The sequence below is a fragment of the Bacteroidota bacterium genome, assembly GCA_005882315.1.
Lineage (GTDB): Bacteria > Bacteroidota > Bacteroidia > Chitinophagales > Chitinophagaceae > VBAR01.
In genome coordinates this window covers 288356-403698 of the sequence record VBAR01000002.1, presented here as the reverse complement: position 1 = coordinate 403698, position 115343 = coordinate 288356, and the positions used below count along the sequence as shown (strand labels likewise).

At 38.3% G+C, this 115343-nt stretch carries 85 protein-coding genes and 2 tRNA genes (2 of these 87 running past the window's edge); 43 read left to right on the top strand and 44 right to left on the bottom strand.

Annotated elements, in window-relative coordinates; all coding sequences use genetic code 11:
• From E6H07_12935 to E6H07_12915, 5 genes are all read right to left on the bottom strand, one after another.
• Positions 1-1503: the 5' portion of a DUF4091 domain-containing protein gene (locus E6H07_12935; GenBank protein TMI63673.1), read on the bottom strand. It extends 267 nt beyond the left edge of the window; only the first 1503 of its 1770 coding nucleotides appear in the window; the start codon lies at positions 1501-1503; the stop codon falls past the left edge of the window.
• A gap of 83 nt (positions 1504-1586) precedes the next feature.
• A complete protein-coding gene (locus E6H07_12930; GenBank protein ID TMI63672.1) occupies positions 1587-3158 on the bottom strand; it encodes a metallophosphoesterase family protein in 1572 nt (523 codons plus the stop codon).
• Positions 3159-3164: 6 nt separating this feature from the next.
• Complete coding sequence (locus E6H07_12925) at positions 3165-4979, bottom strand: hypothetical protein (protein ID TMI63671.1); 1815 nt, start codon at positions 4977-4979, stop codon at positions 3165-3167.
• Between the two features lie 114 nt (positions 4980-5093).
• Positions 5094-6611, bottom strand: a complete 1518-nt coding sequence (locus E6H07_12920; GenBank protein ID TMI63670.1) for a SusD/RagB family nutrient-binding outer membrane lipoprotein — start codon at positions 6609-6611, stop codon at positions 5094-5096.
• 37 nt (positions 6612-6648) lie between these two features.
• The gene (locus E6H07_12915; GenBank protein ID TMI63669.1) at positions 6649-9795 is read right to left on the bottom strand and encodes a SusC/RagA family TonB-linked outer membrane protein; all 3147 of its coding nucleotides are present in this window, start codon (positions 9793-9795) and stop codon (positions 6649-6651) included.
• A gap of 585 nt (positions 9796-10380) precedes the next feature.
• Between E6H07_12915 and E6H07_12910 the strand changes: the two genes are divergently transcribed.
• The 6 genes from E6H07_12910 (at position 10381) to E6H07_12885 (ending at position 16123) form a co-directional block, all read left to right on the top strand.
• Complete coding sequence (locus E6H07_12910) at positions 10381-11157, top strand: AraC family transcriptional regulator (protein TMI63668.1); 777 nt, start codon at positions 10381-10383, stop codon at positions 11155-11157.
• A 75-nt stretch (positions 11158-11232) separates the two neighbouring features.
• Positions 11233-11859: an SDR family oxidoreductase gene (locus E6H07_12905; protein TMI63667.1), complete on the top strand. Its 627-nt coding sequence runs from the start codon at positions 11233-11235 to the stop codon at positions 11857-11859.
• Positions 11860-12221: 362 nt separating this feature from the next.
• Positions 12222-13178 carry a hypothetical protein gene (locus E6H07_12900; protein TMI63666.1) on the top strand — a complete coding sequence of 319 codons (957 nt, stop codon included), beginning with the start codon at positions 12222-12224 and terminating at the stop codon, positions 13176-13178.
• A 309-nt stretch (positions 13179-13487) separates the two neighbouring features.
• Positions 13488-14420: a hypothetical protein gene (locus E6H07_12895; protein TMI63665.1), complete on the top strand. Its 933-nt coding sequence runs from the start codon at positions 13488-13490 to the stop codon at positions 14418-14420.
• 34 nt (positions 14421-14454) lie between these two features.
• Positions 14455-14988 (top strand): hypothetical protein, encoded by a 534-nt coding sequence (locus E6H07_12890; protein TMI63664.1) that lies wholly within the window; start codon positions 14455-14457, stop codon positions 14986-14988.
• A 358-nt stretch (positions 14989-15346) separates the two neighbouring features.
• Entirely contained in the window at positions 15347-16123 is a 777-nt protein-coding gene (locus tag E6H07_12885; protein TMI63663.1) for a hypothetical protein, read from the top strand.
• Here the strand turns inward: E6H07_12885 and E6H07_12880 are convergent.
• On the bottom strand, positions 16117-16713 hold the full coding sequence (locus E6H07_12880; protein TMI63662.1) for an ArsR family transcriptional regulator: 597 nt from the start codon (positions 16711-16713) through the stop codon (positions 16117-16119). The two genes, E6H07_12885 and E6H07_12880, sit on opposite strands and share 7 nt — an antisense overlap.
• A 95-nt stretch (positions 16714-16808) precedes the next feature.
• Between E6H07_12880 and E6H07_12875 the strand changes: the two genes are divergently transcribed.
• From E6H07_12875 to E6H07_12860, 4 genes are all read left to right on the top strand, one after another.
• Positions 16809-17108, top strand: a complete 300-nt coding sequence (locus E6H07_12875; protein TMI63661.1) for a DUF3892 domain-containing protein — start codon at positions 16809-16811, stop codon at positions 17106-17108.
• A gap of 21 nt (positions 17109-17129) precedes the next feature.
• Positions 17130-17354 carry a hypothetical protein gene (locus tag E6H07_12870; protein ID TMI63660.1) on the top strand — a complete coding sequence of 75 codons (225 nt, stop codon included), beginning with the start codon at positions 17130-17132 and terminating at the stop codon, positions 17352-17354.
• Positions 17355-17363: 9 nt separating this feature from the next.
• Positions 17364-17879 (top strand): hypothetical protein, encoded by a 516-nt coding sequence (locus E6H07_12865; GenBank protein TMI63659.1) that lies wholly within the window; start codon positions 17364-17366, stop codon positions 17877-17879.
• 174 nt (positions 17880-18053) lie between these two features.
• On the top strand, positions 18054-18824 hold the full coding sequence (locus tag E6H07_12860; protein TMI63658.1) for an AbiV family abortive infection protein: 771 nt from the start codon (positions 18054-18056) through the stop codon (positions 18822-18824).
• Positions 18825-19002: 178 nt separating this feature from the next.
• Here the strand turns inward: E6H07_12860 and E6H07_12855 are convergent, their stop codons facing one another.
• The 5 genes from E6H07_12855 to E6H07_12835 all read right to left on the bottom strand — a co-directional run bounded on the left by E6H07_12855 (position 19003) and on the right by E6H07_12835 (position 25596).
• A complete protein-coding gene (locus E6H07_12855; protein TMI63657.1) occupies positions 19003-19893 on the bottom strand; it encodes an FRG domain-containing protein in 891 nt (296 codons plus the stop codon).
• Positions 19894-20095: 202 nt separating this feature from the next.
• Entirely contained in the window at positions 20096-21289 is a 1194-nt protein-coding gene (locus E6H07_12850) for a pentapeptide repeat-containing protein (GenBank protein ID TMI63656.1), read from the bottom strand.
• A gap of 124 nt (positions 21290-21413) precedes the next feature.
• Positions 21414-21788 (bottom strand): DNA-binding protein, encoded by a 375-nt coding sequence (locus E6H07_12845; GenBank protein TMI63655.1) that lies wholly within the window; start codon positions 21786-21788, stop codon positions 21414-21416.
• A 142-nt stretch (positions 21789-21930) separates the two neighbouring features.
• Positions 21931-22683 (bottom strand): response regulator transcription factor, encoded by a 753-nt coding sequence (locus tag E6H07_12840; protein ID TMI63654.1) that lies wholly within the window; start codon positions 22681-22683, stop codon positions 21931-21933.
• A gap of 12 nt (positions 22684-22695) precedes the next feature.
• Positions 22696-25596, bottom strand: coding sequence for a hypothetical protein (locus E6H07_12835; protein TMI63653.1), 2901 nt, complete (start codon positions 25594-25596; stop codon positions 22696-22698).
• Positions 25597-26450: 854 nt separating this feature from the next.
• On the opposite strand from E6H07_12835, the gene E6H07_12830 reads away from it, so the two are divergent.
• Entirely contained in the window at positions 26451-26819 is a 369-nt protein-coding gene (locus E6H07_12830) for a hypothetical protein (GenBank protein ID TMI63652.1), read from the top strand.
• Between the two features lie 46 nt (positions 26820-26865).
• Here E6H07_12830 and E6H07_12825 read toward each other — a convergent pair whose 3' ends face one another.
• The 6 genes from E6H07_12825 to E6H07_12800 all read right to left on the bottom strand — a co-directional run bounded on the left by E6H07_12825 (position 26866) and on the right by E6H07_12800 (position 49202).
• Positions 26866-36453 carry a hypothetical protein gene (locus E6H07_12825; GenBank protein TMI63651.1) on the bottom strand — a complete coding sequence of 3196 codons (9588 nt, stop codon included), beginning with the start codon at positions 36451-36453 and terminating at the stop codon, positions 26866-26868.
• A 20-nt stretch (positions 36454-36473) separates the two neighbouring features.
• Positions 36474-37277: a hypothetical protein gene (locus E6H07_12820; GenBank protein TMI63650.1), complete on the bottom strand. Its 804-nt coding sequence runs from the start codon at positions 37275-37277 to the stop codon at positions 36474-36476.
• Positions 37274-44224, bottom strand: a complete 6951-nt coding sequence (locus tag E6H07_12815) for a hypothetical protein (protein TMI63649.1) — start codon at positions 44222-44224, stop codon at positions 37274-37276. Before E6H07_12815 ends, E6H07_12820 begins: the two co-directional genes overlap by 4 nt.
• A 7-nt stretch (positions 44225-44231) precedes the next feature.
• The gene (locus E6H07_12810) at positions 44232-45320 is read right to left on the bottom strand and encodes a hypothetical protein (GenBank protein TMI63648.1); all 1089 of its coding nucleotides are present in this window, start codon (positions 45318-45320) and stop codon (positions 44232-44234) included.
• A 1-nt stretch (position 45321) separates the two neighbouring features.
• Entirely contained in the window at positions 45322-47478 is a 2157-nt protein-coding gene (locus tag E6H07_12805) for a hypothetical protein (GenBank protein ID TMI63647.1), read from the bottom strand.
• A gap of 65 nt (positions 47479-47543) precedes the next feature.
• Complete coding sequence (locus E6H07_12800; protein TMI63646.1) at positions 47544-49202, bottom strand: hypothetical protein; 1659 nt, start codon at positions 49200-49202, stop codon at positions 47544-47546.
• Positions 49203-49559: 357 nt separating this feature from the next.
• On the opposite strand from E6H07_12800, the gene E6H07_12795 reads away from it, so the two are divergent.
• Positions 49560-49808, top strand: a complete 249-nt coding sequence (locus tag E6H07_12795) for a hypothetical protein (protein TMI63645.1) — start codon at positions 49560-49562, stop codon at positions 49806-49808.
• A 408-nt stretch (positions 49809-50216) separates the two neighbouring features.
• On the opposite strand, the gene E6H07_12790 is transcribed toward E6H07_12795, so the two are convergent.
• Complete coding sequence (locus E6H07_12790; GenBank protein TMI63644.1) at positions 50217-50633, bottom strand: hypothetical protein; 417 nt, start codon at positions 50631-50633, stop codon at positions 50217-50219.
• A 105-nt stretch (positions 50634-50738) separates the two neighbouring features.
• Between E6H07_12790 and E6H07_12785 the strand changes: the two genes are divergently transcribed.
• The 8 genes from E6H07_12785 to E6H07_12750 all read left to right on the top strand — a co-directional run bounded on the left by E6H07_12785 (position 50739) and on the right by E6H07_12750 (position 58828).
• A complete protein-coding gene (locus tag E6H07_12785) occupies positions 50739-51095 on the top strand; it encodes a single-stranded DNA-binding protein (protein TMI63643.1) in 357 nt (118 codons plus the stop codon).
• Between the two features lie 14 nt (positions 51096-51109).
• Positions 51110-51673: a hypothetical protein gene (locus tag E6H07_12780; GenBank protein TMI63642.1), complete on the top strand. Its 564-nt coding sequence runs from the start codon at positions 51110-51112 to the stop codon at positions 51671-51673.
• Positions 51674-52625: 952 nt separating this feature from the next.
• The gene (locus E6H07_12775) at positions 52626-53006 is read left to right on the top strand and encodes a single-stranded DNA-binding protein (GenBank protein TMI63641.1); all 381 of its coding nucleotides are present in this window, start codon (positions 52626-52628) and stop codon (positions 53004-53006) included.
• A gap of 86 nt (positions 53007-53092) precedes the next feature.
• Positions 53093-54139 carry a DUF945 domain-containing protein gene (locus E6H07_12770; GenBank protein TMI63640.1) on the top strand — a complete coding sequence of 349 codons (1047 nt, stop codon included), beginning with the start codon at positions 53093-53095 and terminating at the stop codon, positions 54137-54139.
• Positions 54140-54418: 279 nt separating this feature from the next.
• Positions 54419-54889: a DNA repair protein gene (locus tag E6H07_12765; protein TMI63639.1), complete on the top strand. Its 471-nt coding sequence runs from the start codon at positions 54419-54421 to the stop codon at positions 54887-54889.
• Between the two features lie 313 nt (positions 54890-55202).
• A complete protein-coding gene (locus E6H07_12760; GenBank protein ID TMI63638.1) occupies positions 55203-55595 on the top strand; it encodes a plasmid mobilization relaxosome protein MobC in 393 nt (130 codons plus the stop codon).
• Positions 55580-56830, top strand: a complete 1251-nt coding sequence (locus E6H07_12755) for a relaxase (protein ID TMI63637.1) — start codon at positions 55580-55582, stop codon at positions 56828-56830. The genes E6H07_12760 and E6H07_12755 overlap by 16 nt, the downstream gene beginning before the upstream one ends.
• Positions 56831-56845: 15 nt before the next feature.
• Entirely contained in the window at positions 56846-58828 is a 1983-nt protein-coding gene (locus E6H07_12750) for a conjugal transfer protein TraG (protein ID TMI63636.1), read from the top strand.
• A gap of 64 nt (positions 58829-58892) precedes the next feature.
• Here the strand turns inward: E6H07_12750 and E6H07_12745 are convergent, their stop codons facing one another.
• From E6H07_12745 to E6H07_12725, 5 genes are all read right to left on the bottom strand, one after another.
• Complete coding sequence (locus E6H07_12745; protein TMI63635.1) at positions 58893-59951, bottom strand: site-specific integrase; 1059 nt, start codon at positions 59949-59951, stop codon at positions 58893-58895.
• Between the two features lie 161 nt (positions 59952-60112).
• A tRNA-Leu gene (locus E6H07_12740) sits at positions 60113-60196 on the bottom strand.
• Positions 60197-60350: 154 nt separating this feature from the next.
• Positions 60351-61187 (bottom strand): DUF2911 domain-containing protein, encoded by an 837-nt coding sequence (locus E6H07_12735; protein TMI63634.1) that lies wholly within the window; start codon positions 61185-61187, stop codon positions 60351-60353.
• 187 nt (positions 61188-61374) lie between these two features.
• A complete protein-coding gene (locus E6H07_12730; GenBank protein ID TMI63633.1) occupies positions 61375-62859 on the bottom strand; it encodes a hypothetical protein in 1485 nt (494 codons plus the stop codon).
• A gap of 58 nt (positions 62860-62917) precedes the next feature.
• Positions 62918-63514, bottom strand: coding sequence for a sigma-70 family RNA polymerase sigma factor (locus tag E6H07_12725; GenBank protein ID TMI63632.1), 597 nt, complete (start codon positions 63512-63514; stop codon positions 62918-62920).
• Between the two features lie 199 nt (positions 63515-63713).
• On the opposite strand from E6H07_12725, the gene E6H07_12720 reads away from it, so the two are divergent.
• Both E6H07_12720 and E6H07_12715 read left to right on the top strand, forming a co-directional pair.
• Positions 63714-64676, top strand: coding sequence for a T9SS type A sorting domain-containing protein (locus tag E6H07_12720; protein TMI63631.1), 963 nt, complete (start codon positions 63714-63716; stop codon positions 64674-64676).
• A 10-nt stretch (positions 64677-64686) separates the two neighbouring features.
• Positions 64687-65751 carry a T9SS type A sorting domain-containing protein gene (locus E6H07_12715; protein ID TMI63630.1) on the top strand — a complete coding sequence of 355 codons (1065 nt, stop codon included), beginning with the start codon at positions 64687-64689 and terminating at the stop codon, positions 65749-65751.
• A gap of 36 nt (positions 65752-65787) precedes the next feature.
• Here E6H07_12715 and xerD read toward each other — a convergent pair whose 3' ends face one another.
• On the bottom strand, positions 65788-66690 hold the full coding sequence (gene xerD / locus E6H07_12710; GenBank protein TMI63629.1) for a site-specific tyrosine recombinase XerD: 903 nt from the start codon (positions 66688-66690) through the stop codon (positions 65788-65790).
• A 57-nt stretch (positions 66691-66747) separates the two neighbouring features.
• Positions 66748-67416 carry a hypothetical protein gene (locus E6H07_12705; GenBank protein ID TMI63628.1) on the bottom strand — a complete coding sequence of 223 codons (669 nt, stop codon included), beginning with the start codon at positions 67414-67416 and terminating at the stop codon, positions 66748-66750.
• Between the two features lie 129 nt (positions 67417-67545).
• Between E6H07_12705 and E6H07_12700 the strand changes: the two genes are divergently transcribed.
• On the top strand, positions 67546-68064 hold the full coding sequence (locus E6H07_12700; GenBank protein TMI63627.1) for a YkgJ family cysteine cluster protein: 519 nt from the start codon (positions 67546-67548) through the stop codon (positions 68062-68064).
• Between the two features lie 70 nt (positions 68065-68134).
• Here the strand turns inward: E6H07_12700 and E6H07_12695 are convergent, their stop codons facing one another.
• The gene (locus tag E6H07_12695; GenBank protein TMI63626.1) at positions 68135-68491 is read right to left on the bottom strand and encodes a YraN family protein; all 357 of its coding nucleotides are present in this window, start codon (positions 68489-68491) and stop codon (positions 68135-68137) included.
• Positions 68492-68644: 153 nt separating this feature from the next.
• Between E6H07_12695 and E6H07_12690 the strand changes: the two genes are divergently transcribed.
• The gene (locus E6H07_12690; GenBank protein ID TMI63625.1) at positions 68645-69217 is read left to right on the top strand and encodes a hypothetical protein; all 573 of its coding nucleotides are present in this window, start codon (positions 68645-68647) and stop codon (positions 69215-69217) included.
• Positions 69218-69269: 52 nt separating this feature from the next.
• Here E6H07_12690 and rnhA read toward each other — a convergent pair whose 3' ends face one another.
• The 3 genes from rnhA to E6H07_12675 all read right to left on the bottom strand — a co-directional run bounded on the left by rnhA (position 69270) and on the right by E6H07_12675 (position 72355).
• The gene (rnhA, locus tag E6H07_12685; protein ID TMI63624.1) at positions 69270-69740 is read right to left on the bottom strand and encodes a ribonuclease HI; all 471 of its coding nucleotides are present in this window, start codon (positions 69738-69740) and stop codon (positions 69270-69272) included.
• A 60-nt stretch (positions 69741-69800) separates the two neighbouring features.
• Positions 69801-70496, bottom strand: a complete 696-nt coding sequence (locus E6H07_12680; GenBank protein TMI63623.1) for a hypothetical protein — start codon at positions 70494-70496, stop codon at positions 69801-69803.
• A gap of 212 nt (positions 70497-70708) precedes the next feature.
• Positions 70709-72355, bottom strand: coding sequence for an acyl-CoA carboxylase subunit beta (locus E6H07_12675; GenBank protein TMI63622.1), 1647 nt, complete (start codon positions 72353-72355; stop codon positions 70709-70711).
• 441 nt (positions 72356-72796) lie between these two features.
• Between E6H07_12675 and E6H07_12670 the strand changes: the two genes are divergently transcribed.
• Positions 72797-72985, top strand: coding sequence for a hypothetical protein (locus E6H07_12670; protein ID TMI63621.1), 189 nt, complete (start codon positions 72797-72799; stop codon positions 72983-72985).
• Between the two features lie 25 nt (positions 72986-73010).
• Here the strand turns inward: E6H07_12670 and E6H07_12665 are convergent, their stop codons facing one another.
• Both E6H07_12665 and E6H07_12660 read right to left on the bottom strand, forming a co-directional pair.
• Positions 73011-74681, bottom strand: a complete 1671-nt coding sequence (locus E6H07_12665; protein ID TMI63620.1) for a hypothetical protein — start codon at positions 74679-74681, stop codon at positions 73011-73013.
• 246 nt (positions 74682-74927) lie between these two features.
• Entirely contained in the window at positions 74928-75320 is a 393-nt protein-coding gene (locus E6H07_12660) for a hypothetical protein (GenBank protein ID TMI63619.1), read from the bottom strand.
• A gap of 247 nt (positions 75321-75567) precedes the next feature.
• Here E6H07_12660 and E6H07_12655 point away from each other — a divergent pair, with 247 nt between their 5' ends.
• From E6H07_12655 to cls, 3 genes are all read left to right on the top strand, one after another.
• Positions 75568-75990 (top strand): hypothetical protein, encoded by a 423-nt coding sequence (locus E6H07_12655; protein ID TMI63762.1) that lies wholly within the window; start codon positions 75568-75570, stop codon positions 75988-75990.
• A 230-nt stretch (positions 75991-76220) separates the two neighbouring features.
• Positions 76221-77576 (top strand): T9SS type A sorting domain-containing protein, encoded by a 1356-nt coding sequence (locus E6H07_12650; protein ID TMI63618.1) that lies wholly within the window; start codon positions 76221-76223, stop codon positions 77574-77576.
• A 129-nt stretch (positions 77577-77705) separates the two neighbouring features.
• Entirely contained in the window at positions 77706-79151 is a 1446-nt protein-coding gene (cls, locus tag E6H07_12645; GenBank protein ID TMI63617.1) for a cardiolipin synthase, read from the top strand.
• Between the two features lie 31 nt (positions 79152-79182).
• On the opposite strand, the gene E6H07_12640 is transcribed toward cls, so the two are convergent.
• From E6H07_12640 to E6H07_12620, 5 genes are all read right to left on the bottom strand, one after another.
• A complete protein-coding gene (locus E6H07_12640) occupies positions 79183-80667 on the bottom strand; it encodes a beta-lactamase family protein (GenBank protein TMI63616.1) in 1485 nt (494 codons plus the stop codon).
• Positions 80668-80724: 57 nt separating this feature from the next.
• Complete coding sequence (locus tag E6H07_12635) at positions 80725-83913, bottom strand: gliding motility-associated C-terminal domain-containing protein (protein TMI63615.1); 3189 nt, start codon at positions 83911-83913, stop codon at positions 80725-80727.
• A 103-nt stretch (positions 83914-84016) separates the two neighbouring features.
• Positions 84017-85105 (bottom strand): hypothetical protein, encoded by a 1089-nt coding sequence (locus E6H07_12630; protein TMI63614.1) that lies wholly within the window; start codon positions 85103-85105, stop codon positions 84017-84019.
• A 130-nt stretch (positions 85106-85235) separates the two neighbouring features.
• Entirely contained in the window at positions 85236-86471 is a 1236-nt protein-coding gene (locus tag E6H07_12625; protein TMI63613.1) for a DUF1343 domain-containing protein, read from the bottom strand.
• A 24-nt stretch (positions 86472-86495) separates the two neighbouring features.
• The gene (locus E6H07_12620) at positions 86496-86993 is read right to left on the bottom strand and encodes a dCMP deaminase family protein (protein TMI63612.1); all 498 of its coding nucleotides are present in this window, start codon (positions 86991-86993) and stop codon (positions 86496-86498) included.
• Positions 86994-87160: 167 nt separating this feature from the next.
• Between E6H07_12620 and E6H07_12615 the strand changes: the two genes are divergently transcribed.
• On the top strand, positions 87161-87670 hold the full coding sequence (locus E6H07_12615) for a DinB family protein (GenBank protein ID TMI63611.1): 510 nt from the start codon (positions 87161-87163) through the stop codon (positions 87668-87670).
• Positions 87671-87723: 53 nt separating this feature from the next.
• Here E6H07_12615 and E6H07_12610 read toward each other — a convergent pair whose 3' ends face one another.
• Together E6H07_12610 and E6H07_12605 are read right to left on the bottom strand one after the other, a co-directional pair.
• Complete coding sequence (locus E6H07_12610; protein ID TMI63610.1) at positions 87724-89871, bottom strand: tail-specific protease; 2148 nt, start codon at positions 89869-89871, stop codon at positions 87724-87726.
• Between the two features lie 155 nt (positions 89872-90026).
• Positions 90027-90103, bottom strand: a tRNA-His gene (locus E6H07_12605).
• A gap of 101 nt (positions 90104-90204) precedes the next feature.
• Here E6H07_12605 and E6H07_12600 point away from each other — a divergent pair.
• The 4 genes from E6H07_12600 to E6H07_12585 all read left to right on the top strand — a co-directional run bounded on the left by E6H07_12600 (position 90205) and on the right by E6H07_12585 (position 95734).
• The gene (locus E6H07_12600) at positions 90205-90810 is read left to right on the top strand and encodes a DUF445 family protein (GenBank protein ID TMI63609.1); all 606 of its coding nucleotides are present in this window, start codon (positions 90205-90207) and stop codon (positions 90808-90810) included.
• A 227-nt stretch (positions 90811-91037) separates the two neighbouring features.
• Positions 91038-93542 (top strand): TonB-dependent receptor, encoded by a 2505-nt coding sequence (locus E6H07_12595; GenBank protein TMI63761.1) that lies wholly within the window; start codon positions 91038-91040, stop codon positions 93540-93542.
• Positions 93543-93620: 78 nt separating this feature from the next.
• Positions 93621-94625, top strand: coding sequence for a Gfo/Idh/MocA family oxidoreductase (locus tag E6H07_12590; protein TMI63608.1), 1005 nt, complete (start codon positions 93621-93623; stop codon positions 94623-94625).
• 62 nt (positions 94626-94687) lie between these two features.
• Positions 94688-95734 (top strand): glycosyltransferase family 4 protein, encoded by a 1047-nt coding sequence (locus tag E6H07_12585; protein ID TMI63760.1) that lies wholly within the window; start codon positions 94688-94690, stop codon positions 95732-95734.
• A gap of 4 nt (positions 95735-95738) precedes the next feature.
• On the opposite strand, the gene E6H07_12580 is transcribed toward E6H07_12585, so the two are convergent.
• Both E6H07_12580 and E6H07_12575 read right to left on the bottom strand, forming a co-directional pair.
• Positions 95739-96620 carry a glycosyltransferase family 2 protein gene (locus E6H07_12580; GenBank protein ID TMI63607.1) on the bottom strand — a complete coding sequence of 294 codons (882 nt, stop codon included), beginning with the start codon at positions 96618-96620 and terminating at the stop codon, positions 95739-95741.
• A gap of 5 nt (positions 96621-96625) precedes the next feature.
• Positions 96626-97306: an ATP-binding cassette domain-containing protein gene (locus E6H07_12575; GenBank protein ID TMI63606.1), complete on the bottom strand. Its 681-nt coding sequence runs from the start codon at positions 97304-97306 to the stop codon at positions 96626-96628.
• A 131-nt stretch (positions 97307-97437) separates the two neighbouring features.
• Here E6H07_12575 and E6H07_12570 point away from each other — a divergent pair, with 131 nt between their 5' ends.
• Together E6H07_12570 and E6H07_12565 are read left to right on the top strand one after the other, a co-directional pair.
• A complete protein-coding gene (locus E6H07_12570) occupies positions 97438-97809 on the top strand; it encodes a BlaI/MecI/CopY family transcriptional regulator (GenBank protein TMI63605.1) in 372 nt (123 codons plus the stop codon).
• Positions 97806-100436 (top strand): hypothetical protein, encoded by a 2631-nt coding sequence (locus tag E6H07_12565; protein TMI63604.1) that lies wholly within the window; start codon positions 97806-97808, stop codon positions 100434-100436. The genes E6H07_12570 and E6H07_12565 overlap by 4 nt, the downstream gene beginning before the upstream one ends.
• On the opposite strand, the gene E6H07_12560 is transcribed toward E6H07_12565, so the two are convergent.
• On the bottom strand, positions 100433-101605 hold the full coding sequence (locus tag E6H07_12560) for a phosphoribosylformylglycinamidine cyclo-ligase (protein TMI63603.1): 1173 nt from the start codon (positions 101603-101605) through the stop codon (positions 100433-100435). The genes E6H07_12565 and E6H07_12560 overlap by 4 nt on opposite strands.
• Before the next feature lie 79 nt (positions 101606-101684).
• On the opposite strand from E6H07_12560, the gene E6H07_12555 reads away from it, so the two are divergent.
• Positions 101685-102668: a bifunctional riboflavin kinase/FAD synthetase gene (locus E6H07_12555; protein ID TMI63602.1), complete on the top strand. Its 984-nt coding sequence runs from the start codon at positions 101685-101687 to the stop codon at positions 102666-102668.
• A gap of 1 nt (position 102669) precedes the next feature.
• On the opposite strand, the gene holA is transcribed toward E6H07_12555, so the two are convergent.
• Entirely contained in the window at positions 102670-103671 is a 1002-nt protein-coding gene (holA, locus tag E6H07_12550; protein ID TMI63601.1) for a DNA polymerase III subunit delta, read from the bottom strand.
• Between the two features lie 184 nt (positions 103672-103855).
• Here holA and E6H07_12545 point away from each other — a divergent pair, with 184 nt between their 5' ends.
• The 3 genes from E6H07_12545 to E6H07_12535 all read left to right on the top strand — a co-directional run bounded on the left by E6H07_12545 (position 103856) and on the right by E6H07_12535 (position 107167).
• On the top strand, positions 103856-104845 hold the full coding sequence (locus E6H07_12545) for a hypothetical protein (protein TMI63600.1): 990 nt from the start codon (positions 103856-103858) through the stop codon (positions 104843-104845).
• Between the two features lie 160 nt (positions 104846-105005).
• Complete coding sequence (locus E6H07_12540; GenBank protein TMI63599.1) at positions 105006-106151, top strand: hypothetical protein; 1146 nt, start codon at positions 105006-105008, stop codon at positions 106149-106151.
• Between the two features lie 89 nt (positions 106152-106240).
• Positions 106241-107167, top strand: a complete 927-nt coding sequence (locus E6H07_12535) for a hypothetical protein (GenBank protein ID TMI63598.1) — start codon at positions 106241-106243, stop codon at positions 107165-107167.
• Between the two features lie 78 nt (positions 107168-107245).
• On the opposite strand, the gene E6H07_12530 is transcribed toward E6H07_12535, so the two are convergent.
• On the bottom strand, positions 107246-110173 hold the full coding sequence (locus tag E6H07_12530) for a TonB-dependent receptor (protein TMI63597.1): 2928 nt from the start codon (positions 110171-110173) through the stop codon (positions 107246-107248).
• Positions 110174-110358: 185 nt separating this feature from the next.
• Here E6H07_12530 and E6H07_12525 point away from each other — a divergent pair, with 185 nt between their 5' ends.
• Positions 110359-111291 (top strand): phosphoribosylaminoimidazolesuccinocarboxamide synthase, encoded by a 933-nt coding sequence (locus tag E6H07_12525; GenBank protein ID TMI63596.1) that lies wholly within the window; start codon positions 110359-110361, stop codon positions 111289-111291.
• Between the two features lie 53 nt (positions 111292-111344).
• Here E6H07_12525 and E6H07_12520 read toward each other — a convergent pair whose 3' ends face one another.
• Complete coding sequence (locus E6H07_12520; protein ID TMI63595.1) at positions 111345-112928, bottom strand: HAMP domain-containing histidine kinase; 1584 nt, start codon at positions 112926-112928, stop codon at positions 111345-111347.
• A 306-nt stretch (positions 112929-113234) separates the two neighbouring features.
• Between E6H07_12520 and E6H07_12515 the strand changes: the two genes are divergently transcribed.
• From E6H07_12515 to E6H07_12505, 3 genes are all read left to right on the top strand, one after another.
• Entirely contained in the window at positions 113235-114365 is a 1131-nt protein-coding gene (locus E6H07_12515; GenBank protein ID TMI63594.1) for a lactonase family protein, read from the top strand.
• 5 nt (positions 114366-114370) lie between these two features.
• On the top strand, positions 114371-114754 hold the full coding sequence (locus tag E6H07_12510) for a RidA family protein (GenBank protein TMI63593.1): 384 nt from the start codon (positions 114371-114373) through the stop codon (positions 114752-114754).
• A 127-nt stretch (positions 114755-114881) separates the two neighbouring features.
• Positions 114882-115343, top strand: partial view of a pyridoxal-phosphate dependent enzyme gene (locus E6H07_12505; GenBank protein TMI63592.1) — the beginning only. Its footprint extends 489 nt past the window's final position; only the first 462 of its 951 coding nucleotides appear in the window; it begins with the start codon at positions 114882-114884; its stop codon lies off the right edge, out of view.

Sequence of the window (115343 nt, the reverse complement as noted above, 5' to 3'; positions counted from 1 at the left end):
CCAACGGCTGTCATGTAATGGATCGGATACCCATGTATTATATGCCCAGAACAAGTATCCGGTTAATCCTTTTGCGGACGCATACCACGCAAGAAAAGTGTTTTCTGCCGGAGGAGAAGCGGTATAACTATTCGGATACTCTTCGACACATGCAGTATAAAAAGTAGTTGGCTTTCCTTCAGCCTTTCTTCGTTTCAATGCATCATCACCAAAGTCAAGATAAGAAGCAAGACAATAATCATAAATATCATTTTCAATCTCCGGGTGATAAGTGTCTCCTGCTAAGGCAACTTTCCAGGAGGGGTCAACTGATTTTAATAAAGCAATAATTGCCTGCATACTTTCAAGAGGTCGTTCATCAACGGCGATAGCTGTTTTGGAAAACCAGCCTTTTTGTTTAAGATGTGCTGTAAATTTTTCGATCATTGGTTTCCAGAAAGCAGTATAATTTGCAGCACCTGGTTTTAATGTATCTGTTTTATTTTTCCCGGAAAATTCATCAAAATAAATAAAACCAAGATCCCATGTGATCATTGTATAACAATTGATCCGTTGCGTGATCCCGCATTCCATCATAAAGCTGATGTAGCGGTCAAATAGACTAAAGTCGTACTGCCAGCTGCCATCTCTTTTTTTGATCCATTTTATAAGAGTCGGATCATCAAAATGTACGTGATCAAGACCCCATGGCTGTTCAATGATATTGGCTGTGATCACTTTTTGTCCTGCATTAGCGAGGTAAGTAAAATACTCCCTCATCAATTTAAAATGTTCTTCACTCCACAGAGGTACATTATGCATCCGGGCTATTGGGGCAGGATATTGCCATATATCAAAATCAAATTTCCACTCCGAAGGTGGCGGCAAAACATGTTCAACCACATCTAAATTTATTTTCAGCACATATTTTTTATTTGCATTAACTGTAATGGTACCGGTATATTTTCCTGCATCGGTATTTCCCGCCACCTCAACATTTAACCATACAGGCTGAACAGTATTAGCAGCAACTGCCAGAGTAGAAACTATATCTATAGGATCAGCAGCAAGGAATGAATCATACCTGGATGTGGCTTTTTGTGAACAACCATCAACAAAATTGTCTGCCATCGTATAACGCACAAAAGATGCTTTGATATTTGTTGCAGGTATTTTTTTCCCTGTTGTAGAAATAAGGTCTGTCAATTGGAAACTTACAGCCGGTATATCTTTTTTACTCCATACTAAAAATTGTGTATGCACCTTCTCGCCCTTCCAGGCTGTAGTAGACCAGGTTGTCTGCAAAGGAATAGCAGGGATTTTTTCTTTAGGATATTTAACATTGTCGCTGGCATAGCTCACTGCTACATCGCTGGTCATTTTATTCCATGCTGATTTATTCGTGACAACAGGATTGGGTAACTCGGTATAGTATTCTGCGCCTGGTTTGCTGTAACTAAGGTCCTGTGCCGACAAAGCAAATGCCTGAAGAAATAAAATGGCAATAATAATTTGTTTTAACATGATCTTTTAATATCACTAAAAATAAGAATCGCGGGGACTATTAAATTCTGCTTATCTGTTAAATGCCTATACTTTTTTGCGTATTACTTTATTACCTGAACCTCGAATGTATCCTGCACGCATCCATTAGGATCATGCACTGTATAAGTTGTAATTCCAGCGGAAGGTTTTACCTCAACTAAACGAGTCTTTCCATTTGCACCCTGCCAATTATACTCACCAAGCCAGGATGCTTTCAAAGTGGCAGTTTGTCCTTTCTTTATTTTTATTATTGATTTTCTATTCACATCCTTCATCATCGTAAAATGATCTCTAATTTTTCCGTCGGCACAGATCCATTTCAGATCAAGCCTGTTACTTTCTACTTCAAGAATACAAGCACCTCCATTTAGTGTGTCCGCAAATGGCATCGCATCATGTGGAAATGAACGCTGGCCATAATCTACTCTTCCGGATGATCCGCTCACTACATACACAGTTCCTTTACCGGATGCATCCTTGATATATGGACAAGAATTTTCTGACCCATCATAATATCCTGATGAATTACTTAGCAAATGTTTCTCAGGTGAAAAAGTTGCTTCAAGTCCATAATGGCCCTGCATCAATTTTGAACGTTCATAAGCATGACTGTGCCCGCATAATATAAGATCAACACCATATCGTTCAAGGATCGTAATAAAATTCTCTCTTATCTTCCTCATTTGAGTTTCTGTGTCAGAATTATGGGAACCCATTGAATACGGAGGATGATGCCAGTAAACAACTACCCATCCTTTATTCCTGTTTTCTTCCAGGTCTTTTTTTACCCATCGAACCTGGCTGCTTGTCGTATCAAAAAGTCTACGACCATATTCTTCTGACCCTTGTGAATCCAACGAAAGAAAATGAACATTTCCAATATCAAAAGAGTAGTACGCAGATGTATGAGAAGATAAACCACCTGCTTCTCCTTTGGTTGGCATTGTAAAAACTTTGTAATAGTCAATCTCACCAGAACGCTGCGCTATTTCCGATGCATAAGGTTCATCACGATAATCATGATTGCCCGGAGCAGGATATAAAGGGGATTTTTTTAAAAAGCTATTTTTATATGGTTCAAAAAAACCTTCCTGGAAATCTTTATCAGTGCCCCAGGAATACGCATCATCGCCAAGAAGGATCCAGGCTGTTAGTGGATCGTTTCCCAAATATTTTTCAACCTGATCTCTTGTATCAGTTTGATTTGAAATATTAGTACCGCAATCACCAAAAACTCCGATCCTGTATTTACCTTCATTTCCTTTAACTGGTAATGTTGTAAAATAATTATTCTCATCTCCTTGCAATGTATCTTTAAAACCCTCTATTAAATAGTAATACTTTGTTTGCGGCTGAAGACCAGTAAGAGTTATAATATGTTCACGAGTACGGTAATCATTGCCAGCCATCTGGTCCAATTTTCCCGGCGATGTTCCAAACCGAACAAAACTCACATCAAGTTCATTTGTTCTCCAGCGAACAATAATACTATTTGGCGTAGCTACTTGTAAATAGGGACCTCTTACCAGCTCCGGCCTGTATCCGTACCTATCTGCATCTCTGCGGTCGGTTGTGGTTTGTGAAAATAATACATTGGTAAAAAACAAAAAGAATATAAAACTTAGCTTTTTCATAGAGCACTATTTTAAAATAAAAGTTCCGGAATTTTTATAATCAAATTTACTTCCCCACAAAGGTTTCCAAAACAAAGTGGAAACCCATTTCTCAGGAGTATTGTCCTGATCCCGAAAACCAATATTCATGCGGAGAGTATTATCATTCTTTAAAACTTTTTCAATCGGGATTTTAAATTCCATCATTAGCAGGTCATCAGTAAAGAACTTTCTAAAACCAATGTCATTGGCCCTTATACTCCCTTTTCCATCGATACTGAATTTATCATCCCAGGGCGACAAGCTTATCACATGCTTAACTCTGTTTGGATCTTCCAGGTGCAAATACAAAATATCTTTAGCAGGGTCCTTGTCATTGACCCATTGATCATCATTCACTATTGCTAATACATATAAAAAATTATCCTCCTTCACCATCTTAAATCGCATCAATCCATCAGCTGCACCTGACCAATACCAGGGGCCGCTTAGATATTCAGGATCCTTTAAATATATCATTCCTGACGTATCCCTATCATGATACAGGTATGGATTGTTAGTTTCATTTTCTTTTGCAGGAGGAATAAGTTTCCAGCTAAACAGTAATTTTTTAGAGGCCGCGATTGAGTAAATTGTTTTATTATATATGTATTTTCCTGTAAGAGATATATCAAGAAAAGGCAATGTTGCGAGATCAATAGTTGAGTTGTCCTTTTTTAAAATATTTATTTTTTGGATCATTTCAGTCTGTGGAGGAATTGTTACTTTAATTTCTTTAGGAATGATTTGATAATTGCTGTCAATAATACCCCAATCACCAGTTATCTCCAGTGGATAGTTTGTTGGATTCTTAAATGCAATTTCCGCACCAATAGATTTTTCCATTTGATGATCTGCAACAAATGCAATCGGTACGAACCAGTTTTGTTCAATTAAAGTTTCTGTAATCGGATGTGTTTGCTCGTTAACTATATCTTCTTTAATGATACCGTCTAGTTTCAAATTTACAACTTTAGGTTCTCCGCGAGTTAATGTCACTAATGTAATGTGATCAAATTCGCCAAACTTCTCTCCCCTTAAATCGCTTCCGCCTCCCGTACTACCAAGTACAAAATGCTTATTTCCATTCTTAGTTACAGATAAATAAGTATGATGATGACCTGAAAATAAAAAGTAATTACGCCCACTTAATAATCGCTCTATGTTTTCATACCCTTCCTGTTTATCACCATTTCCCTGCCAAACAGGACGATGCATGAACAAGAAAGTCCATCTTACATTTGTATTTTCTGTAATTACTTTTTTAAAATAGGATACCTGTTCATCCTTAATTCCTCCTTTACCTCCATCTTCTGTATTAATGCATAAGAATAAAACATTCTTGTAGACAAAATGATAATAAGGTGAGCCCATTCTTTTTCTCCACTCAGCTTCCATTATTGCATTGCCGATATCGTGATTGCCCGGGACGTAAAAGAATGGCATTTCAAGTGGTTTTATCGCCGCATCAAATTCATCCCACTGTCTTTTGATCAACTTTGGATCATACGTTTTCCCATCAATCAGGTCACCAACAGATATTACAAACTGTGGTTGCAGCAATTCTAGTTTTTCTATAGCATCTTCAAACACACCCGGTCTGTTACCTCCCCAGATGTCGGAAATAATGGCAAATTGAAGTTTACTGGTATCCTCATTAAAACGAAGATGTGTTACTGGAAATTTTCCTGTTGGGATTTGCTGAGCTATAGAAACTTTAAAAAGAAGTACAAGAAATAAAAAGCCAATGATCGCTTTGAAAGAAAACAGGCGTGCTTTATGCCAAAAATGCAATTGTAAAATAGATTAATTTAATTAAATATATCGAACAAAATCAATTGCAAAAAAAGTAGTCCATTTTATAACCCTTCTTTAATAGACTACTTAATATTACAACAATTGTACTTCGCAAAAAACTTATGGTTTGTCCCACCATACACGGGTGCTTGTTAAATCCGGGCCTTGCCTGGAGACTGCTTCATTAATATTAGCATTGGCAGCATATTCTGCTCGTGGATAAAAAAGTCTTCTTGGAAGTTGAGCTCCTAAATTACCGCTTAAGCTAAGATTCAATTGACTATAAGTGTCCGGAAAACCGGTTCTGCGCATATTAGCCCATGCTTCATAATAATTAGGAAATGTTTCTATCCAGTATTGAGTATTGATCTGTCTTAACGCATTTGCCGGATCATAAGGATTGGCAGTCAGGTAAGCATTTTGTTGAGCCACAGTTATTGCACCAGGATTCCATCCATCAGTTCCTAAAATTGATAACTCACTCATGGCCGCCTTAACGCCGTTTTCATAATAAGTTTTAGCATCACCGGGTATGATATTCCTGACAACAGCTTCAGCAAGTTGAAACTGAACTTGTGGATAGCTTAGGTGAATAAATGGAGCAGCGTACCTTCCAAAGGTTCTTATATTGGCAACAGAGGCGCTGTCTCTTTGCACTGACTGAACAAATTGATCACGACCTCTTTGAACAGCCGGGTCATGACTTCCTTCCTGGTATGAGGTTAAGGGCAATTTCTCCCTCATACAATATATAGGAGTACGTGGATCGTTTTTGAGTTTTAGTGAATCAACAAATGGTTGCGCAAGCCTGTAGGTAGTAATATAACTTGAACTTATCCATGTATGTGCCGTTCCGTTAGAGGTTGTGCCTGTACCAGCAACTTGTGTGGTATAATTTACAACAAAGTTATCAGCTGTACTGGTCATAAGTCCACCTGCTATGGCCTGTTCAATATATTTCTTTGAATTAACAGGATCAGCTTTTACAATCCTCAATGCCAATCTCAACATAAGACTATTTGCAAATTTTTTCCATTTTACAATATCTCCATTATAAACAATATCGGCGGTACCAGGAGTTGTTTTAGAAGCAGTAAGAGCCGCTGCCGCCTCTGTCAATTCTTTAAACATGTCCCCGTATATTGCTTGCTGAGGATCATATTTCGGTGTTGTTATTCCTGCTGAATAGCCTTTGATCGCCTCAAAATATGGGATATCGCCATAACTATCAGTAACTGAATGGAGCAAATAAACTCTTAAAATGCGTCCGATGCTTAGATAATTTATCTTATCCGGATCATCCTGGCAACGTTCAATAAAATCAACGATATTTTTAAGGGGATTTCTATATATCCATACCCAATGCTCAGACATTTCTGTTTCCTTATAAGCAGTGATAGAAGGAAAGGAAACATTTGTATTTATCTGGCCGGCATAGGCTGCCGCATAATACGTTTGTGTATAATAATTCCTGTCAACCATTGTAAGCTCAACAAATGGCAGTACATACTCCAGTGTGGGAGTTGATACAAAATCAACGCTGGTATTAATACCCTCAAACCCCTTTTCACAAGAAGAGAAGCTCGCGGAAATAACAACTACCAGAATTAGAAAGTATTTTTTGTAATTTCTTTTCATGATTTTGATTTTAAATATTGTAAAAAAAATGTCGTAATTATTTTAAGGTAAATTTAATAGTAAGACCAACGCTCATTGTGCTGGGATAGCCCATCCGTTCAATGCCCTGCTGGTTATTACTGGCAATGTTACTTTCGGGATCAACATTTTCTAAATCCTTGTCTTTATATATTGTCCATAGGTTTCTTGCCACCAATGCGATCGTGGGATTAATAAGTCCAATTTTATCTAACCCTTTGGAAAATCTGTACGTTAAAGCAGCTTCACGTAACTTTACAAAGCTTGCATCATACATAAACTCTTCGGTAATAGTTCCGATCTGATTGTAATAAGAACTTAGATTATCTGGCATCACCATTACTGTATTCTTCCCACCTGTTTGGTTTAAACCTGGCGCAACAAATCCTTCCTCTCTACCAAATAAAGTATTCATATGTTTTCCATTCTTATATGCAGTTGCGTTGGTTTCAGAATATATATCAGCGCCGAATTTTGCATCAACAAAAATATACAATGAAAGTTTTTTATAAGTGAGCGTGTTGCTAAATCCGAATAACTTATCGTAGGTACTGTTGCCTAAAAATTTAGCTTTGGAATTCACGACAGGAAAACCTCTTGTATCATAAATTTTTTGACCTGAAGCAGAATCTCTTGTATAGCTAAATCCATATATACCTCCATATCTTTCCCCTTCTGTTAACTGTACAAAACCGTTTCCACTTTTTGATGTAGCTAATTGGATAGGAGTTCCCGCTACACCATCACCCAAAGCGACAACCACATTGTTGTTCTTTGAAAAAGTAGCCGTCAGATCCCATGTAAAATCCCTTGTTTTTATTGGAGTTGCTTTCAATAAAATTTCTATCCCGCTGTTTTTAAGCTTGCCAACATTAAAGATCGCCGTACTGTAACCTGTACCGCTTGATACTGCTGTTCTCACAATATCATCTTTTATTTGGCGGTTGTAGTAAGCAAAGTCAAATCCAAGTCTGCCTTTAAAGAAATCCATCTCCAGGCCAACTTCATAATCAGTAGACAAAAGTGGTTTTAGTTTTTTATTCGGTATGTTGCTCGTGCCGATCAGTTGAAGAGGGATGGTGCTGTTATACAATAAAGGATCAAGTGAATAACTCAGATCAAGCTGATAAGGATCGGTATCTCCACTTACCTGCGCGGTAGATGCTCGTAACTTAGCAAAAGATATTGCTGATGGTAAATTAAACGCATCTGATAATACAAAAGATAAAGAAGCAGCAGGATAGAATAAATCATTATTATCAATTGGCAGAGTAGAAAACCAATCGTTTCTGCCGGTTAGGGTCAAAAACAAATATTTATTGTATGACAATTCCATGCTTCCGAAAAGCGAATTTGTTTTGCGTCTGCTTTCGCTTGTCGACGGCAATTTGGTTTTTAAATTATTAAAAGTGTAAACATTCGGGACAACAAAAGTATTACCCGATTCAATTAATTGAGAATTTGCCCGGGTGTTACTATTACCACCGAAAAATGCGTTAACACTGAATTTACCTTTATTTAAAGGATTTATTCCAACTATAAATTCATAATCCATTACTGAACTTTCAACAGAACGTTGATTTAGAAGACCTCCTATATTGCTGGGAGAATTATACGGAAAACTTGAAGAAGCATTCCCATCAGGAATGTATTGTAACCTTTTAGATAAATAATAATCGCGGTTCAACCTTCCTCGTACATACAACCATTTTGTAATATCATATTTAAGCATTAGAGATCCAATAAGCCTGTTTTTTGAATCCTCTTGTTTCTCTTTATTTACTATATAATAAGGATTTGAAACACCTTGTGTATAAAGGTATTCACGGCCGAAGGAATCATAGCCCGGTTTTAAAGGATCTAAATCGATGGTGTTGGGAAGATACAATAATGAATAAAGCGAATTGTCATGGTTACCACCGATAAAAGGTCTGTTATGAGATTTTTCATAATTGTAATTAATTACAAGATCAACATCCAGATTGCCAAATCTTGAATGCGTCTTTGTGTTTATGCTGGTCCGCCTGAAGTCTGCATTTGGCGTGATATCAGTATTCCTCAGATCTGATAATGATATCCGAAAATCATTATTATTGTTACTCCCATATAATGATAGTGTATTAGTAATAGTGCTTCCTGTTTTGAAAAAGCGTTTATAGATATCTTTTGCCGGGCTGAATGGTCTTACTACGCCATCAAATTGAGGTGCTGGTGTCCCATCCATAATATGTCCCCAACTATCAGACCCTTTTGCATTATCAGCACTTGTCGGTAGTTCACGTCCGTTCGCCTGGTTTATTGAGCTCTGTCCATATACATTTTGGAAATCTGTTTGATCAACGAGCTTATCAACCAATAAGGAAGTGCTAAAATCAAGATTCATTTTCCCCTTTGCAGATTTACCACTTTTGGTCGTGACAATTATTACTCCATTAGATGCCCTTGCACCATATAGGGCAGCGGCAGCATTCCCTTTTAATACACTTATACTTTCAATGTCATCAGGATTAATTCCCGTAAGGCCATCTCCATAATCAATTCCACCTTCAGGAGCGTTAGATGCCAGGCCACCAAGGCTACTCGAATTTATTTGAACTCCATCTACTACCCATAATGGATTATTATCGCCAGTCAATGAAGTGGCGCCGCGAATAACTACTCTTTTTGTACCTGCTATCCCATTGGCAATGTTACCTACATCAACCCCTGCAACTTTTCCTGACAAAGCACTAATAAGACTTGGCGTTTGAACCGTATTTATTTTGGAACCGTCAAGTTGAGTAACTGAATAACCAAGGCTTTTAGGATTTCGTTTAATGTTCAATGCAGTAACAATAACACCTTCCATTTCTTTAGTTTCAGGCAACAGGCTTGTATTTATTAATACCTGGTTGCCTACTGACAACTCTTGCGTTGCCAATCCCACGAAAGAAAAAACAAGAATTGTTTTTTTGTTATTCGTTATGATACTATAGTCCCCTTTACCATCTGTCAATGTGTTGGTTTTAGTCCCTTTCACATTTACCGTTACACCAGGTAAAGGTTTCCCGGCTTGATCGGTGACGGTTCCACGTATCGTGGTGGTCCCCTGCGTTTGTGCTGCAGCAGGACATAATAAAACAAAAAAGACCAAAAACAATGTTAGGTTGGTTGATTTCAATCTCATTAGAAAAATTTTATGAATTAAATGTAGCCATGCTTTTGAACTCAAATATCTGCTTATTCATCTATTTTATATACTTTTTTAACCATGACCTTTTATCCCGGAATTTTATATAAAAAAAAATTCATTGGTGTATTAAGACATTATTAAGTCATCAATATTAATTTATTAATTGACAAATTTTTTCCTGCCCAAGGTTGATCGGCATTAATAAAACAATTTATCATTAACATGATGCCTGCAAAGAGTAATGAATAAAAAGTATAATTATTATGTCCCGGACACACTCGGTGGAAAATTATTGCCTGTTTAAAATTTCTTCCTTTAGGAATTCCTTGTTCGCGGAGTTCTTAAAAATTCAAGATTGAAGCGGAAAAAAATTAGTCTCAAGATTCAGAAGACAAAGGTATCACTACATTTGTTTTCCGCGTGCGTTGCCCGCCCGCCGCCGAATGGATGACAATAAAAAGTCATCCTGCCTTATAGGACAGCATCATCATAGAATGAATTAAATTTGAAACAAGAATGCACTATAAGTTTCGAATTAGCAACAATTTTTAACTCAATAAACCGAGAAATCCAACAATAATGGATTTTCAAATTATACAACCCAACAAAAATATTTCACTTTTTGTGAAAAATATTTGGGTGTTCGAAGGTGGCGAAAAAAACCTAAAAACAAACCTGCCTTTTTTTGCTGATGGATACCCCGGACTGATGTTTCAGCAAACCGAAAATGGATTGACCGTGAACCCGCACAAGAAAAAAATGCCTGTCTTATTTCTTTATGGACAAACAATTCGACCCATCGAATTGGAAATTACAGGTTATTATCAACTTATCGTTTTCCAACTCTACCCTTTTGTTTTAAAGAATATTTTCAACATTACTCCGCAAAGTATTAACGACGATTGTTACGATCTGCTGCAATTGCAAACCATTGATGTCGCTGATCTTAATCAATCGCTTTTATCACAGCCAGACATCAACCAAAAAATTGAGAACATCTCTGCCCTGCTTTATCAATTATTTTTATCTAAAAAACAAAACCTGGATTTTAAGATCAAGCACATTATCGAAATTATTATAGTCGCAAAAGGAAAAATAAATATTCGCAACATCGCGAAAAAAACCAACTTAAATATAAGAACGCTTGAAAGAAGATTCCTGAACGAAACAGGGCTCCCGGCCAAGCAATTTGCAAAAATCATTCAATTTCAATCTTCACTCGAGCAGGTTATAGCCAAAGACTTTATCAAGCTTACCGACATTGTTTATGAAAATGGTTTTGCTGACCAATCTCATTTTATAAAGATATTCAAAGCCTATACTGGCAAAACGCCCAAGGCATTTACCAAAAAATAGTCTACTACAACTGTCGCTTTCCTTCTATTTTTTCATTTAACAGATGATGAAATTTGTATCATTAAAACATTTACTATGAATATTATTCTTTTTGGAGCCACTGGAAGTGTTGGCAAACAAATAATTAAACAAACATTAGATGAAGGGCACAGGGTGACAGCCTTTACCCGGAGTCCTGAAAAATTAATCGCATTTTCATCAGCCAACCTTTCTGTTGTAAAAGGTGACATTTTAAATAAAACAGATGTGGAAAGTGCTGTTTTAAATCATGATGTGGTTCTTTGTACCATTGGTGACGGGAACAAAGGCACCGTAAGAGGAACCGGGACAAGAAATATCATTGAATCCATGCAAAAACATCACATCAAAAGATTGATTTGCCAAACAACTTTAGGATTAGGGGAAAGCCGTGGAAACCTCAATTTTGTATGGAAACACATTATGTTTGGGCTATTGCTGAAAAAAGCTTTTAAAGATCATCAATTGCAGGAACAATACGTATTTGACAGCAATCTGGACTACACAATTGTTCGCCCAAGCGCTTTCACCGATGGGCAAATTACACGAAATTATAAAATAGGCTTTGACGGTAATTTCAAAAAACTCAGTTTGAAAATTTCGAGGGCTGATGTTGCTGATTTTATGCTTCAGCGAATTACTTCGAAAGAATATTTAAAACAAGCCGTTAGCATTTCTAATTAAAATATCGGGGAGACGTTAAATACGCTGTTTGAAAATGCAATACAGAATCATGTAGCTACCTGTTACACTACGATTTCAGTATATGGCCCTAAACAATTATATAGTCATTGGAGAAACCTGGTAAATTCCATTGACAAAATCATCAATATTCCGTAGAGCTTCTTATGACATAACCCACTCCACCCGGATTACCTGCACCATAGTTCATAGTGCCGTCGTAGTTGAAATATAGTGCATGTGGGTTTTCTGGCATCTTGCAATAGTTTACACAGTGTCGAACATTCCACCTGCAAAATATGATTTCGGTTGAACTGAAGTGAAAGAGGTTACTACATTTGCATTTAAACCCCTATGTTTTTAACATGATTAACGTAAACCAGCCTGAGAAAGTCTTCAACTTATTTTTCTATGTGACCTTAGGTGTTATTACTGAAGTGGGCGGCGTAGCCCACATGGTTGTTGGGACTGATGAACAAAAAATTAAATTTCTTCAGGATCATGTTGAAACGGATTTCCCAAACGCCATTAAAACGGAACTCCCAGATCAGTTCACACTTTTAGACAAAGGAAAAACTTACAAAGGAATTGATTTTGTTACCTATCGGGATTTCACGCATCAAGGATATGCTTTGATGATTTTCGAAAAACTTGACATGCTCTTCAGTGATCCCGATCCACTATTGGTTGTCATTACTCCCGTTCGTGACGGAAAGATTTTTATCGAGGGAAGAGAGGATTTAAAACAAACTGTCGCGCCTTTTCCAAAATTTATTAAAGTGGATAAACAAAAGGAATGGTACTCCGGCTATATCGATGAAAAAGGATTTCATTTTGATCAGCTCATCAATGACGACTTTTTTGATGCAATACGTATTCTATATAATGCGAAACATAATGTCTCTGCGATGAAACTTATGATGATTTCCATCGATACAATGGCCTTTCTTGAATACGGAGATGTGCCTGGCAATTTTAAGCGATGGTTGCAGCAATATGCTGATCTTGGCAAAATGAATATCACCACAGAAGAACTTTGGGAATTCCGTAATTCGATTCTTCACATGACCAATCTTGATTCGCGAAAAGTAGTAGCAAACTCAGTGGAGCGATTGATGTTTTATGATGCAGTAAAAGATTATGCTCAACAAAATGATGAAGGAAAGTATTTTAAATTCAAAGACCTTCTGGATTGTGTAGCGCTGGCTATTTCCAAATGGGCCGACACGTATAATCAACAAAAAGAGAAGTTTGAAATTTTTCTTAAGAGGTATGACCGTATCATTTCTGATAAACGTATGACCTATGTTCACTATCAGTAAAGGCAAACCAATATTACCTGTTTGAAAAAATCTCTGCTACCAATTTAAAATCCCTATCAAAATAACCATATTCTGACTCTACCGGGGAAAACCGTCAAATCATTGTAGATCGGTGGAGATCGAGGTAACGATTATGACTTTCGAACATGATGAAAAATGCAACTGGTGAGTGATGATGAGGTTTGAAGATTTGATTGCAGGGAAGAAGGTAAAAAGGGGGTTGTTGGAGGTGGTGGCGGAGAGGATTGGGGAGATAACGAAGGATTAAAAGCACTGCTATAATAGTGAGTGGGCCCGTAATTTTGCATCATGAACGAATATCCCGAACTGGATGAAACCTGGACAGTATTTACCAACTTTTCAGCCAACCCTAATAAATTTGCAAAGGAATTTATTCCAGACTTGTATCTAAAACCATCAGTACATAAAGATGTACGAGAAAACTTTAAAGTCATTGGTAAACTTCTCGAACACAGTTATTACGTTTACAAGTTTTATGATGTCGCTGTTTTAAAAAGCCTCCTTACACTGGAGATGGCGTTAAAGGTTCGATACAAAAATCAATTTTCTGATGATTGGGGAAAAAGATCTTTGAAAAGTTTAATGGCACTATTAAAAAAAGCAAATTATTTTGAAGTTTATAATAAGGACTTTCTGCACCGCATACGGGAGATCAGAAATATGCTGGCGCATCCAACACAACATACCGTATCGGGTCCGAACGGAAAGATTATTATTGAAAACGTGGTAGACCTCATCAATGGCTTATACGAAAGCCCTGCACTTCGATTGAAACGGATGAACCTAACCAGCAAAATCATCAATCAATTGCACCGCTACAAGAATGGCGTAAAATGTACGATCGGAAACACGTCCTATTTTGCAATCAGTGCCTGGCCGGCATTCATCAACAACAAAAGCACTCCGCAAGAGATTCATTTTTATTTCCATCCTACTTTTAGCATTCCTGAAACAAGTACCAATTGGCTGATCCCTCAGACTATTCACTTTATTGGCCGATCAATACGATTTACAGCAGAAGGCATATCTATGAAAAATGATAGTTACGAGACCCTTCTGATTTCTGAAATCAGCGATACTGGTGAAAAAGCAGCGTATGATAATTGGATGAATTCCTACGAGACTTATATATATCCAAAGTTGGGATATTCAACCACTATTGATGAAAAAATTGTCGATACATTTTCTTTGCATTTAAAGGAATTTCACAAGCTGAATTAATCTAAATATTAGTTCGGGCCTTCAAATGAATGATATGATAAAAGGAAAAGCTACCAGGATACTCATTGACAAACTTACCAACAGCGTGGAGAAAAGGACCACTGGAAAGAGTCATGCGACTAGTATAGTTTTAGTATCAGCTGAGGAAATAAGGACGGTGCTAAAGAAGAATGGCTGGTATTTTAACTGGAAAAAGGAGTACAAAGAAGAAGGTCGCCATACATATAAACTGACGCTTGCGGGTGATACGAACATACACGGACTTTTATGTCTTGAACCAAGGGATAATTACATCGAGATGCACCTGATTGAATCCGCTCCGCATAACTATGGCAAGGAAAAAGAATATATCGGTGTGCCAGGTAATCTTGTATCGTTTGCCTGCAAAATGAGCTTTGAAATGGGCTTTGATGGTAATGTGGCTTTCACAGCAAAAACTAAGTTAAAACAACACTATATCGATACTTTAGGGGCTGTAGTTTTATTCGGAGATCGCATGGGAATTATGGGGGAATCTGCAAAAAAATTAGTAAATTCGTACTACCAAGATTTCTTTAATGAAGGTTAAAAAACAATATTACCCATTGGACGAAATTGGGATCCTTGGGGTTCAAACTAAGGCATCCAAAGCCCAGGTAAAAAAGGACATGGAGCTTACTAGCCAATACTTTAAAGCTTACCAATCAAAGGCAAGATTCGTAAGCCCAAAACAAATGGCTAAAGTAGTCCATTCAAAAACAAGACATTTAGTCAAAGCAAAATAATAATGTGAAAGCCCGCCAATAGGCGGGCTTTTTTGTATCCATTTAGCGAAATGCTTTCTTTTTCTCTACCAAAATCCATAGTTCCACAACTTATTGATAACCTCAGAAAGTTGTTGTATGATGTAACGAATCTATCCGAGCTTTGTGCCTAAAGGTCTTAAAATGAATAACTCACTACAGGAACAAAGAGAGATGAATCAATTTGCTTTTTTCAGCCTTTCACATGAAGCCAATAACCGGTTTGATTACATTGCAGACGAAGCCATAATGCGATTGGAAACAGAAATCGAAAAATCATGTGAAGCGTATAGCCAGCTCGAAAGCATCAGGCAAAATGAACCGGAGAAATGGAAACGAATGGAAAGAGAGGCACACGAAAGGGATATGGATCTTTCCGGAGAGTTCAATAGTTATGCCCTTGATACAGTTTACCGAACGGAAGAAATGATCGTGCTGATGGAAATGAAGGTAATTTATGCATGGAAGCATTTGGAAATCTATATCAAGAAATTAATCAGCGAAGCGTATCCAGAGATCAATACTAAAGATTTTTATAAATGGAATAGTTTGGTGGCCTTTCTAAAATCAAAAGGTATTCGTCCAGATACACTTGATGGGTATGCGGAAATAATCCAATTGCAAAAAGTGAATAACAAGGCAAAGCATACAGAACTATCCTGTAAAGAATTACAATCGATACCAGAGTTTAAAGATAACGGAGCGCTTAGCTATGAAAGCATTGAAAAATTTTACGGGAGAGTGAAGAACTCGCCGAATAAATTCTTAAAAGCTTTGTATGAAGCTATAGATCGTGAGTTATACCATTTCAATCAGGTAAGAATTGAGTCACTTGCAAAATCTTTGATACTGCGAATGGATAAGGAAGCAGCCAAAAAATTCAGTGAAACATTTGACAAGCTATATCAATTTGATCATTGATATCGAATTACACCTCTCATAATACCTTTAATACAAAAATCATTTTCAGGAATAAAAGCATTAAAGTTTGGATTTGTAGATAACAGCATAGTTATTTTTCCTTGTTTTTGATACTTCTTGATAAATGCTTTTTCACCGCTAATGCACAAAATAGTATCGCCATTTTCCGCAACGTTTTTCATTTGAAAAATGACAAGATCTCCGTCTTTGATATTCGGTTGCATCGAATCACCTTCTGCTTCAATCAAAAAAGCTTCTGTTGCTGGAAATTTTAATAGCTTGATTGCAAGGGGTATACGCTCAAGAGGATTACCATCTAAAAACTGTCCTCCGGGTCCACATTGTGCAAGACCATATAGGTTCAGATAAGATACCGGTTTTTCGGGATCACCCAGAATTTGGTAATCTCTTGGGTTTGATGGGTTGCGCTTCAGATAGCCTTTTTTCTCCAATTGTTGGATATGGTGCTGCACAACACTTTTGGAGGACATTCCAAGCTCTTCTTGTAATTCGCTAACAGACATAGGGTTATCTATTGATCTTCGCAAAACTTTGAGTAATGCGATCTGTTTGGGATGAAGTTTTGCCATAGAAGGATTTATACAAAGATAACGAAGTTAAAAAAATCGTTCTAAAGTTATATATCGTTCTAATAATCGTTCTATATTTGCTAAAATATTTTTATATGCCAATCAAAATTACCTGCATTAAAAAAGATAATGGTAACCACGAAAACCCGTTTGTAGCGATCACCAGTCTCAGTTGGATTAATGAAGAAACTGGTAAGACTGGTAGCACTTCTCGGTTAGAAATGTATGACTGGATAGTTAACGATAAAGGGGTTGCCTACGTGAAAGACAATAATGGAAACAAAGCCAATCTTCGTGGAGCCGTTTCTGACAAAGGAACAAAATATGTAAAGACCTATGCCGATAACGTAACAACTGATAACCTACTCAAGCTTCCCGAATGCAAAAGCAATTAATAATTCTTAATAATAAATACTATGAAATATTCTAAAAATGATGCAGAAGGTATGAAAGGAGACCGTAGCAGAAACCAAGATGGTCAATTGCGTGATAAGCGCGATGACACACATATGGGCACGATAGAAGAAAAATATAATCGTGATTTCGGCGTAAGATCTGATATGGATCTTGGTGCTTTCCTGGATAAAAATAATATCGCTTCGCTGAATGATCTTATACACAGCGATCTCGGTAAGAAATAAAAATTGCTTTTGGATACAAGGTTTGACATAGCAGAGCTGAGAAAAAATTACAGTGCTTCCTGGTATGAAGCAGTGAATAGTGGTCGTTTCATTTTGTCCTATCACATTGATGATTGGAACCAAAAATTAAATGCTGTGGAAAAGCGCACATATCATGATATCCGATTCATAGGATTGCAGCTCTATCCGATTTTCCCTGTCAGTGATGATCAGTATCTGCATTTTGCTAATCCCTTCAAAATGGTTGGGATTGAAATCGTCTACAAAAATTCTCCAGAATTATTGATTGAGCGCAAGACAAAGCTGCTTGAAGGCTTGGGATGGAAAATTTATACGATCAATAGTGAGAACACTTATCATACAATTGAAGAATTTTTCCGGATAAAGAGAAAGGACAAAAGCCTTGAGTGGGAAGAATTAGATGGAGAGTTGGCCTCCTTATTCTCCGAAAAGTATCATACTAAAAGTGCCCCCTGTCTATTATATTACCTCCAACAAAAATATTTTGAAAATATAGACGCTTAATCAAAAACAATAACTCGTTACCGCAGTTCAAGCACTGGGCAATTTACTACTGCCGCAAAAGCAAAGAAAAGTTAAGCACCCACGAAAAAGAAAGATAAAAATTAGAAAGGGGAAGTAATTTTGATTTATTCAGAAGGGTTGGTCAAATAATGAGTTATAAAACTGATAGCTAGTATGGCAAAGAAATTTTCATCCTTGACAAAAGCCGAGTGTTCTGAAGCTTACCAACAAATATTTGCCACCGCGGAATCAGAGTGGCAGGCGGCTCTCGAGCTCGCAGCTACAGGTAAGTATGGGAATGCTACATCGTTGATGATTATAAGTATCGAAGAATATGTTAAGTCTCTACTGATATTTTTCGACAGTCATGGTTTTCATTTTCGAACAACAAAAGGAGTCAGCATTTTTTTCAAGAACCATCAGATCCGTTATGTGATTGCTTTTGTAATGGCAGTCATGAATCTCTTTGGGGAAGAAATGAAGAGGTTTCTCCTTCGGGTAAAAGAGAATCCAGAGGAAATTAGGACGCTCCATTCAGCATTCAAGGAAGATGACAATTACTTTGAGAAGAAATTTGGCTATTATTTTCGGAGAAAGCTAGTGGAAATTATGAGAGAGTTCCGGTGGTTCAAAGGAGCTGATCTTTTCCGCCAGGAAGGATTTTATTGTGACTACAAGGATTTTCTGAAAACGCCTTTAAATGTAACTGAAGACGAGTTCAAAGAGGTTTTCAAACGATTGAAAAAAGTAAGATCTATAGGAAAAGCGATTATTGCGGGATTTGAATCTGACAGCAGTGAAATCAGGGACCAACTGCAAAAAATGAAAACAGAATTTCGAGCAAAAAATCACTATTTAAAAATTACCAACGGATTAAAAAAGTTGTCAGAAAGCAAGCAATCGCCGTTTGAGTTTATAGAAGCACAAATTGGAAAAGATATGTAAACTATTGATGATACCGATAAGACTTTATCTGTGGAAGTTAGCCTGTCTGAAACCATTAAATGAAGGTCACCCCCTGCTCTGTCGTTGATCAAATTCATTGACCTGAATCGTGCGACTGTTCCATTTCAATGTAAGGCCTTCTGGATTCAATCATATCTCAATTTACAAATAGCAGCAATTACATAAACCCATTGAACAAGCTTGCGTTAGTCTCGGAAATCAGTTTATACCTCTCCTCACTTTGTTCTATATAAATATACTCAGTCGTTATTCCTCTTTCTGCAAGCTCTTCCCGAATGGGTTTCTTAAATTCGCTTGGGATTCGCAGCCGGTGAATAAGATGCTTAAATTCATCTCGATTATTTAAGGGGACATCACATCGATCAGCTTCTGTAATAATGAAACGCCCTTTTTGCCGATACATCCGTTTTTCATAAATTCTTTTATCCATATCATCAAGATATGATGAAACATTAATCAGATAAGGTTGTTTTAAGTCGAAAGGATCCAGATCATAAAATGTTTCGCGGACAGGCCAGGTATTATGACCCAGTATCCATTCAGTCGGTATCATCATTGTCCAAATCTGACCATCAGCTTTCTCAATATTTTTATCGGTTGATTCTTCGGTCGCAAAATAGAGTGCAGTAATCATTTCAGCAGACCAATCAGTCAGGCTGGTTTTGATTCCTGCATGTTGCGCCTGAAATAACAAATCCCATTCCTTGCCATGCTTCTCGTGATTAAACAAGTTCCTAAAAACGTCCTTTCCCCATTTGTTTTTCACGGCAGATTCAAAGATACCCACTGCTTTTCTTTCAATATCTTTTCCTGTCTTTACATCAGGAACGGATAAAGGAGGACGAAAGATGCCACATCGAATATCCCATCCAAAGTTTTGTTCACCCCGATAATGCGGCATCATATCCCAGCCATAATCTTCGGCTAATTTTATTTTTAATTTAATAAGAGTTTGGTGAAAGCTCTCACCTTCATCCACCGTTGTAACTAGATCAATACCACCTATTACTTCCTGTTTGGCTTTTTCGATTGCTTGTTCCTTAGTCATATTTTTTGATTTGAAAAGCAAAGGTCGTGGAAACAAGATTGCCACAATTATTCTGCGGAAATCCACATAAATATCTACTGATATTTTTTGTGCTTTTTCACCACTGACCTATTTTGTAAACAAAGGGATTCAGTGTAAGGCGATAATCTTCTCCTTGCTGATTGAAATTATGAAATTGACAAATTCTGCATTTATAAAGATCTTACTTAAGTTCATTAAGCTTCAAATTAATTTGAGGCAAAAGAATTGTTGAGATCGAGATCACTGCGTCGTCGACGTCTTTATACTTGAATGTAGGTAAGACCCATGGATAACGTTTAAAATGCTCAAACATACCATATTCAGATTGGGAAGCCAGAATGATTGGCTGAACCGGTACGGAAGGTAGGTTGGGAACAATAGCCTGTAATTCCTGTGGTATGCTTTTAGCGTCTGTGATATCTGCAATTACAAATTTGGCTAAATGGGCCAAAGTTGAAACTGTTTCTGTTACGTCACGATTTTGCGGGCCACTAAAATCAAACAGGATGGGCAAGTAGCCCTCTACCCTCAGTTCCTTAAAGATCGCATCAAGAATTGTCTTTCTTTCTTCAGTAAATCTACCCAGTATTAGGACAGCTTTAGAGGTTATTGTATCAATTACATTCTTTACATTAGAATTATTCAGAAGAAGATAAATAAACTGTGCAACCTGGAGATCATCGACAGTGATCACGGGTGTTCCTTCCTCCGTAATTATTAAATTCGACTGATCCCCGGGAGTGCCTTTAATTTCCCAGGCTGACAATCCAAAGATCCTGGCTCTCCTAAAATAGGCTCCCTCAACATTAACATTAATTAAGCTCGCACTTGTAAGGTTCGCTTTGTTGAAAAGAGCATCACTACAATCATTTTGTTCAAATTTGCTTTGGTACAAATTCGAAAAAGAAAAATTACAGGAAACAAGTGAACATCCAATAAATTGAACACCAAAGATCTCTGCGTCTATAAATCCTGAACCCTTAAGATCACATTGATGTAGATATGAATTAGTGAGATTGCTATTAGAAAAATTTGCGTCAATTCCAACACATTCCGCAATTGTTGTTCTGATCAATTTAGAATTCCTGAAATCCGCTCCAGAAAAATCAACAAGATGAAACAAAGTATTATTAAAATTTGAGTCATTAAGATTTGCACCTGCAAGTAATGAACTCTCGAAGACTTTAAGCGAAAGATCCTTATTACTCAGATCGGCATTGGATAGGTCAACATTTCTGAATTCCTTAGAGTCAAGGTCAAATTCTCTAAGATCAGCACCTGTAAGGTCAGCAACAATTTCCGGATTTGTATTTCTCCATTGGTTCCAATTTTGCCAACTGCCTTTCAATAATTCTAAATGTTCCTTATTAGCCATACGTATTATATATTAATGATATTTCATCTTGTTCTAAAAAGGCAGAATTTGGACAGTTTGAGGTATCATAATTTTGGTGATAACATTTCATTTGTCCATGCGTTGTTCCGATGCAATTTGATTATCAATTACAATTGGAACAGGAAATTTGTGATTTGTTCTTAATAACAATTTGTGGCTTCTCTTTATAGAGTTCGATCTTTCCTGTTATACATATTTCTTTGTTCAGGAAAATATCCTCGGGGTTTCCGTTAAATTGTTTTCTGATATCTCCCCATATCACAACCGTCAATAACTGGTTTGGATAAGCGGCCCCGATATTTAAAAATGTGGGTTCATTAGTGGCATTGGATACAAACCGGGCATTAAATACTTTGCCGCAAACAGTAACGCTATCCCCAACTTTGTTTTTTGCATCTTCAAGCTTAATTGTATCCTGGGAATAGATTGAGGACAGGCACAAGAACAGGGAACAAAATAGCAAAATGATTCGCTGCATAATTATGGTTCGATTTAAGTGATACTAAAGGTAAAACGTTTTCTTAAGCCGGTGAAGAAGTCTTGTATGAACTTTAACTTCCCGTATTACTACGGTTGTTCTGTATCCTCAGATATCCTCATTACTTTTTAAAAAATTATTTTCACGAAAACCCAAACTTCGCCAGGAAATCATCCTTTCTTCGATAAGCTACTGGGATTGTCGCTCCACCTGTTAGCTCAACATATCCGCTTCGCCCTTCCTTATGATATTTACGGATTAGGTTTGCATTCACGATCCAGGAATGATGAATACGAAAAAAAGTACGGGCTGGCAACAACTCTTCATATTCTTTTATCGTTTTAGAACATGTATATTTTTTGCCTGAATTAGTACTAACAATAGTATAATTGTTTTCAGCATGGCAGCTTATTATTTCATCCAGGTTAACAAAATCAAAACCATCTTTTACCGGCATTGCAATTTTGCCTGTTGATAAAAGTGTCGTATTAATATTATAGAACAAGTTTGAAAGTTGCGTATTGATGTTTTTTAGACCGATCCTGGCTTCTGCTCTTTTTACTGCATTATCTAGTTCATCTATATCGACCGGTTTTAATAAATAGTCAAGAGCTGAATAGCGAAATGCCTTCAAAGTATATTCATCAAAAGCAGTGATAAAAATGATCTCAAAATCAACTGGCATTAATTGATCAAGCAGATCGAATGCATTGCCATATGGCATTTCGATGTCCAAAAAGACGAGATCTGGTTTTAACTGTGGTATAAGTATTCCCGCTTCGTCAGCGCTACCTGCTTCTCCTGCGACTTCAATTCGCAAAGTCAATTGTTCGAATAATGATTTGAGAATGGAAATATTCTTTTTATCATCATCAATTATTACAGCTTTCATCATAAATTATAGTTATTAGTTAGAATGTGGATAATCAAGTATAACACGGGTACCTTCAATGGCACCTATTTCATTTTTAATATCCGTGATGCATATCTTAACTTTCTCGGTTTTGTTTCTATTTATCAGGTCAACACGTTGTTTGGTCAACACAATTCCTTTAGACTGGTACTTTATAGGTGTCTTACTTTTATAAAACGCTGATTGTTCCCGCCCAACTCCATTGTCTTCTATTGTAAACCGAAGGCCATTTTCATATTGCTTGATCTTAACATGGATATGTCCTTCTGAATCTTTGCGATAGAGTATTCCATGCCGTATGCTGTTCTCAATAAATGGCTGTAAAAGCATCGGTGAAATGGTGTGATCGCTTTCAAGAATTTCCTCAGGGATATTTATGGTGTAAGAGAACTTATTATCCGTTCGCATCATTTCCAGTTCAAGATATTGTGACAGGTATTTTATTTCTTCCGCAATGGAAATAGCTGATTTAGACGAATTATCCAGGGTTAGTCTTATTAAACGTGAAAAGGCAGCCAGGTATCTGTTAGCCCCAACAACATCTTTATCGACAACGTATTGTTGAATTGAATTAAGGCTATTAAAAATAAAATGTGGATTCATTTGTGCCTTCAAAGCCATATGCTCCATCAATACTGCTTGTTCAAGTAGTTGATTTTTTTCATTTTCTCGTTTTCTGATTCGCCGGATGCGCCAACTAACTACTAAATATAAAATGCCTGCTAAGAGTAAAATCAATAAACCCCCTACCCATATTTTTTCCCACCAATACTTATTTATTGTAAAAGGAACCCGTATTACATCACTTCCGATTCCAAATTTATTGATCGCCTGTATCTCCATAACATAGTCTCCGGGAGAAAGAGTTGGATAATTAAGGAAATTTTCCTTAGTAGCATGCCAGCCTGTATCAAGTCCGATCAATTTATAACGGTAACTCATCTCTCCGCCAGAGCGATAAGAGATACCGGCAAATTCAAACCGGATATTATTCTCCTTTCTTGCTAAAGCAAGTGCTTTGTATTTTCCTGAAACAACATCAACTTCCAAAGAATTACCGGCAGCAGAAATATCGGTAATCCGTAAAACACAAGATGCTTGTGGTGAAATTTTTTTGTCATCAAAATAACTGATTCCCTCAGGCGTACCGACGTATACTAATGAGTCGTCCGCAACTACAGTATTGATACTGTTCGAGATCAGTCCATCTGCTGTTGTATATTTAATAATGGGATAGTCTTTGTCACCAATATTAACTTTATTAAGGCCATTATCTGTTCCTACCCAAAGATTATTACCATGAATAAAAAGAGTTCGGCAAATATTGCTGCTTAAACCATTCTTTTTGGAAATTTGGTCGATCAATTTAGAATTCTTATAAATTAAAATTCCCTTATCATAAGTAGCGATCCAGAATGTTCCATCCTTTGACTGCCGGATTGCAGCGATTCTGTTTCTGAGTAAAGAATCTTTTTCTCCGGCATATTTTATTTGTTTGTCCCTCGTTGCAAGGTACAATCCTTCCAATGTGCCTATATAATAAATGCCATCACTATAATAACCCGCTGTGGTGCGTCCCTGCCATAAGGTATCAGATTCTTTCAATGTCATTCCATCAATTACCCACATGCCACTCGATGTGCTTACAATTATATTATTATCATATGCATTTGCCAGGTCTTTCAAAGACCCTTCTGTTTTATAATTTATAGAGTTAGTTTTTTTTACATATCCCTGCAGTCCTAATACCAATTCTCCTTTTTTTGTCTTTAATAAAACCCGTAATGAATTTCTTGGATTACCGGTCAGGCCTTTCGTATAAGGTTCTTTATTTATTTTCCCGGTTGAAGGTTGCAGGCTAAAAATGTATCCTTCTTCAGTACCTATCCAGACAATACCATTATTCTTCAGCAGAGAATATACGCCCAGAAGTTTACCACTGGGATCTTTAACAGTTTGTCCATAAACGAACGGAGAATTTAATTTATAAACGCCTTCACGTTGTGTACAAAACCACAGATTCTGTTCATTATCCTTATAGACAGACGAAACTGTTTTGCCAGGTAAGTAATGTATGTTATAAAACGGATTGTTACAATTATAGACAAATGAACCATCATGTGTATTATCACTAAAAAGGCTATCAGATAAAATGGAAAAATTGATATGGATCTTTAGTTGATTAAGTGATCTTGAATCGCCGGAAAAAGATTTAAAGTCTGTTCTGCCTGCCTCTTTGGTAACTAAAAAAGACTTTCCCAGCGCCATATTATAAACACGATTTCCTGAAGAAAGCGATGTTTTCGCGATCAATTTATTATCAGAAAGCATGTAAATCGTATCCTGTTGATAAGACCGTATGTTTACACGAATAATTCCGGAACTATCGCAGGCCATTGCGGTTATATAGGTAACTCTTCGTTGTAGTTCAATTTCACGAACCGATGAACCTTTTATTAAATGAATTTTTGACAACTCCCCGATAGCCACGGTACCATTCTTATCTTCTGCGATAAAAAAAATATTATCCGTGATCCTGATTCTTTTCAGCAAGCTATCGTTTTTCTGAGTATGAAGTTTTCCATTGTAATAATAACAAAGTGATTTGCGAAAAGGGAGAAGCCATAATCGTCCTTTTGAATCACAAAACATGTTTAGGATCTCATTATCAGGTAATCCTTCCTCAGTAGTGAAGTTTTTAAAATGCACCCCATCAAAACGGCTCAATCCGGTTTCAGTTGCAAACCATATAAAACCTTGCTTATCCTGGATAGCAGCGTACACATTGCTTCCGGCCAGGCCATCTTTAATATCATAACGTGTATAACTGAAATTTTGACCAGAAACGGCCTGGCAGAATATCAATAATAAAAACAGGCAGACTTTCTTAAACATGTGTGTGCAGCAGTTAGGACAATAAGATACGAAGTAAATTGAATTTTCTAAATTCCCTGAACACTTAATAGCCCATTAGTACACCTAACATCTTTTTTAACGCAGTTACATTTTATTTTTTAAAACTAAAGTTTGAACAAATGTAGTTTCAGTACTTAGAATTCTTTGCACCAATTCCTTCCTGAAGCCGGGATCCAATCGCCTATACAATTCACTCAATAACAATTAAAGTTCTTTTACATTTGGTTATAATGTTAGGATCAAAATAAAAACAAGTAAGAAAACTTTCGAGATCTATTTCATGTATTAAATGATCTTTCATTCTGAAAATTTTCGTACCTCTTAATAAATATTTTCCTTTTTTTGTGAATTGAATATTGTTCTGACGTTTTACTATTAATATATGCAATAGTTTTTATTGGTTGATCGGTCTCGTTTAGTAGGAGTACTTTGAATTTTTCATTTTTTTTTAAAGACATTCATATGTATCTGATCGTGTTGTTCAGTATTTTCTGCAACAGCAATTGAATTGTATTGTGCTGGAAACCCTAAAACAATTTTTCTTTTATTATGAATTTGTAAAAGAAAGCATGGTACTATTACATATCACATTAGCAGTATTCAATGATTATTAGGTGCTGTTAATTTTATCCAGCCTTGGAAGAACCACTATCTCAATAACATTCCAAAAATGTAATTGAGAGTTAACAAGCAACAAATCTGCAATTGACTTATGAGAGTTAATCGCTTTTCCCTTTACTGGATCAGGATTCTTTGCTATTCGTTTATGCAGCCATTATGCTATGCATGATTACTGCTTGCAGGAGCGCAATAACTTTCAATATAGTATTTCAGTGGCTGAGAATTTTGATAAAGAAGAAACACATATTCCCGGAATGATACTCCAGCCTTTTGTTGAAAACAGCATCAAACATGGTATTCACGAAAAGAATGATGGCCTGGTAAAGATCACCGTTTCAAAAAACGGGAGCTTACCTTGTGTAGTGGAAGACAACTGCATTGGAAGAAAAGGTGCACAGTTCCTGAAGATCCAGGCGGATCAGGAATATGATTCTAAAGGAATGGAGATAACAATCAACCGGATTGAAACCTTCAATAAGATCTACGAAGCAAGTATTGTATTAAACATCGAAGACCTTACAAATAATAAGGGTGAATCCACCGGAACCAAAGTGAAGATTGATTTTCCGGTGGATTTATAACACATAAATCGGGTTCTACCAGATTGAGTTTACTGTTTGCATCTTTTTAATTTTTTTTATCTTCTTTTTCTTCTAAGGCTTTTTGTGTTGCTTCTTCCGCTGAATTTAATAAATACTCTGAACTCGGTGTTTTTGTACCCAGGTTTTCCATGGTTCGACCAAGCATGAAGAAGGGCGCACTTGTTGCATATTTTCTAAATATAGTCAATGGTGCTTCCTTAGTAATTGTCACATTTCCAGAAATTGGTGCATTAATTAGTGGGTTTGTAAATAATGCGACCCAGGGATTGATCGTAGTCATCGCCGCATCATATACATCTGCGTCTTTGCCGTTAACAGCGACTTGTATCACCATGTTGGTCGCAAATTCTCCTGCTTTATACAAATATTTTTTGGGAATGTATTTGAACAGCGACGCCTCATTTGCTAGACCTCTGCCCACATATCTTAATCCTTGCCACGAGAGGCGAAGCGCCATGGGCGTATTCGCAATTAAAACCGGGGCGGCAAAAACGGTCCCAATCCCAACGATCGGTAATGCCCCAAAAATATTGGCAATTGTATTCCCGTTAGCCTTATCGATCTGCCCTTGTGTTTCAAAAGGGACAAGTGAACCGATGAACTCCTTTCTATGACCTTCATAATTATAAGTAGAATAAGCTTTACCGGCAGATTGTGGATGATCATGATCGGAACTCAAATAATAATATTGAGATTCATAATAGGGTCGGTCAATATAGAACTTGAGAACATCACCCCTGTATACCGTGAATACCTGTCCATGGTCATCTATGATATCAAATTTATATACACCGTGAGCAGGAAGTACTGCTTCGCCTTCCCAATTATTATTCACTCCAACATCCGGGGTCTTCATTAACCAGGCACCTTTTCTTGGAATTTTATTATCTGAAATAGCATAACCACCAGGAGATCGGGTCTCCTCTCCACCATCCAGGTCAATGAACTGGATCGGTTTATTTCCGGCAAATTGATAAGGACTGTACCATGGATATTTTCTTGTCAGCGGATCCACACTCAGGAATTTTCCTAATCTTGGATCATAAATTCGCATTCCATAATCTTGCTGACTACCTTCAATCCCTTTCACTTCATTGTCATTCTCCTTTCCATTAAATCCATACCTGTAAGCATCACTACCTTTGTAACTGCGCCCGGGTTGCAACATCCCAAAAGGATAATAATCATTTGCAGTAATTACATCTGCAGTATAATAATTAACGACACCATTTGCATCTTCATCAACTTGTAACTTTTTGTCGCTCACTGTTACCAGGACATTACCCAAATGATTGCATAATTCGAATTGTCTTTCATTACGGGTAAATATGCTCACCGTACCCCCTGTAAAGCCCCCGGTAAGTGTCACGGGACTTGCGGCTACAGTTAATTTCGTTATCATGCCAATACGACTGCTTCCGTATAAATGGTTTTCAGTTTGCACAATTGCCTGTGCATTTTCCTTTTCATAAATGCTTACTACATTTCCGCTGGCGTCCCTTACATAGATCATCGTCTTAACGACTCCACCCGCGCCAGGGTTGATCGTTTTTGCTATACGGTTGCCGGTTGTATTATAAGTATAGGTAATAGTGGTACCATTACCTTTAGTGATACTTTTTATCTTCCCGTAAATTGTCCATTGTATGCTGTTGATCCCCTCTGCATCATCGGCAATAAGGTTTCCGATCAGGTCATAAGTGTAGTTATTGGGTGCGGGCTGGTCATCTATATCATTACCATAGTTGGCATCGGGCACTATGTCACTCACTTTTTTCAGTCGGTTAGTGTTCACATAATAATCATAGTTCATATCATCCATACTTACATTGCCTGCACTGCTGTTGCCATTTCGTTGATAGGTTAAGATATTTCCATTGGGGTCATAACTCACCCGTTCACGATAATCCTGCATTGTTGTTGGAGTAAAAGTGTTGTTATTGTTATTAAAACCACTATAGGCATTCATACCCACGATCCTGTTCAACTGGTCATACCGGTATCCATAAACAATTTGTCCAAGGCCGGTTCCGCCATTCAGTGTGCCCAGCTTCGGTACATTCACCAGCATACTGGCGATGTTGCCGTTAAAAAGTTCAGCACCTGTATTTACACCATCTCCATTTTGTGGCAGGTTATGCATACCATTAGCAAAAGGAGTTACGTTGATGTCAATAGGTTTATAATCGTTATTAAAATAATTAAGTGCAAATCCAAATGCATCTCTCGCAACAGTTGCATTCTGCACGTAGCCTGCATCTCCATCACGACCGATATCACCTTGCACATAAGCAGTGCTTATTACGGATGGATCGCACACAGTACCGGAAGGGTTGATCTCTGTTTCAAACACATCGGGTAAATCGCTTTCAAATCCTGTCTCAAATTCTATTGATTGCTGCGCCCTGTAAATTGCCGGTTGGTCAAATTGTGAGCGGTTTGTCACGATCAGTGCGGTACCAAGCACAGTACCTGCACCACACGCACCCGCTGCAGATATTGCAGTGCTGTTCACACCTTTCAGCAAACCTTGTATGTTATAAGCATAATCCATTCCCTGCACCCGAAGCTTACCATATTCTACACGCGCCAATGGGCCATACTTATAATATAAATACCTTGCATCGCATTCCCATAAAATTTGATCCCGGCTGGTTTCAACTAATAATAATTTATTATCAGCATCATATTTATATCGTTGGTGGAACGCATCCGGTTTTCCCGGTTGATAATGGACTTCATTTATCTTTCCGCTCAAAAAATCATACGCATAGGTCAATAGTTTAAAGCGGTTCATAGTTCCATCCATTTCGCTGATACCTTTATAATCCTGTACCAGTGAATCAATATTCCCATGTATATCGTAAGTATAGAATGTTGCCGTATGATGCAAAGGATCTGTGGCAAAATTCCAGGTCGTTGTAAAGCTTACACGATTACGCAGATTTTTTTGAGTGATCAATCCATCGAGGATCGCTAAATTGGGTGGAAGATCACCATAAGCAAGATCATAGGTGGTATGGGTGATCTGCTCTCTCGTACCCCCGGTAGTAAGGATCCAGTTTTCTAAAGCGGTTGGATCCTGGCTGATGGTCTGAGTCATTAAATTACCTTGTGGCTTCTGTCCTACTTCTGTAATTCTTCCAAGCAGATCAAATAATGTATAGCTGTAGTTATTATCTGCACTTTGTTGTGCATTCTGACTTACGACTAACCTCCCTAAAACGTCATACCAGAACTTTGAAACATTTGCATCAGGTGAATGCTGTGCGATAACTTTATTCAAACTGCTATACCGGTATTGTGTTATAAATTCATGGGGCCTTGCATTCAACGCGCCATTCGCACGATCTATCTTTACCTGGTCTGTATAAGTTGCACTGAAATCAGGTCTTACTCCTTTTGGCGGAACAGTTTTCACCAGGTTATTCGCCAGGTCATAATAAAACAGTGTATAGTGATACTCTTTACTGGTATAAGTAACATTAAAGGTCTCCGTACTTTCTATTGCAAAACATTTTGCACGATAAGCCGCTTCAAAATCTTTTAGTAAACTTTTTTTGCGTTCGATCCAGATTGAATTCCCGATCATCTCTGCTTGTTCAAGTGTACGCTGACAGGGATTCTCATGCACAAATATCCCGGCAGTATCACTTACGGGTTTTGCATCGCCGCAAATTACATTCTGGTTAGCGTTACCGTTATTTAGATAATCAGCCAGATTGCATGACGCACTGCTCGCAGCAGATGCATAGGTTCTCCAGCCAACCTGCAAACCCAACTTGTAATTCAGGAATTTTTCATACAGGATATTGCTGGCAATCTCATCATCGGTCGGATCATTATTGTTGAATACCGGTGCTGCATTATAAGTGGATGTGAACTGTGTCTTAAACTCAGACGTCAGGGTGCTGAGTTCCGCGCAACTAAAACAATGAGTGTTATTAGCAGAACCACATTTCAAGAATTCAGGGAATCGTTCCGGTGATGGTAACTGGTAATTTACAAATTGCTGCCTGCAACTGGAATCAACCTTACAGGTGAATTGTGTTGTACAGTTTACACATATAGTAAGCGATTGACCGCATGCCGCTAAATATCCGTCCGCGATTTGTTGGTAGGTCCTTGCAGGACTTAACTGGAACAGATAATTAAAATGATTAACAAAATCCGTCGTACAGGTACCGCCCGGTGCCGCACCAAATTTATCATAGAACGATGCGATGGCATGTTTGTATTGTTCGCAGGTAACAGGTGTTACAGGCTGGCAATTGGAGCAAACGGTAGTGGACACAGCAGCATAATTCACTACGTTAACTGTTATCACGAGGTTAGTGAGTACTAGGTCACCCGGAACTACACTGAGATTTGCAGTAGCAATGGAAGGCGTCATGATAGTAACATCGGTGCTTCCAATTCCAGAACAGTTGGCTGCATCACCCAGGCTGTCAATTTTCATGAGGTATACATTACTACTGTCATTTGTGGTGCCTGCATTATTATTACTGCCTGTAAGGATATATCCATTATCGGTCGAAGGTAATATTGAATTTATCAGCTGCCGGCCGGTTCGCTGGAATCTCTTCGTCCATGCAATGGTTCCGCTTGCGCTGACACGACTTAAAAGAACATCAGAATTAATAGTATTTTCTCCTTGTGCAACTACGTAATCGCCATTCGCCAGCCCATGCCAACCACCGCTGATGGTTTGCACCCCGGGTATAACAAGTTTGCGCACATTCTGGACTGTTCCATCTGAATTAAGATTCCAGATGCATAGCTGTTGGTTTTGAAGTGTAAAATTGTCTGTTATTCCGGATAGCGCCTGGTATCCTGTATTGGTCTTTACTGTCTTTACAACCCAGGTACTGCGGGCTTCTGCATCATAACGTCTTACCCATTGTAGTGCTCCATTCGATGTATTAAGCTTCATGAGGTACCCATCCATAAAAGAGGTCTGGCCATTGTAAATACCTGACACGACGATAGAATTTCCATCCTCCATGATACCGTAAGCATCATCAGAAGCACTGGTACTGACAGGATATTGCCTGCTCCAGATCACATTACCCTGTGCATCTGTTCTTACTACAAAACTTTGCGACAGTCCCCCGGAACCGTTTGCCCATCTGTAGATGCCGCAAAATGCAAAGCCACCGTCAGATAATTGCGTCACGTCAGATCCCAATTGTCCGTTCACATTTCCATCTCCATATTTCTTGGACCATTGCACATTACCCGATGCATCCAGTTTTATCAACCATGCGTCACCTACTGCATTACCATAGGATCGCGTAGCCCCGCAAATAATAAATCCATTATCGCTGGTCCGTTTGATCTGGCTGAATTCATCATTATTAACGCCACCCAGCGCTCTGCTCCATACCAGGTTGCCTCTCTTGTCGATTTTCATCAGGAGCCCATCAAAACCACCATTGCCGAATTGATTGGTTCTTCCGGCCACGATGTATCCACTATCAATAGTAGGTGCCGAATAACTTCCAAATTCATCCTTGGTTCCACCATAGAATTTCTGGTATAAAGTAGGGGTCCCGATCAAACAAAGTTGGTCACTACTTATATACTGGCAGGGTTCGGGATCGTAACAGTTTGCAGTGATGACTGTATCCTTTTGCTCACAAATTAATTGTGTATAGCTGTTGCAATTTTGCAGCGCATTGAACAGAACCTGTGTTAATGTATCCTGATATTTCGACCAGAGGAATTCATTAAGTTGAGGAAGTTGGCTAGGATCATATTCTGACGCGATCGCCAAACCTTTAATTAAAGCAAAGTTGGCACATGCACAAGAGTCAACTGTACCCGTAAGTTCCTGGAACAATTTTGGACTTTTGCCATAAGGTTTCGGCCATTCGATCATATAGGGATTACAAAGATTGCTCCGGCTAATACCTTGCGTTGCAAAAGCATTATTAATTACTTCTTCGAAACTAAGTGGCCCTGTTGTAACGCCGGGTCTTACATTACTGCTTCCATAAGGATTAGCTGCATCGCTTCCATTGATGCAAACTTGTTTCATTCCATTTGTAATAGTGGTAAGCAAAGCATTTCTTGTAGCCGTGTCAAGACTTTCCACTTGTGGACATTGCATCAATTGTGCCTTCCACATTTCAATATATCCATCGCAGTTTGTAGTGTAGTTGTTTGTATTATTGGTTGCAGGATCTAAATTCACACCGCTTGGGGGATTACCGGGTATACTCGGAAACCATGTCCACGGGCTGCTTTGTCCATTGCCTGTCGGGTTGCCTTGATTTGCGATTTGTTGATCCGTTTCATGAAAATGCAGCGTATATTTTTCTGCGATCAATTGATCATTCTCTACTATTGTACTTTGCTCTTTTATAAATTTATTTACATCCTTTCTTCTTTCGTTCATATAAAAGCCCTGGAAAGCTTCCCATAGAGTATTTTTATCTGAATCGGTTGTAACATCAGCGTAGGGAGGAAGTTTGGGGACAACAGAATAAATATTGCCGATGATACATTCCCTGCGTTGGATAGCATCGGTAACATTATTACACTTCACGGTTGCTCTTGCCATCTGCCACATGCTTGCCCATTTATCCGGGTTGGTGCTGAGCTTGATGAATTGATTATTTATTTTGTTCAGCATTACATCACGATAAGCAGCCGTTGGTGCCAGGATATAAAATGAATCATTATACGGCGCTGCAGTTGAACTGCCTGTTGTTAGGACATAATTTTTTGTCAATGCTTGTGCGTAGGTCGATGTTGAACTGAAAACATCTATCCAGTTATAACTGCCACGTAAATTTGTTTCTGCATAGATCAGTTTGTTATACTCCGGGTGATAAGGTAACAAAGCTTCGGCCCAGCTATCTTTAAAGAGATCCTGGAACGCGTCCTGATTCGTATTATTTAAAACATCATATTCATTGCTGGATGGCGGGATGAGGTAATGAATACTTTGATCTTTCATGCCTGATGCATCCCTGTAAAAATTGAGTTGACCTGCTGCATTCTTTGGTGATTTATAAAAAGGCTGACCGGAATAAAAGGTTGAAAATATATCATACTTCCTGTACATATTTATACTTGGCCTTTCCGCAGAAACAACAGGCGCAACTTCGATTGCGTATTGTCCGCTATAGGGTTTCATATCCTCCAGCATTTGTGAACGGATAGTAGCAAGTGAATTGGTTGTTGTGGTATCACACAGTAATTGACAATTGTTATAAGCGCTTTGATAAGCTGAATGTATTTGTGCTTCAAGTTCTGCCGATTGAGTTTCAGAAGGATTTAAACCAACACTGTTAAGATAATTGGTACGAAACACTGTTTCACTGACGCCAAGTTGTTGCAGGCAAGTTGTACAGGACGCAGCGATGGAACCACCAGATGGATTTCCGCAATCAGTTTGTGAGATCAATACAGCTGCAACCGAATCGATAAGCTGTTGACGCGTTTTGCAGACCGCATTTGCTTCAACCAGTTCAAGATACTTTTGAATGGAGGACTCGCTGATTGTAAGGGTTTTTCTTATACTATAGGAACCGGGCTCCAACTGACGGGAAAAACTGATCGTGTTTCCATTGATAGTGTAAGTAGGGCCACTTACCCCGCTCAATGCCGCTGTTCCTGTATTACAATTGTCATCGGGATTGATACTTACATTAGTGAACTTCCAGACAATTGGAACTGTATCACCGTTTACTTCGGTAATGCTTATTTCAAGGTCATATAAACAGTCATAGCACAGTTGAACACCTGCGTTACAGGACTCAATTTGCAATTTGTCCGGGGCAAGTTGATATTGAAAACTATAAGTTGTCTTGGCCGGAACAAGTACCGTATTGATAGATTCAAGACTGTTCTCTTTTATAATATTTGCGCTTTCATCAAGTAAGCTTCTTGTGATCGTTGATCCGTTTTGATTAGGATATAGTAGACTGTTATTGGTAGCTAATGCATCGAGTGAATTGGGTGATTCCCCGGCAAGTGCTGTCGCGATGGTACGCCCATGCATATCCACGTAACTTACACTCATCTGTCCATTGGCATCCTTCACCATGTTTTTTTCATAGTGAGTATAATTGCCTGCTTCTGTACCAAACAATCCATCCAGTTCCACCTGCGATGCTCCACCATAATAATACTTTATTTCCTTACCACTTCCCATCTTATGAGAAGCTCCCGCACTGCTTTGCATCATAATACGACCGGTTGCATCCGGCATATATCGTGTTACAGAATAAGGATAACCTTCAGCATCAGGAATAAATTTATTTTGTTGCTGATTGATTTCGTCATTAGAAGAACTATAATACCTTGATGTCCCGCTTTGTGCATTGAGTGGCGGTGTTGAATGATTTAACGGTCCTGCCGCTACAAGGTCAAAATATTTCGCGGGATCTTCACCGGCTAATTGAGTATTGAAAAGATTAAGATTTTGCTGGTATTGGATGATCCCGGAAATACCTGGAGTCGGCAAAATCTGTATAGTGGGTCGCCCCTGCCCATCATAAAAAGTCTCAGCGGTGATCGTACTTTGGGTAACATTATCCTTTGTCACAGTCTGCCGGGAACGTTGCGATCCATCAAAATATTCTACGGTCGATTTTCGTTTACCCTCTTCCGCAAATATGGTTGAAGCCTGCCAGTTAAGATTATTATTATGTCCTTCGTAAGAACATTTTCTTGCTGAGGTCCATTGCCCATCGCTCCTGTTACCATCGTTCTTTATATTTACGGGCCGGATACGATAATACAATACACCGGTATCATCATAGAATAAAGGAATAGAATAAGAATTAAATGATAAAGGAAGATCGATCCTCGTTGAATTGTTCTTAAACAATAAATTCTCATCAACGGTTGTCGTATTCGGAATATAATAGGCACTTTCCAATTCTTCTTCCAGCCATGCCCATTCAAGTTGTGTGTGGTTATTGCCTGAACCCGGGATCCATGACCAGGAGACTGAAACCTCATCTGCAGGATTACTGACCGACGGTGGTCCGGTAAATGTAAAGGGAACAACATTATTATTTAATTCAAAATACTGCGTTACCCGCATTTCATTTTCGAGCAATAGCACCTCACGCAAATCGAAATTGACAGTTCCCTGTGGTGTTATAGTAATAGGTCCAATGACCGTAACTTTTACAAATTCTGCCCCATCAAAACTGAAATAATTCTTTGCATTATATTTCGCACCCGTATTTTTATTATAATCAACGGTCAGGTCCCTTTCAATAAAATTTCCATAAGAGGAACTATGCCCATAATCAATTCTTACGCGGATCGTAGCGCTAAAGTTAACCGGTATGTAATTCGGTGTTTCTTCAATGATGCTAAGTGTAATAATATTTTTGATCTTACGTGAAATTTCTCCTTCTGCAGTATAAGAAACCTCAGCAAGTGCGTTCAGCAATAGCGGTTGTGAATAATTAGAAATGGGCGCAATGCCTGATAACCGGGAAAAGATCGGGGCCTTTTCAATTCCATCGTCATTTGCAAAGACAGGTTGGGTAGCAGAAATGGAAAATAAAAATAATGGTAATAGAACCCCTTCCTTTATTTTCAAAACAAAGGTATGCATGCTGGTATTTTTGAAATGATTGCTCATAAACAATTATTAACTTTCATTTACTCCATACTGATATAGTAATCCTCATAGCCTTTTGCCGCAACATATTCCCCTGACACTTTTCGTATACGTTGTGCGATTCTTACAGGTAGCGATATCGCAGCATCATGACTTATCTTTTTGAACCGGTAGGTTCTTACCCGTTCATTAATTAAAAACCATATCCCTTCTTTCTTTATAACATTATTTTCCAGGCTGGTAAATGCTGCACTATCGACCGGCATAAGTGTCCTTCGTAAATAAATTATTTCAACCGGCTCTTTGCTTTGAGTATATTTTACCTTTATTATTTCTTTTACCTGGTCCGTGCCGGGAAGCGGTTGGCGGCTCTTTAATTCAATAATGGTCATCTCTCCTTCGGGCGCAAGAAATGCTGAGCTATAGAGCTCATCCAATTTCCTTAAAGAAGAATCTACAGCAAGCATTACCGTCGGGCCTTCAAGAAGCTGCTGAATATTCTGCTCATTCGGGTAAACCATTATTACCCGCTGATCATTGCTTACCACCAGCATCAGGCTATCGTCTGAGATTTGTTCAGTATTACCATAACGGACATAAGAACCTGCAGAAGTATAGACGAACTCGGCATTAACTGTCATCGTATCCTCATCTGCAGCAGGGAACAAGGCTGTACATTTCTGTTCCACTTCAATATGAAGTGGAAGTTTTTTATAGCTATTACAGGCTGCAATGAATTCTTTTAAAACTTGCGGTCGATCCTCCACTTTTGTATTTTTCTTTTTTTGCGGATAAACTACAAGGGATATACACACACATAATAATATCGTAACTATTCTTTTCATTGTATCGCTGTAATACTTTTCTGTTTCGCACTTCTTGTTTCTTTGATTGTTTTGATTCCTTGCTTCGTTTCGGCTTTAATTCGTATTAACGTTCCTTCTTCGTCGTATTCATAAAAACTTGCGTAGTTGTTTCCATCAAGCTCGGAGACTAATTTCATACTTACCGGGTCATATACATAAGTTTTCATATTGGCATTGAATGGATGGATTCGTATATCATCAAAATAGATGGGTTGACCGCTGTTGTTCACAAAATTCATTGTCATCTGGGTCGCGCTCAAGGGAGCAGTAAATGATCCTTCATATCGTTGCCAGCCTTCGATGATAGGTCCGGTTGGTTTGAGTACAATGGCCGGGCCGCCTCCGGCATTAAACTGCAGGGTCACCTGGTTATTCGCATATGAATTCAAAGTGCATGGAATTCCGCCCTGTGGATTACCACACTCTTCCCTCACCCATGTCGTGAATAACATTTTTTTGTTTTCAGGTATACTGAATACAGGATTCATCATCGAATCTTTTGCAGGCAGGGGTTTGGTGTACTGGCATACATCCTGTGCAGCAAGTGACTGGTAACTGGTAGTTCCTGTATTTGAACTGTATGAAAAATCTGCGTGAAAGCTGTGGAATCCATCGGTGCCATTATAAGGTCGCGCAATATCTGCACTGCATAAACATTCAATGATATACGTACCGCAGGGAAGAAATACATTAAATGCCTGGGGTGAGGTTTCGCTGTTTAAAGTGAATCCGCCGACAACATCATTATTTAAGTTTTTTATGGTAATAGTTATATAACTCCTGTTAAAAATATAGTCGGGCGGGTACCCAAGCGCCACATCATGTTGATTGGTTATTAAATTAAATGAATAGTTCTGGGCATTTTCTATCTTGGTATACTGCACGGTTTTATAGAGTAAATAATAGTGAACAATGCTTCCGAGAACTTCACCATCCACATTATGTACACCGAGATTGAGTGACATACCGAGATTATTTACTTGAAATGTTGGTGCAAATGTTGGTGCATCGGAAGGTGCGGATGATAGTTTAGTATTCGTACCTCCCGGATCAATATATTGTTTGGTAGCATCCTGTTCATATAATAAGGTATACTTGTCAGGAACACCTTGCTTAACAGGAATTACTTTACTGGCTGTACTATTGGAAGCAACTTTGAGGACCTGCTTTCCCGTATGCGCATTAAAACCTGCGCTGTCTGCATTAAATATTTCTGAATGGGTGATCCCGTTGAGATCAATATGCCTGTTACCACAATTATTATTACTTGCATTATTTAAGGTTTCAGCAAAACGGTAATCCTCAAAATTCTCATTCATCATTTCATCATAGCGGCTGTTATTGGAAATTGCAACAGGGATCGTCTTTTGATAACCGTATTGTGCAGAAGTATAAATTTCAAGAGCATTCTTATTCTCCAGTTCCATGCCTTTCGCATTGAACCGTGTCGATTGATTATTCCAAACCCATTTTGTGTTTGATCTATTGGGGATGAGGATGGGGAGACTATGATGAAAATGCCAATAGGGTCCAAAATCTTTCAGGTAACCATTAACAGGCAGATTGGTTGCAAGCAACGGATCATTTTCTACGCGCTCGTCATAAAATACCATACCCTTATAACCCCTGAATACACCTAACAGTCCTTTGCGGTAAGGATTAATTTTCTTTTCAAGATACCCGTTGCAATTTTCAACTTCTGAAACATCACAACTGTTTGGACTGGTTACTGCACTTAATTTTTTGAAGACATCATTATCGGTTTGCCATTTTTCTTTAAACTCCAGTGCCGATGCATTAATGACTTTCGTGTCGCTGTTGACTAATAACATTCTGTCAAAAAAAACATTCGCGATTGGGTTTCCCATTTGTTCAACAACTGCGACGGAAGCACTCAGGATATTCCTTTTTCCACTTCGTACAATCCGAAACCTAACACCGACCCGGCTATAGGGTTTACCAGCTTTGTCAATGAAAATATAATCGGGAGTCAAATTAATAAGAGAGGAGTCGTTCTTATCCAGGTCAAGCACCCAAACTAACTTTTCGTTTCCCGATGACGCCATTACGGGGTCACATCCCGCTGTGCTGCCTGAATCGATGATATATAATTCATCACCACTTTCAAAAATGGATGAAGGAACATTGCTGCTTACAATTCTGCCATCAAGAAAATTCACACCGGAATAAACAGCATCAATATTCTTATAAGCCGGGGCCATTCCACTATAGGCCCAATAGGCAGGATAATTAATAGAGTACACCGGTTTGTCAAATTCATTATTGGTCCGGCTGATAACCACATCACCTGTCTCTGCATCATAGACCATATTCCGGGTAGTAACCTGGCTACCTTTCTTAATTACAATTACACTATCAACGATACTATGGTAATTGATCACTTTGGTACAGGTGACGGCACGATAGGTATTTTCACTTTTTGTTTTTACAGGCCAGATAAATGGCATCCACACAAATGGTGGGAACCAGTCGAGCTGTCCCTGTATCTCTGTGCTGGAGCTCTTTACGGAAAATTCGCGCGTATCAGTCATTAGCTCGATATCAATTCCCATATTACCTGCAATGATTTCTCCTCTTTGCGATGCATGGATAAAATCAAATTTTTCATTCATTCCTTTTAAGCCTGTATTCCGGTAGAAATTTTCAGTATAACTGATTCTTGTAGTTGAATCATTCTCAGCATAACTACTTTGACTTTTTACTTTGCCATGCATATCATTGGTCGCTACAAGGAATCCTTGCGATATCGCCCTGCTGTCTAATGCCCATTTCCAGAAAAATGCACCAAAACTGTTTTTGTGTTCCTGCTTATCGCTATCTGGATCAATTAAAGTGTTATTATAATAAACAGGAAAATCTTTTGCAGTATAAAATTCGGTGACCTGCCTGCCGATACCGGAACGGCTTTTATAACCTTCAGGAATATCTCCTTTTTTCAGACTTCGCACAGTTACTTTACTATAGCCAACAAGCGGTGCAGGAAAAAATGCATCAAGCACAGGCATTTCGATCGCATTATAACTGGTGGGTCCAAGTGGAAGTTCATTACTTATCTGTATCACTGTCTGGAACGGGTTTTCATCGCCACCTATTGAGGGTTCATAACTTGCAACACCACTGCTGATAGTTCTTTGCTGCCCGTTGAATATTTCTGAAGTAGTGTAATCGTACTCTGTGCCATATTGTGACGTAAACTGATTGGTCATCGCCTGCCAGTTATCTTTGAGTACCACTTTTTTTACCCGGTAGCCACCTCCGTATTTATATCCATCGGGATCATTCAATCGTACAAAGCACCGCGCTAGATCAACATACTTCGCTTTGTTTTCTTTTCGCATTGCCTCAATGGGATCTTTAAATGCATTGGAGAGACCCATCATCATTCCCTGGAACATTGCACCGACCTGTTGGAGCGTTGATCCTTCAGAAACATCATATCCTGCAAATGCCTGTCCTGGCAGTTGCTCCTTTAAAAACTCTAGTGCGGTCAGAGAAAGCGGGCTGAGATTATCAACCAACTTTAACTTCACCCATATTTTTTTATTGGATGCCGGCCCGTACGCGCCATAGTCTTCGATCACTCCATAACTGTTGACATACTCATAACCTTTTGGCATCTGGACGGCAAGCTTAAATGCTAATTGCTCCTGTCCCTGTATATACTTCAGGAAAACTTCCTGTTTTGTATTGCAGCCTTCAGGTACATTAACAAGAACATAATTGTTTTCATGATAACCTGAAAGCTTGATTGAATAAAGTAAATTCGAAAAAGTATTTTCATCCTTTCCAAAACCGGCTATATTCATCATGGTTGCGGCACGACGGTTTTGTACAAAAGCATAATCATCGCTTTCATAGTCAACTTCTATCTGCCCTCCGCTGGGAAGTAGAATTTTTTTAAGCCCCCATGCGCCGGCATACTGATCGGTAACTTGTTTTTCTGTTGAATTGCTGGGTTGGTAACTATATGCATAATCTCCATTTCTTAATCCGGCAGGGTTCAGTGAAGCAGGTTTATAATTTCCCCATCGGTCGCTTGTATTATAATTATAAACTGGATTACCCTGGGCAGATGCATAAGCAAATTTATATTGATTCTTACTTAACCTGTTCTTACCGTTATACGTGAAATAAATTCGGTCTAAGGTCAACTTACCTTTACTCGCATTTACATCATTACCATCTTTGATTTCAGGGACACCGCCATTATCAGGGGAATTCGCACAGAGTGTATAAGAGTATTCAAAATGAACGGTCTTGATCGGCTTTGCTCCCGTTAGTCCATTCTTTTTTACATCAGCCTTACTGTAAAGATCAATTTTGGATAGCCTCCTTACTGAATTATCGTAGGTCAATGTACCTTCCATTGGACCACCGATACCATTCCCATCCTTTCTGTCTTCAAGCGTAAAAAAAGCGATCATATTTTTACTCTCTATTGAATGGAGATACCAGCTTTCTCGCTCTCCGTAACTGATCATTGCTTTATCATCTTTGAGATCAGTTCGCTTCCCGCTATTAAATTGTGCGAGGTATAAGATATTCGATAGCGGAGTTTTCCATTTATGGTCCTCCCACGCGCCCCACTCAAGTTGCGTCCGGGAATAATTAAATTTAACTGAAGTACCCAGGTCATCTTCTGTGATACCATCACCTGTTACATCAACATAATCCGCGGAAAGTAATCCGGTAAGTAAAAAGGAATGTGCATAAGCTGGTGTTTCATTAACCTGCAGGTAGCCATCTTTCTTACTTTTTTTATCCAGCCATGATGATCCCGTCGTCGCATCAGCAGGATCAACAAGCAGCAGCTCGTCATCAGGAGTTCCGGGGGATTGAGTGGTGAATGTATAATCTCTTTGAAGTTTATTATAAACCGGAATACCATAAATATATCTTCTGCTGTCAGCTTCCGTAACGGTGATCTGGGAAATATGATTGGGCATTCTGTATTCACTAACGCGATTGATCGTTGAATAGGCGAGTGTATTTTGGGGAGTTAAAGGTGCATCTGGATTATAATTTTTAATGTAGTTGTCAAGTCCGATTTCAGAAGCCTCTTTGGCAGTAAGATAACTAACAACCTGTGTTCGTTTATTTCTCTTGGAAGGACCGGCAGTCGCTGCCATGTTCAGATCACTGAGTTTTTTTCCATCGGCACTGAATCGTTCCAGGATGGGCTCGATACTTGGGTTTGTTTTGCTTCCACCCAATTTATAGCGTACAAGGTCAGTACCACCAATCTTACTATACTGATCGTTATTCAGAACATTTGTTTCACCCGGGTTACGGAAATAAACATTTTCTGTATCACCAGATGCATCTTTGAAATTAAAAATGCTTTTTAATTTATTGTCTTTCTCCCATTCACCGATTGTAGTGGGTGTTTTGATCGTATTGAAATTAGCGCCAACATGTCCCGGTATACCAATATCAGCGCCGATACTCAGGCTTTTGTCCTGCGATTTGGTAAAATTGTCGCGCACAGCACCATAATCACTTCTGTATAACCGGATACTGCCGCCGGTACCTTCACCGCTGATTGAAAATACATCATAACTATATTGGGGAACTGAAATGACAGGCGTCTTATCAGTAACTTCTTTATCATTGAACCGGGTAAAATCAACAACTGCATCACGATTTTTGTTTGCTTTTTGATAGTACAAATAACCGATCATGGGTTTTATCTGAACACGATCTGCCGGTTCAATCGTGGATGTTTGTTTATAAACTTCTATTTCTCCTGAGATAAAAGCGCCGCCTATTCCGCCACCGAGTTGAAAATGCCCGGAGTAAGCTTCGTTAGTTACGGGCATTCTTATAGAAGGTATATAAGATGGTTTTGAAAAGCTGATAGAAGATGATAAGATTGAAGCTGTTCTTGATGAAAAATAGGGCTTTGCTGTAATGATGGCATTATAGTCATCAAACACCGTAACAGTATAGACTGTCATATGCCTGTTGTAGCTTGCCTGCTCATTTATTTGTAAGGATCTGATTCCATACCTGGAATTATAACTAGTTGAAAGACCTAACGAACCTGAAATTGATCTGGCATCTGTAATATATTTTGATGCACTTAAAGAAGCATTCGGGGAGATAGTAAGACCTCCGCGTGAACTCAAATTTGCATTAAGGCCAACACCAATTTTCAGACTTGAAATACTTGAGTCAGATTTTTTTTCAGTACTTGCAAGACTTGCTACCTTAAATGAAAGGCCTCCCTTGATACCAAGCTCGAGTGATGGCCCCAGGTAATTATTTAAAGAAACACCCAATGAACCGCCGATAGTACCTTTAGCCTTCTTGAGCCCCGTAAATTCAAAATCCGCTCCCAATCTTCCACCCCATGTGATATTGGGTTTCATCATTTGGGTGGTTATGAGTTTTTCTGATCCATCAAAATCATCTGGCACACCACGCATATTACGGCTGACAGTTCCGGGATTGATATTCCATCCGAGTCCGACCCAACTTGCTTCCTGCTCAGGGGAAATTCCACCATCATAAAAAATATTGACAGGATACCCGCCCACATCGAGTAATGGAATGTTATAACTGAAATCACCGGTAAAAAGATTTACCAGGTTATCCGCTCCTGCCGGTTTGAAGCGGCTCATTTCCGGTTGAGTCGGACCATCGATAAATGAATTAACTTTTTTATCAGCTACATTTATTTTTGATTCAGTAGTTGCGCGGGGGTTGGAACTTTTCTTTGTTGAAGAATAAAAGGAATTTGTTTTGAAAGGGTTGATCAGTTCTGGAAAATAAACAGGACTTGATGGAACATCTTCGCTTCTGTTGGACAAAGCGAAAACGGGTGCAAGGGTTCCGGTATAAAAAACAAGGAACAAGATACAAGCAACAAGCTTCCGGTATTTTACTGCTAACGACTGGATCATAAAAAAATCAATTAGATGAATTTGTCTTTCTTATACTGAATGGCACTGAGTGACTTTTACCTTGCAGGTCCGTTATTTCGAGCGTATAGACCTTTCCTTCTTCAAAATGCCTGTTGAGTTTAAACAACAGGAAATTATCACCATAACTTATTTTTTGTGATAGCTCCTGCATTACCTTTCCATCGGCATCCTTAACTTTCACCGTAGCTTCATACTCTTTACTATAAGAGTAATACTTGATGAAAAGGTTCTTATCATTGATATAGTTTACAGCAGCGTTATCGGAATTATCATTTAATAAAATATAAGCGCTCGTAGTAACTTTTACTTTTGTTGAATCGGGTGGACCCAGTGTGAACGTCCACACCTCTGTTTGTCCCGAATAATTAAATCCATTCTTTGCTATTACCTGCCATGCATAATTTTTACCCGGTTCTAAAGATGAATACGATGAAGGCAGGTTTTCGAATACGTTGCGGATATTGCTGTTTGCATACACAGGTATATTATTAAAGATGGCTTGCGTTGCTGATTGACCTTCCATCACTTCGACAACAGAAATATCATAGCTGAGGTTGCTGAACATTTCTGTGGGTGCCGGCGGGATCCAGCTAAACTGCGGGTAAGTCGTTTGCAGTACAGATTTATCGGGCGGTGTATTTAGTAACGGCGGGCTTAATGGATTAATATTAATTCTTACACACTCATCGGCAAGTGCCTCATTTGCTTTTTCCTTTTTAAAAACCCGGTAACAGGCGATATAAGAACCAAGCGGGATAAAATTTCCGGAGAGTTCTGATGCGAGATAATTGAACAGCACCGGTTGTACGTCGCGGTAATTGATCACCTTTATACCCTTTCCTGTAGTAAAATTCCTGGTGACGGCAGCCAGCACAAGTTGACCTGTTACTGCATCCTGCAGGTTGAGCGATAGCGAAACATCCGTCATCTCGCTGCTATTGTTCACCAGCACAATATTCCACAAACTTTCTTTTTGGATCATGCCTGCTGGTGGCAACTGTACATTCACGGTGAACTGGGCCTTCAGGAGTAAAGGCAGTGCAGCGCAAAGAATAAAGATTATTTTTTTCATCATATCAGAAGTATTTAAACCATGATACCCTGCCCATCTCCACAGGAAATAATGTTTGATAAATAGTTGGCAGAAAAGATTTTTCGTATTGAAATTGTAGACCACCCAACTTTTTTATTTCAAACACGAGTTGGAAATTACCACCCCAATAAACTTTTCCGTCAGTAGTCTTGTTGTATTTTCCGCCTGCACCCATTCGGAACTTTGAACCTGGCGAATAATCTGCGTTGGCTTCAACAGTAAAATATTTTAACTCCTGTTGATCGGTCAGAGTATAATTGCCGCTAACTTGAAATTTCCGGAGCATGACAGAATGTGATAGTAAGTACGTAACACCCTTATAATTGATGAATCCTGAATCGGTTCCTTTATTGGAATAGCGGTTATAAATAACAGAGCTCATCATCCGGGTTCCGGATAATGAATAAGTATAAACCAAAGTCCCGTTCAGTATATGATAGACATTTTCCCTTACACGTTCACGGTTGATAATATAGAGCTGCGTGCCTGGGAAATACCCAACACTTATTGATGGCCATTTAGGAAACTTTACATTTAATTGCGCACTGGTAAAAACAGTTGTTGTCTTGAAAGTTTTTTCAGTGAAAGGGTTGGTGAAATCGTTTCTTCGAAGCATAGCCACGAGATTTATATTGTCTTTCACGAGAGACTGGTCTGCTTTAAGCAACCATGCAGTTTGATCGGTATTATAAGTAAAGAGGCTGAAGGATTGGAAATTCTCACCGGTCTTCCTGAAAAACCCGCTCAGCCTTGTATGTGTTTCCGGAATGATCGTTTTGCCTTTGATACTGATTCCAAGATTGGACTCATCTGAAAATCTGAACAAGCTCCCGCTTTCTTTGTTATCTACTATAGTTCCTGATACAGGTCGTGTTGACTTCGCAACCTCGGCACTTATACTTACGTTTTCATTCTTCCTTAAAATTCCTTCAACTGAGTAACCTACGATGTTTATGTATCCGTTAACGGTGTCATTTAGTACAGTTCCGTAATTATATTTTTTACCGGTGAACAGCGAAAGGATAACAGCTTTTTTATCAATATCACCAATACCAAACCGGCCCATCAGTAAATTTTGCTTGGATGCATTATTATTTCTTCCGAGGAAATCCCTGAAACCATAATCGATCTTACCAATCGCGAAAGCAGCATAGATGCGTGGGTTGTACTCAATGTTCAGTCCTGTGAGCGAAACATTGCTTGCTGTTAGTTCTGAATAGTTAACTATTGTACGACCAATACCGATACTTTTTATATTGGACATGATCTCTTCCCATTTACTTTTACTTTCGTTAGGGATACCGTATTCAGAATTTATTTCTTCCAGCTCTTTGATATTTGTTGCACTGTAAATTTTGTTCCGGAGTGTGGCTACCTGTGTGGCAATTTTATTTTTCAGGCTGTCATGCTTTCCCTGCAGCTTCGAAATAATTTTCTGCAATGAATCGAGTTCACTTCGTTTCTTCATGGTATAATCCCCGATACCTTTCATAACGGAATCAACCTGTACATTCATCCCAGGCTGAGCATTCCGGAGTCGCTGGTAATAAAGTTTTTCACGTTCTTCAATGATCAGTTGTGTCAGGTCAGGTTTATTCAGGAAGATGTTTATATCATTTATTTTCTCATACTCTTTTTTAATTTTGTCCTCAATTACCTTGAGGTCGGGCTTTTGGAATTGGCTATCAATGATTCGTTGCAGCGTAAGGTCTTTCATATTCGAGAGAAAAGAATTCTTGTCGAGCTGCAACCCGAGATCTAAAAAATTTTTGAACCATGGCGAATTGCTTTTTCGTAATAGAAAATTAAATCGGTAAGAAACTTTATCGTTAACGGTCACGTTAATTGAACTTTGTAATGTGTGTTGTCGAAAATCTCTTTGATAGTACGGAGTATCGGAATAGGACCGGTATAAAAAATCATAGAGAACATTACCATGTACTTTTATGGCAGAGGTCCTGGGTTTTCGAATTTGTGATTCATATTCATTCTTTGCGAACCGCCCAACTTTTAAGGTCTTGCATATGCCGCTATAGACCCATACCGAGTCACCTTCGTTTAAATATCGCGGGTTGATATCTAGTACCTTTATCCTTGGAAGGGTATCGCCTAAATTTATTTTTGGTTGTTGTGCAGACATAGTATGCGTGGTTAACAATACGAGTAACAAACACGATATTTTTAGAGTAACCGGCATCGGCACGATCAATTTACTTTCACACCCAGCTGTTTTTTTATACTTTCATTTTCTGCTGATAACTTTTCGACCTTATTATTCAGCCCGATAATATAGAGTGTCAGTTCTTCGATCTTTTTAAGGAGTACAGCTTGATTATCCCCGAGGTCAATTCCTTCTTTCTCGACGACAGCTGCAGTTGGCACTTCCGGCAAGTGCTTGTTCTTTTGAATAAATTCTTCAAGGGATTTTAGAGAAAGAAGATCATAATTAGTATGAAAAACATAATCGGGCCATGTCTGCTGATCTACTCTTACTTTTCTTGCACGAACAGAACCTTCAACAAATAGTTTATAGGGGTCACTGAAATTGGATGTACCAATACCTACTTTGCCTGTGTTGTAAAAAATATTGGATGTAGAAGTTGTCCATTGTGATGAACCACCACCGCCTGATGGTGTTTGCCAGCTTGCAAGCCCGTTGGCATCTGATGTAAGTACTTTGCCTGCTCCTTGGGTACCATCAGCAATTTTAACTGTGATAAGTTCAGTTAGCCCATCCGTATTAAATCGTACAATTTCCGGTGAACCCCAAAAAGCAAGTGCAGCGTAATTAGTTGGAGACATATCACCGTTGTATTTGAAGATCCATGTCGCACTATTATAATTGCTTATGCGATCCTTCCCAAATTGATAGGCATTGATATTGCTCCCTACAGGCACATTGGGTGCAAAGGCACAAACAACAGTATTATAAGTACCAGAAGCGTATGGCGATACAGAAACAAATTTGGCCACTGATGCACCCCAGGTTCCTATCCCACTTTGTACTGTTAAGAGATCCTCAACCCAATCTGCAGTAGCTATTGTAACTTTCCCAGTTGAAGCTACACTCAACCCCTGGTAATGGATCTTGTATGCCTGGCTGCTTATTGTTCCACTCTCTGCCACGGTGAGCTGGTTCCCACTGATGAAACCTGTTATCGTTCTTCTTGTTCCATCTGCAAACACAATAAAACCACCAACTAACTTATCCCACCAAAGAACACCGCTACCATTAATAGTGGTGCCTGTTTGGGATGCAGTACCGGTAGAGTAGATAACCGGACTTACATGAAAAGGATATGCAGGATTGCCTATTCCGACTCCTACATTTCCAGTATTATAATAAATGCTCGAACCATTGGTACCCCATTGTGATGAACCACCACCTGACGGTGTTTGCCAGCTTGCTCCACCAAATGCATCTGACGTAAGTACTTTACCGGCTGCCTGGTTTCCATCAACAAATCGCATGGTACCATTAACATCTAACTTATATGTTGGTGAACTCGTACCAATACCAATATTACCTGCAGAGTTGATAACAAAACGATCAAGACTTGCATCACCATCAACAATCCTGAAAAGACCAGTCGAGCCTGAATTTATAAAGTATGTCTTTGCGCCACCTGTTGTGTTAGTTAGGTAAAGACTTGGACTGCTAAAGCCGCTATTGCCTGATTGAAACAATTTAACCGAAGCTCCGACATAGAGCTTATGCACGGGTGTGGTGACAGTACTTGACCCCAGGTAAGCGGGGTTGGCTGAATTATTAGATGGATAACTATTGTTATTATTGGCCGTCTGGCTTATTGATATGTTTGCAATGATTAATAAGGGACAAACAAGTAAAAGATGTGATCTCATATGCAGTAGGTTTAGAGAATCTATATGGAGATTTTAAGGAATCAACTCACCCCTATGAAACTATTTCATAATATAAGCAGGAATAAAAAATAAGATGTAACTGCGCAGATCAGGCAGTTAATTGTGCAGAATCGCACACCACCTGTTTTCGAACTGGCCTAATTTAAGTAAGAGTAATCTGTGAATGTCATTTCAAGAATGTACAATACCTGTCAGTTCATAATTTGGCGAAGATGAAAATTCAAGTTGGAAAGGAAAAAGATCAAGGAACCAGAATACAGCCAACTCTTGTGTTACTATCTTTATATCGTGCAATACTTTTGTTGCCAAATATGACTAATATCGCATTTAGATACTATGGAAAATGATTTTTTGTTACCCGTTACCTTCCAAGGGAAAGAAAGAGAATTTCCGGTCAGATTCCTTAACTACGGTTACAGCAGCAAACTAGAAGTTGAGATAGACGGAACAAAAATACTTTTTGAACCGGACGAAGAAAGGAATTGGAGGGCGCTGATTTCCTATGAGGACCTCGTCGCAAATAAAAACATAAGCCGGGAATTGCTGGAGGCAGTGGCGGGAGTTATTGAGGAAATCACAAAATGATCGGCCAATGAACTATGCATCTTTCCTAATCTGCAACTTGAAACTCTTTCTAATCAATATATATAAGATAGCAGTTAGCGATAAAGTCAGTATGATTTGTTTGATCTGCACACGAGTAAATTTACGTTATGCGAGGCGGACACTCTATGTGCGAAAACAATTTCAAATATTTTGGACTTTATCTCATTAATACATACATTAGACATTCGATTGATAATAGAAAAGGTTTAATGGTTAATGGTTTTTGATTAGATACCCCCGCTTTCAATCGGGGGTATATCTTTTATACTACACGGAGTATTTATTTAAATTATCCGAAGTGCAAACCAGGCTTAGAACAACTTTCTGATATTTTACAACATCTTCACAACCCTTATCAAAGCATTAACCTTGTTCATGATAAGGATCCTATTTAAAATGGAACACCCTCCCTCCTTTCACCTGCACCTTTTTATGTAAGGGATAAATTTGGTAATGATCTTTCTTTACTTCACGGTAACCGAAGTTATAGCAGAAATGAAATTCATTTTTGTTATTGAGACTACCAATTGCAATGTGCGTGTAAAATCCGAATTCAAAGCCCTCTCTCACCAACACATCACCTCTTACTTGCCTATCAGGGTTCTTCGCATCATAGAGCTTTTTAAGTATCCGCATATTTTTTTTAAGGATTAGGCCAATTGTCCTGATCTGGCTATGCTCATTGGTCTTGATTGCATTATTGTATTCGTCCTTGCATCCTGCATCACAAAATTTTTTATCGGATCGTCCTGATCGGATTGGCTTCTCACAATTCAGGCAAATAGAAGTACTTACTCGCATCATATGAAAATACGACATTTTTTTTATCCGTGTATACACGGGTATAGATAAATACACACGGGTAATATTCGTCTCTCGCTTTTTGCCAACACTACATTCGTTCCGGAAATGGAGGTTAATTCACGAAAAAAGAAAAACATGAAAACAAACCATGTATTGTTGATTGGCTATGTAGGCAAAGAACTGGAAATAAAAGAAACGGAAAATAGCTGTAAAAGAGTAAGTATCCGGATGGCCACCCATTACTTACAAAAAAATGAAATCGGTGAAAAAAAATTCAATACCGTATGGCATGATATAGTCGCTTGGAACGAAAAAGCCGAATATGCTGAAAGAAGTTTTGTAAAAGGCAGTAAAATAATGGTGGATGGCTCGATAGAATACAGAAAATATCTCGACAGATCCGGCCATACGCGGTACATCGTACAGATTAAAGCACACAGTTTGATTAACCTGGATCGCTAAAAAGTAATTATAAAATGAAACAATTCAAATATAAAGGTTCACATAGAATTATATATTGGGGATGCGTTTTTGATTCATTACTGGAATTAAAGTACGCTTTATCAATTCAGGAAGAATATGAATTTCTGCGTTCACATATTCCTGTTTACTATGATCCGATCACAAGGCGTCCTACAAATTATATCAGGGATAATATTCGTCGCTACACGCCCGATTTTCTCATTCGCCATAAACTGACGATGAAAGCTTACTGGATTGAAATAAAACCGAGAGCGTTTTCCGATATCGCACAACTTACGCTACGTAAGGAAGTAGCGGAAAACTATGTCAAATGGAAAGGATATGATTGGATTTATAAGGTCATATATGATGATGAGATTATTTTAACCCTTGACCAGTTAGTGCAGTTCAATGAATGCTGCTCGCTGATTAAGAAATCAGCAAGGAAAATTGCATTTGAAAAATACAATAAACGTTTTGATCGTACCGCACCATCTTTCTTTTCAACAGTTCCGGATAATAACCGTGTATGTTTTGTCCTATTCGGCCAGGAAAGTTCTTTGAAAAAATTTGCTTAGTCCGTTATTGCATCCGCTCCTTCCACGGATAATCTCCCCACTGCAAAGCCCGTGTTCGCTCCCCATACACAACCGATTCAGCGAACCCATGCCTTTGCAATCCTTGATCCGTTACAGCAGATATTTCATAACGTCCTGCACAGACACGCAACTGGAGATGGCCGCTGGCCAACACCAGTTGCTATATAAATCAATAGTGGTATTTAAATGCGGGACGGGAAATCAATGTTATATCGTTTTTTAGCATTCCCCGTCCCGCAATAAAATACCAGGCCATTAAAAGACACTAAAAAAGGATTCTTTGTGACAAGCATGTTGAAAAAACGAGCTCCTTTAACATTGGGAAAATGAATATTTAATTTATCATTGACTAATGGAAAACAAATGGCAAACGCTTCAGGTTATCTTTGATTTGGTGAAAAATGACAACCAACCTACGAAGAGCATCATTCAAACGAATATGATAATCGCTCGCCTCAATTTTCCATGGGATGAAATTGTACAACATCTTAATGAATTACAACAGGATGGTTTGATAATTCTCACACAACTTTCCACGGCTGTTGTTTCTCTTACTAATAAAGGCCTACAGCATGTCGCTGCACAATCTGATATAGCTCATTAATTTCTGTTTTTCATCATTGGTATTACATGGCAACGTCCCTTGCGACGCTCCGTTCATCGTTCCGCTCAATATGCGTCAGTGGATGATTGCCGGCAATACAGTTTTGTAACGAATCGGGCCAATGCGAAAGTCAAGTTCGCGCCTGCAATTGTGCGGACTTTTTTTGGTACACCAAAAAATTCCGGCATAAACACATGCTCATCCCACAATCCATTCTTTTATTCCGTTGCTTTTTGGTGATTAAGAGAGCAGGCACAGGAGGAAGACTTTCTTTTTTCCCTTTTTCTTTTACAAAACATTTTTTTTCATCATTAAAATTCAAAAGTTATGGAACTCACAGGAAGAATGACAGCAGATGCAAAAGTCAGCATTTTAAAAGATGACCGTAAGGTTGTGAACTTTAGTATTGCAATTAACGACAGCTACAAACCAAAAGGAAGCGAAGTAACCATGAAAGTGACCACGTTCTTTAATTGCTCCTACTGGAAGAATCCCGGTATTGCGGAGTATTTAAAAAAAGGAACTCTGGTTGAACTATCCGGACGAATCAGCGTAAACGCCTGGACAAATGCAGAAGGTCAGGCAAGAGCCAGTCTGAATTTTCATGTTAATAGCATTAAACTTCACGGAAAGGCCGGAGCAACTGTAAAGGAAACCATTCTGGCAGTTGTTGAAACCAACAACCCAATTGACGATTTACCATTCTGAAACAGTCAAAGAATCAATTTCTAATTATTTATTAAACCGCAGCAGATACCGCCTGCGGGATAAAAGTTAAAGCTGGGTAACCAATTATGGCACACAACTTAAATTTTAACGAACAAACAAGACAACACAGTTTTTTCTCAGTTAAGGAAAAAGCATGGCATGGTTTAGGAAAAGTCGTGAATGATTATCCGACAAGTGCCGAAGCCCTCAAATTTGCCGGTTTGGATTATGAAGTAAGTAAAGAAAATATTTTTACTACGCTTTATGATTCTGACCAGCAACCAACAGATTCTGCAAATCAAATCAAAACACATTTTGCGACCATGCGAAAAGATACAGGCCATGTATTAGGTGTAGTTGGTAAGGATTATGAAATCATTCAGAATGTAGATGCCTTTTCCTTCTTCGATTCTATTGTTGGCGGTGATGGCATCCAATATGAAACAGCAGGAGCACTCGGTAAAGGTGAGCGGATTTTCATTACGGCTAAATTGCCTTCCTATATCAAAGTAGGCAACAATGATTTAATTGAACAGTATTTATTCCTCACCACTTCGCATGATGGTTATGGAAGTATTACCGCTGCCTTCACTCCTGTTCGCATCGTCTGTAATAATACACTGAACGCAGCCCTCCGTAATCAATCCAACAGTATTAAGATAAGGCATACAGTTAATGCTAAGGACAGGTTAGAACAAGCTCATAAAGTAATGGGAATCTCTAACCAGTTATCCGCACAATTAGAAACTATTTTTAATAAGTGGACAAAAGTAAAAGTAACTGACCCGGAATTGCAACGCCTGATTCAACTGGCAATGGTGCCCAATAAAGAAGTATTGAATAATATTCAATCCGGCAATCTGGATGAATTATCCACCTGCTTTAATAATATGTGTAATTCAGTTTATGAATATGCAATGACCAGCCCGACACAGCAAGAGGAAACAACAAAAGGAAATTTATTTGGAGCATACAATGCGGTGACAGGATATTTTCAAAATGTCAGGAATTATAAGAATGATGAAGCAAAGTTGAAAGCAATGCTCTGTGGTGGAACCGCACAAGCAAGAACACAAAAAGCCTTCGACCTTTGTGAAAACTTTTCTAAAGGCCAAATGGGCATGGTCAATTAAAAATTCAAAGCCCGGAAACGAGCCGACCGTTTGGTCGGCTCGTTGGTTTATTTATAAAGATGAATGATAAATATTTTTCGGATATATCAACTAACAACATTTATTGTTATTCATTATTTCACTAAGATCGGTTTTGGTCTTTTGAAGCGTCCAAGAGCTTCCGGCATAAACACAAATCCACACACAATGCTATCTTTTATTCCGTTTCCATCTTGGACTTTATCGCCCAAAACCGGGGGATGTTTCATAATAAATTTTTCAACTTAAAATGTAATTATTATGGAAAAGGAAATGAACAAACCAGACTGGTATCAGGTTGCAGAAGTGGAATTGATCTATAAGACAAAAGTGAAGCCCTCTCAACGCCCAAAAATTTCATGTGCCGAAGATTCATTTAAGATAGTACGGCAAATATGGGATGCTGACAAAATCGAATTGATAGAGCAGTTTAAAGTATTACTACTTAACAGGGCAAACAAGATTCTTGGAGTATTTGATGTTTCATCTGGTGGGATTACAGGGACTGTGGCTGATCCAAGAATTATTTTAGCTGCATCCGTTAAAGCAAATGCGGTTAGTATCATACTATGTCACAACCATCCTTCGGGAAGTCTTATTCCAAGCCAGGCGGATCAACAACTTACGACTAAAATAAAATTAGCTGCTCAGTATTTTGACATAACGGTTTTAGACCATATTATCATAACTGCAGAAGAGCATTATTCTTTTGCAGATCAAGGGCTGCTCTAAGCCCTTTTTTTATTCATTAAATATTTGATTGCTACCATCGTTTAAAACTTCCCCTGCTTCAAATCAAAACAGCATTGCCCCGTGAGCCTCGATTAATTTTGCAGGAGAAGCAAATCTAACCTGTGCTTACATTTCGTTAAGCTGCTGGATGAAATTTTTCAAACCGGCTTAGATTGCCTCTTTTCAGCAATCGGCCAGATGTACGGTTGTATCACAACCGGGATCTGGCCGCCCGGTCACTCCGGAGTCGTTGGGCGGAAATTGAAGAGGATGATAAAAGTTTTTGAAATACTTAATGTGAAAATGAAAAGAGATGAGTGAAAAAAAAGTGAACCGTACAAAATGGTTTCATATCAGGTTGACATCTGCTGAATACAAAAAGATCAACGACGCGTTTTCAGTATCAACCTGTCAAAAGATAAGCGAGTATGGTCGTAAACTTCTGCTCCAAAAACCAGTTACTGTCTACAACCGGAACCAATCACTTGACGACTTTATGGCAGAAATGATTCTGTTAAGAAATGAACTGAATGCTCTCGGCAACAACTACAACCAGGTAGTTAGAAAAATGCATACTCTTGACCATTTACACGAATTCAAATCATGGATAATTATGAACGAAAAGCAACAGCAAAGTCTTTTGCAGAAAGTAAGTCAAATAAAAGAAAAAATCAATTCAATATCTGACAAATGGTTGCAAGAATAAACACAAGTAACAGCTTGAACATGGCGCTTAATTATAACGAACAAAAGGTCAAACAAAAGAAAGCCGAATGTATTATGGCAGTCAACTATCCAAAGGATCTAAACGATCTTAATTTCTATGCTAAACTCAACCGGTTTAAAAAACTTACTTCTTTAAATGAGAATACGAAACGCAACAGCTTGCATATATCACTAAACTTTCATCCATCTGAAAAATTAGACAGAGATAAGCTCGAACAGATTGCCACCACCTACATTGAAAAGATTGGGTTTGGGAAACAGCCCTATTTGGTCTATGAGCATAATGACGCTGGGCATCCACACATACATATTATAACAACAAATATTCAGGCAGATGGAAAAAGAATTGAGCTACATAACATCGGCCGAAATCAATCGGAAAAAGCAAGAAAGGAAATTGAAAAGCAGTTTAGCCTGATAAAAGCTGAAGGCAGAAAGCAAATCATTGAAAAGAAAGAAGTGAACAATCAAAGAATTCACTATGGCAAATCCGAAACAATGAGGGCTATTACGAATGTACTGGATACAGTCATTGATCAGTACAAATATACTTCGCTGCCCGAATTAAATGCTGTGTTGAGGCTTTATAGTGTTACAGCAGATAGAGGCAAATCAGGCTCAAGAGTTTATGAAAACAAAGGGTTGCTATATCGCATACTGGATGAGAAAGGAAATAAGATTGGTGTGCCGGTAAAGGCAAGTCTTATTTACAGTAAGCCTACACTTAAATACCTGGAGAAAAAATTCATTACAAATGAAATATTGAGACAAGAACATAAGAAGCGATTAAAAAATACAATTGACTGGTCCTTTCTTAAAAAACCAACTCAGCCATTAGCCTCATTAATTGAATCTCTTTCAAAAGAAAGAATACATGTCTGTATAAGACAAAACGAACAAGGAATAATCTATGGCGTTACATATATAGACCATCTAACCAAATGCGTATTCAATGGAAGTGATTTAGGAAAACAATACAGTGCAAAGGGGTTACTAGAAAAATGCAGGGAGAAGGAAGTCAATAACTCCAAAAATAAAATGCAATTGCCTGAGAAAAATATCGCAACTGCAAAAGACCGTGAAGAAATTCCATTTAACCGGGAGGATATCAGCTTTGTTGATAAAATAACAGATATGGTGATGACTGCTTCAGGTCAGTATGCTTTTGTACCATATGCTTTAAAAAGAAAGAAGAAAAAACAGAGGCGATCATAACAGAAAGAAAATAATATGGCAAACACAGGTGAAGATGAAAAAGGATTGCGAAAGATAATGGACCTGACAAGGATGATGAGTATCGCCATACTCTTAATTCATACTTATTATTATTGTTATCGTGCCTTTGATGAATGGAACTTGTCAGCGACAATTTCTGATACTCTTTTAAAAAATATTGCAAAAACTGGTTTATTTGAAAGTTTTCAAAAAGCAAAATTGATTGCCTTGGGTTTACTAATTATATCACTACTTGGCGTAAAAGGCAGGAAGAAAGAAAATCTGAAATTTAGTACCTCCATTATATATATGGCTGTCGGTATATTCATTTACTTTCTAAGCTATTTGTTTCTTGAGAGCAGTTTTGATCCCGGCACAAAAACAATTGGTTATATAGCAATCACAGCTACAGGATTTCTATTCTTTTTATCTGGCGGCACTTTATTAAGCAGGATTATAAAGCAAAGATTAAGTACCGAAGTATTCAATAAGGAGAATGAGACTTTTCCTCAGGAAGAAAGATTTTTAAACAATGAATATTCGATTAATCTGCCCGCACGATATAATCTGAAAGGAAAGATCAGGAAAAGCTGGATCAATATCATTAATCCATTCAGGGCCTTGCTGGTTATCGGCTCTCCGGGATCCGGTAAATCTTTTTTCGTTATCAATCATGTTATCCGGCAGCACATAAAGAAAGGTTTTTCCATGTTTGTGTATGATTTTAAATATGATGACTTAACAAAGATTACATACAATGCTTTACAACAATACAAACATTTATATAAAGTGAGACCGGAGTTCTACGTCATTAACTTCGATGACCTGTCAAAAAGCAACCGATGCAATCCATTAGACCCTTCAACGATGTTTGATATTACGGATGCCGCGGAATCATCGCGGACAATTATGATGGGGCTCAACCGAGAATGGATCAAACGACAGGGTGATTTTTTTGTAGAGTCGCCTATCAATTTTCTGACAGCAATTATTTGGTTCCTGCGTAAATACCAGGATGGAGCTTTCTGTACATTACCACATGTTATCGAACTCATGCAAGTAGAATACGATAAACTATTTACAGTACTAAGAACGGAACCGGAAATAGAAGCATTGATCAATCCCTTTGTTACCGCTTATATGAATGATGTGATGGAGCAATTAGAAGGACAGATCGCTGCTGCAAAAATTGCGATGGCAAGATTAGCCTCACCACAATTATACTATGTCCTCTCTGGAAATGATTTTACGCTGGATATTAACAATGTGAATGAGCCAAAGATTGTTTGTATGGGTAATAACCCCCAGAAACAGCAAGTGTATGGAGCAGTGCTTTCCTTGTATATCACCCGCTTGATAAAGGTCGTCAACAAGAAAGGAGGTATTCCATCGAGTTTGATCTTTGATGAATTCCCAACTATCTATTTTCAGGGAATGGATGGATTGATTGCCACCGCCCGTTCCAATAAAGTAGCAACTACTCTTGCAGTTCAGGATTATAGTCAATTGAAAAAAGATTATGGCAGGGAGCAGGCAGAAGTAATTATGAATATTGCCGGTAATGTTATCAGCGGCCAGGTGATGGGTGATACAGCTAAACAATTGTCCGAACGATTTGGAAAAATTATGCAGGACAGAACAAGTTTGTCGATTAATATGAATGACACATCTGTGAGCAAATCAAAACAATTAGAAGCGGCAGTGCCCCCTTCGGCTATTGCCAGTCTTTCATCCGGCGAGTTTGTAGGAATGGTTGCAGACAATCCCGATCAGAAAATTGAATTGAAAACTTTTCATTGTGAGATCCTGAATAAACATCCATATCTGCAATATTCAAGTTCCACTAGTGATGCGCTTCCTATAATCCGGAAAATAGATCCCCGCTTGGTTAGTAATAATTATAACAGGGTTAAAGTAGAAGTTCAACAAATAATTGATACCGAATTCGAAAGAATATTTAATACACCAGGATTGGAAAGCGTTATTATAAAAAAATAACAGCAACTCTTTTGCTTTCCAAATCACGACGCACCAGATCTTCAGTGAGAGCACTTAAAAATATTTAATTGAGTTCCGTACTTGGCAATTTTTGAATTGCTTTCCTGCCTATATGTACCCTGTATCGCTGATAAACAGTCTCAACATACTTTGTTGATGTATGACCTAACATTCCCGCAACTGTTGCAGAATTTACGCCTTCATCTTGCAACAAAACAGAAAAGCTCAGTCGCGCGCAATGCCAGGTAATATGTTTTTCCAATCCTGCATCTTCACACCATTTTTTTAATATTTTATTTGCCGCGTTACTACTGGGAAGATGGAATACAAGTCCCGTCTTTGGTTTTCCAATGATCAACTTTGTAATATTATGTAATGGAATTTCTACAAGTACTTTGGTTTTTTCCTGCGTAACCATAATTGATTCTATTCGAATCGATTCCCATTCCAAAGGTTTCACATCGCACCATCTGAGTCCCTGGTAAAGAGAACAAACAAAAGCCTTTTTAACTTCATAGTTAGTACAAGGCGTTTTAATCAGCTGAATATATTCATCTGGTTCTAACAATTCTTTCTTTTTTTTATTTGGCTTCACTTTAGCCTTTATCATTTCAGCAGGGCTATTAATAAAATATCCGTCTGCCTTTGCTGCTTTCAAAACTTTTTTGAATTTATAAAAATAGTCAGCAGGCGTTTCACCGTTAAGTTTTTGCAGCAAGTAACTCCTGAATCTTTCACAAACAGTTTCGGTAATTTCAATAGGAGCAACATAATCTTTGTTCATGAATTCTTTGAAATAAGCAAGACTACAAAGCAAATGCCTGCTTCCGGTTCTTGAATTTGTCTTTACATATTCCTCATAGTACTCCAGGAAATTGGTCTTCAGTTTATGTTTTGGAATATACCCACTACCGATGGCCTGATTTTCAAGAATCATATGAGCTTGTTTGGTCTTGAGTATTGCAAGTGATTCCTTATTGTGGTTTTTTTCTATCAAGTCCTTTGGATTGTTATACGTAAAAATGCCGGTAGCAATCCTTTGACCTGCGGCCTTACCCCATTCCAATGTATACCATGTCTTTTTTCTGTTACGAGAAACATTCTTTGTAATTACGATTGACATAATCTTAAATTTTTTAGTGAAAAATTTTGTCCGCCGTAATGTCCGCCATTTGTATGCCGTAATCGCCGGTAAAAAGCGAATGGAAGTGTAGGTTTGTGAACAACTCTAAACGAAAAAACTCTGCAATTTGCTTTTTACTAAAGCTTTGCAGAGTTATTCAGTGCCCGAGACTGGAATCGAACCAGCACATCCTTGCGAACGGCAGATTTTGAGTCTGCTGCGTCTACCAATTCCGCCACCCGGGCATGGGGCTGCAAATGTAAATGGGAAAACGTTAAGTATAAAATTTAAATGCCCTAAAATGCGACCCTAATTTTAAGCAATTAAGTGAGATCAATCGCCATGGTATAAATAAAAAAACCGGCTCTTTAAGCCGGTTTACTATTTTATTAAAACTGATTATTTCAACTCTTTAAGAATGTCTTCATTTTGTTTAGCAAACTCTGGAAACTTGGCTTCATTCGCAACCCTGATAGCGTTATTGGCGGCGATTTTTGCTTCTTCTTTCTTACCCATTTTTGCAAGTATTCTTGTCTTCAATGTATGTACCCAGGGCTGTGCATTAGGTATTGGCTCAATGGCTTTATTCACCCATGCCAGTGCTTTGTTCAGATCTTTACCATTGTCATAATAATATTGAGCAGCGGCATAATAAGGATGATTATCCTTATTCATCGCATCATCGATCTGCTTCATTACTTTACTATCTACATCCACAGTAACCGGAATTGAAACATATACTTTATCCCACATCATGCCCAGGTTAAGGCTATTACTTTTCAGATCATCAAAACTCATTGTAAATGTTTCGATAGAGAATGGCAGATCCATAACGGCTGCTTTTACTCTTACTACATCCTGGTCTTGCTTGTAAGCATCTGGACTTGTTACATCAGTTTGTTTAGAGATTATAACAGTCCACTCCTTCGCTTCAGGAATAGTCAATAAACCATATTTGCCGGCAGGCACTTTTGTACCACCGATCATTACATCTTCACCAAAAGTAAGAGTGGTTGCTAAGTTTGCACCGGTACGCCATACCTTGCCATAAGGTACCAGGTCACCGAATACTTTACGGCCTTTAACTCCAGGACGTGAATAAGATAATTCAACATTCGATAAAGCAAAATTTTGCTTTAATGTAGTTGTGGGGCTCGCCTGTGGAGTTGTTACTGTTTGTGCATTGGAAAAATATACAGCTCCAAAAGCTGCTGTGGCAATTAATAATTTTTTCATAATAGCTTTAGTTTTAAGGAAGTCAAAGGTAGGGAGAAGAGATTAGAGTTCGGAGTTATTAGTTAGGAGTTGGGATTCATTCGCAGAAAACGAAAAATCGGCTAAATAATAGATTAAATCCAGAACTTAAATCCGAATGGCTTTAAGCTACGGACTACTAACTCCCAACTCCTGACTCCTGACTATTTCAAAAAGGTATCGTAACTGTAGCTTTGCCTTTCCGGTTCTTCTTTTTCCATTTAGGACCTTCTTTTACAAGGCGGATCGCTTCCTGGTCGCATTTATCACAAAGTGATTTTGTGACTTTTATATTTATTGGTTCGCCATTGCTATTTACATCAAAACTCAGTTCCACTATCCCACGACCATTTTCTTTTTCCCTTAATGGCACTTCTTTTATTTCAGGTACATTAATATTATTTGCGAGGTAAGAATCATATTTTTCCCAACCATCATCCGGTTCCGGTTCTGTAAGCACCATATCGGCAGTGCGGCTTCGGTTAGTATTGGGCTTAGCATTACTCATTACAATTGCTTCAATGCTCTTGTCTTCCTGCAATACAAGTTGATTAGATAAAAGATCATTTCTTAATCTAAATTGTGAATTATTAAAGCCAACAGCACGAAGATTTACATTCAATACCGAATCGGGTGCCACCAATGTAAAATAGCCTTTCGAATCGGCGTAAGTACCTACGTTCACTTCAGGAACATTTACATTAGCAAATGAAATAGCATTATTCTGTGCATCGGTAACACGACCGCGGAAAATATTCAGGTTCCTGTAATTGGTAGTGTCAAGCTTCGATTTTAAGAGCCTGCTGTTTGCAATTTCACCCTGGTTTCTTTGTGCATTAATATCGACATAACCGGATGAAGGTTTATCAGTGGACTTTTTAAATTCAACTGCTTTTTTATCAGCCTGTCGCTTGTCAAGTACCACCAGATCATCAGCTTCCTGTTTTCTCTTTGCATTATCCTCTAATTTTTCAGCTTGAGCAGGAGCAGAACTAACCGGGGCTGGGACATTTGCATTTTCTTTACTCAGATCTTTTGTTGTATTGGCAAATGCCCTTGCCGGAATACTATCCTGTTCGAAGGTTACATAAGCTGGTGAAATATTTTTATCATCTTTTTTTGCAGTATCTAAAGTAGTTGTAGTAGCATTATCTGCTTTATTCTTATAGTAATTCAAATTGGTATCCTTAATATTTGCAGTACCGTTATTACTATCCCTTAAACTATCCGTGTTCAATAATTTGAGTTCAGATTTTTCAGCAGGAGTAACAGAATCAGTACCCGTAGTAGCTGCTTTATCTTGTTTAATTGCCAGGTTATCTGTTTCTTTTTTATTTAATAAAGTGTAAGCAAGTATGCCGGCACCCGCAACTATCACAATCATTGCCGCAACACGCAGCCCATAAGATCCTCTTCGCTTATTCATTACAACAAGCTTTGCTTCACCTTTTCTTTCAGCAAGCCTGTTTCTTATATCTTCTAGATCATCAGAAGGGTTTCCGGCAATCTTATATCCATCCAATGCATCGGCAAGAAATGGATCATCCATTGCCGCTTTTTCCAATGCATGCATTTCCGCTGCCGGCATTGAACCTTTATGATAGCGTTCAATGTCTGCTGCCGAAAAATTTTTTATATTATTACTATCATCCATTTATACTATTCAAATTTAAAAACTTCTTTAAATAAAAAACAAGAACCCTACTTTGCTACTAACTGCCGACTTCTGGCTGCCGACTGCCAACTGATTTTTCCATACAAATTTTCAAATTCCTCCTTCCATTCTGTATCAGGCTTCTTACCTGGTTCCATTCCATACCTGTCAATTCCACTATCTCGTTATAACATTTGCCTTCCAGGTAAAATAGCTTCACTGCATTTCGCTGTTCCTCCGTTAAAGTACCCAAACAATATTCCAGTTTCTTAAAGTTCTCCTCTTTCTCGAATACACCATTCAGATGCACATTTTCCTCTGATTGCATAAGACTCTCAGGTATTTCCACTGTTTTAAGATTTCTTGGCGTACGGAGCTGCATCAGGCAATAGTTTTTCGCTAATTGATACAACCAGCTTTTGAAATTTTCCACTTCATGCTTTTTCAATTTTAACACCAACTCCTCGAATATCTGCATAACACTGTCTTTTGCCTTTTCTGAATCTTGTAAATACTTCATGCACACACCATAAACCAGCTCCATATATCGCTGGTACAGATCGCCCAGCACCTTCAGGTCGCCAGAGGTTTTGTATTGCTCAACCAACTCTTTGTCAGTTAGCCCTGTGTGTGATATGTTCTTTAAAAAAGACAATGCCCTAAAATTAAAAAGAAAAGGCAGGCAATCCTATTAAATAGTAAGTCGAAGGAAAAATTTTAGTGCTGCCATATGTAATGTTAAAAAAGACTGCATCAGTTAAGTAACAATATCAAAATTTCAGCTTTACAGCTGGTTAGCGATTACGGGTCCCGTGTCTACGGGGTCCTTTTTTAAAAACTTAAATCAAAACTGCATGAGAAAGATTTTTACAACACTTGGATTTATATATGTATCGATAGGTTACTCTCAAAAGCAAAAAGTTGCTGTGATATCCAATTGCAAACGGGTTGACTCAGCAACAATACATCAGCAAAAAATTACCTTAAGATGCGGTAAAACAAACATTGGGACAGACCCATTACTGGTTATTGATGGCATTCCTTATGAATATGGCAGTTTCAAAAAAATAAACCCTGATGATATTGAATCAATTGAAATTTTAAAAGATGCCGCCGCCTCGGCCATTTATGGATACCGTGCATCAAATGGAGTAATCATTATCACCACTAAATCATCTAAACTCAGAAAATTCATCATCAAAGATTTTCTGGGAGGAAAAATAGTGCCTGGTGCTACTGTAAAATTCAAATCACAAAAAGATAGAAATGATTCGCTGGTGATTGCAGCAAATGACAGCGGGTATGTTTTAACTAACAAATTAAAACCGGGAATTGATTATGATATAGAAGTAAGTTCTATTGGTTATAAAGCTTATCAATCTTATTTCAAAAATCCATCATCGTATAATATGCAAACAATCTTTCTCGAAAAAAATATCAACAAGCTGGAGGAGCTTATTGTCGTTTCAACTGATGGAGGCCGATGTATAAAATGTGGATGCCGTTGCAGTGTAATTCGCTGTTACTACTCTATTATAGACACTGTAAAACAAAAGCCATCATTCAAAATATATCCAAACCCCGTTAATAGTGGTGCATCCATAAATCTTGAACTGCCGGCCAATCTTTCAGTCAATTTTATTGTCCGGATCTTTTCTTTATCAGGCGCCACTGTTTTTCAACAAAAATTTTCCAGCGTAAAAACAAATACAATTAATCTTTTATTGAATTCGCGGCTTTCTGCATCTGAGTATATTGTACAACTGGTTAGTGAAAACGGTAAACCAGCAGGGCAACAAAAAATTATCATCCAATAAAACCAGCGTTATGAGTAAAGCATTTCAACTCACGATTCCCAAACCTTGTCATGAAGACTGGAATAAAATGACACCGGATGAAAAGGGCAGGTTCTGCAGTTCCTGCCAGAAACAAGTAGTTGATTTTACATCGATGAATAATCAGCAGCTTGCTGCATTTTTTAAAAAACCTTCTACCGGTTCTGTTTGCGGCCGGTTTAATAATGACCAGCTTAACCAGGACCTGCAAGTGCCACAAAAAAGAATTCCCTGGTTAAAATATTTTTTCACCATTGTAGTACCTACATTTTTTGCAGTAACAAAAGCTAAGGCGCAGGGTGAAGTAACTAAAGCCGTAAAAGGACAGACTACAGTTAAAATTGTTTCGGACAGAAAAGGGATTGATTCAATAGCGACAACAAAATGTATCCCTGTGGGAAAACGTATTAATGGAGAAGTCTTACCTCTGATAAACGATACGATTGTTGGCGATACTGTGTATACAATAATAGAAGAGAACAAGACTATTACCGGAAAAGTAACAGATGAAAAAGGAGAGTCATTAGTGTTTGTAACCATCATGGTTAAAGGAACACAAATCAGGACGCAAACAGATACAAGTGGAAAATTCAAAATCACAATGAAAGAGGGGAATAAGCTCGTAGTTTCTTATATCGGATACGAAACAAAAGAGCTGACCCCTGTTAATGATGCCAACAATTTATTAATAACTATGGTACCAATTGATGAAATTTTTATGGGTATAATTATAACCAAGCCTGTTCTGAAACAAAAACCAATACCCTTAATTCCTCAAATTTCTGACACTGCTTTCAAAAATTTTAAGTTCTATCCCAACCCTGCCGCACAAAACACTATCATCACACTTGAATGGAATAAGCCAGAAGCTGGAAAATTTGAAATCCAATTAATAAATCAGCAAGGACAAGTAGTAAATCACAAGACGGAAAATTTTACTGAGAAATTAAATTCAATCCAATATCCAATTCCTTCCGTTTCACCCGGAAGTTATTTTTTAGTGATCATTAATCGTAAATCAGGTAAGAAACTAACTGAGAAGATCATTATTCAGTAGTTGTTTTAGTTAGCACAAATAACTGATTTTTTTAAGTTAACTTTTAAATGCCGGATGAAAATCTTCCAATGTCTTTCTTAAAAACTTACGATCAAGATGGGTATATATTTCCGTAGTCGTAATACTTTCATGCCCGAGCATTTCCTGTACTGCACGCAGGTCGGCGCCACCTTCCACGAGATGGGTGGCAAATGAATGACGGAATGTATGCGGAGAAATATTTTTAGTTATACCCGCCAGCTTCGCTGCATCTTTGATAATATAAAAGATCATTACGCGGCTCAATAGCGTACCCCGTTTATTCAAAAATAAAATATCCTCATTTCCTCGTTGGACTTGTACATGCACACGGATATTCTTGCGGTAAATATTAATGTATTTGACTGCGCTTCTGCCGATCGGTACGAGTCTTTCTTTATTTCCCTTGCCTACAACTTTTACAAATCCTATATCCGTATACAAATTAGAAATGCGAAGGTTCACCACTTCACTTACACGAAGCCCACAACTATACATTGTTTCCAGTATTGCTTTGTTGCGTCCCCCTTCGGGTTTGCTTAAGTCAATTGCATCGATCATTTTTTCGATCTCTTCAAAACTCAATGTATCGGGTAAAGTCCGTTTGAGTTTGGGAGTTTCCAATAAAATAGTAGGATCGAGTTTGCTTATATTTTCAAGTATGCAATACTTATAAAATGAACGGATACCTGAAATGATCCGTGCCTGTGAAGTAGCTGTCATTCCTAATTCTGATACCCATTTTACAAATCGTTGCAGTTCTTTTAAGTCAACATCTTCCGGCGATTTTAAATTTTTCTTTTCCTGTAAATACTGCGTGAGCTTTTCTATATCCCGCAGATAGGCTTCCACTGAATTATCCGATAAGGATTTTTCCAGTTGCAGGTAGGCTTTGAATCCTTTTTTATAAGGTTCCCACATAGAGTAATTGAGATATTAAGATATTGGGTTATAGATTGACCTGACTACCTGCACCATTTATTTAAAAGAAATATTCTTTTCAATATCCTCCCAATTTGATTCAGGTGTTTTCTTTACCCGTGCATAAATACGTTTGCTGGTAATATTTACAGAGTCGAGCAAATCCCTGAAATGATCATAATCGAATTCAAGACCCGTTTGCCCGGCAATTTTCATTTGCTGCACTTCACCAGTTTTAATGTTTTGTACATACACAAACACACGATCGAAATAAGCGATCAGCCCGTCTTCAACAACATTTTTTTTATCAAAACGGGTTAACCCGCTGGTATAGCGGCTGCGTTTTGCTTTTGGATCAAAAGTAAGTTTTGACAAATAACCTCTTCCGCTTATGCAATCCCTCATTTCAAGCCAGGCATAAGCAGTGTCTACAAAATGAATAGTGATATTGTCTCTATTAACTCTTACATCAGGAGAAACGACCTCTGCAAAATCCAGTTTTAGCCAGTTATTGAGATAGGCATTCGTCCACTGTATGGAATCCGCTTTACAGTTTCTTACTGTAATATACACCCGCAGGTTATCCGGTATTTTTTGTTCGAACTTCAACGTGTCTTTCAGACATGCAGTATCACAATAAGTAGCAGGCCCTGATGATTTTGAAGAACATGAACTATTTGTGTAAACAAGACAGATAATAACAATAAAAGATAAAAGATAACGCATATCCTATTTTTTGGTTTCAACAAAAATAGCCAATGCCCCTTTATAAGCCTCAAAAAATCTTTTAGAGTAATCCTCATTCACTTTCACCTGCAGCAATGAATGACTATCTTCGCTGCCCATCTTTAAACCATGCAAGTAAACCTTCGATCTTTTCGCCTCAAAGTAAGACACCACAAATCAAAGCTGAAACGCTTTCTTTCAAAAATTGAAGCGAACCCTCCAAAAAAGCTTTTTGCTACGATGGTGACAATTGATAAAGAGGTATGGAAAGAAACAGATTGCCTGAGCTGCGCCAATTGCTGCAAGACGATGACACCGACCTATACTCCGAAGGACATGAAGCGGATCTCAAAACATTTCGGCATGACGGTGGATGCATTTAAAAAGAAATGGTTGAAGAAAGATAAGGTTGGCGACTGGATGAATAAGCATACCCCCTGCCAGTTTCTCGATAATGAAACAAATAAATGTAACATCTATTCTATAAGGCCGGATGACTGCAAAGGCTTTCCACATCTTACCAAAAGAAAAGTAGTTGATTACATTCATGTGCATAAAGCAAACCTCGATAGCTGCCCGGCAACGTTTAAGATGGTGGAGAAGATGATGGAGTCAGTCAACGGTCTACAGTCCACAGTCAACAGATAGAGTCGTTAAAAAAGTCATTCACTATTACCAATCAAAATCTTTCTGTGGTCTGTCGTCTGATGACTGTGGACTATAAAAAAACATCCTCAATAAAGAAATACTCCGGTTCGCCTAAGCGGGGAATGATGATGGATAAAATATCAAACTGAATTCTTTTGTATTGCGGATGCTGATGCAGGTATTGCTCAGCCGCTCTTTGCAGGTGCCGAAATTTTGTTTTGGTCACACTTTGTTCCGGGTAACCGCCTTTCTCATTAACCCTTGTTTTTACTTCTATAAAATGAAGCAGTTCATTTTTCTTTGCAATGATGTCAATTTCATGATAAGAAAACCGCCAGTTATGGTGTAATATCTCAAAATCATTTTTCCGCAGCCACTGAATGGCCAGTTCCTCCCCTGCCTGCCCCATTTCGTTATGAGAAGCCATGGTTTTGATTTATAGCAATTTAATATAATCGTTTAAAAAGTTCAGTATGAAGATACTGATCACAAAGGTGAATAACTTGAAAGGTTGTTTGCTTCAATTCTGCTATTTTTGTGGCTTACATTTGTACGTCTAAAAAATAAATAACTTAATATCATGAAGGTCAACAGTAAACTTATTTTATTCACTGCCATACTGGTTGTAATCACTACAGTCTGCAAACTTTTCTTCGGACCCGAACTGGAATGGTCAGGTTTTTCACCCATAATTGCTATCGCCCTGTTCTCAGGTTTTATTATTAAACAAAAAGATGCATCTTTCCTGCTGCCGCTGATTGCATTGTTTTTAAGTGATGCAGTAATACAAATATTGTATAGCTTAAACGAGTTTAAGTATCCCGGTTTCTACAATAACCAATGGAAAAACTACCTGATCCTGTTGAGTGCAACGGCTATTGGCTGGTTGCTGAAAGGAAGAAGCTATTCAAGTCTTGCATTGGGTGCTGCAGCAGCTCCGACTGTATACTTTTTAATTTCAAACTTTAGTGTTTGGATGAATCCGGCAGCTGAAGCAATATATCCAAGAACTTTTAATGGGTTGCTTACCTGCTATGAAGCTGCTCTTCCTTTTTACAGAAATTCAATAGCAGCTACATTTATCTTTTTACCTCTTATACTTTTAGCGTATAACTATCTTACAAAACATAAAACTTCACTGACTTTAGCATAAAGAATTTATTCTGAATAAAAAACCCCGGCTCTGCCCGGGGTTTTTTATTGAATCATTTTTTGTCGGCTTCATATCCTTCATCAATAAGTAAAGTATGATGATGTGAATCCGCTGCTTCCGTAGCAAGCTCATCACAGCGATTATTCCAGGGATTATCTGCATGGCCCTTTACCCAAACAAATTTTATTTTTTGTTTTTGTGAAAGCTCATGATAAGCCATCCAGAGATCCCGGTTTTTTTTGCCGCCTTTAAAATTGGTAGCTATCCAGTTTTTCAACCATCCTTTCTCAACTGCATTCACCACATACTGGCTATCGGAATAAATAGTAACATTAAGATTTTCTTTCTTCAATGCTTCCAGGCCGGCGATTACAGCCATCAGTTCCATCCGGTTATTGGTAGTAAGTTTATACCCCTGCGATAATTCCTTGCGCAGGTTGCCACTCAATAATACCACCCCATAACCGCCGGGACCAGGATTACCACGGGATGAACCATCTGTATAAATAACGATCTGTTGCATGTTTATCTAAAAAAAATGGGCACCGGTAAAGATGCCCATTTCGTTTTTATGGAGCTCAAATTATTTTTTCACACTTGTATAGGTAAAACGATCAACTGCAACGATGGTAGTAGCTGCATTGTACTGGTAATTGTGAGGAACAAAATAACGTAAGGCTATACGACCCTCAACCGGCTTATTCAAACCCCTCACAGTACCTTCAAACCGTGTCCATGTGGTCGGATATGAATCAGCTGCATTAACTGTTTGGAAAGTATTTACAGTAGTGAGTGTTTCATCAAAATCACCCGGATCATCGCCATCGCCAACGTTGGTACCATTGTTATGCTTATTCATTCTTAGTTCCAGTCCTGTCGCTGTCAGGTCCAACGTAAGGCTATTCGTATAAAAAACTATTTTATCACCATTCTGCAGCATAATGGGTTTTGAAACTATCCAGTTACTGATAGTGCTTTCGATCGTATAACCGGCGTCGCCCTGTGCAACTGTATTAAAGCTGTATGCATAACCCGAACCCGAGAATAAAGGAAGTGTTGGTGCAAATGTGCCACCTATCCAGCCACCAGCACCGATCGGCGAACTTTTATTGATAAATGTCCAGCCATTCCCGGTTGCGCCTGAAGTAGTTTCAAACTCTTCACTAAAAGACTGATCGGAAATAGGCGGTGGCGTAAGCAGGTATTCATCATTTTTACATGATGCTAAAAATACGGATACAGATAAAAAGAGAGCAATGGGTAAAATTGTTTTTCTCATGCTGTTAGTGCTTTGGTTTCAGGGAGTGAATGTAGGGAAATTTGATAAATCTAAAAAACTGATTTTGCCAACAAACTCAAGGCTTTAGGATAAGAAAAGATTGGCCACTGAGAACCACAGAAAAACAGAGAGCCGCAGAGATATCAGCTTTGCTCTGTGTAACTCTTTTCATACTCCGTGGATTCTCTGTGGCCAGGAATTATACCATGTCTTTAGACCTGGAAAACCCCCGTCTTCAATTCACCCATTTCGGGGTTATGATTAGCTGCAGCAATTGCTTCAGCAATATGCATTCTTGTTTCGGCAGGATCGATGATCGCATCTACCCACATCCGGGCAGCAGCATATTCAGGTAAAGTTTGTTTTTCATATCGGCTGATGATCTTATCCAGCAATTCTTTTTCTTCTACTGCACTTACTTCTTTGCCTTTTGCTTTCATAGATGACACTTGTATCTGCAATAAAGTTTTAGCAGCCTGCTCCCCTCCCATCACAGCAATTTTTGCCGAAGGCCATGCATAAATAAATCGCGGATCATAAGCTTTGCCACACATAGCATAGTTGCCGGCGCCATAACTATTGCCGATGATGATCGTTATTTTCGGAACAACAGAATTAGCAACTGCATTCACCATCTTAGCTCCGTCTTTAATGATACCTGCATGTTCGCTGCGGCTGCCAACCATAAAACCAGTAACATCCTGCAGGAACAACAAAGGAATTTTCTTTTGATTGCAGTTGAGAATAAAACGTGCAGCTTTATCAGCACTGTCATTATAAATAACACCGCCGAGTTGCATCTCTCCTTTCTTACTCTTTACAATTTTTCTTTGATTAGCAACAATACCTACGGCCCAGCCATCAATACGACCATAACCACAGATAATTGTTTTGCCATAATCTTCTTTGAACTGTTCGAATGAATTACCTCCTGATTTATCAGGAGGACCATCAACAAGGCGTTCAATTATCTCCACCATATCATAAGGCTTGCCTTCTGCTGCAAAAATGCCGAACAGATCATCAGCATTCTTTTTGGGTTCAGTAGATTTCATCCTGTCAAAACCTGCTGTTGCTTTTTCACCCAGCATGGAAAACATTTTTTTAATATGATCCATGCATTCCTGTTCGGTTTTGAATTTATAATCGGCAATGCCGCTTATCTCTGTATGTGTTGCTGCACCACCGAGAGTCTCTATATCTACATCTTCACCAATAGCAGCTTTAACGAGATAAGGCCCCGCCAGGAATATAGAACCGTTGCCTTCTACCATTAGCGTTTCATCACTCATAATAGGTAAGTATGCGCCGCCTGCAACGCAGGGGCCCATCACTGCAGCAATTTGTGTAATGCCCATGGCACTCATGCGGGCATTATTGCGGAAGATGCGGCCGAAATGTTCTTTATCAGGAAAAATTTCATCCTGCATAGGAAGAAATACACCGGCACTGTCAACGAGATAGATAATGGGTAAATGATTTTCCATTGCTATCTCCTGCATGCGCAGATTTTTTTTACCCGTAATAGGAAACCATGCACCGGCTTTTACTGTCTGATCGTTTGCAACGATCACACATTGCCTGCCACTTACATAACCTACACCTGCAACAGTACCGCCTGCAGGGCAACCGCCTTCGGCTTCATACATTTCATAACCGGCAAATGCGCCGATCTCAATAAAGGGTTTATTCTTATCAGCTAAATATTCAATACGCTGACGGGGAGTGAGTTTATTTTTTTCTTTTTGCTTATCGGCAGCTTTCTTACCACCGCCTTCATAAATTTTTTCCAGCTTGCGGCGCATATCTGTCCACTGCATCTTTAAAACATCTTCATTGCGGTTAAAGTCTTTGCTCATGATGAAGCAAAGATAAGGGGGAGTATGATTATGTAGCCGGCTGGGTTGCTACTATCATCGTCTGTTGCGTCGCACTCTTGTACGTTTGGGAATTCTATTCAGCACATATCAAACTATTCAACATGTCCCGTAGGGACATTTGTTGGGTAGCCGAATAATGATAATGCTTGATAACGTTCCATCGAAACGTTTGGTGAAATGTTGTTGCAAGCACCATGCGTTCCTATGGAACGCTGATACAATCTCGAATTTATTTTCTACCCACGATGTGTTCCGATGGAACACGGGAATACAATTTCGTTTGCGTCGATATAGTTGACTCCTTATTTAAAGCGAAAAAGAAAAACTGCCTGCCCTAAATATACAAATTCCCCAAACCTCATATTACATTCTTAACTTTATAGTGAGTTTATTATCATCAACAATTTTTATAGCAATAATATGGAACATAAAAAACAATTAGAAGAGCTGAATAGTGAATCTGTCCGCAAACTGGAAGAATACATGAAAAGTAAAGAAGGGTTAAAAGAAGATGATCATAAAAAATTGCACACGGCAAAAGAAGAATGGCAGGTAGCCTGGAATAAAATGATGGAAGTATTGATGATTTTAGAGCGGATAGAGATATAATGCCGTCAATCTGTAAATACTTTGATCATTTCCTGATCCCTACCGTTTTTTCTATTCCATTGAAAAGGGATTTCCACGCTAAATAAAACATGGATTGATTCGTGTTACGATCGATATGCGTTTGCACTTCCCGTATATCTCCATGCTTCTTGGGATTTGAATTTATTATAAGGAGATTTGCCATGGCACTCTGCAAAGATTTCCGGTCCATTTTTGTTGCGCCTTTATCTCTTTCAAGCATGGTTATATTAAAATCATCGTAGAGTAGTTTCATATTGCCATCCATGGCGGCATCATTACCACTGAAATTAAATTCAAGACTTTTTATCGTTCCTTTATTTATACGTGAAGGCCCCATGGGTATAGTAAGGGGGTTGAACAACCGGGCATCCATAGCAGCAAGCGATCCACTCACATCAAACCGTCCCTGCGGATGCAGGAGATAGATCTTCCAGCTTGTTTTTAAGGGAGTGCTGTTCAGGAACTTTGCGTTGATATCAGCAGTCATTATATTATTGGCTGCAATTACATTTTTATTATTGGTTATATTACTGATATTGGCATTGATATTATAAAATTGAACTTTGCCAGACTGCCGGGTAATACTGCTTCTTTCTTTATACTCAACGAAAGCATTGTACAGGATCATCTTTTTGATATTGACAGGAACGGGAATGAGTTCAATGATATGAAGCGGGTATTGTTCTTTACGGTTTCTTATATCGCTGGGTATTGCAACGTCACAGTATATTTTTAAGCTGGCCGGGCCGATCAGCATTGTATCCGCTATAATAGCTGCATCAAATAACTGCTCCATGTCTATATGCTGCAGTTGTATATCGCTGAACGAAAGATCGAAACAGTAATCCTGTACGGGTTTGGCATTTACAAAAGCATCTTCATCCATTACAGGAACGACCCGGAAATTTTTTGCCCGGAGCTGGTTATTTACAGAACTGATCGAAATATCATCGGCCGTGTAGTTATAAAATTTATTTCCGGCGAGCCATGTTATTTTCCGGCAGCTAATATTCACTTCTTCGGCAAACAGGATGCGTGAAGTATCAGCATTGCTGATGCTGTCCACTCTCAGTTTCACCAGCGTCATAGAAACATCCTGCATATGAATGTTTACTTTTTTTGTTTTGAGGGTGCTGGTGTTGATCTGTGCATCAGTTATTACAACTGTATCGGCTTGTAACAATTTAAGGTCACCAAGTATTTGCTCAAATATTTCTTTAGGAGGAACCGTAGCCGGTTTATTTTTTGTGGAATTGGTATAGGTGATATCAATAACCGGTCTTATTATTTCTAATTTCCGGCCCACGATCTCGTTGTTAAGTAATACACGGGATGTCTTTACCCCGGATGCAATGATCTGCGGGATATGAATGTTCAATAGTACAGCAGGCCCTTCACCCAGTTTGTCAAGAGCAATATACCGTGTGCTGTCATACATCAGCTCCATATTGGAAATGGATAAATAACCGGAAAGTTCGTTTAGCCGGAGGCTATCATATTTTATTTTGTAAAGGCCATTGGTCTTTTCCCTTACGGTCTTTTCTATTTTATTTTTTATGATCGTTGCCTTACTCACATTCCAGTAGAATATGCCGCCAGCGATGATGACAATAAAGAAAATAAGAACGCCAAAGGCTATTGTTCTTCCCTTGTGTGTAGCTGTTACTTTCTTCAAATTTGTTTTTATTGCTTGAGGCGATTGCAAAACCTTTCTATTTATCACCCGATTTTAAATGAATCTTTAAAAATATGCTTCTTCAACAGGTAAATGTTACACAGAATCTTTTAAAAATTACATCATTCACATGTTTTTAAAAAGGGTAAATGAGTGAGGGGTTGCCTGTCTTCACGCACCGAACAGTACTAAAAGCAAATGCCCCGCTGATCAGCGGGGCATTTTATTAATTGCTCTCATGCTTAATTAATCGTCTTGTTTCACTTTCTTTTCACCATCCTCAATTTTTGTTTTTGTATCACCATCCTTGATCTTTACTTCATCGCCATCAACTTTCTTCTTATAATCACCATATTTTACTTTATACTCATCGTCGCCGTCATAATAATATTTTCCGTCACTTACTTTCACAACATGTCCGTTGATCACTTCGCCGGTTGCACCGTAAATAGTATCATTTGTTTTAGTATCAACATAAATATAGACAGGCTTATGTGTTTCACTGTTTACCATGAGACCCGTTTTCTCATCTTTCTCCAATTTTACAGTTTCACCTAAAGTCAGGTCTTTATACCTTCCGTTGTTGCAGGCTGTCAATAATAGACTTGTGGCTAAACTTAGAAATAATAGCTTTTTCATATTTTTTTTTACTACTAAGCCAATTATCAGGCCAGCTCTCAGCGATGTTCACATTTCTAAGAAAATTAGAGACATGCATTACACCATTGTTTGAAAGTGTCCCATCATGGGTAATATTTTTCGCTAAAAAAGCAACTACACCTGGTCCATCATCGTTTAGCCGGTTAATAAAATTAACGGGCATTGGCACCGGGTGGCATCATGTTTGAAACTTTTGCCTGAATCAAAATGTGATGTTATGAAAAAGATGATTCTGATGTTGGCTGTAGTTGTTGTTTCAGCAACTACATTCAAATCAACCGCCCAGATTAGTGTAAATATTAATCTCGGCTCGCAACCTGCGTGGGGTCCGGCAGGCTATGATTACGTAGAGTATTATTATTTGCCGGATATAGGTGCTTACTATTATGTTCCTACCCGACAGTTTATTTACCTGAACAATGGTAACTGGATCTATGCAAACAGCTTACCGTCACGATACAGGTCTTATAACCTGTACAGCGGTTATAAAGTTGTGATCAATGAACCTAAGCCTTATTTGCGGCATTCAACCTACCAGGTAAAGTATGCAAAGTACAAAGGCGTAAAGGGAAATCAGGGAAACAATAATAGTAATAACAAGTACAAAACATATAAAAGCCATGGTAACGGTAAGGGCCACGGTAATTAAGTAGCATAGTAAGCTTTAAGATATAAGCAGGGCCTCGCTGGTTAGCGGGGCCTTTTGCATTTAAAAATGGTGGCCACAGAGAGCCACAGAAGAAACAGAGAGCCGCAGAGATATCAGATTAACTCTGAGTAACTCTTTTTATACTCCGCGGCTCTCTGTGGCCTAAAATATCACAACCGATCAACATCTGTTTCTAATAGTTTTAAGCCCTTTATTATGAATGGTAATTAATGCACACCATTGAATCGGCTGTTTTGATTAATTTTAAGAATAAGAAAATACCAGGAACTGCTATGAAAACTAAACAAAGTCTTTGCCTTATTCTTTCTGCCTTTATTTGTCTTATAAGCCTTGCACAAAACAACGGCTGGAAAATCTGCAACTCTCCTGTTTTTAACAGCAGGGTGGATGATATTTTTATGGTCAATACACAAACTGGTTATGCTGTTTGCGGTGATGGGCAGATCGTAAAAACAAATAACAGCGGCGAAGATTGGAGTTTGTTGATACAGGATAATAGTATCTATTGCCGTTCAGTTGAATTTATCAATACACAAAAAGGATTTGTTGGTGGCTTTCCACGTACAGGGATCACAACTAATATTCTGCGAAGAACAACTGACGGCGGAGCAACATGGACCGATCTTACTCAACAGTTACATCCCCGTGCAAGAAAAGGAATTTGCGGGTTAGCGATTCCTGACAGCAATACTATTTATGGCGGCGGCAACTGGTTTGAAGATTCAGCTTATATTATTAAATCAACTGATGGAGGCAATACATGGAATTTTATAGATATGCGTCCTTATGCCACTTCCATCATCGACCTGTTTTTTATAAACAAGGATATTGGTTTTGCAACTGGTAAGGGGCCACAGCCATTGGAGACTGCTATTATTCTTTATACAACAGATGGCGGTGTTACATGGACAACAAAGTTCATAAATGATATAACGAATGAGTATTGCTGGAAAATACAAAGGCTGACACCTCGTATTTATTTTGCTTCGATAGAAGACCTACCTCGCCGGGCTCCAAAAATTCTTAGGTCTGATGATGGTGGTATGACATGGACACTGCACCTGGCTGATTCTGCACCTTACAATGTAGAAGGCATCGGCTTTATTGATCCGCGGCATGGCTGGATGGGTGGTGATGTTAATACTTCCTATGAATCGACAGATGGGGGAAGAACATGGTTCCGTGTGCCTATATGTCTTAGCATGAACCGTGTGTTTAAAGTAAATGATACGATGCTGTTTGCAAGTGGCAACCAGATATGGAAATATAAAGGAGAAGGTATCTATCCTGCTATTCCGGCACCGCGATATGCATCATTACTTACTCACCCGAATCCTGTTAATGATGTGCTTACTGTGAATGTATCTACAGCAATTGCTACACGCATCTCTTTACAATTGCTGGATGCTTCGGGCCGTCGGATAAAAATGATTGACAATACAGACAGGCCAAAAGGATCTTACCAGTTTTATGTGAATACAGATTTGCTTCCGCCGGGAATTTATTATGTAGTGTTAAAAACGCATGAGGATAAACAGCATTCAAAAATCGTAGTGACACGATAGCATTTCTTTTCTTATTATTCTTCAGCATCATTTTTGTCCATCCTGCATAAAATAAAAACCAATTATTTTTCCGCTTGATAATACTATATTACATAACCTGTATTGTAAAGGTGATTTAAACCGGTAATTATGGATTGGTATTACTTGGCCATCATTATATATGTCATTGTACTTGCGGTAGTGCTGTTACGCATACTGTTTGAAACGCATGCTACCACCAAAACCTTAGCCTATATACTGCTGTGTATATTTATTCCCGTACTTGGTATATTATTTTACATAGTATTTGGGATCAATTACTGGACAAAAAAAAGATACTCAAAAAAAATGCAGGAAAATTTCGGGGTGCTGGAGCATTTAAAAAAAATTGATCAATACACTAAGGCAATAGTTAATACAAATAACCTGGTGGTGGAGCAGAATGCGGAACTGGCTACTATGCTGATCAAGGACCTTGGAAGTCCGCTTACCGGTTCTAATAAAGTAGTGCTCTTAAAAAATGGAGAAAATAAATTTCCGGAATTATTAAACGCATTAAAGGAAGCTAAACATCATATCCACCTGCAATATTATATTTACGAGTGTGATGAAACAGGGCTGTCCATCATAGAACTGCTTATCCAAAAAGCAAAGCAGGGTGTAATGGTGCGTTTTATCTATGATGATTTTGGCAGCCCCGGAATAAACAAGAAAACTGAACAAAGGATGATAGAAGCTGGTATTGAAATTCATCCATTTCATAAAGTAACATTCTATTTGCTGGCGAACCGTATCAATTTCCGCAACCACCGAAAAATTGTAATTATTGATGGCCACACTTCTTTTACAGGTGGTATTAATGTATCAGATAAATATGTAAATAATGGAGTGCCGAAGAAATTATACTGGCGGGACACCCATGTAATGATCCAGGGGCCTGCGGTTTATTATTTACAATACCTGTTTATTACAGACTGGAATTTTTGCTGTGGTAAACCATTAATTACAGATGCATCTTATTTTGCTGTTACTGGTGAAACAAACCAGAATTGTCTTGTGCAGATAGCGGCAGGAGGTCCTGATTCGCCAATGCCAACCGTATTATATTCCATATTACAAGCCATCTACCTGGCACAGGAGGAAATACTGATCACAACTCCCTATTTTATTCCCGGCGATAGTTTGCTGGATGCATTGTGTATAGCAGCCTTAAGCGGGTTAAAGGTTAAATTGCTGGTGCCGGGCATCAGTGATTCCAGGTTTATTAATAAAGCATCAAAATCTTATTACACCACATTACTTAAAGCCGGTGCGGAAATTTACCTGTATCAAAAAGGGTTTGTGCATGCTAAAACAATGGTGACTGACAGCAAACTGTCGGTAATAGGAACGGCTAATATGGATTACCGGAGTTTTGAATTGAACTTTGAAGTGAATGCTATAATTTATAATACTTCATTTGCAAAGCAACTACGTGAAATGTTTTATGCAGACCTGGAGGATGCTCAGAAAATTAATAAAGAAGAATGGCTTTCACGACCATGGATACATCAATTACCAGAAAAAGTAGCCCGGCTGTTTTCGCCGGTTTTATAAGTTGATCGCTATGTTTCTACAATGTCTTCTCCTATAATTTCTTCAGCATCATTTTCTGTCCATCCTGCATAAAATAAAAACCGATGATCTTTCCGGATTTATCTTTTTCAAATTTCAAATCAACATTGATTTCCTTGCTGAAAAATTCATCGGGTGCAGTGAAGTAGATCTTATATTTTTCTGTTGGAGTAAATGAAATATAATCTGTACTTCCCTGGCGGTAAAGCTTCATGGTATCTCCGTTAAACAAATATTTACCTGTATACGAAGCAAACAGGCTGTCGGAAACGGTAATCGCTTTTTTCATAACAGGTTTATAAAAATCTTTCCAGCCATAAACAGATGCTACACTGTTTACTACTTCATTTAAAATATTTCCATTGTTTGAGTTTACCATCACTACTATTCCGTTTCCATTTTCAAGACTTCCTTTATAGGTACTCAGAAATCCCTGGTCTGAACCACCATGCCCGAAATATTTTTCTCCGCCTTCTGTTTCTATAAAAACACCAAGTGCTGCATTACTGTCAACATAAGGAGTTAACCGCAGTTTCGTCATTTCCTTTGATAATACTTTGTTTGATTTTCCCTGGAGTGAAAGCTGCGTTTCAATGATATAATTAGCAATATCTGTTGGGTTGGTCCACAAACCTGCTGCACCTTGTTCGGGATACACATTAGACTTTCCTTTTACAGGGAGTCCGTCTTGTTGATAACCTGTTGCAAGGAATTTCTCTTTGTCTTTTGCAGGTGGCTGTGTGTAGGAGCTCATCGTCATCCCCAAAGGTTTTAAAATATTCTCCCACATGTATGTGTCATAAGCCTGGCCAGTTACATCCATCAGCATTAGTTGTGAAATAGTGGTACCACCACCTGAATATTTAAATTTTACTCCAGGCTCAAACATTGAACGTACTGCTTTTGTATTAGCAGGTGCTTTACCATCGAGGATATCGGTAAGTGAAGGGATCGTATCACCCCTTTCATAACCGGGAAATCCATGAATGCTGAGGCCGGCTGTATGACTCAGCAAATTCGCCAATGTAATTTTCTTTTCATGAGAGGTTGTATCGTAAGGAAATTTCCATGTTTTCAGATAATCGTTTATATCCGCATACAGCTTGATCTTTTTATCCTGTACCAATTTAAGTAATCCTACACCATTTAGTGATTTGCTGATCGAACCTGCCTGGAACAGCGTTTGCGTTGTTACCGGTGTATGGGAAGCTGTATCCATCATTCCATAACCACGAGCCCATTCAATTTTATAATTGCGAATAACAGCAATACTTAATCCATGAATATAGTATTGCTTCATACGTTCGGCCAAGGTCCATTGGCTTTTTTCACCTTCTATCTGTGCCCATCCACCGAGTTTATTTTCTACCTCTTTTATTTTGTTCTCGATCTCCTCACTGTATTTAGAATTAGCCTGGGCTTCTTCTTTTGACTGACAGCTTATAAAAACTGTATTGACTACAAGTATGAGCAGGATGATCTTTGAATAGCGTAACATGGAATTGATTTAAATGTTAAGGTTGTGGAATGTTTTATAAATCAAGATAAGGGAAAATCATCTTATCAAAGTAATAGTCCCTTTGCGCTTAACAAGATTGCCGCCGAAATCAACTGCTTCAGCGATCCATACAAAAGTGCTTGTGCTTTGTTCTAAACCGGATATCTTACCATTCCACCGTGCACTGGGGTTGGTAGAAGAAAATACCATTTGCCCCCAACGATTAAATATTTTGAAGTAATGAAATTCTTTCATGCCTACTACAACCGGTCCTATGATATCATTTAATCCATCACCATCAGGTGTAAATGCCGAAGGCACATAGATCTCAGGACCTTTATACACTTTTATATTTATTACGGCTGATCCCATACAATCATCAGGAGTATTAGCAAGAACCTGGTACGTCATATCCCTGTCGAGGATAGCAATGGGATCTTTAATAAAAGGATCACTTAACCCGAACGATGGCGTCCATACATAAGTAGAAAAACCGCTATTGTCAAGATCCACAGCATCCAGTTGCAAAGGCTGGTTGATAGCAATAATAGTATCGCCTACCAATCCAATACGTAATGGTGGATTGATCCTTACTGTTACCTGGTCAGGATTGATGGAACGGCAACCACCAGCATCCACCACATGCAAGCTATAAGTATAAGTGCCTGGTTGCGGATTGAGCATTACCGGGTTTTGTATTGTAGTGCTGTTAAGATAAGTTGCCGGCGACCATGAATAGGTTATAGCATTCCCGCCATTGAGCTGTACATCTTTTCCAAAACAAATTATTGTATCACGGCCTGCATCAGCAATAGGCGAAATACGGGCAGGCACCACCACTTTTTTAATAATATAACATGGTCCTGTAATTGGAGTGGCTTTGATATAATAAGTACCGGCTGATACTGCTGCAGGATTCGGGACAGGAATCGTTGCTGGCATATCTAACCAATAGCTATACGTATAACCGGGTGCAGAACCAGCAGTAACTGCCGGATCGGAAATACTTGTAAGACCAACTACCGGGCATACGGCTGCCGGGTTTGTAATTGTCAATAAAGGGCTATCATAAAAAACAAAATCATAGCTGGCATGTGTACCACCGCATAGCCTGTTCAGAAAAACTTTTATCGTATAACTTTCACCAATGATAAGTCCGGAAAAGAAACCTGTACTGTTTGTGCCTAATAAAGTAGTTCCCTGGTACAATTCATATTCAATAGTAGTACCTGTTACCGGCGAAGGAGTTAATGATGCCTGTACAGTACCGGCCGCACAATCTTCAATACGGTTAAGAGTATAAATTGTCGCCGGGCAATAAGATGAAATATCTATAGAAGCAAGAAAACCGTTACCCGCTGCGTAAAGTAATTGCTGGCCGTTATCATAAACAACATCAAAAACATTGCTCGCTGCAAAACCCGGAATGCTGATATCAGCGGCTACCCCATCATTAAAAACACTACCGTTAAAATTAAGAACCTTAATGATACCGTTAGTAAATCCAATAAACACATTATTACATTGATCAGCAAATATGCCTCCTGTTCGTAAGGGAACATTTCCAGTGAAGGTTGTAACCGTACCTACCTGTGCGCCGGTTGCTTTTGAAAATGCTTTTAGATTTAGACCATCCCAATAGAAAAGATAATTTGAATTTACGGACAATGTATTTGTCGAATTTTCAAGCCCGGTAATATAGGGACGGTTAGCGGGTTCACGCAAAGTAAAAAAACCTGCATTGGTCTGCCATATACGTGTAGTAGAATTATACGGTGGTGCATGTTTAAAGATCAGGTTATCTCTTGAAACATCGGTAACTGGTGTTGAATAGATCGTAAACATTTCGTTAGTAACCGGGTCAAGAATAATATCAGAAATGTCATTGTGTCCTCCTGTTAGTCCTGAAAGATTGGAGGTAGCGGGGTTAACGGTGGCTGGATCCAAAATTGCCAACTCATTGTTTGCGTTTCCTCCCCCTCCTGCAATGAGTATCCTAGGTACCCCTCCGTTACAACCGTATGTCATTCTCCAGTTTTCAGTGAAGTTGGTATTGGGAGTTGAAATGTAATTATCATAAATACCAGCAGCATTTATCCGCACTACAGAAAAGCCACTGGATGCCAAGCCCTGTCCCAGGTAAATAGCACCACTCCCCTTTTCTACTACCCAGCCTCCATATGAGCCACCGAAATTCCATACAGGGGTTGTCAATGTACCGGAGAATGTCCATAACAGCGTGCCGGCCGGAGAATATTTGGCAAGTTTATGAACAGTACCATCACCACCACCGGCAACAAAAATATTTCCGTTATAATCAAAATCGATATCCTTAGCTACACCCGGCTGTTGGCCTGTAAGTGTGGCTGTGCTGGTAACAAATGGATCGATAACAAAAGATTTACCTGCACTAAACCCATCGGGTAGTTTAAATTCAATTTCATTTCTCTGAATATTATATGCTGCTTTTTGTTTTGCAGTTTTCATTATATCACCAGAAAAATAGCAAAGCGGTACTGATTGAACGATGCCATCGATATCTGATTTAACTACCAACCTTCCTGCATCATCTGTTGTCATAGATTGTATATCGCCGCCAAAGCGAATTTTTATTTTACTAATGTCTGCGCCTGCATTTACCAGCAGTTTAAATTCAAAGCCCGGTCTATCAGCTCCATCAAAACTATATTCTGCATCTATACCAGGATACAAATTTTTATAAACCAATTTCTCAAATGCATATGCTTTTTGCTTGATCGTGCCGTAGGTATGATAGGATGCTTTTTTTTCCAGTGCAATGATTTCCGGGTTCGGGTTTGCATTTAGCCATTCAAAACTTATCATCCGGTAACAAGACTCTGTAATTCTTTTTCTTTCTTCTTTACTCATTCCAGCATGGATCAATGTTGATCTTTCTTCATATGTTAGTTGCTGTTGCTGCTTTTGCAGATGAATTACTCCTTTGGATGTAAATAATACAGGCATTGTCAGACCTTCATATCCATAAAGAACCCGGCCAAGGTTTTCAAAACCAGCCAGGGTATCGCCATACTGCCCTATATTTTGTATATACTCACCCTGTGTCCCGAAAAGATCGGTTTTCTTATCTGTAATTGCATTCAGCCGGTAAGTATTGGGAGAATTATTTTGTTGTTGTTGTTGTGCATGCAAAAAATCAACTGCTATCAGCATGAAAAAGCAGGCAATTAGTCGAGGTTTATAACAGTTAATGGTTCGGGAAAGCATGCAGTTGTTATATACTCAAATATAGCAACTAAAGCCCACGAATTAAATTGACAACCAATAAGAAGATGAGAAAATTTTTATAAAATCCCGGGTAAAAACCCGGTTATTTTACAGTAACATCTCCGGCTTTCTCATTTGGCCCCTTGAAAGAATTTATATCGATCGGGAAATGCCTTGTATTAAAATTTGTTTGCTGAAACTGATTTCGCAGCCAGGTCGCTGTATTTTCAAACCCCTTACCATCTTTTGTATCAAAATCATTTAGCACCAACCCGTTTGCTTCTTTTGACATTGAAGCAGGATCGTCTAAATAATAATATAATACAGCAAGGTTAAAATAACTTGCATACCGGATCTTACGATCGTGGCGATTATTAGAAGCATAATTTTTCCGGATCTTTTCAAAATAATCTATTACTGGTTTCAGTTGTTCCTTTGCCCCTACTACAGGTGTACTCGCAGTCAGATTAAACAACACTTCATTCATCTGCTGAACAGCTTTTTTCCAGGCACTGTTTTCCGGATGTTTGCGGGTATCGATGATCCATATATAATCATTAGCTGTTACTTCTTCAAAACCGAAATTATTTGTTATCTGCTGGCTCAGGTTTTGTATTGCAGTATTCACATTTTCACGAATTAGTTCTTTAGTAACTGCCATTGAGTTCACTATAAAATAACTTTCTGCTAATGGACGTAATGCAAATTCAGGACTCCTGTAAATTCTTTTATTATCGCGGCTTGCCATTTGCTGATCCATAATATGCACGCCCCTGTAATCAGTAATGGTAGCCTCGGCTTCAAAAGTATAAGTTACTTCCTGGGAATAAAATGTTTTTGTTCCTGTAATAACACCATTCTTGTCTTTGGTTGTTACCACCCTTTCTTTTACCGCTACATCGCCCGGTAGCAGATCACCAAACTTTATTCTTATTTCAAGGTGCCCGTCGCTTTGAAGCTTGCGCCAGCCTCCCAGTTTCACTGATTTTTCAGGTGTAAGCTCCTGCATGAATGGGTTCATCATCCTGGTTGTTTCCACTTCCACATTATAAGTGCGGTAGGTACTGTCCAGCTTCATAGTAGGCAGCGAACGGTATTGTACACTGAAACGGAATTTGTCCAGGTCTACTGATTTTTGTGCGGCTATTGCAAGCGGGAATACCAGTAAAAGGTAGGTGTATAGTTTTTTCACGAGATGGGATTTATTGATTAAACGTCAAAGGAAATGAAAAATTTCCTCAGCCTTCAGTTTCACAGGCTGATTAAACAACGTATTAACTCAGGTGAGAAAAACTCCGTCGATAAACTACGATAAAATTGCTTTAAGGATACAGTAAATACTTTTTCCGCATCTCTTTGTATTGGCTAAGCCCGGGTTCCCAACTTGCCCGAATTTCTTTCTCTGATTTTCCATCGATGATCTGCTGGCGGAATAAACCGGAACCAACCAGCCTTTCGATGGTTCCCATCTCCCTGCTCAATTTGGAATCGAAAAATTTTTCTTTATGCGGATGTGCTTTATACAATTCCATTATCCATTGCAGGTTTATCTGTTTTGTCTTGTAAAATTTTGTGATGTCATAATCTCTCAGATCAAGACCATAACAAGTCTGACCCATAAACAAAGGTGTTTCGGCCATACCTTTTATACTTTCAGATTTATAAGAGAACTGATAAATGCCTTTTAATTCAGGACTCCCAATTACTGTAAAAGGAAACATCGTACCACGACCATGATTAAGATAAGTTCCTTCAAACATACAAGTGGAAGGATACAACATGATTGCCTGTTGTGTGTTTAAGTTCGGCGAGGGTTTTACCGGCAATGTATAAGGCATATCATGATTATAATTCGCAACCGGTATTATCTTGATCTTACATTTTGCTTTACCCTTCAGCCAGCCTTCTCCATTTGCCATTTGTGCAAATTCTCCAACCGTTAATCCATGTGACATTGGAAGCGGGAACATACCGATCCCTGATTTATACTGCGTATCAAGAATAGGTCCATCAACTAAATATCCATTCGGATTGGGACGGTCAAGGATCAGCATTTCTTTTCCGTTTTCATAACAGGCATCCATTAACCTTACTAATGCATTTATGTTTGTATAAAAACGGCATCCCACATCTTGAAGATCATAAACTAATACATCCACATCAACCATATCTTCTTTTGATGGCTTATTCTTTTTTCCATATAATGAAATAATGGGAATATTGGTTTTAGTATCGATCTCATCCGCTACTTGCACTCCTGCACTTGCATTGCCACGAAAGCCATGCTCTGGCCCGAATACTTTTACAATGTTTAATCCAAGCGATTGCAGGCTATCAACCAAATGAGTATTGCCAATGATACTCGTTTGATTGGCCATTATAGCAACTCTTTTCCCTTTTAAGTACGGAACATATTTATCAGTTTGTTCAGCGCCGGTAAATAAAGACCGTTTGCCTGTTGTTTCATCCTGTGATGAAGAAGTGGATGGGGCCGGATGATGGGGCGTACCACAAAAATTAAAGATCAGTACTACAAACAAGAGTGATAAGGATTTCATTATTACTTTTTAAAATTTAAAAAATCAGACGCCGGATTCATCAAATGACAGTGTAATATCTTTAATTTTTGTTTCTACTCTCCTGCATTTTATTCCGGCTTTATCAAGCAGAAATTTGGATGCTTTGAAAATATCATTGCTTTCATATTTATTGGACAGGTAAATGACTTCTGAAATTCCTGATTGAATAATTGCTTTTGAACATTCATTACATGGAAATAAAGCGGTATAGATTTTACAACCCTTCAAATCCATCCCAATATTATTAAGAATAGCATTCAATTCAGCATGACAGATATAAGGATACTTAGTATGAAGAAACTCACCCTCTTTATGCCAGGGAAATTCGTCATCATCGCAACCGATCGGTAAACCATTATAACCGGCGCCTACGATTTTATTTTTTTCATTGACGATGCAGGCACCGACCTGTGTACTGGGATCTTTGCTGCGACGGGCAGATAGTAAAGCTACTCCCATAAAATATTCATCCCATGAAATGTAATCAGTACGCTTTTTCAATGCTTGCTGTTTTTATTTGTAAATACCTGAGTCCACGAATTTATGGTATTGTATCAAACTTTGAGTTGAATCAGGCAGCTGATTCATTTTAAAAAATAAAATTATAAGCGGCAGCAAGAGGATAACAGTGATTTCATAATTTTAAATTTCATTTTTAAAACTTATTTATGCCAAGACCTGATCTATCCCGTGTACCTAACTTTTTTCATAAATATATTAACCTGGTAAAAGAAGATGATCTAATGACGGCATTCAGTAACCAGTCAACATCTATGTTTTCATTTTTTAGTTCTATACCGGAATCAAAATATGATTTTGCTTATGATAAAGATAAATGGACAATAAAAGAACTACTGCAGCACATGATAGATGCAGAAAGAGTGTTTGCTTACCGTGCACTGACCTTTTCCAGAAAAGATCAAAACAACCTGCCCGGCTTTGATGAAAATGCATGGGCCCCGGAATCAAATGCAAGTGCAAGAAAGTGGGAGGATATGATCGAAGAATTCAAAGCTGTACGCAGATCAACTGAATACTTGTTTGATTCATTTAATGATTCGCAACTAGACTCAACAGGCAAAGCGAATAATCATCCTGTTTATGTGTTAGGAATTGGTTATATCTGTGTCGGGCACTGCAATCATCATCTTGCAATTTTGAAGGAACGCTATTTATAAAAAAATCCCGTCCCGTTTGGAACGGGACGGGACTCTTTGTATTTCATTTTTTATCAGAATGCTTTTTTCTTTTCTTCTACTGTAGGCTTCCCTTGTACCAGGTTTTGCTGGTTCACCATATCATTCACCACTTTTACAGCCTGGTCAAGATAAATATCTTTACGCAGATTTTTTAACCAGTTATTGAAACGATCTTGTTTGCTTTTATCATTTGACCATTTGTTGACTTCGCTTGAAAGTGCTTTAACATCCAGTTCGTCCTCCAATTTCATCAGGCTTTCTAATTGTTTTATAGTTGCGCTGATCATTTTTCTTTCTTTCCTGTACTTATCCAGTTGCAGAGAATAATCTTTATCATTCTGTTTTGCCAGCCAGTCTGTATTTTCTTTAATCAATTTGAAAGCAACATTGCTTTGTAATCTCTCACCGCTTAGTTGCTGTAAACGCTCCAGGTTAAAAGGAGAATTAGAATTTTGATAATGTGCTTTTGTTATTTCATCCCAGGGCAATGCATCCTCGTCATCTTTCTCTCTTACTTTCAGGTATTCAAGATTATCAGGTAATACAATATCAGAACTTACACCTTTCAATTGTGTAGAACCACCATTGATACGATAGAATTTTTGTAAAGTGAGTTTTACAGTACCTAATTCAGAATTAGATGCAGAGAATCCTGTTTCAGGATCGAGCCCAATATTTCTTTGTACCGTTCCTTTGCCATACGTAGACGTACTACCAATGATAACACCACGACCATAATCCTGTATAGCTGCAGCAAAAATTTCTGATGCTGATGCGCTGAATTCATTTACCATCACCGCCAACGGGCCGGTGTATAATACCGAACGGTCTTTATCATTTAATACGGTTGGTTTTGAATTACGATCTTTTACCTGTACGATTGGACCATCATTGATGAACAGACCAGCCATTTGTACAACATCATATAAAGAACCGCCACCGTTATTACGTAAATCCATTACAATACCATCTACCTTCTCTTCTTTCAGTTTCGCTACTTCTTTTGCTACATCAATATAACTACGGTTACCATCCGGATTATCGAAGTCTGCATAAAACTCAGGCAGGTAGATATAACCGATCTTATAACCGTTATTATGAACAATTGCACTGCGTGCAAATGTTTCATCCTGTACAATTTCATCACGGACCAGTGAAATAGTTTTAAGTGTACCATCTGATTTTTTAAGTGTAAGCCTTACCTCAGTTCCTTTTTTACCACGGATCACTTTCACAGCATCAGTTACACTGTAGCCAGTCAGTTCAATAGGGTCAGCTTTTCCTTCGGCAACTTTCATTATCACATCACCAACCTGTACTTCACCACTTTTCCAAGCAGGACTGCCGGTAAGCAACGTATTAACTTTAATATTCCCTTCATCATAAACCAATGAAGCGCCGATGCCAAAGAAGCGGCCACTCATTTCTTCATCAAAATATCTTTTATCAACCGGCGGGAAGAACTCGGTATGCGGATCCATTGTAGTCGTTACTGCATTTACATAGAGGCTGAATTTATCATCATCCGTAAACTTTAAACGATACCGTTCAAAAGTGCGGTCCATTATTTTTTTCACTCTTTCTCTTGCCTCTTTTTCCAGTTCTTCGTCAGATTTCATTACAAAACCTTCAACGCCTTTATTCTTTTCGCGGTTGTCAAGGATATCCACATAACGTTCAAGCGTCATGTATTTTAATTTCTTTCTCCACCTGTCTTTTACCTCCGCTTCGTTTACTGCATATTTTAGTTTATCTCCATCAAGTACTACGCTTTCATCCGTATTGAATTCAAAAGGCTTTGAAAGAATATCATTATAAATTTTTGAAGCCTCTTCAATTCTTTTTGTAAATGCATTGCCGGCTGCCAAAAAATATTCAACCGGGCTGCCTTTTAATTCATCATCCAGTTTTGTATCAAATTTTTTCAATGCATCTGCATCAGATTGTAGAAAGAATGTTTTCTCACGATCGAGATCATCCAAATATTTTTTAAATACTTTTTTTGAGAAGTTATCATTGATGTCCTGCGGACTGAAATGCCCCTGGACAAGCATTTCACCAACCAATTTCAAAATCTTTTCATACTTACCTGGCGGGTTAGTATTACTATTCTCAAGCGAACGAAACGCAAGAAAGGAACCAGCTGCACAAAACAGCAACACTACGGGGAGTCTTTTCATATTTGTTAGATATTTAAATGCTTTTAGCATAACCCAAAAATAACGTAAAAAGAGTGGTTTTCTTGTCTTTAGAGGCTTTTAACAGCAGTTTTTGACAAACGGTATTATAAGTTAAAAAAGAAAACTCCCTGCGAGCAGGGAGTTTTTTCTTCATTTCGGGTAACCAATGGGGTTCGAACCCACGACCCTCAGAACCACAATCTGATGCTCTAACCAACTGAGCTATGGCTACCGTATTTGGGCGACAAAAATATGAAAATCATGTATGCACACAAAATGAGATTTTGAATACGATGCAGCATACTGTTTCTTTGCAGCCAATTTTCTTTAACTATGAATTACTGGCTCATACTTATTCCACTTATCTCAGCATTTATCGGATGGTTCACCAACTGGATCGCCATCAAAATGCTTTTTCATCCTAAAGAACCTAAAAAAATTCTCGGCGTTACTTTTCATGGCATTTTTCCAAAAAGACAAAAAAAACTTGCTGCCAACCTGGGTAAAATGGTGAGTGATGAATTTCTATCATTTGCAGATATAGAAGAAAAAATCAGTGACCCAAAAAACCTGAAGCAGGTGATGCCACTGATCGATTCCCATATAGAGAATTTTTTAAGACGTAAACTGCCCGATGAAATGCCGGTCATTAGCATGTTCATCGGCGATAAGACCATCAATAAGATGAAATCTGTCTTTATGCATGAATTGGAAGAATTATTCCCCATACTGATGAAGCAATATGCCGGCAACATGAAAGCAGAACTTGATCTTGAACAAATCGTTTATACCAAAGTATCTGCTTTTTCGTCCGATAAACTGGAGAATATGCTTTACCAGATCATGTCAAAAGAATTCCGTTTTGTAGAAATCCTCGGTGGCATAATTGGCCTGCTTATTGGATTTTTACAGGTACTGATATCGGAATTGACCCGCTAAAAACTGCGTTTGCCAAGCAATTTCCTTTTATCAGCACTTATCTACCTTTCATCATAGAAACTTTTTGTTTGGTGAAGGTTATAACAACTTTGACCGTCTAACTTAAAAATTTGAAAATGAACAAGTTTCTCGCATTAATTTCCTTTTTGATTATTAGTCTTTTATCTTTTTCCCAAAACCCAACGATGCAAGGTGGCGGCAACAGAAATGGCGGAGGCGGAGGCCAAATGCCTAACGGTCGTTTTTATGGAAAAATTGTAGATGGAAAAACAGGCAAAGCCATCGAATTTGCAAGTATTGAATTATACCAGAATAAACTTGACACGGTAACTAAACAAAGAGTTGAAAAATTGGTAACGGGAATGCTTACAAAGGCAAACGGTGAATTTTCGCTGGAAAATGTGCCAGCAATGGGACAGTCCAAAATAAAAATTACAGCTATAGGTTTTAAAGGCCTTGAAAAAAGTGTTGCTTTTGATTTGAAAAGCGGCAATATGATGACTGCTCTTGATAAGGACCTTGGCAATTTTAAAATGGAAATTGATGAGCAGGTATTAGGTACTGTAACAGTAACAGCTTCACGTTCGGCGCTAACACTGGCTGCTGATAAAAAAGTTTTTAACGTAGATAAAAATCTTGTGAGTGCCGGCGGTACTGCAGAAGATGTAATGAAGAATGTTCCTTCCGTTCAGGTTGACCTCGATGGAAATGTAACATTGAGAAATAATACGCCAACAATATTTGTTGATAACAGACCTACTACTCTTACGCTTGACCAGATCCCTGCCGATGCGATTGAAAGTATTGAGATCATCACCAACCCATCAGCAAAATATGATGCATCAGGCGGACAGGCTGGTATTTTAAATATCGTTTTAAAGAAAAACCGTAAAGCAGGTTATAACGGAAGTATAAGAGCAGGTATCGATAGCCGTGCCCGTGTAAATTTTAATGGAGATATAAACGTAAGAACTCAGAAAATAAATACGTTCATAAGTGGAAATTTTAATCAGCGTAAATCCATCGGCACTGGTCATACTGAGAGAACAACGACAATCAGTACACCAAGTACTTTTTTAACTCAGGACGACCGTAGTGTTTCTGAAGGAGATATGAAAGGCATCAGAGCCGGGTTTGACTATTTCTTGAATAACCGTAACACTGTTACACTTAGTGCCAATATGTTCAAGGGTGCATTTGAACCAGAAACAATCAGTGATATTCATATTGATTCCTTATACCCTATAGTAACTTCTTCATTCACTAATAGATTAGCGAATTCTGAAAATGAATTCAAAAATAAAGGCTTACAGGTTGGTTACAAACATCTTTTCCCTAAAGCAGGACGTGAATGGACTGCCGACGTTAACTTTAACAGCGGCAGAAATAGGAACAACAACCTCATCACTACAGATTACTATACTGTACCTCAGGATTCACATGTGGGTACCAACATGCAAAGACAAAGTACTGCCGGTATTAATAAGAACATTGTTTTACAAAGTGATTTTATAAATCCCCTGACGGATAAATCAAAAATGGAACTGGGTGTCCGTATGCAAATAAGAGATATAAACAGTGAACAGCTTTTTTATTATGTAGAGCCTGGCACAGGAGGAGAAACTTATGTACCTGAATTATCTTCCAGGTTTAACAGCAAAGATCATGTGTATGCTGCCTATGCCACTTACAGCAACCAGGTGAATAATTTTAATTACCAATTAGGATTAAGAGCAGAGAATTCTAATTATGATGGCGAAATGCCGGATAAAAACCAGGACTTCAATGTCAATTTCCCAATAAGTCTTTTTCCAAGTTTAGGAGCCACTATTAAAATGAAGAAAGATCAGGACTGGCAGTTTAACTATTCAAGGAGAATAAACAGGCCAAATTTCTTTCAAATGTTTCCTTTTACCGATTACTCAGATTCACTTAATGTAAGAAGAGGAAATCCAACGCTGAAACCAGAATTCACTAACTCAGCTGAGGTTTCTTATTCAAAGACTTTTGAAAAAACCAGGGACAACCTGTTGGTTTCATATTATTATAAAAGAACAGACAACCTGATTACAAGCTATCAAATAAAGGAACAAAATCCAATAAGTGGCGATGATGTTTTGGTAAACACTTATATCAATGCAAACTCCAGTTATGTAACCGGGCTTGAATTAACATCTAAAAATAAGATCACCAAATGGTGGGATATGACAACAAACTTTAATTTCTTCACTTCAAAGATCACTATAGAAGATCCAAGTTTGCCGGAGACAGACCAGTTTCTGAGCTGGTTTGCCAAAATGAATAATTCATTTAAGCTACCCAAGAACTTTACATTCCAGTTGTCAGGCGAATACCAGTCAAAAACTGTATTGCCTCCTGGTGGATCAGGTGGCGGTAGCGGTCGTGGTGGTAGTATGATGATGCATGGCGGTCCGCAAAGCACTGCACAGGGATATAATTTACCTAACTATTATGTTGACCTGGCATTACGTTATGAATTTATGAAAGAGAAAAGAGCATCGATCGCAGTTAGCTGGAGCGATATTTTCAAAACAAGACGCAATTTCACTTATTCCGAATCTCAATTTTTCACACAAGAATCTCTTCGTCGTCGCGACCCTCAGATGGTTCGTGTTAACTTCAGCTGGCGTTTTGGGAAATTTGATATGAATCTGTTCAAACGCAAGAATACAAGAAGTGAAGGTGATGGCAGTGATGGAATGATGCAATAAAATCGTTATTTAAAATATAAGTCCCGCATAATGCGGGACTTTTTTATTGCCATTCCTTACCTGTATATTTGAAGCCGTATGCAAAAATTACAGTTTGCAATTATTGGTTGTGGTAAAATAGCAATACGCCATGCAGAGCAGGCAGCAAAGCATGGTAGTATCGCCGGTGTATGTGACATTATAAATGAACGAGCTGATGAATTAGCTTCAAAATTTAATACACAAGCTTATTATTCCATTGAAGATCTGTTTACCGATGTAAAAAATATTGATATAACCGCCATCTGCACACCGAACGGGTTGCATACTGAACATTCAATAATGGCTTTGAATGCTAAATCAAATGTTTTGTGTGAAAAGCCTATGAGTATAAGCGGCCATTCAGCGATAGAAATGATGCAAGCTGCTGATACAAACAACAAAAAATTGTTTGTAGTAAAATCTACCCGCTACAATCCCGCATTGGCTGAGTTAAAAAAAATAATCATTGAAAATAAACTGGGAAAGCTTTTCAGTTTTCAATTGAATTGTTTCTGGAATCGCCCCAAAACATATTATAATGATTGGAGAGGAACGCTAAAACTTGATGGCGGCACTCTTTATACTCAGTTTAGTCATTATATCGATGCAATGCTTTGGTTATTTGGCGATGTAAAATCAATAAATGGTTTCAGGAAAAATATGTATCATAAAGATGTAATCGAGTTTGAAGATACGGGATCTGCATCGCTGGAGATGGAGAATGGAATGATCGGTGGACTCAACTGGTCGGTTAATACATTTGAAAAAAACATGGAAGTATCGCTGACATTAATTGGCGAGAAGGGATCTGTACGCATTGCCGGTAGTTACATGAATAAAATTGAATACCAGCATTGCGATGCTACTGAATTAAAAAATATTTTTGACGGCGCTGCTAATGATTATGGATTTTACAAAGGCTCCATGAGCAATCATGATAAAGTGTATGAAAATATGCTGATTGCCATGAACGATAATACACATCCTTTCAGCAATGCGGTTGACGGGCTGAAAACAGTTGAACTAATTGAACGGATCTATCAAACAATACCACTTAGCTGATCTTTTGAATTTTGAAAAAAATATATTTTACAGTAACCAATGATCTGAACCTCGACCAGCGAATGCAGCGTATCTGTACCACGTTGGCTGAAAATGGTTATGACATTACATTGGTGGGCCGGGAATTACCTGCTTCCCTCCCCTTGACAGCACAAAAATTCAAACAGCGAAGATTAAAATGCTGGTTCAATAAAGGCAAACTATTTTATTTCGAATATAATCTTCGCCTGCTGAGTTTTTTAATGCTGAAAAAAATGGATGCGATCTGTGCCATTGATCTTGACACTATTCACCCTTGCTATACTATTTCATGGTTCAAAAAAATTCCCCGCATTTATGATGCCCACGAATTGTTTACTGAACTAAAAGAAGTAATAACAAGGCCGCGGGTGAAAAAAATATGGGATGCAGTTGAGAAAAAACTGGTTCCAAAATTTAAATGGGGCTATACAGTGAGTGAAGGCATTGCAGAAGAATTTAAAAAAAGATACGGCGTTGACTATATCACCATCCGCAATGTACCGGTACTGAAAGAAACAGAAACAACCGAAATTACTAAGCAGTTTATTTTATACCAGGGAGCAGTAAATGAAGGCCGGGGGCTTGAAGTTCTTATTCCGGCCATGAAATATGTAAACTCCAAATTAATGATATGCGGTGATGGAAACTTTATGGCTCAATTAAAAAAGCTGATCGCTGAAAACAAACTTGAAGATAAAATTGAGTTGAAAGGTTGGGTTGCTCCAGATAAACTCAGATCCATTTCGCAACAAGCTGCGATTGGAATTGCCTTATCAGAAAAAGAAGGATTGAATCAATGGCTGGCATTGCCGAATAAATTTTTTGATTATATCCATTCTGCAGTTCCGCAGATCACCATGAATTTTCCTGAATACAAGAAGATAAACAGGCACTATGAAGTAGCGGTTCTTATTGATGAGTTAAAACCCGAAGCAGTAGCTGACACGATCAATGAGTTGTTGAATAATGAAGTTAAAAGGAATCTGCTAAGAGAGAATTGTCTGAAAGCCAAACAGGAATTGAACTGGCAAAATGAAGAGAAAAAGTTAGTTGAGTTTTATAGAAAAATATTTGCAGAAGATCGATGAGCCTTTATTTAGCCGCTTTTTTTAAGCGTATAAAATGTGCCAGCCGCATCCAGTCAAAATATTTTAAGGAAGGCTCATAAGAGCAAAGGTTTTTTATGATCGAAGAATGAAACCATTTTTCCGCCAAAGCAACCAGCCCGGTAATTTTATAGCGGTCTAATTTTTTATACATCTCGTACAACTTTACATGTCGGGCAAGTTCTTCTTCACCAATTAATCTTTCCAGCACAAGTAGATTTTCCACCGCCATCAAAGACTTATTTATATATGAATTACATTCCTCGATGCCTTCATGCATAACAGGGTTTTCAATAAATTTTGCCTGAACACCTTTCTTTTTTAGTTCTATTCCCCATAAAGTATCCTCGTGGCCATATTGATTTAGTGGCGCATTAAAATCCATTCCGAGAAAAACATCCTTCTTTATTAAAAAATTACTGGAAAGAAAAACCCGTTGCGTACTCTCCCTGAATGTTCCGTACCGCCAGTGTAGCTTAAATTTATTTTCATCCGGTTCCGTTTCTTCATATACGAGGCCACCGCTACATACATCGGTGTTTTCCTTCATTTGTGCATGATAGTTTGCAATAAAACCAGGGCTGATGATCTTTACATCGCAATCTAAAAAAAGCAGGTAATCATATTGTGCTTGTGATGCCAGTAATTTCCTGGTGATCGTTCTTCCGCAATTGGATTTATTGCGTGAATAGAAAATAAAATCAGCTTCGGCTAATTGCTGGTTCAAATTATTAAACTCTGATGCAGAAGCATCATCCAGTAATATAATTTCGCTTATAATTTTTTCTTTCGTGAGCAGGCTTGCCAGTGCGGATACCAGCAAAGTAACATCCCTGTTGAAGACTGGTATAAGAACAGATAAATTCAAAAATTTTACATTTGAGCATTATCAAGTACACGGCCTCTTTCGGTACGTATCATCCGGGCCGGGAATTTTTGCACTACGATATAATCATGAGTCGCCATCAGCACGGTTGTGCCATATTCTTTTGCTATCTGGAATAACAAACTCATAATTTCATCTGATGTTTCGGGGTCAAGGTTACCGGTAGGTTCATCAGCAAGAATCAATTTCGGCGAATTCAATAATGCCCTTGCGACATCCACCCTTTGCTGCTCGCCACCGCTCAGCTCAAAAGGCATTTTAAACCCTTTCGATTTCAAGCCAACCTTATCCAGTACATCGGAAATTTTTTCATCCATCAGTTTATTATCCACCCACCCTGTTGCTCTTAAAACAAATTTCAAGTTATCATTTACATTTCTGTCGGTTAATAATTGAAAATCCTGGAACACCACACCCAATGAGCGGCGGAGAAAAGGAACCCTCTTCCAATCCAGGTTTTTTAGAGTATGCCCGACTACAGTGGCCTCCCCTTCACGCATCGGCAACTCACCATAAAGTGTTTTTAATAAGCTTGATTTACCAGTACCAGTCTTGCCCAGCAAGTAAACAAACTCTCCTTTATTTACAGTGAGGTTCACATCCTGTAAAATGAGGTTATTGCCCTGGTAAATATTTGCATGCCTTATATCTATGATTGCTTCAGCCATTCTAATGGGTTTGGTTTGTGCAAAATAAAGGAAGAAATGCTAGGGAGTAATAAAAATTTTCGCTTTAACTAAATTTTTAGTTGTTAAACTAAATAATTAGTTATAGCTTCGGTTTATCAATTTTTAAAAAGATGAAACCACTTACAAAAGCAGAAGAGCAGATCATGCAGGTATTATGGAAATTAGATAAAGCATTTCTGCGTGAAATAACCGATGCGATGCCGAACCCCAAACCACATCAGAATACAGTTGCAACAATTCTTAAAATTCTTATTGAAAAAGAGATCGTTGATGTGGAAGTGATGGGTCGACAGCACCGCTATTTCCCCGTTGTAACCAAAGATGAATACTCGGGAAAATCGATCAAACAGTTTGCAAAAAACTATTTCGAAGGTTCATTTAGTAATGTGGTGTCTTACCTCGTAAAAGAAAATAATATAAGTGTAGAGGAACTCGAGAGTCTGTTGGCACAAATTAAAAAACAACAAAAACAAGGCAAATGAAACCCTTACTTGTTTACCTGCTGCAAATGATCATTGCTTCCGGCATCCTCTATTGCTATTATCATTTTTTTCTTCGCAATAAAAATTTTCATCGTTACAATCGCTATTACCTGCTGATGGCTGTTGTGATCAGTATTGTCATACCATTTCTGAATATACCCGTGTACTTTACAAATGAAAACACTGATAATTCTTTTTTGATGCAAACACTCGGTATTATCACCCCACCTGCAGAGGAAGAAGCAACAATCTCTGTTGTAGCACAATCAACACAAACAAGATATAACTGGTTTAGCTGGCAAAATATTTTTTATACCCTGTATTTTCTTATTGCCATTGCTTTTATTACAAGGATTCTTCTTTCAGTAAGAAAAATAAGGATCATCAGTAAAAATTATCCTTCTGAAAAAATCGGTGATATAAATTTTGTGAACACGACTGAACCGGGTACACCTTTCTCATTCTTTAAATGGTTGTTCTGGAATAAGGAGATCGAATTGCAATCAGAAAAAGGCGAGCAGATATTCAGGCATGAGCTATTTCACATTCAACAGCTGCATAGCGCAGATATTGTTTTTCTTGAATCGATAGCTGCAATCGCCTGGTTCAATCCATTTTTTCACATGATAAAAAAAGAACTCAAAGCTATTCATGAATTTTTAGCCGATGAATATGCCATGCAAAAAATAGAGAGCTGGAAATATGCAGAACTACTACTGATGCAGGCATTGAACACAAAACAAAACCTTGTCAATCCATTTTTTCATACCCAAATAAAAAGACGTATAGCCATGATAACCACATCTCAAAAACCCGGGCACCAGTACCTCAGAAAGCTACTGGTGCTTCCGGTTGCTGCAATTATTGTAGCACTATTTGCTTTCAGTTATAAAAACCGGAAAGCAGAAAATGATTCTATAATCCGATCCTCTGAACGGGTCACCATTGTTGTGGACGCAGGGCATGGAGGAACAGATAAGGGTTCAAAAGCATTGGATGGAATTACAAATGAAGCTGCATTAAATCTTGAAATTTCAAAAATCATTCAGCAATTGGCGCCAGAGTATAATATCAAAGTATTAATGACAAGGGAGAATGATGATTTTCCCGGAGGGGCGACTGAAATAAAAGAAGGGCTGAGAAAAAGAGTTGAGATAAGTAATTCAGCAAACCCTGCAGCTTTTATTTCGATTCATATTAATTCGGCAGGTTCACAGGACAAACCTACCTCTTTAACAGGATTTGACACTTATGTTTCCAGTAAGAAAAAGAATTTGGCTGATAAGGCCCTTGCTTCTCATCTTATAAAAGAAATAGAAGGCATATACACTGTCAATCCAACTATTAAGCTTCGTGAGAATATGGGGGTTTACGTACTGGATGATACAAAAGCCCCTTCTGTAATTGTTGAATGTGGTTATATCACTAATCCAAAAGACCTGGCTTATATCACTGACAAATCCAACCAGGAAAAAATTGCAAGAGCAATTTTGAATGGGGTAAGTCAATTTACTAATCAAACTAAATTAAAAGAAGGTATTACTAAAATAATAAAAGAAGAAATTGAGCTGAACAAAAAAGAGACAAGACCTGTAACCGATACTCCGAAGATTAAAACGCTTGAAGTAACACTTGTAGATACCGCACCGTTAGTAGTACTCGATGGAAAAATTTATGGAAGAATAATTATCAAGAAAATTGATGCAGAATTTTCACCAAATGATATTGAAAGCATAGCTGTACTGAAAGGCCCTACTGCTATTTCGAAATATGGTGAGCAAGGTAAGTATGGCGTTATTGAAATATTTACAAAAAACTACATTACTAAGCATCCGGAAATTAAGGCTCAAAGAATAGCCTTACATGATAGTTTAAATAAAAATAACAATCGACCATTACAAGAAGTAGTTGTATCGGCACCCCTGAAAAAAGGATCTGAAAATGAATTTTCAGATAATGCAACTCCGATATTTGAAAAAGTTGAAATACCTCCATCATTTCCTGGCGGGGTAGACGCCTGGAGAAAATTTCTTCAAAAAAATCTTGATGCAACAATTCCCATAAGAGATAGTGCAGAAGCAGGTACGTATACAGTGCTTGTCCAATTTATTGTTGATAAGAATGGTAATATAAATTCAATGAAAGCATTAACCAAACATGGACATGGCATGGAAGAAGAAGTGGTACGTGTAATTGCAAAAGGACCTAAATGGGTACCTGCACAACAGAACGGGCATGTAGTGAATGCATTTCATACACAGCCTGTAACATTTGTGATTACGGAAGAAGTAGACGAAGTGGCTCCAATAATTACCAAAACTCAAGACCAGGCAAAGCCTCTTCCAAATTATCCTAAAATCAGTGTAAAAGATTTGCAAAAAGCGACCATATACGATTTAACCTGGCTGAAACCCGGAACAGAAATATCAACTTTTACTTTTTCAATTGACAAAGATGATGGGCATATCTATGATTTTGTAAACATTGGAAATGAATTCAATTCACAAATAAGACAACTGATTAATACCGCCGAGCCCGGAAGAATTCTTACATTTGAAAACATTACTTTCACAAAAGATGGAGTAAAAAAGAAAATACCCTCAAAAGTTTATCTCGTAACCAATTAATATTTCAACTCATTTCCATTAACCATAATCACTAACTCCTTTTTTTCGCTAGCCTCTACCCTGCCAATAACCTGTGCATCCACGCCAAAACTTTTTGAGATGCTGATCAACTTGTCAGCATCTTTTTGATTTGTATAAATCTCTAACCGGGTGCCCATATTAAAGACCTGGTACATCTCCCTGTTATCAGCCCCGCTTGATTGCTGAATGAGATTGAAGATAACAGGCGGTTCAAATAAATTATCTTTTATGATTCTTACCTTCTCAGGTACATATTTAAGGCACTTGGTTTGTCCGCCACCGCTGCAATGTATCAGTCCGTGAACTGATTCAAATTGATTTTCCAGGATCTCTTTAAGTATCGGGGCAAATGTTCTTGTTGGAGATAAAATAAGATGCCCTATATCGGTTGCCTGTTGGCCGGGAATAGAAATTTCTTCCGTCATTTTATGTGGCCCGATATAAACAACATCATTATCCAACGAATTATCATACGACTCTTTAAAATTTTCAGCATAAAATTTACTCAGCATATCATGTCTTGCACTTGTAAGGCCATTGCTGGCAATACCGCTATTGTAAGAAGTTTCGTAATCAGCTTTTCCAAATCCAGCCAAACCAACAATTACATCACCTGCCTGTATTTTTTCATTAGTGACCAATTTATTCTTTGGCCATCTTGCCGTCATTGTTCCGTTTACAGCGATCGTTCTTACCACATCACCCACATCAGCAGTCTCGCCGCCCATATAGGTAATGTTTACTCCAAATTTTTTCATTGAATCAAAAAACTCCTGGCTGCCTTCTATTATCGCCTTCAAAACATCGGCTGGAATTACATTTTTATTGCGATCAATAGTAGAGGAAAAGATCAACTGATCATAAATACCGACACATAGCAGATCATCAAGATTCATCACGATCGCATCCTGTGCTATTCCTTTCCAAACGGAAACATCTCCCGTTTCTTTCCAGTATAAATAAGCCAGTATAGATTTCGTGCCAGCCCCGTCTGCATGCATCACATTCACCCATGCTTCATCGCCACAAAGCACATCGGGGTAAATTTTACAAAATGCCATCGGGTAAAGTCCCTTGTCAAGGTTCTTTGTAGCTGCATGAACTTCCTCTTTTTGCGCTGAAACGCCTCTTTTTGAATATAACGACATCGGGAAATTTTGGATTGCTGCAAAAATAACTGAACAATGAACATTGAACATTGAGCATTGAACATTTATTTTGCACTCAATGAAGATACACTACGACATAGATGATCTGCCCCCATTCAGAAACGCTGTCATTACCATAGGTACATTCGATGGTGTGCACATGGGGCACAGGCAGATCCTTGCTAAGCTGAAAGATGAAGCTGCTGCTGAAAACGGCGAAACGGTGATCATTACATTTCACCCTCATCCCAAAAAAGTTGTTTCATCCGTATATACGGGTATAAGATTGATAAATACGCTGGATGAAAAACTGGAAATACTTACAGGGCTCGGCATCGATCATGTGGTGGTGGTTCCTTTTACAGAGGTTTTTGCTAACCAAACAGCCAATGCCTATATTAAAAATTTTTTGGTTGATAAATTTCATCCACATACCATTATTATTGGTTATGATCATCGGTTTGGAAAAGAACGAAAAGGCGACTACCTGCTGTTAGAAGAAATGGCACCTGTTTACAACTACCGGATAAAAGAAATACCCAAGCATGTGCTGGACGAGATCTCTATCAGCAGTACAAAGATCCGCGAAGCTGTATTGACTGGTAAAATTGAGATAGCGGATAAATTACTTGGCTATAATTTCTTTTTTAGTGGCACAGTTGTACATGGTGATAAATTGGGAAGAAAGCTAGGTTACCCAACTGCAAATCTGAAAATTGAGAACGAAGAAAAGATCATTCCGGGTAATGGAATCTATGCTGTGTATGCTGAGGTGAATGGGCAATTGGGAATTGGCAATAATGAATCATCAGCAAGCAATTCACCATTCACTATTCACCATTCACCTTACAAAGGCATGATGAGCATCGGCTTCCGTCCTACTGTTGATGGCAAGAAACGTGTAGTGGAAGTAAACCTGTTTGATTTTGATGAAGAGATTTACGGTCAAACCCTGAAAGTATATGTAAAGCAGTATTTGAGAGAGGAAATTAAGTTTAGCTCATTAGAGGATCTAATAAAACAGATAGACCAGGATAAGATCGATTCCCTAAAAATTCTATGACCTAGTTCATCATCTTTACAACCATCTCTTTTAACAATGACGCATCTTCTGTGCCTGCATCATGTACGCCAATGCTACGAAGGTTGTAATGATGAAATAATAACAAGGCCCTTTCCACACCGGCGTATGAATATAACTTGGCCGCCTTTATATAATCTTTTACAAAAAAAGAAGAACGCATGCCCAATGCCTGTGCTATTGCTTTTTCATCACTTGTATTTAAGCCATAAATTATAAACACTTTACTAAAAAATGCATACAGCGATGGTAATATCAACTGTATCGGCGCTGCTTTGGGATTTGATTCAAAATACTGAATGATGCGAATCGCTTTAGGTAAATTCTTTTCGGCAAGCGCAGCCTGCAGCTCAAACACATTAAACTCTTTACTTACACCAATATACTCTTCAATATCTTCTTCTGTAATATTTTTTCTTTTACCAAGATTAATGGAAAGTTTATCGATCTCATTATCTATCCGGGACAAGTCATTGCCGATATGATCTACCAACAGCATTAAGGCTTTTGGAGAAATGGTCAACCCTTTTGAATGCACCAATTCACTTGTCCACTCCGGTAGTTTTTCATCATACATTTTTTTAGTGGTAAGCACTACGCCGTTCTTTGCAAGTGTTTTGGCAAACTTTGTACGGCCATCTACTTTTTTCTCTTTATAAGAAACAACAAACACAGTTGAGCTTAAAGGGTTTTCTACATAAGGTTCCAGTTTTTCTATATCCCTCATTTGCTGGGCTTCTTTTAAAATAACGACCTGGCGTTCTGCAAACATTGGGTAACGGCGGCATGCATTAATTACGTCTGCCCAGTTCGCATCTTTACCATAAAAAACACTTAGGTTAAAGGAGGCTTCTGACTCAGGCAATATCTGGTGTTCAGCATATTCTACCAACTTATCGATATAATAGTTTTCTTCTCCTTCAAGCCAGTATAAAGGCTTGAAAGCCTTCTTTTTCCAGTCCGATATAATTTTATCCACTTCCATAAGCTGCTAAGTTACAGGCTTTGACATTGCAAAAATATGGTCTTACTTTGCATCTGTAAAAGTTCCACCGCCTTTTGGCACGGTTTTCGAAAATTGGTGCATGTAAATCAAAATTTTAAAAATAATCCTCTAACAGAGTTACTTTTTTTAATTCTCAGTATTAAAATAATAAACAAATAATCGTATGACAAACACTAATTATCCTTCCGCTACTCCACAGGCAACGCCGCCTGCAAAAGGAAATAACACAAAAAATATCATCATCGGTGTACTTGCTGCCGGTCTGGTTGGCACTTGGGGTTATGTGCTCGTAAATCAAAGCAAGCAAAAAGAAGAGTTACAGCAATCTACCACACAAGGTGTTGCTTATATGTCTCAACGTGATTCATTAAAGTCAGAGTTAGACAATGCCGAAATCAGGCTCGACTCTATCACCGGTGCTAATAACAATTTGCAGGGTGAGAAAGCGGATATGATGAAAAAACATGAAAAAGAAATGGCAGCTAAGAAAGCTGAGATCCGCAGAATATTAAATGACCGTAATGCTACAAAAGCAGAATTAGCAAAAGCCAAGCAAATGATCGAAGAACTGAATGGCAGCATTACAGTATTGCAGGAGCAGGTAACTCAGTTAACTGCACAAAACCAAGAGTTGACTACTGCCAACACTACTTTGAAAACAGAAAAAGCTGATCTGGAAACAAATCTTGCTACAACAGTTACAGAAAAAGAAGAATTATCTAAAACTGTTGATGTAGGTTCTACTTTCAGTGCTTCTAACATTCAGATCAGGTCTGTAAATGAAAAGAAAAGCGGTAAAGAAAAAGCAACTACATCAGCAAAAAAAGTTGACAAACTAGTTGTTTCATTTGATATAGAAAACAGGATTGCAAAAAGTGGCCCGGCTGATTTATATATTGTCGTAACAGCTCCTGATGGTAAAGTAATTTCTGATGCTTCAACTGGTGGTGGTACATTGAGCACAAGACAAGATGGCGAAAAAACATTTACTTCAAAAATGAATATTCAGTATGAGCAAGGCACACGCCGCAATACAGAATTACCAATTCGCCAGGCTGATTTCCAAACCGGTGATTACAAAATTGAGATCTATCATAATGGTTTTAAAATCGGCGAAGGAACAAGAAACCTTAAGAAAGGCGGAATATTTTAATTAGTCATTTTCTCTTATCCTATATATATACAAAGCCACCCCTTAGCGGGGTGGTTTTTTTATTAAATCACACTTAAGCACATTTTCCTCACAGAACAGTTAAAGCGAAAACATGGGTAGCTAAGAAACCTAATTTTGCAATAATCAATTACTTAAACCCATGATAAATCTCCAATCCTTCCGGCATCTGTTACCGGCATTGTTGGCATTTAGTTTTATTGGTTTAAATGCGCAAACAAGTTTTAAAACCAAATACGTTAATTCGGCAATTTATACTGGTATCGAAGTTGGCTCAAAAGGAGTTAAATTGAGTATTGTGGAAATTGGAAAGGGTGCCCAGGAACAAGGTGCTTTTAATATTCTGAAGGATTCCTCCGTCAATACGGATTTCATTTCTTTTACTCCGGCTTCATTCACCGCCACGTTAAATGGACTGCAAGGATTGTATAATGCAGCAATAGAAAAATACAATATTCCATCTGGCAGTCTTTATACGGTTATCAGCAGTGGTGTAAAAACAGAAGCTGAAAAATTGCAAAAGACAGACATGGTGCAAATGCTGATCGATTCATTCAGGCTTCGGATAAATGAACCTAAACGCATGGTAGAAGTAGTAAGTGTAGTAGATGAAGCGAGACTATCACATTTGGGTATAGTTCCTGATTCAAGAAGATATAACACTTTTCTTATTGATATAGGAAGCGGAAACACGAAAGGCGGTTATTTCCCTAATGGCAATACAAAAGATTTCAAACTTTTCCAGGTTCCCTGGGGCACCAAGAGTACAGCGAATGCTGCAGAAAAAAAACTGGGCGATGATAACACTCTTTTAAACTTCAACCGGCAAATGTATAAAGTGCTGCAGCAGGCTGAAAATACGGATATCGTTTATGCAGTAAATGCAAGTGGCGGATATCCTTTGAGCGACAATATTGCCTTCAGTGGCGGTATTGCATGGGCAGTAGCTACTTTGATCAGGCCGGATATGATTGACAATGCAGTAATCTCAGTTTCTTTTAATGAGGTAATGAAATTTGGTGAGAAATTGTATACTAATCATGCGTCATTGAAGGATGATGTATTGCTGATGAGCATTAAAGAAAATACAAAGACCAAAGCTGCCTGGGCAAAAGAAATACAACGGGTCCATTCAGTCTTTGATCAGCGTTCATTAATGTCAGGAGCAGGTTTGCTGATAAAGATCATGCGCCAGTTTTCATCCATTTATGAATCAAAAGAATTTTACCTCGTTAAAAACGGGCAGGTAGGTTGGATATCTGCTTATGTTGATAAATCAGTGAAATAAATTCTCTTTCACCGTTTAATATAAAAACAATGTTTTCCACATTGTGAAATTCTTTTTGGCATCTTCAGTCAGGGAATAATTAGTTTGCTATGATGAATGACTCCCGAAATCTTATGCTGGGCCTGCTTTCTGCAGGTTTGGTTGTAACATGGACCTATCATTTGATAGATAAGTCCGGCTACTCAACTCAACGCCGGGAAGTTTTTATTAAAGACTCTTCAGCCATTGCGCAGGCAGTGTCAGACAGCCTCCAAAAACTTTATAACACTGCCATCAGTTCTCTTGATGGAAAACTGGACTCTGTAAAATTGAATGCAAATCTTTTACAGGGACAATTAGGCAACCGGATAGATGAGATCAACAGGCTCAAAACAGAGATCAGTAACATTCTTAAACGTACCGATTTATCAAAACAAGATCTGGTTAAAGCCCGTACACTTACAGCAGAATTAAAAACACGGGTAGATGATTTACAAAATCAAAATAGAACAATTGAAGAAGAGAAGCAACAACTCAGTTCAGAGTTTGCAGCTTTGAATACGCAAGTAACCGCACTCAACCAGACCAATACAAAGCTTGACCAGGAAAACAAGAAACTTAATGAAAAACTCGTTGATGCAGGAACCTTTGTTGCCAGTGAAATAAAACTTTCAGCCATTCAAACAAAAGCTAATAAAGAAACCGAAGCTGTACAGGCAAAAAAAGCTGAAAAATTCGTCATCTCGTTTTTATTACAGAACAATGTAAACAATTATGAAAACTCAGAGATATTTGTTGTGCTCACAGATCCTAATGATCAGGTAATTGAATTTTCTGCGTGGGACACAGGTTTATTTGACACAAAAACAGAAGGCCGGAAAAAATATAGCCGCAAATTAAGATTTGCATACAACAAAGGTGAGTCTCACGAAATCATCTTCTCCTTAAATGCCCCTGAATATGTACGCGGAAAATATCAACTCCAGATCTATCATAATGGAACCCTGATAGGCAAGACCACGAAAACACTTTCATAATATAAAAGATAAAGAGAACAAAATAAAACGTCCCGATTGTACAACCGGGACATTTACTTAAAACCTATTTATAACATCTTAAAAGATATTGTAGCCATAACTAAAGTAGTACAGACCGCCAACAGAAGGACTTCCGTAACCTGTACGGGCATAATAGTTACCGACATTGGTACCACCAATACGGAACACTGATTTAGTGTTAGATGGTCTCCAGCTGATTTGTGCATCCACCCATGTGAAGTAAGGTAATGTACCTGACACGAATGTTCCTTCATAGTAGTTATTATCCTGCCATTTCAATATAACATTAAACCCAATGTTCTTGTAAACATTCTCATTTCTCAAACCAACATTATATCGATATTCAGGTGCATTGAAATAAGTAATGAATCCTGCAGGCACATCAGTTAATCTATCAGAGAACACATTTCCATAAAGGAAATAATTCTTGATAAACTGGTACTCGAGGTTAAAGCCCCAACCTGATGCTTTGACTTTACCTGGTGTATTTTGTGTAAATGAAAGGTTGCGTGTCTTTGTAGGATCCAGAAGATCCGCAGGATTTGATGTTGTCTGGTTAGATTGTCCAACTGCTACACCAGAAAGGAAGTTTTCGTAACGGCTCACATAAGCATATACATCAAACTGCAATACTTTTCCCACTACCCCTTTCCATCCAATTTCATTGGAGGAAACAGTTTCAGGAACCACATCATTCCATGGAGCCTGAACAAGCAATCCGGGGTTCAATGCATTTCTTGCTGCCACTACGCTTTCAGAAGTGTAGATCGGTTTGGCCGGATAATTATACAAAGTCTTGAATTCATCCAAATGGCCAATCAAAATACCACTACCCACATTCAGGTTGATGTATTGGTTCTGGTTTGTTGGAAAACGATATGCCTGCTGATAAGATACACGAATAAAATTATCTTTTGCAACTTTAACAACAGCAGTAAAACGAGGTGTAAAACGACTGTCATAGTTCTTATGTTTATCCCAGCGTCCTGCACCAGTCAGTGTTAATCTTTCTCCGATCTTTTTCTTTGCCTGCACATAACCACCTACTTCAAATATTTTGATCGGACCGGCAGCATCGTTAAAGATGGTGCCTTGAGAGTTTAATACATATTGTTTGTATTGGACTCCCGCTAACACTTCAACTATATCTGAGAAATCAAACATCTCAGATACGTTAGCCTGGGCTTCTGCTGCCCACAAATCTGATTTATCAAGAAACTTAGCTCCGGAAGGGATTGGTGTACTACGAACAATTTTCTTTGCATCCTCAAATGCTGTAGTACCCGGCAGTAAACGACCCAGATCCGCAGTTCCACGTCCATTCAGGTGTGCATTTGAATAACTTGCGCCTTGTCTTACTGATTCAGAATATGCAACGATATATTGAGGATACCATGAACCACCAAGATTAGCCTGGTTTGCGCTTGGCTTCCAATACTCATTCACTAAACGACCCAATACTGTTCCGTTATATGATTCACCAGCATTTTCCTGTGTAGTGTATCCACGGAAGAACCAATTTTTAGATCTTACTTCTAACTTATGCTGACCCATTTTAAAATTGCGGAGAGAGTAACGGTCGGCACCAGTATATACTGTTGTTCCAGTTCCAAGGTAACTTGACCAGCTTGCTTCAGTTGACGGAGTTATTTTCCAATGAAAAGCAAAGGTACCTTTTACATTAAGAGTGTTATAATCAACAAGTGTTTTCTCCTCATACCCTGTTCTTGATACCACAGCGTTAGATGGGATATAATTATTTTTAACTGCGTTGTACATCGGCAACCAGAAACCAACAGTTGGTTGCGCAGTTGCAGGAAACAATCCGATAAACCCATTCATCTGGGCAGTTGTGGGATAAACAGGATTTCCAATGGCAGCAAAATAAGCATTTGCCTGGGTCTGCAGATTAATACCGGTTTGAGCCTGGAAGGCTGCATTTATGCCATCTCGTAAAGCCGGAGTAACTAAAAAAATATTTGCGTTTGTTTCATCACCATACATATTGACACCATCATAACCAGGAGAATCATTTCTATCACCACCAACAACTTTACTTAAAATTCCTGAGCGGTCAACATTTTGGTAATCAGTTGCCTGCCAGTCTGAAGCTTTCAATAACTGCATTGCTACTTTAAATGCAAGCTTGTTATTTATGTTTTTTGCATACCGGAAAGACCAATCGTAATAAGGAGCAGCACTGCGTTGTTTACCATCCGTATGCATGATACCTTGTTTTATATTAAAACTTAGCCCCTGGTATTTGAATGGGTTTTTACTGTTGATCAGTAATGTTCCGTTCATGCCACCTGAACCATATAGTGCAGATGATGCACCAGCAAGTAATTCGACATTATCAACATCCAGTTCAGTTAAACCAACGATATTACCTACTGAGAAATTTAAACCAGGAGCCTGGTTATCCATTCCATCAATCAACTGGTTCATCCGGGTATTACCACTGCTTACAAAACCACGGGTAGTGACCGTTTTGAATGTAAGACTGGCCGTATGCATATCCACACCTTTCAAGTTTGTTATTGCATCATAATAACTTGGTGATGCTAAATTCCGGAGCGTATTGCTGCTCATTCTTTCAACTGTTACCGGCGCCTCTAATATTCTTTGTGGAGCACGGCTTGCGGCTACTACAATATCCTGGCCGGGTGTGCTGATCACAGCAAACTCAACAGTTACGGGCTTAGAAGCATCTGTTACATTTATCTCTTGTGATTCAAAACCAACTGAGCTTACAACAAGGGTAACGGGTAACTTATCAACTTTGATACTGAAATTACCATCCGGGTCAGTATAGGTTCCACTGCTGGTACCTTTTACAAGTACAGAAACTGCAGGAATATTCTCCCTGGTAGCTCCGTTTTTGACATTACCCGTAATAGTAACTGATTGTGCAAAGGCTGAAGTAGAAAAAAGAACAGCCATTAGGATAGCAGTTAAAAAGCAGTTGCTTTTTCTCATAATCATAAGTTTTTAGTTTTGGCCCAGCGGCATGCGGGGTTAGATTTGGATGGAAAAATAAGCATTGTAAATCTTATGTAAAAATTTAATTTTTAAGGAGAAAGCACTGCTTTTGACAGGGCTGGAATAAATTGTTGAAATCTAAAACCGCTGCCGATTGGCTGGTTATTTCAGCCCGGTTAATTTCGGGCATGGCTCAATTTTCACTCCCCGGACAAACCCGTTTTTATAAAGGAAAGGTAAGAGATGTTTATACGATCGGTGACAACTGGCTTGTAATGGTTGCCAGCAATCGCATTTCTGCATTTGATGTTATTTTACCCCGTCCTATTCCCTTCAAAGGACAAGTGCTGAACCAGATCGCAGCTTATATGCTTAATGCAACAAAAGATATTTGCCCAAACTGGCTGGTGAATGTGCCTGCACCTAATGTTTCTATTGGTAAAAAATGTGACCCCTTTAAAATAGAAATGGTAGTAAGAGGGAACCTGACCGGTCATGCATGGCGAACTTACTCATCAGGTAAAAAAAACTTATGTGGCGCAACGATGGCCGATGGAATGAAAGAAAATGATTATTTCCCAACACCCATCATCACACCATCAACAAAAGCGGAAGCGGGACATGATGAAGATATTTCACCGGATGAAATAATTGCGACCGGGCTCGCAACAGCAGATGAATGGAAAAAATTATCTGAATATGCTCTTCAGTTATTTGAAAGAGGAAAAGAAATTGCAGCTAAACAAGGATTGATATTAGTTGATACTAAATATGAGTTCGGTAAAATTGGTGACACCATTTACCTGATGGATGAAATACATACGCCGGACAGTTCAAGATATTTTTATGCAGATGGTTTCGAAGAAAGACAATTAAAGGGTGAAAGGCAAAAACAGTTGAGTAAGGAATTTGTCAGAGAATGGTTGATTGCAAATAATTTTATGGGTAAAGAAGGACAAACCGTTCCTGAAATGAGTGATGAATGGGTGAATACCATTTCAAAAAGATATATTGAACTTTATGAAAAAGTGATTGGCACCGCATTTATTCCCGAAATGCTGAGTGATGATATAACAAAAGGTCTTATCATCTCGTCGCTGAATAAATATTCGTTGTCCTGAGAGGCTAAAAACCAATGTCTCTGCCTCAGTTTTTCAAACCTGCAACACTATAACTATGCCGCTGGTAATATAAAAGAAAATATACTGCCTTTACCTTTTGTGCTTTCAATATGAAGTAAGCCTTTGTTTTTTCTAAGGAAATCACTGCACAACATAAGCCCTAACCCTGTCCCCATCTCACCTGCTGTTCCTTGTGTTGTATAATAACTATTGCTTCTTATCTTTTCCAGCGTTGTTCCATCCATACCTTCACCTGTATCTTTTACTATTATTTCAACATTCTCAGCTGTTGCGTCTGTAAAAACAGATACGGTACCTCCACTAGGTGTAAACTTGATCGCATTAGATAAAAGATTTCGTATTACAAGTCTTATCATATCGCTGTCAGCATAAATTGAAAGATCATCTTTTAACTCACAGTCGATTTTAATTTCTTTTAACTCTGCCTGGAGCCGTATCAATTTTACTATTTCGGTGATCATTGGCGATACTTTAATAACCTGCGGTGTAACCATTGCACCAGTCATCTGACTTTTAGCCCAATTAAGCAGGTTGTCCGTCAATTCTGTTGCGTAATTAAGATCTTTTAATACTTCCGGTACAAGTTCTTTTACTTCCCTTGCAGATAATTTCTGTTTTTCAACTTCCTGGAAAAGATTGCGGAGTGCATGCAGCGGACCTCTTAAATCATGCGATACGATTGAAAACAATCTATTTTTGAATGCATCTATTTCATTCAACTGGATAGTTTGTTTTTCTAATTGATTTGCTTTTGCTGCTATTTCTTCTTTTTGTTTCCTTACTTCTTCGTTTATACACTGTAACTCATCTCCTTTTTCCAAAATGGCTGACTGGTAACCGGCATTTTCTTTTTTAAGCAGGTATAGGCTATAAAAAATAATTATGATCGCTAACAGATGATTCAGCAGGAAGAAGAAAAAATGGTTATCTGCACCGGCCGCCGGCGTTTTATTCAGCATAACAACCAGCATCAGGTAATTTATCATATTGAACCCGATGCAGCAAATAATATGCATTCTCTCCTGCAGGAAGAATACAGATAAAATACTGTACAGAATAAAAAACAATTCTGTACCGAGGTTGGCACTGTCAATATAAGAGAGATTGGTAAAAAAAGGATACAAAGCAAAATAAGCGATCATTGCCACTGTATGTTTCTGCTTTGAAATAAGATAAAGAACCAACAGGTTGATCAGTGGTGGAAACATAAAAATAATAGCTGATAAAAATGCCACTGATTGACGGCTGAAAACTATACTAATAGGTATCAGTAATCCGATAAGTAATTGTAAAAGGTTAAGCTGGCTGAGAATGCCCAGCTTCCTATTTTCATAATCTCCGGCGCTGGCTGTAAAGACGGTTTGCTTATACCGCTGAACAAAAGCATAAGTATCATCTAAAAGTGCTGTGCTAAAATTCAGAACAACGGTTCGTATTGAATGAAAATATTTTACAAGGGTATCTTGTAATAAGTTCTTGATTGTAATAAAAAAATGTGGCGTTAGATCTTCAGAATTGAACTCAGCAGGGGAATCGGTTTCCAAAGCTGGTTTATTGAATGCACCCGGCTTGGCATGCCTATGGTATAAAATGGATTTTTGTGAGTGGCTTTTCATAACAGTGGCTTGAATAAAAGAATTTCAAAATTTAAATTAGAAATTTTTATTCATTCATTCCAACTATCCGGTCAAAGTAAAAAAATCAACATTGGGACTTTGTTTTGAAAACTAAGTATTTAGCTATAAACTAAATTTAGCCGCTTCGGAAAAACACCTGTGAAAAGCCCGCATTTTGTTTTGATTTACCACCTTCCTGAAGTAAAACCACATCGGGCATGAACGGGAACATTAATCAGGAAATACTGAAATGCGGCTCTTACCAATAAGTTTAGTTCAATAGGCTGCGTCTTTGTAAATTGGGCCATGAAAAAAATATTTTTTGCTTTTGCTTTATTCACATGCCAGTTTTGTTTTGCACAGAAAAACTATTTGCTTATTGGCACATATACTTCAGGAAAAAGTGAAGGTATCTATGTGTATGAATTCGATAGTAAGACAGGCGATCCAAAAAAAGTTAGCAGTATCAAATCATCCAATCCGTCTTATCTCGCTGTTTCACCTAATCAGAAATATGTGTATGCTGTAAATGAAAATGCAGATAGTACTAAATACACAGTCACAGGCCATATTGCAGCTTATTCATTTAATAAGGAAACAGGCACTCTTAGTTTTATAAACAAACAGGAGTCAGGTGGCAAACATCCTTGCTACGTTGCTATTGACAAAACGGGCAAATGGGTTTTTGCAGGAAATTATACTAGCGGCTCATTAGCTGTATTGCCTGTAAAGACAAATGGCAGTCTTGATTCTGCAATACAAACAATACAACATGAAGGAAGAAGTGTAGTAGAGGGGAGACAGGATGATGCACATGTACATGCAACTGTTTTAAGCAAAGACAATAAAACGTTATATGTACCTGATTTGGGAATGGATAAAGTGATGTTGTATAATTTCAATAATAAAACCGGCAAGCTGACTGAAGCAGCACTTCCTTACACGATCAGTGAGCCAGGTGCAGGCCCACGACATTTTGATATCCATCCTAATGGAAAATTTGCTTATCTCATGGAAGAATTAAATGGAACAGTAAATGTCTTTGAAATGTTTAAAGATGGTAGCATGGAATCCATTCAAACTGTTTCTGCATTACCAAGAGAATATGATGGCCCGATCGGCAGCGCTGATATTCATGTTTCACCTGATGGAAAATTTTTATACGCTTCCAATCGTGGTGAAAGCAATTCAATTGGTATTTTTAAGATCAATCAGCAATCCGGTATGATAGTTTGGGTGGATGCTCAATCAACACTTGGCAAAAGTCCCCGTAATTTTAATTTTGACCCGACAGGAAATTTTTTGCTGGTAGCGAATCAGAACAGCGATGAAATAGTTATTTTCAAAAGAGATAAAGAGACCGGTTTACTAGAAGATACCGGTAAAAGAATAAGTGTTCCTAATCCTGTTTGTATTAAATGGATCTCTTCTAAATAATTTTTATGGAAATCAAATCAATCTTTCCGTTGGAAATGCAGAAGCCAAAGGCACACTACTCTCCTGCTACTATTTATAACGGTTTAGTTTACGTAAGTGGTCAACTGCCATTGGATGCAAATGGCGAGGCGATGTTAGGAAGTATCGAAGAACAAACGACGCAATGCATGAAAAATATTGAAACGATACTGAAAGCATGTAACAGTGACCTCAATCATATTCTTAAAACAAATGTTTTTATCGCCGACATCAGCAACTGGGCGAAGTTCAATGAAACTTATTCAAAGATCATGGGTGATCATAGGCCTGCAAGAATAGTAGTACCCTGCGGCACACTGAACCGCGGCTGCGGAATTGAAATTGATTGCATAGCTGTAGTAAAAGAATAATATCATTTTAGTTTTAGGGCTAAAGCCCAACTTACAATTAGAATTAATTGCCCCAGCCTTAAGGCTGGGGCAACAAAAAGCAGTTTTTTAAAATGGGCTTTAGCCCACATAAAATATTAAAAGATAAATGGAGATCACAAAACAGGATATTATAGATGCACATGAAAGAATAAAATTTTTTATTCATAAGACTCCTGTTCTTACCTCACAAACCATCAATAAACTTACCGGTGCTGAAGTGTTTTTTAAATGCGAAAATTTTCAGAAGATAGGTGCATTTAAAATTCGCGGCGGCATGAATTCTGTTTTGTCATTGCCAAAAGAAAAGCAACAAAATGGAATTGCAACACATTCATCCGGAAATCATGCGCAAGCTATTGCATTGGCAGCAAGAGAGGTTGGAACAAAAGCATATATCGTCATGCCGGAAACTTCGCCTAAAGTAAAAGTGGATGCTGTACGTGGCTATGGCGCTGAAATATTTTTTTGTGAACCTAACCAGCAGGCAAGAGAAAAATTATTGAATGAAGTAGTGAAAAAAACCGGGGCGGAATTTATCCATCCATACAATGATCACCGTGTCATTACA

Coding starts and splice junctions, on each gene's coding strand:
- E6H07_12750 (TMI63636.1), top strand. CDS start 56,846: ATGGCAAACACAGGTGAAGATGAAAAAGGATTGCGAAAGATAATGGAC.
- E6H07_12565 (TMI63604.1), top strand. CDS start 97,806: ATGAAACCCTTACTTGTTTACCTGCTGCAAATGATCATTGCTTCCGGC.
- E6H07_12745 (TMI63635.1), bottom strand. CDS start 59,951: ATGTCAATCGTAATTACAAAGAATGTTTCTCGTAACAGAAAAAAGACA.
- E6H07_12765 (TMI63639.1), top strand. CDS start 54,419: ATGGAAAAGGAAATGAACAAACCAGACTGGTATCAGGTTGCAGAAGTG.
- E6H07_12555 (TMI63602.1), top strand. CDS start 101,685: ATGAAGATACACTACGACATAGATGATCTGCCCCCATTCAGAAACGCT.
- E6H07_12785 (TMI63643.1), top strand. CDS start 50,739: ATGGAGGTTAATTCACGAAAAAAGAAAAACATGAAAACAAACCATGTA.
- E6H07_12690 (TMI63625.1), top strand. CDS start 68,645: ATGAAGGTCAACAGTAAACTTATTTTATTCACTGCCATACTGGTTGTA.
- E6H07_12930 (TMI63672.1), bottom strand. CDS start 3,158: ATGAAAAAGCTAAGTTTTATATTCTTTTTGTTTTTTACCAATGTATTA.
- E6H07_12735 (TMI63634.1), bottom strand. CDS start 61,187: ATGAAAAAATTATTAATTGCCACAGCAGCTTTTGGAGCTGTATATTTT.
- xerD (TMI63629.1), bottom strand. CDS start 66,690: ATGTGGGAACCTTATAAAAAAGGATTCAAAGCCTACCTGCAACTGGAA.
- E6H07_12540 (TMI63599.1), top strand. CDS start 105,006: ATGATAAATCTCCAATCCTTCCGGCATCTGTTACCGGCATTGTTGGCA.
- rnhA (TMI63624.1), bottom strand. CDS start 69,740: ATGCAACAGATCGTTATTTATACAGATGGTTCATCCCGTGGTAATCCT.
- E6H07_12875 (TMI63661.1), top strand. CDS start 16,809: ATGCCAATCAAAATTACCTGCATTAAAAAAGATAATGGTAACCACGAA.
- E6H07_12610 (TMI63610.1), bottom strand. CDS start 89,871: ATGAAAAGACTCCCCGTAGTGTTGCTGTTTTGTGCAGCTGGTTCCTTT.
- E6H07_12855 (TMI63657.1), bottom strand. CDS start 19,893: ATGACTAAGGAACAAGCAATCGAAAAAGCCAAACAGGAAGTAATAGGT.
- E6H07_12920 (TMI63670.1), bottom strand. CDS start 6,611: ATGAAAAGAAATTACAAAAAATACTTTCTAATTCTGGTAGTTGTTATT.
- E6H07_12680 (TMI63623.1), bottom strand. CDS start 70,496: ATGAGAAAAACAATTTTACCCATTGCTCTCTTTTTATCTGTATCCGTA.
- E6H07_12600 (TMI63609.1), top strand. CDS start 90,205: ATGAATTACTGGCTCATACTTATTCCACTTATCTCAGCATTTATCGGA.
- E6H07_12575 (TMI63606.1), bottom strand. CDS start 97,306: ATGGCTGAAGCAATCATAGATATAAGGCATGCAAATATTTACCAGGGC.
- E6H07_12515 (TMI63594.1), top strand. CDS start 113,235: ATGAAAAAAATATTTTTTGCTTTTGCTTTATTCACATGCCAGTTTTGT.
- E6H07_12635 (TMI63615.1), bottom strand. CDS start 83,913: ATGCTTTCCCGAACCATTAACTGTTATAAACCTCGACTAATTGCCTGC.
- holA (TMI63601.1), bottom strand. CDS start 103,671: ATGGAAGTGGATAAAATTATATCGGACTGGAAAAAGAAGGCTTTCAAG.
- E6H07_12895 (TMI63665.1), top strand. CDS start 13,488: ATGAACGAATATCCCGAACTGGATGAAACCTGGACAGTATTTACCAAC.
- E6H07_12650 (TMI63618.1), top strand. CDS start 76,221: ATGCACACCATTGAATCGGCTGTTTTGATTAATTTTAAGAATAAGAAA.
- E6H07_12840 (TMI63654.1), bottom strand. CDS start 22,683: ATGATGAAAGCTGTAATAATTGATGATGATAAAAAGAATATTTCCATT.
- E6H07_12870 (TMI63660.1), top strand. CDS start 17,130: ATGAAATATTCTAAAAATGATGCAGAAGGTATGAAAGGAGACCGTAGC.
- E6H07_12720 (TMI63631.1), top strand. CDS start 63,714: ATGAGAAAGATTTTTACAACACTTGGATTTATATATGTATCGATAGGT.
- E6H07_12675 (TMI63622.1), bottom strand. CDS start 72,355: ATGAGCAAAGACTTTAACCGCAATGAAGATGTTTTAAAGATGCAGTGG.
- E6H07_12755 (TMI63637.1), top strand. CDS start 55,580: ATGGTTGCAAGAATAAACACAAGTAACAGCTTGAACATGGCGCTTAAT.
- E6H07_12545 (TMI63600.1), top strand. CDS start 103,856: ATGACAAACACTAATTATCCTTCCGCTACTCCACAGGCAACGCCGCCT.
- E6H07_12700 (TMI63627.1), top strand. CDS start 67,546: ATGCAAGTAAACCTTCGATCTTTTCGCCTCAAAGTAAGACACCACAAA.
- E6H07_12615 (TMI63611.1), top strand. CDS start 87,161: ATGCCAAGACCTGATCTATCCCGTGTACCTAACTTTTTTCATAAATAT.
- E6H07_12820 (TMI63650.1), bottom strand. CDS start 37,277: ATGAAAAGAATAGTTACGATATTATTATGTGTGTGTATATCCCTTGTA.
- E6H07_12825 (TMI63651.1), bottom strand. CDS start 36,453: ATGAGCAATCATTTCAAAAATACCAGCATGCATACCTTTGTTTTGAAA.
- E6H07_12510 (TMI63593.1), top strand. CDS start 114,371: ATGGAAATCAAATCAATCTTTCCGTTGGAAATGCAGAAGCCAAAGGCA.
- E6H07_12815 (TMI63649.1), bottom strand. CDS start 44,224: ATGATCCAGTCGTTAGCAGTAAAATACCGGAAGCTTGTTGCTTGTATC.
- E6H07_12795 (TMI63645.1), top strand. CDS start 49,560: ATGGAAAATGATTTTTTGTTACCCGTTACCTTCCAAGGGAAAGAAAGA.
- E6H07_12640 (TMI63616.1), bottom strand. CDS start 80,667: ATGTTACGCTATTCAAAGATCATCCTGCTCATACTTGTAGTCAATACA.
- E6H07_12525 (TMI63596.1), top strand. CDS start 110,359: ATGGCTCAATTTTCACTCCCCGGACAAACCCGTTTTTATAAAGGAAAG.
- E6H07_12905 (TMI63667.1), top strand. CDS start 11,233: ATGAATATTATTCTTTTTGGAGCCACTGGAAGTGTTGGCAAACAAATA.
- E6H07_12915 (TMI63669.1), bottom strand. CDS start 9,795: ATGAGATTGAAATCAACCAACCTAACATTGTTTTTGGTCTTTTTTGTT.
- E6H07_12890 (TMI63664.1), top strand. CDS start 14,455: ATGATAAAAGGAAAAGCTACCAGGATACTCATTGACAAACTTACCAAC.
- cls (TMI63617.1), top strand. CDS start 77,706: ATGGATTGGTATTACTTGGCCATCATTATATATGTCATTGTACTTGCG.
- E6H07_12810 (TMI63648.1), bottom strand. CDS start 45,320: ATGATGAAAAAAATAATCTTTATTCTTTGCGCTGCACTGCCTTTACTC.
- E6H07_12705 (TMI63628.1), bottom strand. CDS start 67,416: ATGCGTTATCTTTTATCTTTTATTGTTATTATCTGTCTTGTTTACACA.
- E6H07_12560 (TMI63603.1), bottom strand. CDS start 101,605: ATGTCGTTATATTCAAAAAGAGGCGTTTCAGCGCAAAAAGAGGAAGTT.
- E6H07_12660 (TMI63619.1), bottom strand. CDS start 75,320: ATGAAAAAGCTATTATTTCTAAGTTTAGCCACAAGTCTATTATTGACA.
- E6H07_12590 (TMI63608.1), top strand. CDS start 93,621: ATGCAAAAATTACAGTTTGCAATTATTGGTTGTGGTAAAATAGCAATA.
- E6H07_12850 (TMI63656.1), bottom strand. CDS start 21,289: ATGGCTAATAAGGAACATTTAGAATTATTGAAAGGCAGTTGGCAAAAT.
- E6H07_12730 (TMI63633.1), bottom strand. CDS start 62,859: ATGGATGATAGTAATAATATAAAAAATTTTTCGGCAGCAGACATTGAA.
- E6H07_12695 (TMI63626.1), bottom strand. CDS start 68,491: ATGGCTTCTCATAACGAAATGGGGCAGGCAGGGGAGGAACTGGCCATT.
- E6H07_12880 (TMI63662.1), bottom strand. CDS start 16,713: ATGGCAAAACTTCATCCCAAACAGATCGCATTACTCAAAGTTTTGCGA.
- E6H07_12520 (TMI63595.1), bottom strand. CDS start 112,928: ATGAAAAGCCACTCACAAAAATCCATTTTATACCATAGGCATGCCAAG.
- E6H07_12910 (TMI63668.1), top strand. CDS start 10,381: ATGGATTTTCAAATTATACAACCCAACAAAAATATTTCACTTTTTGTG.
- E6H07_12670 (TMI63621.1), top strand. CDS start 72,797: ATGGAACATAAAAAACAATTAGAAGAGCTGAATAGTGAATCTGTCCGC.
- E6H07_12760 (TMI63638.1), top strand. CDS start 55,203: ATGAGTGAAAAAAAAGTGAACCGTACAAAATGGTTTCATATCAGGTTG.
- E6H07_12625 (TMI63613.1), bottom strand. CDS start 86,471: ATGAAATCCTTATCACTCTTGTTTGTAGTACTGATCTTTAATTTTTGT.
- E6H07_12835 (TMI63653.1), bottom strand. CDS start 25,596: ATGTTTAAGAAAGTCTGCCTGTTTTTATTATTGATATTCTGCCAGGCC.
- E6H07_12770 (TMI63640.1), top strand. CDS start 53,093: ATGGCACACAACTTAAATTTTAACGAACAAACAAGACAACACAGTTTT.
- E6H07_12530 (TMI63597.1), bottom strand. CDS start 110,173: ATGATTATGAGAAAAAGCAACTGCTTTTTAACTGCTATCCTAATGGCT.
- E6H07_12900 (TMI63666.1), top strand. CDS start 12,222: ATGATTAACGTAAACCAGCCTGAGAAAGTCTTCAACTTATTTTTCTAT.
- E6H07_12805 (TMI63647.1), bottom strand. CDS start 47,478: ATGTCTGCACAACAACCAAAAATAAATTTAGGCGATACCCTTCCAAGG.
- E6H07_12655 (TMI63762.1), top strand. CDS start 75,568: ATGATTCTGATGTTGGCTGTAGTTGTTGTTTCAGCAACTACATTCAAA.
- E6H07_12800 (TMI63646.1), bottom strand. CDS start 49,202: ATGAGATCACATCTTTTACTTGTTTGTCCCTTATTAATCATTGCAAAC.
- E6H07_12535 (TMI63598.1), top strand. CDS start 106,241: ATGATGAATGACTCCCGAAATCTTATGCTGGGCCTGCTTTCTGCAGGT.
- E6H07_12595 (TMI63761.1), top strand. CDS start 91,038: ATGCCTAACGGTCGTTTTTATGGAAAAATTGTAGATGGAAAAACAGGC.
- E6H07_12790 (TMI63644.1), bottom strand. CDS start 50,633: ATGATGCGAGTAAGTACTTCTATTTGCCTGAATTGTGAGAAGCCAATC.
- E6H07_12585 (TMI63760.1), top strand. CDS start 94,688: ATGCAGCGTATCTGTACCACGTTGGCTGAAAATGGTTATGACATTACA.
- E6H07_12775 (TMI63641.1), top strand. CDS start 52,626: ATGGAACTCACAGGAAGAATGACAGCAGATGCAAAAGTCAGCATTTTA.
- E6H07_12860 (TMI63658.1), top strand. CDS start 18,054: ATGGCAAAGAAATTTTCATCCTTGACAAAAGCCGAGTGTTCTGAAGCT.
- E6H07_12845 (TMI63655.1), bottom strand. CDS start 21,788: ATGCAGCGAATCATTTTGCTATTTTGTTCCCTGTTCTTGTGCCTGTCC.
- E6H07_12570 (TMI63605.1), top strand. CDS start 97,438: ATGAAACCACTTACAAAAGCAGAAGAGCAGATCATGCAGGTATTATGG.
- E6H07_12780 (TMI63642.1), top strand. CDS start 51,110: ATGAAACAATTCAAATATAAAGGTTCACATAGAATTATATATTGGGGA.
- E6H07_12715 (TMI63630.1), top strand. CDS start 64,687: ATGAGTAAAGCATTTCAACTCACGATTCCCAAACCTTGTCATGAAGAC.
- E6H07_12885 (TMI63663.1), top strand. CDS start 15,347: ATGAATAACTCACTACAGGAACAAAGAGAGATGAATCAATTTGCTTTT.